Annotated in this window: 94 protein-coding genes and 1 pseudogene; 53 read left to right on the top strand and 42 right to left on the bottom strand. The window is 63.6% G+C overall.

Going from position 1 to position 105,215, the window contains the following annotated elements:
- From ASG57_RS17695 to ASG57_RS17585, 23 genes are all read left to right on the top strand, one after another.
- The coding region (locus ASG57_RS17695; protein ID WP_502690799.1) for a HoxN/HupN/NixA family nickel/cobalt transporter at positions 1–272 on the top strand (272 nt) is incomplete at its 5' end.
- Between the two features lie 267 nt (positions 273–539).
- Entirely contained in the window at positions 540–1,859 is a 1,320-nt protein-coding gene (locus tag ASG57_RS17690) for a DUF3422 domain-containing protein (RefSeq protein ID WP_024338467.1), read from the top strand.
- A gap of 68 nt (positions 1,860–1,927) precedes the next feature.
- Positions 1,928–2,944 carry an NADH-quinone oxidoreductase subunit B family protein gene (locus ASG57_RS17685; RefSeq protein ID WP_024338466.1) on the top strand — a complete coding sequence of 339 codons (1,017 nt, stop codon included), beginning with the start codon at positions 1,928–1,930 and terminating at the stop codon, positions 2,942–2,944.
- Positions 2,941–4,380, top strand: coding sequence for a nickel-dependent hydrogenase large subunit (locus tag ASG57_RS17680; protein ID WP_024338465.1), 1,440 nt, complete (start codon positions 2,941–2,943; stop codon positions 4,378–4,380). Before ASG57_RS17685 ends, ASG57_RS17680 begins: the two co-directional genes overlap by 4 nt.
- A 197-nt stretch (positions 4,381–4,577) precedes the next feature.
- Entirely contained in the window at positions 4,578–5,669 is a 1,092-nt protein-coding gene (locus tag ASG57_RS17675; RefSeq protein WP_024338464.1) for a hydrogenase small subunit, read from the top strand.
- A gap of 29 nt (positions 5,670–5,698) precedes the next feature.
- A complete protein-coding gene (locus ASG57_RS17670; RefSeq protein ID WP_024338463.1) occupies positions 5,699–7,489 on the top strand; it encodes a nickel-dependent hydrogenase large subunit in 1,791 nt (596 codons plus the stop codon).
- 9 nt (positions 7,490–7,498) lie between these two features.
- Positions 7,499–8,242 (top strand): Ni/Fe-hydrogenase, b-type cytochrome subunit, encoded by a 744-nt coding sequence (cybH, locus tag ASG57_RS17665; RefSeq protein WP_057196873.1) that lies wholly within the window; start codon positions 7,499–7,501, stop codon positions 8,240–8,242.
- A 16-nt stretch (positions 8,243–8,258) separates the two neighbouring features.
- Complete coding sequence (locus ASG57_RS17660) at positions 8,259–8,837, top strand: HyaD/HybD family hydrogenase maturation endopeptidase (protein ID WP_024338461.1); 579 nt, start codon at positions 8,259–8,261, stop codon at positions 8,835–8,837.
- 27 nt (positions 8,838–8,864) lie between these two features.
- Entirely contained in the window at positions 8,865–9,161 is a 297-nt protein-coding gene (locus tag ASG57_RS17655) for a HypC/HybG/HupF family hydrogenase formation chaperone (RefSeq protein WP_024338460.1), read from the top strand.
- Positions 9,162–9,426: 265 nt separating this feature from the next.
- Positions 9,427–9,873 carry a thioredoxin domain-containing protein gene (locus ASG57_RS17650; protein ID WP_024338459.1) on the top strand — a complete coding sequence of 149 codons (447 nt, stop codon included), beginning with the start codon at positions 9,427–9,429 and terminating at the stop codon, positions 9,871–9,873.
- The gene (locus ASG57_RS17645) at positions 9,870–10,733 is read left to right on the top strand and encodes a hydrogenase expression/formation protein (protein ID WP_024338458.1); all 864 of its coding nucleotides are present in this window, start codon (positions 9,870–9,872) and stop codon (positions 10,731–10,733) included. Before ASG57_RS17650 ends, ASG57_RS17645 begins: the two co-directional genes overlap by 4 nt.
- Positions 10,730–10,939, top strand: a complete 210-nt coding sequence (locus ASG57_RS17640; RefSeq protein ID WP_024338457.1) for a rubredoxin — start codon at positions 10,730–10,732, stop codon at positions 10,937–10,939. The genes ASG57_RS17645 and ASG57_RS17640 overlap by 4 nt, the downstream gene beginning before the upstream one ends.
- Positions 10,936–11,442: a [NiFe]-hydrogenase assembly chaperone HybE gene (hybE, locus tag ASG57_RS17635; RefSeq protein WP_024338456.1), complete on the top strand. Its 507-nt coding sequence runs from the start codon at positions 10,936–10,938 to the stop codon at positions 11,440–11,442. The genes ASG57_RS17640 and hybE overlap by 4 nt, the downstream gene beginning before the upstream one ends.
- Entirely contained in the window at positions 11,439–12,527 is a 1,089-nt protein-coding gene (locus ASG57_RS17630) for a nickel-dependent hydrogenase large subunit (RefSeq protein WP_024338455.1), read from the top strand. Before hybE ends, ASG57_RS17630 begins: the two co-directional genes overlap by 4 nt.
- Positions 12,520–12,861: a hydrogenase maturation nickel metallochaperone HypA gene (gene hypA, locus ASG57_RS17625; RefSeq protein ID WP_024338454.1), complete on the top strand. Its 342-nt coding sequence runs from the start codon at positions 12,520–12,522 to the stop codon at positions 12,859–12,861. The genes ASG57_RS17630 and hypA overlap by 8 nt, the downstream gene beginning before the upstream one ends.
- A complete protein-coding gene (gene hypB, locus ASG57_RS17620) occupies positions 12,861–13,793 on the top strand; it encodes a hydrogenase nickel incorporation protein HypB (RefSeq protein ID WP_024338453.1) in 933 nt (310 codons plus the stop codon). Before hypA ends, hypB begins: the two co-directional genes overlap by 1 nt.
- Positions 13,794–13,796: 3 nt before the next feature.
- Entirely contained in the window at positions 13,797–16,052 is a 2,256-nt protein-coding gene (gene hypF / locus ASG57_RS17615; protein ID WP_024338452.1) for a carbamoyltransferase HypF, read from the top strand.
- Positions 16,052–16,288, top strand: coding sequence for a HypC/HybG/HupF family hydrogenase formation chaperone (locus tag ASG57_RS17610; RefSeq protein ID WP_024338451.1), 237 nt, complete (start codon positions 16,052–16,054; stop codon positions 16,286–16,288). The genes hypF and ASG57_RS17610 overlap by 1 nt, the downstream gene beginning before the upstream one ends.
- Positions 16,285–17,427, top strand: coding sequence for a hydrogenase formation protein HypD (gene hypD, locus ASG57_RS17605; RefSeq protein WP_024338450.1), 1,143 nt, complete (start codon positions 16,285–16,287; stop codon positions 17,425–17,427). Before ASG57_RS17610 ends, hypD begins: the two co-directional genes overlap by 4 nt.
- A complete protein-coding gene (gene hypE, locus ASG57_RS17600) occupies positions 17,424–18,464 on the top strand; it encodes a hydrogenase expression/formation protein HypE (RefSeq protein WP_024338449.1) in 1,041 nt (346 codons plus the stop codon). The genes hypD and hypE overlap by 4 nt, the downstream gene beginning before the upstream one ends.
- A gap of 8 nt (positions 18,465–18,472) precedes the next feature.
- A complete protein-coding gene (locus ASG57_RS17595) occupies positions 18,473–20,173 on the top strand; it encodes a hydrogenase maturation protein (RefSeq protein ID WP_057196872.1) in 1,701 nt (566 codons plus the stop codon).
- Complete coding sequence (locus tag ASG57_RS17590; RefSeq protein ID WP_024338447.1) at positions 20,170–21,624, top strand: sigma-54-dependent transcriptional regulator; 1,455 nt, start codon at positions 20,170–20,172, stop codon at positions 21,622–21,624. The genes ASG57_RS17595 and ASG57_RS17590 overlap by 4 nt, the downstream gene beginning before the upstream one ends.
- Complete coding sequence (locus ASG57_RS17585) at positions 21,599–22,966, top strand: sensor histidine kinase (protein WP_024338446.1); 1,368 nt, start codon at positions 21,599–21,601, stop codon at positions 22,964–22,966. The genes ASG57_RS17590 and ASG57_RS17585 overlap by 26 nt, the downstream gene beginning before the upstream one ends.
- A 12-nt stretch (positions 22,967–22,978) precedes the next feature.
- On the opposite strand, the gene ASG57_RS17580 is transcribed toward ASG57_RS17585, so the two are convergent.
- The 15 genes from ASG57_RS17580 to ASG57_RS17510 form a co-directional block, all read right to left on the bottom strand.
- Complete coding sequence (locus tag ASG57_RS17580; RefSeq protein WP_024338445.1) at positions 22,979–24,043, bottom strand: UDP-glucuronic acid decarboxylase family protein; 1,065 nt, start codon at positions 24,041–24,043, stop codon at positions 22,979–22,981.
- 11 nt (positions 24,044–24,054) lie between these two features.
- On the bottom strand, positions 24,055–25,179 hold the full coding sequence (locus tag ASG57_RS17575; RefSeq protein WP_024338444.1) for a CgeB family protein: 1,125 nt from the start codon (positions 25,177–25,179) through the stop codon (positions 24,055–24,057).
- Positions 25,176–26,264 (bottom strand): CgeB family protein, encoded by a 1,089-nt coding sequence (locus tag ASG57_RS17570; RefSeq protein WP_024338443.1) that lies wholly within the window; start codon positions 26,262–26,264, stop codon positions 25,176–25,178. The genes ASG57_RS17575 and ASG57_RS17570 overlap by 4 nt, the downstream gene beginning before the upstream one ends.
- The gene (locus tag ASG57_RS17565; protein WP_057196871.1) at positions 26,261–27,391 is read right to left on the bottom strand and encodes a CgeB family protein; all 1,131 of its coding nucleotides are present in this window, start codon (positions 27,389–27,391) and stop codon (positions 26,261–26,263) included. Before ASG57_RS17565 ends, ASG57_RS17570 begins: the two co-directional genes overlap by 4 nt.
- Positions 27,388–28,497, bottom strand: a complete 1,110-nt coding sequence (locus ASG57_RS17560; protein ID WP_057196870.1) for a glycosyltransferase family 4 protein — start codon at positions 28,495–28,497, stop codon at positions 27,388–27,390. The genes ASG57_RS17565 and ASG57_RS17560 overlap by 4 nt, the downstream gene beginning before the upstream one ends.
- Entirely contained in the window at positions 28,494–29,780 is a 1,287-nt protein-coding gene (locus ASG57_RS17555; protein ID WP_024338440.1) for a TIGR04295 family B12-binding domain-containing radical SAM protein, read from the bottom strand. Before ASG57_RS17555 ends, ASG57_RS17560 begins: the two co-directional genes overlap by 4 nt.
- Positions 29,777–30,838, bottom strand: a complete 1,062-nt coding sequence (locus tag ASG57_RS17550; protein ID WP_024338439.1) for an SDR family NAD(P)-dependent oxidoreductase — start codon at positions 30,836–30,838, stop codon at positions 29,777–29,779. Before ASG57_RS17550 ends, ASG57_RS17555 begins: the two co-directional genes overlap by 4 nt.
- Positions 30,838–31,950: an NAD-dependent epimerase/dehydratase family protein gene (locus tag ASG57_RS17545; protein ID WP_024338438.1), complete on the bottom strand. Its 1,113-nt coding sequence runs from the start codon at positions 31,948–31,950 to the stop codon at positions 30,838–30,840. Before ASG57_RS17545 ends, ASG57_RS17550 begins: the two co-directional genes overlap by 1 nt.
- A 208-nt stretch (positions 31,951–32,158) precedes the next feature.
- A complete protein-coding gene (locus ASG57_RS17540; RefSeq protein ID WP_024338437.1) occupies positions 32,159–33,364 on the bottom strand; it encodes a phosphopentomutase in 1,206 nt (401 codons plus the stop codon).
- Positions 33,352–34,299, bottom strand: coding sequence for a glycoside hydrolase 5 family protein (locus ASG57_RS17535; protein ID WP_024338436.1), 948 nt, complete (start codon positions 34,297–34,299; stop codon positions 33,352–33,354). The genes ASG57_RS17540 and ASG57_RS17535 overlap by 13 nt, the downstream gene beginning before the upstream one ends.
- The gene (locus tag ASG57_RS17530) at positions 34,296–35,063 is read right to left on the bottom strand and encodes a TIGR04290 family methyltransferase (protein WP_024338435.1); all 768 of its coding nucleotides are present in this window, start codon (positions 35,061–35,063) and stop codon (positions 34,296–34,298) included. Before ASG57_RS17530 ends, ASG57_RS17535 begins: the two co-directional genes overlap by 4 nt.
- Positions 35,060–35,860 carry a nucleotidyltransferase family protein gene (locus tag ASG57_RS17525; protein WP_024338434.1) on the bottom strand — a complete coding sequence of 267 codons (801 nt, stop codon included), beginning with the start codon at positions 35,858–35,860 and terminating at the stop codon, positions 35,060–35,062. The genes ASG57_RS17530 and ASG57_RS17525 overlap by 4 nt, the downstream gene beginning before the upstream one ends.
- A 2-nt stretch (positions 35,861–35,862) precedes the next feature.
- A complete protein-coding gene (locus ASG57_RS17520) occupies positions 35,863–36,966 on the bottom strand; it encodes a CgeB family protein (protein ID WP_024338433.1) in 1,104 nt (367 codons plus the stop codon).
- A complete protein-coding gene (locus tag ASG57_RS17515) occupies positions 36,963–37,559 on the bottom strand; it encodes a histidine phosphatase family protein (RefSeq protein WP_024338432.1) in 597 nt (198 codons plus the stop codon). Before ASG57_RS17515 ends, ASG57_RS17520 begins: the two co-directional genes overlap by 4 nt.
- A complete protein-coding gene (locus tag ASG57_RS17510) occupies positions 37,559–38,659 on the bottom strand; it encodes an inositol-3-phosphate synthase (RefSeq protein ID WP_024338431.1) in 1,101 nt (366 codons plus the stop codon). Before ASG57_RS17510 ends, ASG57_RS17515 begins: the two co-directional genes overlap by 1 nt.
- Before the next feature lie 332 nt (positions 38,660–38,991).
- On the opposite strand from ASG57_RS17510, the gene ASG57_RS17505 reads away from it, so the two are divergent.
- From ASG57_RS17505 to ASG57_RS17485, 5 genes are all read left to right on the top strand, one after another.
- Entirely contained in the window at positions 38,992–39,276 is a 285-nt protein-coding gene (locus ASG57_RS17505; RefSeq protein ID WP_028145852.1) for a hypothetical protein, read from the top strand.
- Between the two features lie 11 nt (positions 39,277–39,287).
- On the top strand, positions 39,288–40,208 hold the full coding sequence (locus ASG57_RS17500) for a glycosyltransferase family 9 protein (RefSeq protein ID WP_024338430.1): 921 nt from the start codon (positions 39,288–39,290) through the stop codon (positions 40,206–40,208).
- A 73-nt stretch (positions 40,209–40,281) separates the two neighbouring features.
- Positions 40,282–42,051: an SDR family oxidoreductase gene (locus ASG57_RS17495; RefSeq protein WP_024338429.1), complete on the top strand. Its 1,770-nt coding sequence runs from the start codon at positions 40,282–40,284 to the stop codon at positions 42,049–42,051.
- A 191-nt stretch (positions 42,052–42,242) separates the two neighbouring features.
- On the top strand, positions 42,243–42,461 hold the full coding sequence (locus ASG57_RS36815; protein WP_080654852.1) for a DUF6894 family protein: 219 nt from the start codon (positions 42,243–42,245) through the stop codon (positions 42,459–42,461).
- Positions 42,462–42,474: 13 nt separating this feature from the next.
- Entirely contained in the window at positions 42,475–42,945 is a 471-nt protein-coding gene (locus tag ASG57_RS17485) for a metallophosphoesterase family protein (RefSeq protein WP_024338427.1), read from the top strand.
- 34 nt (positions 42,946–42,979) lie between these two features.
- Here the strand turns inward: ASG57_RS17485 and ASG57_RS36810 are convergent, their stop codons facing one another.
- The gene (locus tag ASG57_RS36810; protein ID WP_080654851.1) at positions 42,980–43,162 is read right to left on the bottom strand and encodes a hypothetical protein; all 183 of its coding nucleotides are present in this window, start codon (positions 43,160–43,162) and stop codon (positions 42,980–42,982) included.
- Between the two features lie 164 nt (positions 43,163–43,326).
- Between ASG57_RS36810 and ASG57_RS38740 the strand changes: the two genes are divergently transcribed.
- Positions 43,327–43,500: a hypothetical protein gene (locus tag ASG57_RS38740; RefSeq protein WP_192859581.1), complete on the top strand. Its 174-nt coding sequence runs from the start codon at positions 43,327–43,329 to the stop codon at positions 43,498–43,500.
- Between the two features lie 402 nt (positions 43,501–43,902).
- Here ASG57_RS38740 and ASG57_RS17475 read toward each other — a convergent pair whose 3' ends face one another.
- Positions 43,903–44,118: a hypothetical protein gene (locus ASG57_RS17475; RefSeq protein ID WP_024338426.1), complete on the bottom strand. Its 216-nt coding sequence runs from the start codon at positions 44,116–44,118 to the stop codon at positions 43,903–43,905.
- A 258-nt stretch (positions 44,119–44,376) separates the two neighbouring features.
- Here ASG57_RS17475 and ASG57_RS17470 point away from each other — a divergent pair, with 258 nt between their 5' ends.
- From ASG57_RS17470 to ASG57_RS17455, 5 genes are all read left to right on the top strand, one after another.
- A complete protein-coding gene (locus tag ASG57_RS17470) occupies positions 44,377–44,886 on the top strand; it encodes a DUF2243 domain-containing protein (RefSeq protein WP_024338425.1) in 510 nt (169 codons plus the stop codon).
- Positions 44,858–45,022, top strand: a complete 165-nt coding sequence (locus tag ASG57_RS37870; protein WP_155248341.1) for a hypothetical protein — start codon at positions 44,858–44,860, stop codon at positions 45,020–45,022. Before ASG57_RS17470 ends, ASG57_RS37870 begins: the two co-directional genes overlap by 29 nt.
- A gap of 14 nt (positions 45,023–45,036) precedes the next feature.
- Complete coding sequence (locus tag ASG57_RS17465; protein WP_024338424.1) at positions 45,037–45,822, top strand: succinate dehydrogenase iron-sulfur subunit; 786 nt, start codon at positions 45,037–45,039, stop codon at positions 45,820–45,822.
- 79 nt (positions 45,823–45,901) lie between these two features.
- Positions 45,902–46,339 carry an NUDIX hydrolase gene (locus ASG57_RS17460; protein ID WP_024338423.1) on the top strand — a complete coding sequence of 146 codons (438 nt, stop codon included), beginning with the start codon at positions 45,902–45,904 and terminating at the stop codon, positions 46,337–46,339.
- A gap of 50 nt (positions 46,340–46,389) precedes the next feature.
- Positions 46,390–47,250, top strand: a complete 861-nt coding sequence (locus ASG57_RS17455; RefSeq protein WP_024338422.1) for an SIR2 family NAD-dependent protein deacylase — start codon at positions 46,390–46,392, stop codon at positions 47,248–47,250.
- 33 nt (positions 47,251–47,283) lie between these two features.
- Here ASG57_RS17455 and ASG57_RS17450 read toward each other — a convergent pair whose 3' ends face one another.
- Both ASG57_RS17450 and ASG57_RS17445 read right to left on the bottom strand, forming a co-directional pair.
- On the bottom strand, positions 47,284–48,294 hold the full coding sequence (locus ASG57_RS17450; RefSeq protein WP_230646681.1) for a patatin-like phospholipase family protein: 1,011 nt from the start codon (positions 48,292–48,294) through the stop codon (positions 47,284–47,286).
- A 37-nt stretch (positions 48,295–48,331) separates the two neighbouring features.
- Positions 48,332–48,562: a DUF3551 domain-containing protein gene (locus ASG57_RS17445; RefSeq protein WP_024338420.1), complete on the bottom strand. Its 231-nt coding sequence runs from the start codon at positions 48,560–48,562 to the stop codon at positions 48,332–48,334.
- Positions 48,563–48,727: 165 nt separating this feature from the next.
- On the opposite strand from ASG57_RS17445, the gene ASG57_RS17440 reads away from it, so the two are divergent.
- Positions 48,728–49,924, top strand: coding sequence for an NADH-quinone oxidoreductase subunit D (locus tag ASG57_RS17440; protein ID WP_024338419.1), 1,197 nt, complete (start codon positions 48,728–48,730; stop codon positions 49,922–49,924).
- 259 nt (positions 49,925–50,183) lie between these two features.
- On the opposite strand, the gene glgX is transcribed toward ASG57_RS17440, so the two are convergent.
- The 3 genes from glgX to ASG57_RS39185 form a co-directional block, all read right to left on the bottom strand.
- A complete protein-coding gene (glgX, locus tag ASG57_RS17435) occupies positions 50,184–52,421 on the bottom strand; it encodes a glycogen debranching protein GlgX (RefSeq protein WP_024338418.1) in 2,238 nt (745 codons plus the stop codon).
- 19 nt (positions 52,422–52,440) lie between these two features.
- On the bottom strand, positions 52,441–52,707 hold the full coding sequence (locus tag ASG57_RS17430; RefSeq protein ID WP_024338417.1) for a DUF3606 domain-containing protein: 267 nt from the start codon (positions 52,705–52,707) through the stop codon (positions 52,441–52,443).
- A gap of 319 nt (positions 52,708–53,026) precedes the next feature.
- Positions 53,027–53,110 carry a hypothetical protein gene (locus ASG57_RS39185; RefSeq protein WP_230646682.1) on the bottom strand — a complete coding sequence of 28 codons (84 nt, stop codon included), beginning with the start codon at positions 53,108–53,110 and terminating at the stop codon, positions 53,027–53,029.
- Positions 53,111–53,776: 666 nt separating this feature from the next.
- On the opposite strand from ASG57_RS39185, the gene treZ reads away from it, so the two are divergent.
- A complete protein-coding gene (gene treZ, locus ASG57_RS17420) occupies positions 53,777–55,606 on the top strand; it encodes a malto-oligosyltrehalose trehalohydrolase (RefSeq protein ID WP_024338415.1) in 1,830 nt (609 codons plus the stop codon).
- Positions 55,607–56,025: 419 nt separating this feature from the next.
- Here the strand turns inward: treZ and ASG57_RS17410 are convergent, their stop codons facing one another.
- Positions 56,026–57,021 (bottom strand): alpha/beta hydrolase, encoded by a 996-nt coding sequence (locus ASG57_RS17410; RefSeq protein ID WP_024338413.1) that lies wholly within the window; start codon positions 57,019–57,021, stop codon positions 56,026–56,028.
- Positions 57,022–57,035: 14 nt separating this feature from the next.
- Positions 57,036–57,971: an MBL fold metallo-hydrolase gene (locus tag ASG57_RS17405; protein WP_024338412.1), complete on the bottom strand. Its 936-nt coding sequence runs from the start codon at positions 57,969–57,971 to the stop codon at positions 57,036–57,038.
- 231 nt (positions 57,972–58,202) lie between these two features.
- Here ASG57_RS17405 and ASG57_RS17400 point away from each other — a divergent pair, with 231 nt between their 5' ends.
- Positions 58,203–59,147: a LysR family transcriptional regulator gene (locus tag ASG57_RS17400; protein WP_057196868.1), complete on the top strand. Its 945-nt coding sequence runs from the start codon at positions 58,203–58,205 to the stop codon at positions 59,145–59,147.
- Between the two features lie 860 nt (positions 59,148–60,007).
- On the opposite strand, the gene ASG57_RS37865 is transcribed toward ASG57_RS17400, so the two are convergent.
- Together ASG57_RS37865 and ASG57_RS17390 are read right to left on the bottom strand one after the other, a co-directional pair.
- Positions 60,008–60,403, bottom strand: a complete 396-nt coding sequence (locus ASG57_RS37865; protein ID WP_024338410.1) for a hypothetical protein — start codon at positions 60,401–60,403, stop codon at positions 60,008–60,010.
- 300 nt (positions 60,404–60,703) lie between these two features.
- Complete coding sequence (locus ASG57_RS17390; protein ID WP_024338409.1) at positions 60,704–60,949, bottom strand: hypothetical protein; 246 nt, start codon at positions 60,947–60,949, stop codon at positions 60,704–60,706.
- Positions 60,950–61,435: 486 nt separating this feature from the next.
- On the opposite strand from ASG57_RS17390, the gene ASG57_RS17385 reads away from it, so the two are divergent.
- Entirely contained in the window at positions 61,436–62,116 is a 681-nt protein-coding gene (locus ASG57_RS17385) for a response regulator transcription factor (protein ID WP_024338408.1), read from the top strand.
- Here ASG57_RS17385 and ASG57_RS39180 read toward each other — a convergent pair.
- The gene (locus tag ASG57_RS39180; RefSeq protein WP_244490935.1) at positions 62,094–62,600 is read right to left on the bottom strand and encodes a hypothetical protein; all 507 of its coding nucleotides are present in this window, start codon (positions 62,598–62,600) and stop codon (positions 62,094–62,096) included. The genes ASG57_RS17385 and ASG57_RS39180 overlap by 23 nt on opposite strands.
- On the opposite strand from ASG57_RS39180, the gene ASG57_RS17380 reads away from it, so the two are divergent.
- The 4 genes from ASG57_RS17380 to ASG57_RS17365 all read left to right on the top strand — a co-directional run bounded on the left by ASG57_RS17380 (position 62,589) and on the right by ASG57_RS17365 (position 69,197).
- Positions 62,589–63,686, top strand: a complete 1,098-nt coding sequence (locus ASG57_RS17380) for a sensor histidine kinase (RefSeq protein WP_244490934.1) — start codon at positions 62,589–62,591, stop codon at positions 63,684–63,686. The genes ASG57_RS39180 and ASG57_RS17380 overlap by 12 nt on opposite strands.
- Complete coding sequence (gene rpoH, locus ASG57_RS17375) at positions 63,687–64,673, top strand: RNA polymerase sigma factor RpoH (RefSeq protein WP_024338406.1); 987 nt, start codon at positions 63,687–63,689, stop codon at positions 64,671–64,673.
- Between the two features lie 76 nt (positions 64,674–64,749).
- Positions 64,750–67,932, top strand: coding sequence for an efflux RND transporter permease subunit (locus ASG57_RS17370; protein WP_057196867.1), 3,183 nt, complete (start codon positions 64,750–64,752; stop codon positions 67,930–67,932).
- Positions 67,929–69,197, top strand: a complete 1,269-nt coding sequence (locus tag ASG57_RS17365; RefSeq protein WP_024338404.1) for an efflux RND transporter periplasmic adaptor subunit — start codon at positions 67,929–67,931, stop codon at positions 69,195–69,197. The genes ASG57_RS17370 and ASG57_RS17365 overlap by 4 nt, the downstream gene beginning before the upstream one ends.
- Here ASG57_RS17365 and ASG57_RS17360 read toward each other — a convergent pair.
- From ASG57_RS17360 to ASG57_RS17350, 3 genes are all read right to left on the bottom strand, one after another.
- Positions 69,194–69,952 (bottom strand): hypothetical protein, encoded by a 759-nt coding sequence (locus tag ASG57_RS17360; RefSeq protein ID WP_196232362.1) that lies wholly within the window; start codon positions 69,950–69,952, stop codon positions 69,194–69,196. The two genes, ASG57_RS17365 and ASG57_RS17360, sit on opposite strands and share 4 nt — an antisense overlap.
- A gap of 78 nt (positions 69,953–70,030) precedes the next feature.
- Positions 70,031–72,829 carry an ATP-binding protein gene (locus ASG57_RS17355; protein WP_230646680.1) on the bottom strand — a complete coding sequence of 933 codons (2,799 nt, stop codon included), beginning with the start codon at positions 72,827–72,829 and terminating at the stop codon, positions 70,031–70,033.
- 1,139 nt (positions 72,830–73,968) lie between these two features.
- Positions 73,969–74,262: a hypothetical protein gene (locus ASG57_RS17350; protein ID WP_024338401.1), complete on the bottom strand. Its 294-nt coding sequence runs from the start codon at positions 74,260–74,262 to the stop codon at positions 73,969–73,971.
- Positions 74,263–74,660: 398 nt separating this feature from the next.
- Here ASG57_RS17350 and ASG57_RS17345 point away from each other — a divergent pair, with 398 nt between their 5' ends.
- Together ASG57_RS17345 and ASG57_RS17340 are read left to right on the top strand one after the other, a co-directional pair.
- Positions 74,661–74,858 (top strand): hypothetical protein, encoded by a 198-nt coding sequence (locus ASG57_RS17345; protein ID WP_230646679.1) that lies wholly within the window; start codon positions 74,661–74,663, stop codon positions 74,856–74,858.
- 188 nt (positions 74,859–75,046) lie between these two features.
- Entirely contained in the window at positions 75,047–77,827 is a 2,781-nt protein-coding gene (locus ASG57_RS17340) for an ATP-binding protein (RefSeq protein ID WP_244490933.1), read from the top strand.
- A 51-nt stretch (positions 77,828–77,878) separates the two neighbouring features.
- Here ASG57_RS17340 and ASG57_RS17335 read toward each other — a convergent pair whose 3' ends face one another.
- Together ASG57_RS17335 and ASG57_RS17330 are read right to left on the bottom strand one after the other, a co-directional pair.
- Complete coding sequence (locus tag ASG57_RS17335) at positions 77,879–80,746, bottom strand: ATP-binding protein (protein WP_024338398.1); 2,868 nt, start codon at positions 80,744–80,746, stop codon at positions 77,879–77,881.
- A 236-nt stretch (positions 80,747–80,982) separates the two neighbouring features.
- Positions 80,983–81,864: an SDR family NAD(P)-dependent oxidoreductase gene (locus tag ASG57_RS17330; RefSeq protein ID WP_024338397.1), complete on the bottom strand. Its 882-nt coding sequence runs from the start codon at positions 81,862–81,864 to the stop codon at positions 80,983–80,985.
- 361 nt (positions 81,865–82,225) lie between these two features.
- Between ASG57_RS17330 and ASG57_RS17325 the strand changes: the two genes are divergently transcribed.
- The 4 genes from ASG57_RS17325 to fdhD all read left to right on the top strand — a co-directional run bounded on the left by ASG57_RS17325 (position 82,226) and on the right by fdhD (position 85,380).
- Positions 82,226–83,278, top strand: coding sequence for a catalase family peroxidase (locus ASG57_RS17325; RefSeq protein ID WP_024338396.1), 1,053 nt, complete (start codon positions 82,226–82,228; stop codon positions 83,276–83,278).
- Positions 83,275–83,838 carry a cytochrome b gene (locus tag ASG57_RS17320; RefSeq protein ID WP_024338395.1) on the top strand — a complete coding sequence of 188 codons (564 nt, stop codon included), beginning with the start codon at positions 83,275–83,277 and terminating at the stop codon, positions 83,836–83,838. Before ASG57_RS17325 ends, ASG57_RS17320 begins: the two co-directional genes overlap by 4 nt.
- A 55-nt stretch (positions 83,839–83,893) precedes the next feature.
- On the top strand, positions 83,894–84,394 hold the full coding sequence (locus ASG57_RS17315) for a Dps family protein (protein WP_024338394.1): 501 nt from the start codon (positions 83,894–83,896) through the stop codon (positions 84,392–84,394).
- 158 nt (positions 84,395–84,552) lie between these two features.
- On the top strand, positions 84,553–85,380 hold the full coding sequence (gene fdhD / locus ASG57_RS17310) for a formate dehydrogenase accessory sulfurtransferase FdhD (protein WP_024338393.1): 828 nt from the start codon (positions 84,553–84,555) through the stop codon (positions 85,378–85,380).
- Between the two features lie 348 nt (positions 85,381–85,728).
- Here the strand turns inward: fdhD and ASG57_RS17305 are convergent, their stop codons facing one another.
- Entirely contained in the window at positions 85,729–86,976 is a 1,248-nt protein-coding gene (locus ASG57_RS17305; protein ID WP_024338392.1) for an oxalate decarboxylase family bicupin, read from the bottom strand.
- Between the two features lie 253 nt (positions 86,977–87,229).
- Between ASG57_RS17305 and ASG57_RS17300 the strand changes: the two genes are divergently transcribed.
- On the top strand, positions 87,230–89,536 hold the full coding sequence (locus tag ASG57_RS17300) for an FdhF/YdeP family oxidoreductase (protein WP_024338391.1): 2,307 nt from the start codon (positions 87,230–87,232) through the stop codon (positions 89,534–89,536).
- Between the two features lie 18 nt (positions 89,537–89,554).
- On the opposite strand, the gene ASG57_RS17295 is transcribed toward ASG57_RS17300, so the two are convergent.
- The 5 genes from ASG57_RS17295 to ASG57_RS17275 form a co-directional block, all read right to left on the bottom strand.
- Positions 89,555–91,024, bottom strand: coding sequence for a sensor histidine kinase (locus ASG57_RS17295; RefSeq protein ID WP_024338390.1), 1,470 nt, complete (start codon positions 91,022–91,024; stop codon positions 89,555–89,557).
- Positions 91,025–91,533: 509 nt separating this feature from the next.
- Positions 91,534–94,677: an efflux RND transporter permease subunit gene (locus ASG57_RS17290; RefSeq protein ID WP_024338389.1), complete on the bottom strand. Its 3,144-nt coding sequence runs from the start codon at positions 94,675–94,677 to the stop codon at positions 91,534–91,536.
- Positions 94,674–95,849, bottom strand: a complete 1,176-nt coding sequence (locus ASG57_RS17285) for an efflux RND transporter periplasmic adaptor subunit (protein WP_024338388.1) — start codon at positions 95,847–95,849, stop codon at positions 94,674–94,676. Before ASG57_RS17285 ends, ASG57_RS17290 begins: the two co-directional genes overlap by 4 nt.
- A gap of 20 nt (positions 95,850–95,869) precedes the next feature.
- A complete protein-coding gene (locus tag ASG57_RS37860) occupies positions 95,870–96,349 on the bottom strand; it encodes a hypothetical protein (protein ID WP_155248340.1) in 480 nt (159 codons plus the stop codon).
- A gap of 269 nt (positions 96,350–96,618) precedes the next feature.
- Positions 96,619–96,960, bottom strand: a complete 342-nt coding sequence (locus ASG57_RS17275) for a hypothetical protein (RefSeq protein ID WP_024338386.1) — start codon at positions 96,958–96,960, stop codon at positions 96,619–96,621.
- Between the two features lie 183 nt (positions 96,961–97,143).
- Between ASG57_RS17275 and ASG57_RS17270 the strand changes: the two genes are divergently transcribed.
- Positions 97,144–97,929, top strand: a complete 786-nt coding sequence (locus tag ASG57_RS17270; RefSeq protein ID WP_057196866.1) for an alpha/beta hydrolase — start codon at positions 97,144–97,146, stop codon at positions 97,927–97,929.
- A gap of 1,017 nt (positions 97,930–98,946) precedes the next feature.
- On the opposite strand, the gene ASG57_RS17265 is transcribed toward ASG57_RS17270, so the two are convergent.
- The 4 genes from ASG57_RS17265 to ASG57_RS17250 all read right to left on the bottom strand — a co-directional run bounded on the left by ASG57_RS17265 (position 98,947) and on the right by ASG57_RS17250 (position 103,280).
- Positions 98,947–99,960, bottom strand: coding sequence for a helix-turn-helix domain-containing protein (locus ASG57_RS17265; RefSeq protein ID WP_057196865.1), 1,014 nt, complete (start codon positions 99,958–99,960; stop codon positions 98,947–98,949).
- A gap of 259 nt (positions 99,961–100,219) precedes the next feature.
- A complete protein-coding gene (locus tag ASG57_RS17260; protein ID WP_024338383.1) occupies positions 100,220–100,600 on the bottom strand; it encodes a response regulator transcription factor in 381 nt (126 codons plus the stop codon).
- A gap of 101 nt (positions 100,601–100,701) precedes the next feature.
- On the bottom strand, positions 100,702–101,373 hold the full coding sequence (locus tag ASG57_RS17255) for a response regulator transcription factor (protein ID WP_024338382.1): 672 nt from the start codon (positions 101,371–101,373) through the stop codon (positions 100,702–100,704).
- Positions 101,370–103,280 (bottom strand): ATP-binding protein, encoded by a 1,911-nt coding sequence (locus ASG57_RS17250; RefSeq protein WP_024338381.1) that lies wholly within the window; start codon positions 103,278–103,280, stop codon positions 101,370–101,372. The genes ASG57_RS17255 and ASG57_RS17250 overlap by 4 nt, the downstream gene beginning before the upstream one ends.
- 438 nt (positions 103,281–103,718) lie before the next feature.
- Here ASG57_RS17250 and ASG57_RS17245 point away from each other — a divergent pair, with 438 nt between their 5' ends.
- From ASG57_RS17245 to ASG57_RS17230, 3 genes and pseudogenes are all read left to right on the top strand, one after another.
- The gene (locus tag ASG57_RS17245; protein ID WP_024338380.1) at positions 103,719–104,495 is read left to right on the top strand and encodes a helix-turn-helix domain-containing protein; all 777 of its coding nucleotides are present in this window, start codon (positions 103,719–103,721) and stop codon (positions 104,493–104,495) included.
- Positions 104,492–104,710, top strand: coding sequence for a hypothetical protein (locus ASG57_RS17240; RefSeq protein WP_024338379.1), 219 nt, complete (start codon positions 104,492–104,494; stop codon positions 104,708–104,710). Before ASG57_RS17245 ends, ASG57_RS17240 begins: the two co-directional genes overlap by 4 nt.
- 305 nt (positions 104,711–105,015) lie before the next feature.
- Positions 105,016–105,215 (top strand): annotated as a pseudogene (locus tag ASG57_RS17230) (IS3 family transposase); the annotation flags it as partial.

Below are 105,215 nucleotides of genomic sequence, written 5' to 3'. Positions count from 1 at the left end.
CGATCACCGGGGCCTCCGTCGCAGTGGCGCTGTTCATCGGCGGGGTCGAGGCGTTTGGGCTGATCAGCGACCGCCTCGGCCTCTCCGGCGGCATGTGGATGCTGGTCGAGAGCCTCAACGAGTCGCTTGCCAATGTCGGCTTCGTGGTCATCGCGCTGTTCGCGATCGCCTGGCTCGTCTCGGTCGTGCTCCATCGCCGCATTGTCGGGGACGGGCGCCACCGTGCCGGAACGAAAGTCTTGGAATGCGCGGATGCGGCCGAGGCGGCCTGAGTCCGGCCACCGAGGCTGCGCGCTGACGCACTCTCGACCTTGGCGCTGCGCGCCGACGAAGGCCCCGCCCTCGCGCAGAGCAACAGTCCTTCACGCGCACGGCCGCCCACCCACAGCAGCCGTGGCGAGCGCCGAGGGCAAAAGAAAACGGTTCCGTCGCGCCGCACCGGAAGGCCCCGGCTTGGCCGGTCACCGCATCCTTGTATAACCAGCAATGATGCGGTCGTTGGATACATCGCGACCTGAAGGCGTAGCAGAGGACCGCTGATGAACCGAGAGCTCGATCTCGCTGGCTTTGAATTGCATCCGCAGCGTGGTGCGGTGCTGGCCGAGGTGCATGCTCGTCCATTCACCCGGCTGGTGGCCCCGGTTACGGTGCTGCGCTTCGCCTTTCTCAACGAGGGCGAGGGCGCCGCAGCCGATCGGCAGAAGTTCGTCCTATTCTGTACATCGCACGGGCAGGCGACGCCTGATGCCGGGGCCAAACACCATCAGGTGACAATCGACGGGATCCAGCTCCGCTGGGAGCAGCACTCGGAATTCAGCACCTTCACCTGGATCCTGAGCAACCCTGGTGCGTCCCCTCGCGGGTTCGGCGAGATTGGCGACGAGGCCGCCGCATTGATCCGATCGCTCCCTCAGTCCGGTCAGTTGCTGGTTGCAGTCAAGCTCGAGGTCGAACCGACCTCGGTGGCGCTGGAGCGTGCCCAGCAGCTTTTCGAGAGAGGCAGCCTCGCCATAGCCGCGGTCCGCAGCGGGCCGGCCGTCGTTGCATCCGACTTCCGTACGGACGAGCAGGGCTTCGTCCGCATTCTCGTGTGCAATGACGGTCTGTCGCCGGGCCGTCTCGGCGCCCTGGTGCAGCGCGTGCTGGAGATCGAGACCTATCGCACGCTTGCGCTGCTGGGCTTGCCCGCTGCGCTCGAGCTTGCACCCTCCGTCGATCATATCGGCAGGCGGCTCGTCGAAGTGCTCGAGGAGATGCAGCGCGCTGAAGGTCTCAAGCTCAACAACCACCTCCTGGGCGAACTCACCGCTCTGGCCGCGTCGCTGGAGAGGGGAGCGGCCGGCAGCTCGTTTCGTTTTGGGGCCAGCCGGGCCTACTACGATATCGTGCAGGCCCGTCTCGCCGTCATCGAAGGCGGCGAGGTTGCGGGCTATCCGACCTGGTCCTCCTTCCTCGCCCGCCGCATGGCACCGGCGATGCGCACCTGCGCGACGATGGAGGATCGGCAGGCCGACTTGTCGATCAAGCTCGCGCGGGCGGCCGATTTGTTGCGCACGCGCGTCGACGTCGAGCTCGAGGAGCAGAATCGCGATCTGCTGCGCTCGATGAATGAACGCACCCGGCTGCAATTGCGGCTTCAGAGCACGGTTGAAGGCTTGTCGGTGGCGGCCATCGGATATTACGTCGTCAGCCTGTTCGGTTATGTCGCCAAGGGCGCGCATGATGGCGGCCTCCATGTCGAACCCTCGCTCGCGACCGCCATCTTCGTTCCGGTGGCTGTCGCCGTGATCTGGATCGTCACCCGCAATATCCGCAGGCGGCACTTGAAACACGACGAGATGCCGGGCGTCCACGACTGAGCCTTTGAACGAGCCTCTTGCGCTTCGTTGGTGAGCGGTTGAAGCTGGGGGCGAGCGGGAGAAACGAGATGCGCCCATCCGACGGAATGACCAATGTGCTCTGGCTGCAGGGCGCCAGTTGCGGCGGATGCACCATGTCGATTCTCGAGAGCGGCGCCTCGGGCTGGTTCGACGAACTCCGGCAGTTCGGCGTCAATCTGCTATGGCATCCGTCCGTTAGCGAAGAGACTGGCGAGGAAGCGCTCGAAGTCCTGCAGTCCGTGCTCGACGGCAGGGTTCGGCTCGACCTGCTTCTTCTGGAAGGCTCGGTCGCCCGCGGGCCGCATGATACCGGCCGCTTCAACATGCTCGCGGGCACCAATCGCTCCGTCTACAGCTGGATGCTCGACCTTGCGCCGCGTGCTGACTATGTGATCGCAGTCGGAAGCTGCGCGGCCTATGGCGGGGTTCCGGCCGCAGGCTCGAACCCGACCGATGCCGTCGGCCTGCAGTTCGAGGGATCCGAGAGTGGTGGCGCGTTGGGCGCGGCATTCCGCTCGCGGCTTGGTCTGCCCGTCATCAACGTCGCGGGTTGCGCGCCGCACCCGGGCTGGATGATGGAAACCATCTTGGCGCTGACCACCAAGGATCTTGCCGCAACTGACCTCGACGGATATGGACGGCCGAAGTTCATCGCCAACCATCTGGCCCATCATGGCTGTTCGCGGAACGAGTTCTACGAGTTCAAGGCCAGCGCGGAGACGATGTCGGAGCGCGGCTGCCTGATGGAGCATCTCGGCTGCAAGGCGACGCAGGCGGTGGGCGATTGCAACCAGCGCTCCTGGAACGGGGGCGGCTCCTGCACCAAAGGCGGCTATGCCTGCATTGCCTGCACATCGCCGGGTTTCGAAGGTGCACAGAACTTCCTTGAGACCGCCAAGCTCGCGGGCATTCCGGTCGGACTGCCTACCGACATGCCAAAGGCTTGGTTTGTCGCGCTCGCGGCATTGTCGAAATCGGCGACGCCGCGGCGGGTACGGTTGAATGCGACCGCCGATCACGTGGTGGTGCCACCCGGCGGCTCCGCGGCCAAACGATCATCATGACGCGCATCACGATCGGCCCATTCAACCGTGTCGAAGGCGACCTCGAAGTCCGTCTCGACGTCGAGAGCGGGCGCGTTGTGCGTGCCGAGGTGACTGCACCGCTTTACCGTGGTTTCGAGCAGATCCTCGAAGGGCGGCCGCCGCTCGATGCACTGGCGCTGGCGCCGCGGATCTGCGGCATTTGCTCGGTTTCGCAATCGGTGGCCGCGGCGGCGGCCCTGCGCGATGCGATGGCTATCGAGGCCGCGCCCAATGGACTGCTTGCGACCAATATTGCGCATGCTGCGGAGAACGCGGCCGACCACCTGACCCATTTCTATATCTTCTTCATGCCGGACTTTGCCCGTGAGGCCTACGCCGCGCATGATTGGCACGAGGCGACGCGCGAGCGCTTCGCCGCCACCCGCGGCAGCGCGGCGCGCGACGCTTTGCCGGCTCGGGCGCGACTGCTTGAGATCATGGGCATCATCGCCGGAAAATGGCCGCATAGCCTCGCGTTCCAGCCTGGCGGAACCACGCGCGCCATCGATCTCGGCGAGCGCGTCCGGCTGCTGTCCATCGCGACGGCCTTCCGTAGCTTTCTCGAGCGTGTCGTGTTCGCAGATGCGCTGGAGAATGTGCTGGCGATTGCGACCGCGGACGAGCTCGATCGCTGGCGCGACGGCCGTGGCGGCGATTTTGCCCATTTCCTGCGGCTTGCCGATCGTCTCGCACTCACCGGGCTCGGCAAGGGCAGCGGCTTGATGATGAGCTATGGCGCCTATCATGGTCCCGACGGCGAGCTGTTTCCGCGCGGCCTGTTCGGCCCGCGTGCTGCGATCGAGCCGTTGCCATTGGCGCAGATCACCGAAGATGTCTCTCACGCGTGGATGCGGGAATCTTCCGCCGATCCGGCCCATAGCCGCACGGTCCCGGACCCGGACAAGCCGGCGGGCTACAGCTGGTGCAAGGCGCCGCGGCTGTCGGGACAGCCTATCGAGGTCGGCGCCATCGCGCGCCAGACCGTGGCGGGGCAGGCGCTGATTACCGACCTGGTTTCGATCAGCGGCACCAATGTGCGCAACCGCGTGATCGCGCGGCTGATCGAGACTGCGCGGATTGCGCTCGCGATCGAGCAGTGGACGCGCGCGCTGCGGCTGTCTGAGCCGTTCTGTCACGGTGGGCGGGAAGTCCCGAACGGCAGCTATGTCGGCCTCGTCGAGGCTGCGCGCGGCAGTCTTGGGCATTGGATGGCGGTACGCGACGGCAAGATCGAGCGTTACCAGATCATCGCACCGACGACCTGGAATTTTTCCCCGCGCGATTCCTTCGACATTGGTGGTCCGCTGGAGCAGGCGCTGGTCGGCACTGATGTTGGCGATGCCGGCGCGCGCGCGGTCGCGATCCAGCATATCGTGCGTTCGTTCGATCCCTGCATGGTGTGCACTGCGCACTGACCGGAAACTTCCTTTTCGACTGCAAATCGAGTTGTTTCCGTTTCTGGTGTTCTTAGCCTCGCGCTGGACCGCCCGCCCACGCGGCTCCATGCGCAAGGTTTTGGAATCTCTTCACTTTTGAATCGTTCCAAGTCGTTGGCCTGCTTCTTGCTGTCTTTGGCGTCATCGAAAAGTCAAAGCCGAAGGCGGGAGGATTCATGGGCGCGGCGACGGAAACGTTTTACAGCGTGATCAGGCGGCAAGGCATCACGCGTCGGAGCTTTCACAAATTCTGCAGCCTGACGGCAACCAGCCTCGGCCTCGGACCGCTGGCGGCGAGCCGTATCGCCAACGCGCTTGAGACCAAGCCGCGCGTGCCCGTGATCTGGATGCACGGCCTCGAATGCACCTGCTGTTCGGAGAGCTTCATCCGCTCCGCGCATCCGCTGGTCAAGGATGCGGTGCTGTCGATGATCTCGCTCGACTACGACGACACCATCATGGCGGCTGCTGGCCACCAGGCCGAAGCCATCCTCGAGGAGACCCGCGCCAAGCACAAAGGCCAGTACATTCTCGCGGTGGAAGGCAATCCGCCGCTGAACGAAGGCGGGATGTTCTGCATCGACGGCGGCAAGCCGTTCGTCGAGAAGCTGAAGATGATGGCCGAGGACGCGATGGCGATCATCGCCTGGGGCGCCTGCGCCTCCTGGGGCTGCGTGCAGGCGGCAAAGCCCAATCCGACGCAGGCGACGCCGATCGACAAGGTGATCACCAACAAGCCGATCATCAAGGTGCCGGGATGCCCCCCGATCGCCGAGGTGATGACCGGCGTCGTCACCTTCATTACCACCTTCGGCAAGCTGCCCGAGCTCGACCGCCAGGGCCGGCCGAAGATGTTCTACTCGCAGCGTATTCATGACAAGTGCTACCGGCGCCCGCATTTTGACGCGGGGCAGTTCGTCGAGGAGTGGGACGACGAGGCCGCGCGCAAGGGGTACTGCCTCTACAAGATGGGCTGCAAGGGGCCGACCACCTACAACGCGTGCTCGACCGTGCGCTGGAACGGCGGTGTCTCGTTCCCGATCCAGTCGGGCCATGGATGCATTGGCTGCTCCGAGGACGGCTTCTGGGACAAGGGCTCGTTCTACGACCGTCTCACCAGCATCAAGCAGTTCGGCATCGAGAAGAACGCCGACCAGATCGGCATGGTGGCGGCCGGCGCCGTCGGCGCCGCGGTGGCGGCGCATGCGGCTGTGACCGCTGTCAAGCGGCTCGCGACCAAGCGCGAAGACGCCGACCACAACAGCTGATCGAAAAGACACAGCAGGGCAGGACAATCATGGGTATCCAGACTCCCAACGGCTTCAATCTCGACAATTCCGGAAAGCGCATCGTCGTGGACCCGGTGACGCGTATCGAGGGTCACATGCGGGTCGAGGTCAATGTCGACGCCGATAACGTCATCCGCAATGCGGTTTCGACCGGCACGATGTGGCGCGGCATCGAAGTGATCCTGAAGAACCGCGACCCGCGCGACGCCTGGGCGTTCACCGAGCGGATTTGCGGAGTCTGCACCGGCACCCACGCGCTGACATCGGTGCGCGCGGTCGAGAACGCGCTCGGGATCACCATTCCGGAGAACGCCAATTCGATCCGCAATTTGATGCAGCTGGCGCTGCAGGTGCACGACCACGTCGTTCATTTCTATCACCTTCATGCGCTGGATTGGGTCGACGTGGTCTCCGCGCTCTCGGCCGATCCGCGCGCGACCTCGACGCTGGCGCAGTCGATTTCGAGCTGGCCCCTGTCGTCGCCGGGCTACTTCAAGGATCTGCAGACCCGGCTGAAGAAGTTCGTCGAGTCCGGGCAGCTCGGACCGTTCAAGAACGGCTATTGGGGCAGCAAGGCCTACAAGCTGCCGCCCGAGGCCAATCTGATGGCGGTGGCGCACTATCTGGAGGCGCTCGATTTCCAGAAGGAGATCGTCAAGATTCACACTGTCTTCGGCGGCAAAAACCCGCATCCGAACTGGTTAGTCGGCGGCGTGCCCTGTCCGATCAATGTCGACGGCACCGGCGCGGTGGGTGCCATCAACATGGAGCGGTTGAACCTGATCTCGTCGATCATCGATCAACTGATCCAGTTCAACGAGCAGGTCTATCTGCCCGACGTGGCGGCGATCGGCTCGTTCTACAAGGATTGGCTCTATGGCGGCGGCCTTTCGGGTCAGAGCGTGCTCTCCTACGGAGACGTGCCCGAGCATGCCAATGACTACTCCGACAAGAGCCTGAAACTGCCGCGCGGGGCCATCATCAACGGCAATCTGTCCGAGGTGTTTCCGGTCGATCACGCCAACCCGAACGAGATCCAGGAGTTCGTGGTCCACTCCTGGTATAAATATCCCGATGAAACGAAGGGACTGCATCCCTGGGACGGCATCACCGAGCCGAACTACGTGCTGGGAGCCAATGCGAAGGGCACCAAGACCGCGATCGAGCAGCTCGACGAGGGCGGAAAGTATTCCTGGATCAAGGCGCCGCGCTGGAAGGGACACGCCATGGAGGTGGGACCCCTCGCGCGCTGGGTCGTCGGTTACGCGCAGAACAAGGCGGAGTTCAAGGACCCAGTGGACAAGTTCCTGAAGGATCTTAATCTGCCGACGTCGGCGCTGTTCTCGACGCTCGGCCGCACTGCGGCGCGTGCGCTCGAATCGGTCTGGGCCGGGCGCCAGATGCGGTACTTCCAGGACAAGCTGATCGCCAACATCAAAGCCGGCGACAGTTCGACCGCAAACGTCGACAAGTGGAAGCCGGAGAGCTGGCCCAAGGAGGCCAAGGGCGTCGGCTTCACCGAGGCCCCGCGTGGCGCGCTCGCGCACTGGATCAAGATCAAGGACACCAAGATCGACAACTACCAGTGCGTGGTGCCGACCACCTGGAACGGCTCGCCGCGCGATCCCAAGGGAAACATCGGTGCTTTCGAAGCATCACTCCTGAACACGCCGATGGTCAATCCCGAGCAGCCCTTGGAAATCCTGCGCACGATCCATTCATTCGATCCGTGTCTCGCCTGTTCGACGCACGTCATGAGCCCGGACGGCCAGGAACTCGCCAAGATCAAGGTCAGGTAGGAGGTCGCCATGATGGATGCAATTGCTCCTGCTTCGGACGGCAGGCCCGACCTCGCGGCGATCGCGGCCGACGCTTCCGGAGAACGTGCGGTGGGGCGGCCCACCGTCTATGTTTACGAAGCACCGGTGCGGATCTGCCACTGGGTGAACGCGTTCTCGATTCTGGTGCTGATGGTGACCGGTTATTTCATCGGCTCGCCGCTGCCGACGGTCGCAGGCGAGGCGTCGGATCATTTCGTCATGGGCTACATCCGCTTCGCCCATTTCGCCGCGGGACAGGTGCTCGCGGTGTTCTTTCTCACGCGTATCCTATGGGCCTTCGTCGGCAATCACCACTCGCGGCAAATCTTCTACATTCCGGTTCATCGCAAGCAGTTTTGGAAGGAAGTGCTTCACGAGATCCGCTGGTACGCGTTTCTGGAGCGCGAGCCGAAGATGTATGTTGGTCACAACCCGCTGGCGCAGACCGCGATGTTCACGGGTTTCACGCTGTTCGTGGCCTTCATGATCGTCACCGGCTTTGCACTCTATTCGGAAGGGATGGGCATCGACAGCTGGCAGTACAAGCTGTTCGGCTGGGTGTTTGCGATCTGGCCGAACAGCCAGGACGTCCACACCTGGCATCACCTCGGCATGTGGGCGTTGGTCGTGTTCGTGACGGTGCACATCTACGCGGCGATCCGCGAGGACATCATGTCGCGCCAGAGCATCATCTCCTCGATGATATCGGGCGAACGGCAATTCCGCGATTGAGACGGGAACGCTATCGATGCCGACATCCTCGCAAGACAACCGCATTCTGGTGCTCGGCATCGGCAATATCCTGTGGGCCGACGAGGGCTTTGGCGTGCGTACGGTGGAGGAGTTTCACCGTCGCTACGACGTGCCTGACAACGTCACCATTCTCGACGGCGGCACGCAGGGTCTCTACCTCGTGAACTATCTGGAAGAGGCCGACCGCCTGATCGTGTTCGATGCCATCGACTACGGCCTCGCGCCGGGCCAATTGAAGCTGGTACGCGACGACGAGGTGCCGCGCTTCACCGGCGCCAAGAAGATGAGCCTGCACCAAACCGGCTTCCAGGAGGTGATCAGCGCAGCTGATCTGCTCGGCAGATGCCCGAAACACCTCGTGTTGATCGGCTGCCAGCCGCTCGACCTCGAAGATTGGGGTGGGCCGCTGACGGCGCCCGTGCGGGGCCAGATCGCGCCCGCGATCGATCTTGCCTGTCAGATCTTGGCCGAGTGGGGGGGGGAGGTGCGGCCGCGCCGCGAACCATTGCCGGCATCCGAGCGGCTGCTCGGCAACGACATCGATCATCTCAATTATGAGATGCGGCCGGCCTGACGGCGCGGCCCTTTTGGAGAAAGCGCGATGTGCCTCGGCCTGCCGATGACGATTGTCGAGACCGATGGGATGTCGGCGCTGTGCGAATTTCGTGGCGAGCAGCGCCGCGTCTCGCTGCTGCTGCTTTCCAGTCCGCCGGTCGGGGCCCACGTGCTGGTCTACATCGATACCGCAATCCGGCTGCTCGATGAGGAAGAGGCCCGCCTGATCGGGGCTGCAATTGACGGCCTTGGCGCCGCACTCGATGGCGAGGATTGCGACCGCTTTTTCGCCGACCTGATTGGTCGCGAGCCGCAACTGCCTGCACACCTTCGGTCGGAGTAAGCCCGCCTCTGCGTCGGGGTTCATTGTGCCGCGCGCCAGATCGGCTCGCGACATTGCGCGCCAGTGGAAGGTGGCTTTCTAGATGCAAAGGTTGATTTCACCCAAGGTGGAAAGTATCTTGCCATCAATGGATGTATGCTTCCGCGCGAATAAAAATATATTATGTGAATCAATTAGCTAGATCGTCGGATTTGCTGGTTCGTCCTGGCATGTGCCTTGCTAATCCTATGACGAGCAAAATCAAAAGCTTGTCAGGGGGGGTGTGATGGAATTCCAGGTGGGGAAGCAAGATCTGGCGCGGCACGGCCTGCCTGAGGTCGATGCCGCCACGATCGATCCATTCTTGGGTGGAGCCGACGGAGCCGGTGCGATCGCAGTGCTGCTGTCGGCGGGCGATCCCAACCGTTTCCCGGAGGCGATCGACGTCGCCGTGGTGCTGCCGGAGTTGATCGGCGCGTTCGGCGATCGGCTTCGTGGCGCGGTCATCGCGCGCGATGCCGAGCGAGCGCTCGGCGAGCGTTTCGGCATACGCGTGCAGCCTACGCTGGTCTTCGTCGCCAAGGGCGAGACGCTGGGGCTGATCGCCAAGATCCAGGACTGGTCGGTCTACATCGACCGCATCACGAAACTGATAGACCGCCCGCGCGGGCAAAACGCCGCCGTCGCTGTCACCATCGTTCCTCAGCACCGCGCACGAGGTGTCACGCTATGAAGGTCGGCTTCTGGGATGCGCCTGACGGCGCCGAGCAACCGGTCAGCGTGTTTCCGATCGGCGAAGAAAGTCTCAACGCGTCGCACGGCAGCCTGACGGCAGCCGGCGCTCTTGCAAAACTTGCAACGCTCGACAGCGCGGAACTTGCCAAGAGCTGTCCGAACGCGGTCGCGCTGCTCTCGAAAATCGCGGCGGCCGTCGCGGCCCAGAAGGCGGATGCGCCAACCCAGCTGTTTCGTCTCGCCAACCTCAACGAACTCGAGAGCAAGCTCGTGGCGGACGTGCTCGGCGAGGGGGAGGTCGGCGGGGTCGTCGCGCTGCCGGACGGATCGCTGGCGCAGATCCAGGAATCGGTCCTGGCCGGCATCTGGCGCGTGCGGCTCGAGACCGACGCGACCTCCGAATACCTGGAGATCGGTGCCATTCCGGAGATCGTCAGACGCGCGGCCGCCGATTTGACCTCCGCCGATTTCGAGATCGGGCAGGCGCCGGAGGGGGCAATGAACGTGCTGCCGGTGCTTGCGGAGATCCGCGAACGCGCGCTGGCCTGGCGGCCCGGCATTCGCTCGCAGATCATCAATTTCACGCTGTTGCCGATGAGCCCGGTCGATATGAGCTTCCTGCAGGATACGATCCGGAACGGACCGATCCAGCTCGTCTCGCGCGGCTACGGCACCTGTCGGGTGCTATCGACCGGCATCCGTAATGTCTGGTCGGTGCAGTTCTTCAACGCCATGGACACCATCATTCTCGATACGCTGGAAGTCGGCGGTGTGCCGACTGTCGCACTTGCAGCGGACGAGGATTTCGAGGATTCCGCCGAGCGGCTGCAGGAGATCATCGAGGCCTACTTCAAATGACCGCTTTCGAGAATTTTGGCGTGCGTCAGGACGTTGCCGAAGCCACGCGGCTGGAATGCGGCATCTGCTGGACTGTCTACGATCCGGCCGACGGCGACGAGGTCGCGCAGATCGCGCCCGGCACGCCGTTTGCTGCGCTGCCGGATGAGTGGCACTGTCCGAACTGCGACGCGCCGAAGTCAAAGTTCATGGCGATCGAGTCATGACGGCGAGCGCGCCAAGACCTGACGTCGACGCCGTGGCGTGGGGCGAGCTTCTGGCCGAAAGCTATCGTGAGATCGGCGAGCGCGCGATGCGAGATCTGCCGATCTACAACGAAGCGCTCGGCGTCGAGGCGGTCGGGTTTCGTCGCTTCAACGGCACGATCGTCGGCGTCATGGTCACGCCGTGGTTCATGAATGTGGTGATGCCGCCGAGCGCAGTGCGGGACGGCCCGGCTGCGACGATGCGCATCCGCTTCCCCGCAGGCGATATCGAATTCACCCTGAGCGAGGTCGGACAGGTTGGCCGGATCGCAAGCTGTTCGCTGTTCTCGCCGATGTTCCAGTTCGCGGACATGGCGGCGGCGCGGGCGACGGCAAAAGCCGCGCTCGCCGAACTGATGTTGCCGGCGGACAGCGAGGAGGCGGTTCGTCGCCGCGAGCCCGCGACAACCCCGATCGATCGGCGCAACTTCCTGCGCGGTGCTTTGACGGAGCGGCGCGGATGAGCCTTGCTTTCCGCAACGAGATCGACATCACGGTGTGGCTTGCCGGCGCCGAGATCGCCGACGTGGCGATCCAGCCGCGCAGCAGGCCGCCGCTGACGCGGCTGTTTGCGGGAAAGCCGGCCCAGTCCCTGCTTCCGGTGCTGCCGCGGCTGTTCTCGCTGTGCTCGGTCGCCCACCAGATGGCGTTCCTGTCGGCGGTCGAAGCGGCGCAGGGGCAGGAGGTGACCGAAGCGACCGCGCGCCGTCGCGTCACTCCGGTCGTTGTCGAACGGCTGACCGAATTGCTGCGGGGGCTGTTTGTTGGACCGTTTGCGCTCAATGGCACCAGCGCAGCCGCCGTTCGTGCCGTGCTGCAGGCAAGCACGGTCCTCGGCAGCGCGAGCGAAGCCGTGTCGGATCCTTTGCGGGGTGAGGTGCTGGCACAGATCAAGGCTGCGCTCGCTGCTCTGGGGATGACCGGCGAAGGCCAGGCACTCGCGCCGGGCAGCGCGCTCGCCGCCTATGTCGAACGAGGCGGGGGTGAGGGATTGTCGCCGCCGGCGGTCGAGCAATCGTTTCTCACAGCGGCGGATGATCTCGAGGTCGTGACGCGTCTGCTCGCGGACGGGGCAACCTATTCCGACGCGCCGGAACTCTGCGGCAGAATTCCGGAGACCGGTGTCTGGGCGCGCCGGGCGCGGCGCGAACCCGTCCCGCCGGCCGCGGGCACGGCCGCGCGGCTCAAGGCGCGCATCGCCGAGATATCGCGGCTGTGCGCCTGGCTCGAGGGCGTTGATCGGGATGCAGGCGACGGTGCCATCGCGAGCTATCGGCTCGGCGCAGGCAAGGGCGCAGCGGCGGTCGAATGCGCGCGTGGCCGGCTCTATCACGCCGTCTCGCTTGACGACGGGGATCGCATCGTCAGGTTCGAGTTCCTGGCGCCGACCGAGTGGAATTTTCACGCCCGCGGACCGTTGGTTCGGAGCCTCAAGGGGGCGATGCTGTCGGCTGGCCGGAGGGGGCAGGATACGGTGCGCGCACTGATCGGGTCGTTCGACCCCTGCGTCGGTTTCAACCTCAGCTTCCGTGAGACGGGCCATGCATGAGATGGCGCTGTGCGAGGGCATCATCGGCATCGTCGAGGAGGAGGCGCGCAAGCGTTGCTTTGCCAAGGTGAATGTCGTTTGCCTGGAGATCGGCGCGCTCAGCCATGTCGCCCCGGAGGCGATGAAATTCTGCTTCGAGGCCGTCGCGGCGCAAACCATCGCACGAGGCGCAAGGCTGGAGATCGTCGAAACACCGGGAAGGGCCTGGTGCATGGCCTGTTCGAAGAGCGTCGAGATCAAGCAGCGCTACGAGCCGTGCCCCTCTTGCGGCGGCTATCAATTGCAGGTGACGGGCGGCGAAGAGATGCGGGTAAGGGAACTGGAGGTCGACTGATGTGTACGGTCTGCGGCTGCAGCGACGGCAAGGCGTCCATCGAACACGCGCATGATCATCATCATGGCCATGAGCATGACCATGGCCACAACCATGATCATGGCCACGGCGGACACCACCATGATCATAATGGTTATGGGCGCGGCCACGATCATGTCCACCATCATCACCATGATCAGCCCCGCGATGGGGTGGGATTGCTCGATTGCGGCGCGAATCCGGCCGGCCAGGAGATCGCGGGCATGAGCAGCGAGCGCATCATCCAGGTCGAACGCGATATTCTCGGCAAGAACGACCGGCTCGCCGCCGAGAACCGCGCGCGCTTCCGTGCGGACGAAGTGCTTGTGTTCAACCTGGTTTCCAGCCCCGGCGCCGGGAAGACATCGCTTCTGGTCCGCGCGGTCTCGGAGTTGAAGGAAAGCTTCCCGATCGGTGTGATCGAGGGCGACCAGCAGACCTCCAACGATGCCGAACGTATCCGTGCCACCGGCGTGCCGGCGATCCAGGTCAACACCGGAAAGGGCTGTCATCTCGATGCCGCCATGGTCGGCCAGGCCTATGACCGTTTGCCGTGGCTGAACGGCGGCATCCTGTTCATCGAGAATGTCGGCAATCTGGTTTGCCCCGCGGCGTTCGATCTCGGCGAGGCCTGCAAGATCGTCGTGTTTTCGACCACCGAGGGCGAGGACAAGCCGCTGAAATACCCCGATATGTTCGCCGCGGCCTCATTGATGCTGATCAACAAGATCGATCTCGCGCCGGTGCTTGATTTCGACCTTGCCAAGACCGTCGAATATGCGCGCCGGGTCAACCCTGGGATCGAGGTGATGACGGTATCGGCGCGCACAGGCGAGGGCTTTGCGACGTTCCATGCCTGGATTCGCAAGCGGGCTCGCGCGACGAAGCCGGCCGCAATGTCGGCGGCGGAGTGACGGATGGGTGGCGAGGTCACAGCACTGGGCGGCCGGCGGCTACGTCTGCATGTGCGTGGCGCCGTGCAAGGCGTCGGATTTCGCCCCTATGTCTACGGTCTCGCCGCGCGCTATCGCCTGGGCGGCTTCGTCGCCAATGATCCCCACGGGGTCGTCATAGAGGTTGAAGGCGAGCGTGCCGCCGACTTCGTCACGGCGCTACCGCTCGAAAAGCCCCCGCTCGCCCGAATCGACGAAATCTCGGTGCACCCTGTTGGGGCGGTGGCGAGTACGGAGTTCTGTATTCGCGCGAGCGAGCAGGGCAGGGTGTCGACGCGCATCGTCGCCGATGCCGCTACCTGCAAGGAATGCCTGCGCGAGCTGTTCGACCCGACCAGCCGCTTCTATCGTTATCCGTTCATCAACTGCACCCATTGCGGCCCGCGCTATACCATCGCCGAGCGGCTGCCCTATGACCGTCCGACCACGGCCATGAAGGGCTTTGCGATGTGCAGGGCCTGTGCGGATGACTACGTCGATCCCAACAGCCGCCGCTTCCATGCCGAGGCGATTGCCTGCGCGCAGTGCGGCCCAAGGCTCAGCCATGAGATCGCGGACATTGCCGACGCAATCGCTGGCGGCAGTATCGTCGCGATCAAGGGGCTCGGCGGCTATCAGCTTCTCTGCGATGCCCGCGACGAGGACGTCGTACGGCGGCTACGGCAGCGCAAGCAGCGCGACCGGAAGCCCTTTGCGGTCATGGTCGGATCGGTGGATGCGGTTGCGGAGATCGCCGAGGCCGACATTACCGAGCTTGCGTTACTGCAGACGTCGCCACGGCCCATCGTGCTGATGACCTCGCGCCATCGGCTGGCGCCGGCGATCGCGCCGGGCCTGTCGCGTCTCGGCGTTGTGCTGCCGGTCGCTCCGCTCCATCACCTGATCCTCGATGCGCTGAACTCGACGCATCCGCGGACCGGCGAGGCGTGGGCGATCGTCGCCACCAGCGCCAATCCCGGCGGCGAGCCGCTCCTGATCGACAATCGCCAGGCCGAACGGCGCCTTGCCGACATTGCCGACCTCATCGTCACCCATGACCGCGACATCGTGAGCCGGGCCGACGATTCCGTGGCGGCGGTGGTCGCGGGCCGGACGCAATTCATTCGCCGTGCGCGCGGCTACGTCCCCGAGCCGGTTCGCCTCGCCTGTTCGGTGCCGGCGATCCTCGCGGTCGGTGGCGCATTGAAATCGACCGTGACGATCACCCGTGGCAACGAGGCGTTTGTTTCCCAGCACATTGGAGACCTCGACACCGCGGAAGGCATCGGCTTCTTCGAGGAGACGGTGCATCACCTGCTGTCGACGCTGGACGTCGAGCCGGTGGTCGTCGCCCACGACCTGCATCCGAACATGGCCTCGACTCGTTTCGCCGAGGCCATGGGGAAGCCGCTGATCGCGGTCCAGCACCACCACGCTCATGCGGGCTCCGTAATGGCGGAACATGGCGTCGCAGGGCCGGCACTGGCGCTGGTGCTCGATGGCTTCGGTCGCGGCAGCGACGGGGGCAGTTGGGGCGGCGAGCTCCTTGCCAGCGACGGTGCTCGCGTCCGGCGGCTCGGACATCTGGCGCCGATGAAGATGCCGGGCGGCGACCGCGCCGCGCGCGAACCGTGGCGCATGGGCGCCAGCGCGCTGCATGGTCTGGGGCGAGGCGATGCGATCGCGACGAGGTTCTGTGCACAACCTCAGGCCGCGCGCCTCAGCGCCATGCTGGACCAGCCTGGGGTGCCGACGACGACCAGCGCCGGCCGCATGTTCGACGCGGCGGCGGGGCTGCTGGGCCTCTGCGAGATTCAGAGCTATGAGGGCGAGGCTGCGATGAAGCTCGAGGCGCATGTCCGCACACCGCGCATCGCCAAAGACGGCTGGATCATCGAAAGCGGCGTAGTGTCGCTGTCTCCCTTGTTCGCGCGCTTGGCTGCCGGGACGATCGATCCTGTCGAAGGGGCCGAGCTGTTCCACGGCACGCTTGCCGCTGCCTGCGTCGATTGGATCAGCCGTGCGGCAGGCGCGACCGGCATCACGACGGTCGCCTTGAGCGGCGGCTGCTTCCTCAACAGGGTTCTGTCGGTGGAGATCGAACGCGGCTGCAAGGCGATCGGCCTCTCGCCGCTCCTGCCACGCCAGATGCCGCCCAATGACGGGGGGCTCAGCCTCGGACAGGCCTGGATTGCCGCGCTAACATTCCTCGAACGGCAAGGCCTGGAAGGAACAGTCTGATGTGTCTTGCGATACCCGCAGAGGTCACAAAGATCCTGCCCGATGAGATGGCGATCGTCTCGATCGACGGCGTGAGCAAGGAAATATCGGTCGCGTTGATCGAAGACCTTGCCGTCGGCGACTACGTGATCATCCACGTCGGCTACGCCTTGACCAAGATCGATCCGGACGAAGCGCGGCGCACCCTCGAATTGTTGTGTGAGCTGAGCGCTGAGGCACACGGAGCCGCGTCATGAAGTATGCGGATGAGTTTCGCGACAAAGCGATCGCATTGGGACTTGCGAAGACGATTGAAGCGGAGACCGATCCGGGAAGGCCGTACCGTTTCATGGAGTTCTGTGGCGGCCATACGCATGCGATCTCGCGCTACGGTCTGGAAGACCTGCTGCCGAAGAACGTGCGGATGATCCATGGCCCCGGATGCCCGGTCTGCGTGCTGCCGGCAGGGCGCATCGACATGGCGATTCGTCTCGCGGAGCGTCCGGAGGTCATCCTGTGCGTCTACGGCGATCTGATGCGCGTCCCGGGCTCGCAGGGCGCCTCGCTCCTGAAAGCGAAAGCGCGCGGCGCCGACATCCGCATGGTCTATTCCACCATTGATGCTGTCAGGATCGCGGAGGAGAATGCTGGACGCGAGATCGTGTTCTTCGCGATCGGATTCGAGACCACGACGCCGCCCACCGCGGTCATGATCCGGCTGGCCGAGAAGAAGCAGCTCGAGAACTTCAGCGTGTTCTGCAACCACGTGCTGACGCCGCCGGCGATGCAGAACATTCTGGAGAGTCCCGACATCCGCAAGATCGGCCGCATCGAGATCGACGGCTTCGTCGGGCCCGCTCATGTCTCGACCATCATCGGCACCGCGCCTTACGAGTTTTTCGCGGAAGAGTTCGGAAAGCCGGTGGTGATCGCGGGCTTCGAACCGCTCGACATGATGCAGGCCATCCTGATGCTGGTGCGCCAGGTCAATGAGAACAGGCATGAGGTCGAGAACCAGTATAGCCGAGCGGTCACGCGCGACGGCAATCTGCGCGCCAAGGAGGAGGTCTCCGACATTTTCGAGCTGCGCGACCAGTTCGAGTGGCGCGGGCTCGGGCAGGTTCCCTATAGCGGGCTGAAGCTGAAGCGCACTTACGCGAAATACGACGCCGAGGTCCGCTTCGGCATGAGCGAGCTTCGCGTCGATGACAATCCGGCGTGCGAGTGCGGGGCCATTTTGCGCGGGGTGAAGAAACCGGTCGACTGCAAGCTGTTCGGCACCGTGTGCACGCCGGAGACGCCGATGGGATCCTGCATGGTCTCCTCGGAAGGCGCTTGCGCCGCGCATTGGACCTATGGCCGCTTCCGCGACCATCAGCAGAGGCGGGCATCATGAGGGCCTATCAGCGCAAGCTCGATATCAAGAACGGGTGCGTCGACCTGTCCCATGGATCGGGCGGCCGCGCCATGGCGCAGCTGATTTCGGGGCTGTTCCACGAGGCGTTTGGCAATGAATGGCTGGCGCGAGGTAATGACCAGTCGGCATTCGATGTCGGCGACGGGCGCATGGTCATGACGACCGATGGCTATGTTGTCTCGCCCCTGTTTTTCCCTGGCGGAGATATCGGTTCGCTTGCGGTGCACGGCACGGTCAACGACATCGCCATGGCCGGCGCAAGACCGCTTTATCTCTCGGCGAGCTTCATCATCGAAGAGGGCTTCCGCTTCTGCGACCTCAAGACGATCGCGGAATCGATGGGCGAGGCGGCGCGCGTCGCCGGCGTCCACATCATCACTGGCGACACCAAGGTGGTCGAGCGCGGCAAGGCGGACGGTCTGTTCATCTCGACCGCCGGCGTCGGCGTCGTGCCTGATGGGCTCGATCTCTCGGCGGAGAACGCGCGCGTCGGCGATCGTGTCCTGATCTCGGGCACCTTGGGCGACCACGGTGTTGCCATCATGTCGAAGCGGCAGAATCTGACCTTCGAGACCGAGATCGTGTCGGATTCGGCGCCACTGAACGATCTCGTCGCCGAAATGGTCGAAGCCGGCGGGCGCGGTATCCGGCTGATGCGCGACCCCACGCGCGGCGGGCTCGCCGCCACCTTGAATGAGATCGCCCACCAGTCCGGCCTCGGCTTTCACCTCATCGAGGAACAGATCCCGGTCAAGCCGGGCGTGGCGGCAGCCTGTGAACTGCTGGGGCTCGATCCGCTCCATGTCGCCAACGAGGGCAAGCTGGTCGCGATCGTTGCGCCCGACGTCGCCGGCGCGGTGCTCGCGGCCATGCGCGGACATCGGCTCGGCCGCGATGCCGCCGACATCGGCGAAGCTGTCGCGGACGATCATCATTTCGTGCAGATGGCGACGAGCTTTGGCGGCGGCCGTATCGTGGACTGGCTGTCCGGCGAGCAATTGCCGCGGATCTGCTGAGGCTCACGATGCGCATCCTGCTCCTGTCGCATTCGTTCAACAGCCTGACGCAGCGACTTCATGTCGAGTTGCGCGAGCGCGGCCACGAGATCTCGGTCGAGCTCGACATCCATCCCGACGTCACGCGCGAGAGCGTGGCGCTCTACCAGCCGGACCTGGTGATCGCGCCGTTCCTCAAGCGGGCGATTCCCGAAGACGTCTGGCGCAACGTGCGCTGCCTGGTGGTGCACCCTGGGCCGCCCGGTGATCGCGGGCCGGCGGCGCTCGACTGGGCCATTCTCGAAGGCGCGACCGAATGGGGCGTCACGGTGCTCCAGGCGGATCGTGAGTTTGACGCCGGCCCGGTCTGGACCTTCCGCGGGTTTCCCATGCGCCGCGCGACCAAGTCCAGCATCTATCGCAGGGAGGTGACGACAGGCGCCGTCGAGGCGGTGCTGGAGGCCATCGATGCGATCGAAGCGGGAAGGCCGACGCCGCAGCCGATGCACGTGGGCGATCCGCGCATTCGCGTGCGCGGGCCCTGCCGCCGGTCGGACCGAGCGATAGACTGGCAGCACGACACGACTGAGACCGTGCTGCGGAAGATCAACAGCGCCGACGGCACGCCGGGCCTCGTCGATAGCCTGTTCCTCCAGGACGTGCGGCTCTTCGATGCCCATGAAGCGCGAGAGATCTCCGGCGTTCCCGGCACGGTCGTTGCACAATGCGACGGTGCTTTAGCCCGCGCGACGGTCGACGGAGCAATCTGGATCGGCCATGTACGGCAGCTTGCACCGAAGAGCCTCAAGCGATCTGCGGCAAAGGTGTTCGCCGAGCAAGCCGCGCAACTTCCGCGGCGACCCGGTTGCGGCTATGCTCCCATTCAGTATCGCGAGCGTGGCGAGGTCGGCGAACTGCAGTTCTCTTTCTACAATGGCGCCATGGCGACCGGCGACTGCGAGGCACTGCTGGACGCCTACCGGGCCGCGTTGGCGCGGCCGACAAGAGCCCTCCTTCTGACCGGCGGCTGTGACTATTGGTCGAACGGCATTCATCTGGCCGAGATCGAGGCCGCAGACAGTGCCGCCGATGAATCCTGGCGCAACATCAATGCCATTGACGATCTTGCACGCGCGATCATCGAGACGACGGATCGGCTGGTCATATCGGTCATTCGTGGCAATGCGGGTGCGGGGGGCGTGTTCTTGAGCCTGGCTGCCGACGAGGTCTGGGCCAGTGATCAGGTCGTCCTAAATCCGCACTACAAGGACATGGGCAATCTCTTCGGCTCCGAATACTGGACCTATCTGTTGCCGCGTCGCGCGGGCGCAGAGAATTCGGAGCGAATCACGCAGTGCCGGCTGCCGGTGGGTGTCGCCGAGGCGCAGCGCCTCGGCATCGTCGATCGTGTGCTCGTGAGCGGCGGGTGCGGACGCGAAAGCCTCGAGGAGCTTGCTGCTGCAGCAGCTTCGGATCGAGGCTTTGCGGCGCGTCTGGCCGACAAGAAGCGGCGCCGTGCGGCAGATGAGGCCGAGAAGTCGCTGCAGGCCTATCGTGACGATGAGTTGCGGCGGATGAGGCTGAATTTCTACGGCTTTGATCCGAGCTACCACGTCGCCCGCTACAATTTCATCCACAAGGTGCCGAAGTCGCGCACGCCGCTGACCATCGCCGGTCACCGGTCGCGGCGCGCAGCCGGACGGCCCAGAGGCATGGCTGTGCCCTCATGAGCATTCAGGGAACCATTCTCGTCGTTGACGATGAGGTCCGTTCGCAGGAGGCGCTGCGGCGCGTCCTCCGGGATGATTTCGAGGTGCTTTGCGCCGGCAATGCGGCCGACGCCGAGAAGCTGCTGGAGGGTGAGATCGTCCACGCCATTCTCTGCGACCAGCGCATGCCTCATGAATCGGGCGTGAGCTTCCTGAAGCGCGTGCGTGAGCTCTGGCCCGATCCGGTGCGGATGATCATCTCCGGCTATTCGGACTCCGAGGACATCATTGCGGGCCTCAACGAGGCCGGCATCTATCAATACATTACGAAGCCGTGGCAGCCGGATCGGCTGGTCGACATCGTGAAGGAAGCCGTTCAGCTCTATCGTCTGCAGAAGGAGACGGAAACGGCTGGCGTCGACGTCAAGGCGACACCCGGGCACATCAAGAAGGTTGTCTCGGTCAAACGCGGGGTAGCCAAGCAGCTCTATGATTTCGATCGCATCGTGCATTCGCCCGACAGTCCCATGCACAAGGTCATCGAGCTGGGAAAACGCGCCGCGGACTACGACATATCAGTGCTGATCACGGGCGAGTCCGGCACTGGAAAGGAGCTGCTCGCGCGCGCCATTCACTACGGCTCCGCCCGCGCTGGCAAGGCCTTCGTGGTCGAGAACTGCGGCGCATTGCCTGACGAACTCCTCGAAAGCGAATTGTTCGGCTGCAAGAAGGGCGCCTTCACCGGCGCCTATCAGGACCGGATCGGGCTGTTTGAGGTCGCCGACGGCGGGACCATCTTCCTCGACGAGATCGGCGAAACCTCGCCGGCGTTCCAGGTGAAACTGCTGCGCGTCCTGCAGGAGAGCGAAATCCGCCCGCTCGGCGCACAGCGGGTACGGAAGGTCGACGTCCGCGTGGTGGCGGCGACCAACCGGGATCTCGAGGCCGAGGTGGACGCGGGCCGCTTCCGGCGCGATCTTTATTATCGCCTGGCGGCGTTTCCGGTGCACATGCCGGCCTTGCGCGAGCGACCGATGGATATTCCATTGATCGCGCAGGGGGTGCTGTCGTCGGTGAAGACGTCCTTCAACCGGCCGGGCCTGCGATTTGCGGCCGCGGCGCTCGATGCATTCGCTAGTTACCACTGGCCTGGCAACGTCCGCGAGCTGCAGAACGAGATCCAGCGTATGGCGGTGCTGGCGGATGCGGATGAATTGCAGGCTCCTTCGCTGCTGGGTCGGCGTAACGGCCGGCAGCCGGGCGCCGCAATCCACGGCCGATTGAATGGGTCGGCGACCCTGAAGGACAAGGTGGAGGATCTGGAGAAGTCGGTTATCATCGGCTGCCTGGAACGTTACGAAGGCAATATCAGCCGGGTCGCGAGCGAGCTTGGGCTCTCGCGCGTCGGTCTCAGAAACAAGCTGTCCAGGTACGATTTGAGAAAAAATGGCAAAGGCGACGCATCCTCCTGACGCCGGCGAAACCGAACCACTGCTCAAGCTGATCGCCGGTCGCGGTGCGATCGAGCTCGACCATGAGCGCGAGGGCGCCTGGATCGAGGTCATTCGCAAGATGGACGAGGTCTATTCCGACCTCTTGCGCTATGAAGTCGATCTCGAGCACAAGAATGCGGAACTCGAGGAGGCGCAGGCGTTCGTCACGAACGTCATCGAATCCGTCTCGGACATCCTCATCGTCTGCGATGCAAGAGGGTTGGTGCAGCAGGTCAATTCGGCGTTTCAGCACACGCTCGGCTGCAGCGCCGCGGACATCGTCGGAAAGAACATCGCTGATGTCATCGATGCCCCGGACAAGGCCAAGCTGGTCCCGCTCCTGAAGCCGCGTAGCGCCTCCGACGTCGTCGACGGCGAGCTGCGATTTTCTGGCGCAGGCGGCCGCTCCGATCTGTTTGCGATCAACGGATCACCCCGTCATGATCATCGCGGCCGATTCATCGGCGTGGTGTTGACGGGGCGTCCGATCGGCGAGCTTCGCCGCGCCTATGAGGAGCTGCACAAGGCGCATCATGAACTGCAGCGGGCCCAGCGGCAGCTGGTCGAGCAGGAGAAGATGGCGAGCCTTGGTCGCCTCGTTGCGGGGGTCGCGCACGAGCTGAACAACCCGATCAGCTTCGTCTATGGCAACGTCCATACTTTGATGCGCTACCGCACGGCGATCGTCACCTATCTCGATGCGGTCCACGGCAAATCCGGAGAGGGCGATCTTTCGGCTCAAAGGCGAAGCCTGCGCATTGACGAGATCTTGGAAGATTTCGGCCCGCTGATCGAAGGCACCATGGAAGGGGCGATCCGCATCAGCGAGATCGTCAAGAACCTACGCCGACTCTCCTTCAGCAAGCTTGGCGAAGTCGAGCGCGTCGACATCGAGCGGCTGATCAACACCGCGGTGCTGTGGGCCGTGCGCACCAAGCAGGTGCGCATCGATCTGCAGATCGAGATCGAACCGGGGCTCTGGATTTCCGGCAATGAGGGGCAGCTGCACCAGGTGATCGTCAATCTCGTGGAGAATGCGATCGACGCGATGCGCGGCACCGAGTCGCCGCGGCTGGTCGTCTCGGCGGCGCGCCAGGGCGACGAAATCCTGTTCCGGATATCGGACAACGGTCCGGGAATCGACCAGGATCACATCGGCCACATCTTCGAGCCGTTCTTCACCACCAAGCGGGTGGGCGAGGGGACAGGGCTTGGCCTCTGGATCAGCTATGGCATCGTGCGTGAGCACGGCGGCGAGCTGCTCGCTGGGCATGAGCCGGGGGGCGGCGCAACATTCTCCTTCGCCTTGCCGGCTGCGTAGGCGCGCCGACCGTCACGATTGTTGGGACATGGTCAGGCGGTCGCGTGCAGCATGACGGATCTTGCGTTGGGCTATGGCTGGCACAAGTGCGGGCGACTCCGCCGCGATACGCAGCGCAAAGTAGGCAATGGTCGCTTGAAGGCCGTCCTTCAGAGCCACCCGCGGGCGCCATCCGAGGATCTTCTCTGCGGTATCGATCACGGGCTTGCGGCGCTTGGGATCGTCCTTGGGCAAGGCTTCGAACCGTAGCGGGGAGGTCGATTCGGTGCATTCCAGCACTTTGCGAGCGATCGCCTCGATGGTGACCTCGTGGGGATTTCCGAGATTGCATGGACCCGTAACCGAGGCGGGGCTCTCCATCAGGAGTTGAAGGCCTCGCACGAGATCATCGACGAAGCAGAAGCTGCGGGTCTGCGTACCCTGGCCGTAGATTGTGATCGGCTCTCCGCGCAAGGCCTGCACGATGAAGTTGGAGACGACGCGCCCGTCGTTCTCGAGCATGCGCGGGCCGTAGGTGTTGAAGATGCGCGCGACCTTGATCTCGGTCCCGTGCTGGCGATGATAGTCGAACATCAGCGTCTCGGCTGCGCGCTTGCCCTCATCGTAGCAGGCCCGAGGCCCGATCGGGTTGACGTTGCCGAGGTAGGATTCCGGTTGCGGATGCACTTCGGGGTCGCCGTAGACCTCGCTGGTGGAGGCCTGAAGGATCCTGGCGCCCTTCTGCCGCGCGAGTTCGAGCAGGTTGATCGAGCCGAGCACGCATGTCTTCATCGTCCCGACTGGATCGGTCTGATAGTGCCGGGGTGAGGCCGGGCAGGCCAGGCTGTAGATGCGGTCGATATCGCCCTCGATCTCGATGGGGTCGCGCACATCATGCTCGATGAAGCGGAAGTTCGGGTGATTGAGCAGCGGCCGGATGTTGTCGGTGGTCCCCGTGAACAGGTTGTCGACGCAGATGACCGTGTTGCCGCGTTGCAGAAGTGCATCGCAGAGATGCGATCCGATGAAGCCGGCACCGCCGGCAACCAGCGCCGTCGGCGACCGGCGAGAGGCATGGATGCGGGTCTGGAGCGTCATGATACTGCCTTTCAGAGTTGGGCGACCTGCATGGGGCGAACGACCGGGAGCGGTGCTGCCTTGCGGCGCCGCCGCGCGGATGCCTCGGCGTAATAGGTCTCCAGTTGCCGGGCGCGATGATCGGGAGTGTGGTCGGCGAGGACCCGCCGCCGTGCGTTGCGAGCGATCGTGCGCCGTTGCTCCTCGGGCATGTCGCGCAAGATCTGGACGACGTCGCGAGGGTTGGCTGCCAGCAGGATCTCCTTCGACGGCGCGAATATCGTCTCGATCCCGGCCCATCGATCCGAGATCACGGGCGTGCCGCAGGCGGCGGCTTCGAACAGCCGGACGCTCGGCGAGAAGCCCAGCGCTTTCATGTCCGCGCGGGTGGCGTTCAGCGTGAAGCGTTGCGCGGCGTAGAACGCCGGATGCTGCTTTGGCGAGAGGTGCTCGATCCGGGAGACGTTGGCGGGCCAGGCGATATTCGCGGGATACTGCGCGCCGGCGACGACGAATTGCTCCGAGGCGAGCGTGCGCGCCGGCGCAAGCAGCAATTCGTCGAGAACCGGCTGCCGGTCCTCGCTGTAGGTGCCGAGATAGCCGAGTGCCCATTCCGGCTGCGCCTGCTTCGGCGTGTAGACCTCCGGATCCGCGCTGCAGTAAAGGACACGCGCGAGCGGACTGCCGTAGCTCTGCTCGATCATGCCGGGCACCGGACCACCGGTGAAGGACAGATAAAGATCGAAGCGCGGAATCATCGCGGGGGAGAGATAGTCGAGGCCCTGCTCGAGCCTTGCCAGCGTGACTGGCGTGTCGATATCGTAGAATGCGGTGACGCCCCTCGCGTGTGTCGTCACCCATTCGGCAATCGCGATGCCGTCAGGAACGTAGGAGCCGATGATCACCAGATCGGCATCGCGGATCAGCTTGCCGAACCGGCGCGGGATGTCCTTCAAGGGTTGGTACAGCTCGACCGTCCATGCAGAGGGCTTGGTCAGGTCGCGGTGATCCCTGTACCAAGGCACGTCCCGCTCCAGAAACGTGACGCGGTGACCTCGTCGCGCCAGGGCTTCGATCAGGGCGCGGTAGGTCGTGGCGTGACCATTGCCCCAGGACGAAGTGACCGAAAGTCCGATGACGACGATGGAGAGGTTCATTCTGCTGCCTCGATTCGCGAGCTGCGGGCGACGAAGAGATCGTTGAATTGGTGGGCGCGTTGCCGGTAGGTGTGCTGACTCAGGATGCGCGCGCGGGCGCGGCGGGCGATCGAGCGGGCCCGCTCCGGATCGAGCGCGGCGAGGTGCTCTGCGACCGCGGCTCCGTCAGCGGCAACCAGCACCTCGCGATCGGGTTCAAGGAAGTGATCGATGCCGGCCCATTGATCGGTGATCAGGCAAGCGCCGGCGCCAATCGCTTCGAACACGCGCGTCGGCGGAGAAAAGCCATAGCGCGCCATGCTGTCGCGGTTGACGTTGAGGGTCGCGAGCCCGGAGCCGAAGAACGCGTTGTGATCGGCGGTGCCGACATGACCGACTTTGCGCAGATTGCCGGGCGCGTCCTTGTCGTCCCAGCCGGAACCGCCGAGCACGAAGGACCTCTCGGGCAGGCGGCGCGCAACGTCGAGGAAGAAATGCTCCACGCGCTTCTCGCGATCAGGCAGGCGATTGGCCAGCAGGCTGAGATCGCAGGCGAAGCGCGGATTGGACGGTGCCGGAAAATGCGTGGCTGGATCAAGCGCGTTGTAGATCGGTACGCAATCCCGCGCGCCCATCGATCGGTAGGCGGACACGACCCCATCGCCCCCGCCATAAGTCAGGACCATGTCGTAGGACGGAATTGCGCGACGCAGATGATGCTGCGCATCGATTTCCATCGCTTCGAGCGTGGCAGGAGCATCGACGTCCCAGTAGATCCGCGTCAGCCGCGTCGGCAGCTCCGCGACGGCGTTCTCCAGCTCCAGATCGAAGACGCCGACGCCGCTCGCCTTGACCAGCATGTCCGCCGATTTCGCCGCTGCATCGAGCGAGTGGCGCCAGCCGTCCGGGGTCGCGGGATAGACGACGACCCTGGCCCATTCCGGGTCACCGATATCCCGATGCGCCTGGCGCTCGAAGGCGTCGGGTTCGTAGAAGGTGACGTCGTGGCCGAGCGCCGCGATCTCCTTCAGCATACCGCGGTAATAGGTGGCGGCGCCGTTCCAGTAGGATGAGACGAGGCTGGATCCAAAGAAGCAGATATTCACGCGACGGCTCCGATATCATGCTGGGACTGTGACTGGAGGCCCGAGCCCCGGATGTCGGCCACGATGCCGACAAGCTGCTCCGCCCGGTGACGGCAGGTGTGACGCTCCCTGATCGTCTCAAGTCCCGTATTCACCATCGCGGCGGACATCTCCCGATCCCCGCGCAGGGAACGAAGCGCACGCGTCATCTGCGCGCCATCGGCAACACTGAGATAGGCGCCATCGGGGAAGAGACCCTCTGCGTCCGACCAGGGTGCCGAAACCAGGGGAATGCCGCAGGCCAGCGCTTCGAACACGCGAATGGTCGGAATGCCCGGAAGCAGGCGCACGTAAGGCCCGCGCGGCACATGGATCGTGGTGTGTGCGCCGGCGAAGGCGAGCGGGACCCAGTGTGCTGGCAGCCAGCCGCCATAACGGATACCCGCGCTCCTGATGGTGAGGAGTGCGTCATCTGAATAGCGCACGCCATGGAGGCTTGCGCGGAGCTTCAGTTCCGCCACGGGCCCCACCAGGAATTCGTTGAGTTCGGCGCTGCGCTCCCCATCGCCCCAATTGCCGATCCAGACCAGATCGTCGGCGCGCTCGACTTGCGGCAGCGGATGATACAGCGCGACATCGGCTGCCTCGTGCCAGGTGAAGGCCCGGTCGGCCCAGCCAAGCTTCAGATAGATCTGCCGAAGCACCTCGCCGAAGGCGAGCACGCCGTCGAATCCGTCGAGATCGAACTGCGCAAGCTCCTCGGGCGCACTGACGGCGCGATGATGGGTGTCGTGGAACAGCAACGTGAAGGGAGCGCCTTGCGCGCGTCGGCGTCCGATCTGCGCGATGAGATCGGGCGGATTCCATTCATGCACGATGACGAGATCGGCCCCGTCCAGCGCCCGCTCGAGATCCAGGCTGGCGTCGTAGCGGCGGATGTCTATTCCGGCAAAGAGGGTGGGAATCTCCTCCATCGCATGACTGCCGCCTTCGCGCATGGCGTTCAGCCGGCTCCAGCCGTCAATGGGCTCGAACACGACGACCTCGTGCCCGAGCGCGTGCAGCTCCCTCGCGTAGCCACGCAGGAAATGCGCATTGCCGTTGTTCCAGCACGAGGTGAACGCATGATAGAACAGGACGCATTTCATGCGCGCACCTCGATCTGGCTCGGCGCGGTCTTCCCGCTGGATGCGATCAGGTCCTGGTAGAGACCAAGATAAGCGCTGGTCATGCGCATCAGCGAATAGGTCAGGGATTGTTCATAGGCGGCGCGCTGCAGCCGTGCCCGAGCCGCATCGTCAGCGCAAAGGTCTGCGAGGGTTTGATGCAACGCATCGCGGTCGGTCGGATCGAAGAACAGGGCGGCTTCGCGCCACAATTCGCGGAACGTCGGGATGTCGGAGAGGACCAGCGCGCAACCCGCGGCCGCCGCTTCCAGCACGGCGAGGCCAAACGGCTCATACAAGGCGGGACTGACGAAGATGGCAGCGTGCTGCAAGCGCGCAGCCATGGCTTCGTGCGGCAGCTCGCCGAGCCGGGTGACAGCCGTCGACAGCCGTGCGTCAACGGGGCCGGCGATCTCGACCGGCCAGTCCAGCCCGGGCGCAGCGGCGGCGAGAGCTTCAACATTCTTGGCGCGGTCCCACAACCGGCCGGCCGAGAAGATCAAATCCTGCTTACGCCCGGTGGGATCACGAGGCGTAATTCCATTCCAGATCACCGCGCCGCGTGATCGGGGGCTATAGATCGCCGTCATGTCCTCGTGGAAGGCCTGGCTTGGACACACCCAGGCCTGCGCCGCGTCGAGCGCTGCAGCGACGCGTTCGCTGTAGCGGCGCCATCTCGGCTCGCCGAGCCAGGACGTATCGTGGCAGGCGAGCGCCCAGGAATTTACGCAGGAATGCGCCACCAGCACGGTCGGAGCATGCCAGGCGAAGGTCGCTTCGCGAAAGCTGTTCAGATGCACGATGCCAGGCTTCAGCCTGGCTTCGAGTTTAGTGAGAACCCGTCGTGCTTCGGAAACGTTTTGCCCCTCCGGGTCTTGCCATTCGAGCGCGAGGTCCGTCTCGACCAGGTTTACTCGCGTGCCACGCAGCATCTGGCGTTGATCGATTCGAGCGCGCGGGCCTAGCGTGACGAGCGTGACGTCGGCGCCGGCCGCGGCGAGGCTGCCGGCGAGGGCGCAGGAATAAGTCCATACGCCACCAACCGTGTCGGTCGTCATCATGATCCTGATGTCCGCGCCCGGGCTCATGAGGCCACCTGGAGTTCGAGGCTGTCGAGCGGGGCGGGGCGATCGTTCTGCACGTCGCTGAACTGATCGAACATCGCGAGATAGTGCCGGTGAGCGCGCTCCCACGCGAAATCGTCGGGCTCGCCCCAGAGCTTGCGGTAGTCAGGCGAGCCGGGATAGGGATAGAGCGGCACCGGATCGTTGGCCCAGACGCCGGCATCCTGCATCGTGCGCCGCCAGCGCTGCACGATGGGATCGTCATCCTCCGGAACCTCGATCAGATTGGCCTGCACGAAGGGCACGTGGCGGCGGGCCTCGACCAGCCGATCGGCGAGCTGATCCGTGGTCATCTTGCAGTTCTTGGCGAGTGCTGCGCGCCCTTCCACGGTCAGGCTCTCGATGCCGGCTTCGATCGAGACGCAGCCGGCGCGGCCGAGCAGCGCGAGCATGTCGGGCTTCCACAGGTCGATGCGCGTCTGCACGCCGAACTTCAGGCCCCGGGCTGTCAACCCTTCCAGCAGCTCCCGGTTGGGAAGAAAGATCTCGTCGATGAAGTAGACGTACTCGATTCCGTGGGTGCGCAGACGATCGATCTCGTCGAGAACGACGGCTGGCGGCCGCTTGCGGTAGGCGTTGCGGAAATTTTCCTTGGCGCAGAACGTGCAATTGTAAGGGCAGCCGCGCGAGGCCTCCACCTCAGCGCCCGGCGCAATCGGCTCGGCCTCGAAGCGGTGGTGGTGATGATGGTGCCGCCGGATCATCTCGTCCGGCCAATGGAGTGCGGGCTGATCGCTGAAGGCCACCGCCTGTGGGCCGCCGTTGACCCGGAGCGAGCGACCGTCCAGGAAGCAGAGGCCCGGAAAGTCCCGCTCGCCGTTGGCGAGACGCAGCAGCGATCCCTCGCACTCGCCCATCACGACGATGTCGACGCCGAGTTTCTTGAAGGCCGCCTTCGGCGTCGTGGAGCCATGCGGGCCCACCGCGATCAGCGTCGGCGCAAGGTCCCGCACAGCCAATGCGAGCTGCTGCGGCACTCGGAGCTCCGGCGGCGCGCAGCGCCAGAACAGATATGTCGGCGCGGTGGTGATGACGATCTGGTCGGGGCGGAAGGCGCGCAGCTCGGCCTCGATCTCGTGGAGCGAGAGATCGAACATATGCGCATCGAGCAGCAGCGTCTTGTGCCCGGCCGCCTTCAGGTGACGCTCGGAGATGCCGAGTTCGAGCGGCAGGTGAGGGGACCGGCAGCCAAAGTAGATGCTTCCGGTAAAATCCCAGTTCGGATTGATGAGGGCCACCCGCGTCATGCCAGGGCCTCGCTTCTATCCTGTGATCCGAAGCGGCTGTCGAGCCAGGTGTGGAGCGAGCGCAGGCCTTCGGCGAGCGACACTTGCGGCGTCCAGCCGAGCGCGGCGGTCAGCGCCTGCGTATCGGTCACGTACCAGGGCTGATCGCCCGGTCGCCAGTCGGCGAAGCGATATGTGACGGTGCGACCCGTCAGTTCGGTGATGCGATCGATCAGCTCGAGCAGGCTGACCGCATTCGCCGGACCGCCACCGAGATTGAAGACCCTCCCGCGGGCCAGCGCGATGTGGTCGAGCGCCGCGAGCCAGGCGTTCACCGCGTCCGAGACGTGCAGCGCGTCGCGAACCTGCTTGCCGTCGCCGTAGATCGTCAGCGGGTTGCCGCGGATAGCGCTGAGCAGGAAATGCGCGATCCAGCCCTGGTCCTCGGTGCCGAACTGCCGCGGTCCGTAGATGCAGCTCATGCGCATTACCGCGGTCTGGAGCCCGAACACTCTTGAATAGTCGTGGACGTATTGATCGGCCGTGCCCTTGGAGCATCCGTAAGGACTGTAGAAATCCAGCGGTGCGCTCTCGGAGATGCCGCCGCTGAGCAAATCGCTGACCGGCGTGTAGCGGCGGCCCCGGAGCGCAATCTCGCTGTCTTCGATCAACCTCCCATAGACCTTGTTGGTCGAGGCGAAGATCACCGGCGCCGCGCTGTTATGCAGGCGAACGGCTTCAAGCACGTTCAGCGTGCCGCGCGCGTTGATCTCGAAATCGGCGGCGGGATCGCTGACGCTGTCGGTGACGGCGACCTGAGCCGCCAGGTGCAGCACGGCGCGCGCCTCGCGCACGGCGTCGATGACCGGGATCGGGTCGCGGATGTCGGCAACGGCGATTGTGATACGGTCGCCATGACGGGATTTCAGCCATTGCGCGTTCTCGCGCACACCGGCACGGGCAAGATTATCCAGCACCAGCACGCGATCACCGCGATCGGCGAGGCGGTCAGCGAGATTGCAGCCGATGAAGCCGCAGCCGCCCGTGACCAGCACGTGTCTGTTGTCTCGTTCACTCATCACGCGACCAGCCCTCGTTGCACCAGCTCACGGGTCGCCCGCTCGGCCTGATCGTCCGCGATCTGGTCGGCGAGGTACTCGGCGAGCTCTTCAAGGCCGTCCTTGAACGCGACATGCGGCTCGAAGCCGAGCAGGTCGCGTGCCTTGCCGATGTCGGCGAAGCAGTGCCGGATGTCGCCGGCGCGATATTTCCGCGTGATCTCGGGCGCGATATCACGCCGTCCCATCACCTGGGCCAGATCCTCGGCGACCGAGAGAATGGTGCGGCTCTGCCCCGAGCCGACGTTGAAGACGTCCTGGCTGTGGTCGGCTTCGAGCGCCATTCGGCAGGCGCGGGCGACGTCGTGGACGTGGACGAAGTCGCGCCGTTGCATGCCGTCCTCGAAGACCAGCGGCGGCCGGCCGTTCAGCAGCCGAGCGGCGAAGATCGCCAGCACGCCGGTATAGGGATTGGACAGGGCTTGCCGCGGACCGAATACGTTGAAGAAGCGCAAGCCCACGGTCGGAAACCCGTAGGCCTTGCCGGTGATCAGGCACATGCGCTCCTGCGCATACTTGTTCAGCGCGTAGATCGAGCTCAGGGACGGCTGCTTCGTTTCCGGCGTGGGTATGGGATCGAGCGGATCGCCTGCGGAATCCCGTAGTTCCCACTCTCCTTGGCGCAGCTGCTCGATCGGCCGTTCGTCGCAGGCGACGACTGTCCCGCTGCCGTCACGATAGAGGCCCTCGCCGTAGATGCTCATCGAGGATGCCACCACCAGCCGTGCGGCCGGACGCTTGGCAAGCGCCTGCAGCAACACGGCGGTGCCAAGCTCGTTGGTCCTGACATAGGGCTCGATGTCGTACATGCTCTGGCCGACACCGACGGCAGAAGCGAGATGCAGCACCATGTCAGCGCCGCGCAATGCCTGTTCGACGGCGAGAGCATCGGTGACGTCGCCGACGACGAGCTCAGCGTCATCGGCGAGATAGGCGGGTCGCTGACGGTTGCCGCCGTGAACCTGTGGGGAGAGATTGTCGAGAAGGCGCACGTCATAGCCGGCTGCGAGCAGCACGTCGGCCGTGTGCGAGCCGATGAATCCCGCGCCTCCCGTAATCAATACTCGCGTCATTCATCGCTCCGCGCCGTATGGGTCCGATCCTTTCGGGATCGGCCGAGGATGAGAGTTGAAGCGCGCCTTGGCTTGGTCGGGCGACCCGCGCGCCAGTCACGTCTGGGAGGTAGAAGCGGTGCAAGGAATGTTCGTTCCTGCGAAACCTACAAACGATAATTTCTCTAACCTGGATCAATAACCCAGGTGAATCCGCTCGCGACGGAATCTAGAAGTGTGCTCCGTGAGCGGGCGCCGGCAGATCGAGGTGTCTCGCAACGCTCGCGCCAATGTCGGCGAAGCCAGCTCGCTGGCCGATCGGTGCGATGGATTGCGCCGTCCACGCCAGGATCGGGACCTGCTCGCGCGTGTGATCGGTTCCGCTCCAGGTCGGATCGCAGCCGTGATCAGCGGTGATGATCAGAAGATCGTCGTCTCGCAGTCGGCCGAGCAACTCGGGAAGGCGGGCGTCGAAGGCTTCGAGCGCCGCTGCATAGCCGGCAACGTCGCGACGGTGGCCGTAGAGCGTGTCGAAGTCGACGAAGTTTGCGAACAGCAGCCCGCCCTCTGCAAGGCTTGCCAGCCCGTCGAGCATGGCATCGAACAGTTCGGCATTGCCGTCCCCGCGCAGGTTCCGTCCTGTGCCGCGATGGGCGAAGATGTCGTCGATCTTGCCGATCGTCACGATGTCGCGGCCGCAGCTTTCGGCAAGATCGAGGATGGTTCGTTCGGGCGGCGGGACGGCGAAATCTCGCCGGTGCGAGGTGCGCTTGAAGTTGTGTGCGTTGGATCCGATGAACGGACGCGCGATGACGCGGCCGATGTTCAGGGGATCGACCAGTCGCCTCGCAACCGTGCAGAGCTCGTAAAGCCGATCGAGCCCAAAGGTCTCCTCGTGCGCCGCGATCTGGAACACGCTGTCGGCCGAAGTGTAGCAGATCGGCTCACCGCTTCGCATGTGACGCTCGCCGAATTCGGCGATGATGTCGGTGCCGGAGGCGTGGCAATCGCCGAGGATGCCGGGCAATCCGGCCCGCTCGCAAAGGTTCTCGACGAGATCGCGAGGGAAGCAGGGTCGAACTTTTGGAAAATAGCCCCACTCGAACGTGACAGGCACGCCGGCGATCTCCCAATGCCCGGAGGGCGTGTCCTTGCCTCTGGATATTTCGCTCGCGCATCCATAGCGCGCATGTTCGAGCCGACCGTCGAGCCCAGGCGGGACGCGCCCGGTGGCAAGGCGGCAGGCCTGACCGAGGCCGAGCGCGACCAGATTGGGCAGGCGAAGCGGCCCCTCCCGTTGCGTGCTGTCGCCATCGCCGGCCATGCACGCATCCGCAATGTGACCCACGGTATCGGCGCCTTCATCGCCGTAATTGTCGGCATCGGGCGCCGCACCGATGCCGACGGAATCCATCACCAGGATCAGGGCACGCATGTGGGCTCCCGGAGCAGCGAAGCAGCCAGCGATGAGGAGAGACCGGTTTTCGCACAATAGCGGTCGACCATCTGCGCGCAGAACTCGGCGAATTCGTTCACGTCGTGCGGCGGGCTGGTGTGATGAGGCTCGAGGCCGCGGTGCTCCGGCGTGAAGCAGAAGGTCACGGTGACCTCGAACTCGGCGAGCGCGTCCATCTGGCGGTCGAACCAGTCGAGCGCATTGGGACGGAAGCTGTCGGCCCATGACAGACCAGTCCGCAAGTGCCTCACGCCGAGGCGGCGCATCCAGCGGACGGCGTCCTCAAGTCGATGGTCCTCGTAGTGAAACCACTGGCACAGGCCCATATCGGCAGCGTATTGGCCGAACAGCTCCGCTGCGGCTTTCGGTGTTCCATCCTCGCGCAGCAGCCCCATGTGGAAATGCCGGTAGTAGGACGATCCTTCCGCCTCCTTGTGCCGGGTGGTCGCCTCCCAGGCTGACGGGAGATCGTACAGGCTGTACCAGTGAATGCGCGGCGCCCGGCCGATCAAGAGCTCGGCGGTGCGCGACAATCCCCAGGCCTGCACCTCCTCGGCACCGAAGGAGGAGACGCCGACCTCGGTCACCCAGACCGGCAGCGAGGTAACGGCCTTGATCTCGTCGATCTTGGCCGGCCATTCCCCGATCTGCCACAGATTCCAGTCGAGCGGAAAGCCGTGCACGGCGACGGCGTCGACGTGATCCAGCACGCCGCGCGCCTGCATGTTGCGCATGAAGGAGGGATCGATCGGCGAAATGCCGCCGAGCACGCGCGGCAAGGTCGGATGCGCGCTGCGGATGGCCTTTCCGGCCGCGAGCGCGAGATCTGCGAACATCGCCCAGTCCGGATCGATCAGGATGTCCCAATGCGACTTGTTGTTGGGCTCGTTCCAGATCTTGGCGGCCTCGATCATCGGTTCGCCTCCCGCGACGGATAGACCGGACCATCGGCCTGCGGCCGCGCCGTCCGCTTGCAAAGATAGACCTCCTCTTCCGGATGCGCCGCGATGGCAAAGCCCGCGCTGCGCAACATGGCCTCGACACAGGCGCGATTGGGCACCCACCAATTGGTGGGGTCGTCGGCATATTTGTGCTCGATGAAGTGCAGCTTGGGGTAGCCGGAGGAGTCGAACTGGTCGGTGGTCCAGAAGTCGTAGTTCTCCTTGATGGTATCGATGCGGCCATCACCGCGCTGCATCGACTGGAACAGCAGGAGATCGCCGGCGACGTGCTCGTGGATCAGGTCCAGTGCGAGCAGCGGGTGCCGCAGATGGTAGAGCACGCCCATGAAGATCACGAGATCGAACTTCTCGCGGAGCTGCCCGACATCATAGGCCGACATCCGGCGAAACTCGATCCTGAGCCCGTTCACCTCGGCGGCGAAACGAGCCTGGGCCAGATATTCTTCGTCGGTATCGAGGCCAAGCACGCGTTCGGCGCCGCGCCGCTTCATCTCCATGGCATAGAAGCCGGCATTGCAGCCGATGTCGAGCACGGTCTTGCCTTCGAGTCGATCGGGAATGATGCCGGAGAAGCGCTGCCATTTCACGTTGGGATAGTCGCCGAGGAAGTGCGAGGGCGCGGTGGGCACGCCCTTCAGGTCGAGGTTGTGAAACCACGGCCCCAGCGCATCGACGCGCTGGCGGATTTCCTCGCGGGAGAGGGCGCCTCGGGTCATGCAATCGCTCCGTTGTTCGCTGGGACCGGGCGGACGCCTTCGGACGACGCGCGGGCCCGCAACTTCGAACGGCCCTCGGCGGTCTCGGCGAGCAGGGCCATGGCCGTGCGATAGCCGTCGATGGTGCCGACATCGACATAGGATTCGCCGGCTTTGACGCCGATGCCGCGGCCACCGGCCGAAAGATAAGCGTTGACCAGCGTCCCGAAATATTCGTCGCGACGTTCGCGCGCGTTCCACAGCGCCTGCAGCTCGCGGAAGCCGCGTGCCGACATTCTGAATGCGCCCCAGATCCAGCGGGACGTTGCATTGGGCTGCTTGACCTGGATCTCCGACACGCGGTCGCCATCCAGCACCACCGCGTCGAAGAATTCGGGGTGTTCGACCGGGAACAGCAGGAACGAGAGGTCGGCCTCGGGGAGGGATTGCAGGGCCGCCTTGGGAAACCACACGGTGTCAGGCAGGCCGACCATGACATCCTCGTGTTGCCCGACGACCGTGCGTGCCCTGAAGACGGCGTCGCACAGGCCCGATGCGTCGGGCTGCACGACGTAGGCGAGCTCAGCGGTGCCGTAATGGTCGCCGAAGTACTCGAGAATGTCGGACTTGCCCGGCGAGATCACGAAGCAGATCTTGTCGGCGCCGCCGAGGATGAGGCGCTCCAGCAGATATTCCGAGACGGCACAGGGGCGGTCCGTCCCGTCGTCACGGCGGCTGCCGACCGGTAGCAATTCCTTCGAGAACGCGAGAGGCTGGATACGGCTGCCGCGGCCCGCGGCCGGAACGATGCCCCACATGATCAGGCCTCCTCGGGTTGTTGCCGGCACACGCGCTTCGATGCCATCTGCTCCAGCAGCACGATCAGTTCGCGCGCGCGCTTGTCGGACGTATGCTGGTCCATGGTGCGCTCGTAGGCGCGCAGAGACATCCGCCGGAGCTCGGCATCCGTCATCGCGAGCGCGGCGAGCACGTCCTGTTCGTCGCTTGCGATCAGGATATCCTCTCCGGGCGCGAAGAAATCCGCAATTCCTGGCCAGTCGTCGCTCACCAGCGGCGCGCCGCAGGCCGCAGCCTCGAACAGCCGGCCGGAAGGACACCAGCCCATCTCGGCCATGGCGCGGCGCGTGACATTGAGCGTCAGCCGCGATGAGGCAAAGAACGGCGCGTGCTCCGACGGCGGCAGGTGCCGCACGAAATAGATGTTGGGCGACCAGGGAAAATCGTTTGGATACTGCGCCCCGCCGATCAGGAAGCGGAGATCTCGTCGCGCCCGCGCAGGCGCGACGAAAAGCGTCTCGAGCGTTCGCTGGCGGTCTTCAGAATAGGTGCCGAGATAGGACAAATCGGCGCGATAGTGCGGCTGGGGTGCGACCGGCCGGTGGACGTCGGTGTCGACGTGCCCGTAAAGCGGCCGGGTGTCGCGCGCGCCGAGCCGGTCACGGAATTCCTCCGTGATCCTAGGTCCGCCCGTGAAACTGAGCACCAGGTTGAAATCCGAAAGGCCGCGCGGTCCGATATAGGGAACGGCTTCGCCGGCCCTGAGCTTTGCGAGCGTAACCGGAGTATCGAGATCGTAGAAGACGGGAACGGCGCGACCTTCGGTGAGGATCAGATCGGTTGCCGCAATCGCATCGGGGCAATAGGAGGTCACAATCGCGACGTCGGCCTCACGGATATCGGCGCTGGCGTTCTGCCACGCATCGTCCCAACTGGAGTATAGGCGGAGCTCGCCCCCGGGCAGCTCGTAGAGATCTCGGGCACCGGCATAGTAGGGAACGTCACGCTCGAAGAAGACGACGCTGTGTCCGGACCGCGCGAGATGCTTGCAGAGGCCGCGCCACAAAGTGGCGTGCCCATTGCCCCAGGACGAGGAGATTGTCAGGCCGAAGATGACGATCCTCACGCCGGCACCCGCTGGTTGATCCCGATGATCTTCATGCCGCCGCCGTCGGCGCGGAGCGTGCTGATGCTGGCAGAATCGATTTCGATCGAGAGAAAATCGTCTAGTGGCATCCGCGAATAGTATAACAGCGCGGCGCGGATCGGCTCGGCGTGACTGACGGCGACGACAATGTCGGGACTGCCATCGCTACGTAGTTGCTCGAGGTGAGCGACCGTGCGATTCTGAAGCGAGCGCATGCTCTCGCCGCCGGGTGGTCGGCTCGTGCTGCGTCGCCGGTTCCAGCGCGACCATCGTGGATCCGGCGCCAGATCGTCGAATGATCGTCCGGTCCATTCCCCATAGTCGAGCTCGTCGAGAGCGGGGACGATCTCGACCGGCAGCCCAAAGTGCGCAGCCAGGATGCAGGCGGACTGCATGCAGCGCCGCTGCGGGCTGGATTGAATGAGCGTCGGCCGGGGTGCAACAGCTTCGGCACAGCGCGCCATTTCGCCACAGCCGATATCATCGAGCTCGATGCCCTTCATCCGGCCGCACAGAAATCGGCCGAGCAGGGCATGATGACCGTGCCGGACCAGGTGAATGAGTCTGGCCATCACGCATACGCCTTGTCATCGATGAAGGCGCGCGTCCGCCGTCCGGCCTCCTCGTCGGTAAATTGCTGCGGCGGCGACTTCATGAAATAGCTCGAAGGGCCGGTCAGCGCTCCGGCCTGGCCGCGGTCCATCGCGAGCTTGGCGCAGCGCACCGCGTCGATCACGACGCCTGCCGAATTCGGAGAGTCCCAGACCTCGAGCTTCACTTCGGCGCTCAGGGGAACGCCGCCGAACGTCGTGCCTTCCAGGCGGATGAAGGCGAGCTTGCGGTCGGTGAGCCAGGGCACGTGGTCGCTCGGTCCCACATGGATGTTGTCGGGCTCCATGGGAACGTCGAACTGGCTGGTCACGGCCTGGGTCTTGGAGATCTTCTTCGAGGCCAATCGCTCCCGTTCCAGCATGTTCTTGAAGTCGGTATTGCCGCCGACATTAAGCTGGTAGGTACGGTCGAGCCGCACGCCGCGCTCGCGGAAGAGATTGGCGAGCACGCGATGCAGGATGGTGGCGCCGACCTGGCTTTTGATGTCGTCGCCCACGATGGGCAGGCCGGCCTCCTCGAACCGCCGCCGCCACTCCGGATTTGAGGCGATGAAGACGGGAATGCAATTGACATAGCCGCAGCCGGCTTCGATGGCGCGCGCCGCATACCATTCGCTGGCGCGTTGCGAGCCCACCGGAAGATAGGATACCAGAACGTCGGTGCGGGACATCGCCAGCACTTCGGATACGTCGGCCTCCGGCACATCCGCAATCGGGATGTCGTCCGCGAGATAATGTCCGATGCCGTCCAGGACCGGGCCGCGCTGCACGATTACGCCGGTTGGCGCGACGTCGGAGAAGCGGTGCGTATTGTTGGGGGGTGCAAAGATCGCGTCGGCGACATCGCGGCCGACCTTGCTGGCGTTGACGTCGAAAGCGGACGCGATCTGGATGTCGCTGATGTGGTAGCCGCCGAGATCCGCGTTCATCAGTCCCGGGACGGGCTCGTTCGATTTGGCGTTCCGGTAGTAGGTGAGGCCCTGGACGAAGGAACTCGCGCAATTGCCGACGCCGACGAGTCCGACGCGCACGCGGCGCCTGTCTTGAAGACGAGAATGCATGGAATTGAGCCCTCCGGGAAAGCACGAGGCGTCGGTGTAAGTACGTCGGCGAACGTGTGGAAGGTATGTTCGTTCCCGGCAGGGAGATGTGAGCGCCGCGTTGCCCGCGATTCAGGCCGACAAAATGCACGGGACTTAACATGGGATAAATTCTCCAGCCGTCTGCAGGGAACGAAGAGCTTTCACGATGAAGATGAAGAAGATGATGATGCCGGCGTCACCGGGCTGCTCCGCATCCGACCGAAGAACAAATCGCTCCGACCGGCGTTTGTCGGCCAATGGTTCGATGCGGTGCCGGGCTCATCGGCCCGGCCGGTTAAGCGAGGTGTGAAATGACTAAGGCGGAAAATAGCGAAGCTCACCAGACCACCGATCATGGTGTAATTCGTAAATGGGCCGAAGAGCGCGGCGGGAAACCCGCAACCGTGAAGGCGACCGAGGAGGATGGCCACGCCGGAATCCTGCGCATCGATTTCGATCCGCCGGACGAAGGGCTGGATCGCATCAGCTGGGACGAGTTCTTCGACAAGTTCGACGAAGCCGGAATTGCGTTCCTGCACCAGGACAAGACCAAGGACGGTAAGCTCAGCCGATTCCATAAATTCGTGCGACACTAGCGACGCGCTTGATGGCCAGCGACTGGGTTCAGGCGATCAGGGCGGGCGACTTCGCGCGTGCCTGGGCGATCAACGATCGTGATTTGCTGGAAGTTACGCCCCCGCCCAAGCATACCGGCCCGCGTCATCTCCAGCGGATTTGGCGCGGCGAAGACCTGAAGAACAAGCACGTACTGGTGCGTTGCTATCACGGCCTCGGCGACACGATCCAGTTTCTGCGATTCATCAGGCCGCTCCGCCAGATTGCTCGCAGCGTCACGCTGTGGTGTCAGCCCGAACTTCTTCCGCTGGTCGAGAGTGCGCCGGGCATCGACCGCGCGTTTCCCCTCCATGATGGGGTGCCTGAAGTCGATTTCGAGGTCGACATCGAGATCATGGAGGTGCCGCATGCCATCAGAGCGCGACGGGATCAGGTCGAGGTGGGCGCTTCCTATTTGGCGCTGCCTCCAACTGTCGTTCCACCTCTCCGGGAAGAGCAGAATCTTGCCGTTGGTCTCGTCTGGAAAGTCGGAGAGTGGGACAAGCGGCGTGAAGTCCCGGCCGCACTGTTGAGTGGTCTCGCCGTACCCGGGGTGACGCTGTATTCCGTCCAGCGTGGCGCGAGCCCCGAAGAGCTCGCCGCGATCGGAGCGCTCGAGATCAGAACGCCGGACATCGCGACCCTCGGCCATCGCTTGCGGCAGCTCGACCTTCTTGTTTGTGTCGACACCATGGTTGCCCATCTAGCCGGCGCACTCGGCTGCGAGACCTGGGTCTTGCTGCACGCCGAATGCGACTGGCGCTGGCCTCAATCCGGCGCGCACTCGTTCTGGTACCCGAGCCTGCGGTTGTTTCATCAGAAGAAGCCGGGCGATTGGGGCACTGTCACTTCCGAAGTGCGTTGCGCGTTGCGCTCGCGGCTTGAAGTGGGTCAAGCGCGTGTAGCGAGGTGAAGTTGAGGATGTTGGTGAGGGAACGAGCGTTGCGCCCGCGGTTTGAGCAAGGTCCTCGCAATGGAAGACGCTCATGCAAGATTCCGATACCACCTCGTCGATGCCCAGCCTGTCGCGGGTGACAGACGATATCTGGATCGTCGACGACAAGCCGATCAGCGCCGCCGGTCTGCAACTGCCCGTGCGCATGACCGTCATCCGTCTGTCGAACGGCGATCTCGTGCTGCATTCGCCCGTGAGGCATTCGCCAGCTCTGCGCCAGGAGCTGGAGCGGCTGGGCACGATCAAGTACCTGCTGGCGCCGAACATCGCGCACTGGATGTTTGTCCCCGGATGGCAAAGGGAGCTGCCGCAGGCCGCGACTTTCGCAGCGCGCGGCCTTGGGGCGCGCAAGCAGGTTCGGGCTGCCGGCCTCCGCATCGATCGGGAGCTGGGAGACACGACGCCGGAGGAATGGACCGCCGAGCTCGAAACCGTGTCGGTGAATGCCCCGATGTTTTCGGAGGTCGAGCTGTTCGACCGACGAAGCCGGACGCTGGTCCTGACGGATCTCGTGCAGAACCTCGATGCCCATCGGCTCAGCGCGTCAAATGAAGCCGCGGCGAACCTGCTCGGCATTGCCAAGCCGGACGGCAGGGCCCCGGTCTATCTGCGGCTTCTGCTGCGCCTTGGTGGTGGCGCGGCGCGGGCTGCAGCCGAGCGGCTCGTGAGGCTGGCTCCGGAACGGGTGATTTTTGCACATGGCGACTGGTTCGAGACACAAGGAACGGCGCGCCTGCGACGATCCTTGCGCTGGTTGCTTCCCGAGGGCGTCTTGGGATCCGAGCAGGGGCAGATGATTGGCACACGCGTCGTCATCACCGGCGCCTCCAGCGGAATCGGCCGTGCCGCTGCGCTGGCGTTTGCCCGCAACGGTGCAAGCGTGGTGCTCGCGGCTCGGCGCGGCGAAGTCCTGATGCGCCTTGCCGGCGAATGTGAAGCGCTCGGAGCCCGGGCATTGGCCGTGCCGACCGACGTTACCGATGCGCAGGCGGTGGAGCGTCTGGCCAGAACGGCCCAAGACGCGTTCGGCGGCATCGACGTCTGGATCAACAATGCCGGAACGGGCGTGTTCGGCGCCTATCAGGATGCGGATATTGCGCTTCATCGCCGCACGATCGAGGTCAATCTGCTCGGCACCATGCATGGCGCCTACGCGGTGCTTCCCATCTTCCTCCGCCAGAATCGCGGCGTGCTGATCAACAACATCTCGCTGGGCGGCTGGGCGCCGACGCCCTTTGCGGCAGCCTATACCGCCAGCAAGTTCGGCTTGCGCGGCTTCACCGCGAGCTTGCGTCAGGAACTCCGCACCCATCCCGATATTCATGTCTGCGGCGTCTTCCCAGCCATCGTCGATACGCCAGGCTTTGTGCACGGCGCCAATACGTCCGGACGAAGGCTCGATCCCGGTCCGTTGCTCTATCAATCCGAGGACGTGGCCGAGACCTTCGTGCGCCTTGTCCGCGCGCCTCGTGACGAGGTGGCGGTGGGGTGGCCGGCGCGCGCCGGCCAGCTGGCCTATGCGGTCGCACCCGGGATCACCGAGAACGTCCTGGGGGCTGTCTTCCGCTGGCTGCTGTCGCGTGCGCGTCCCGCGCCGGTGAGCGAGGGCACCTTGATCGAAGCCGGCCCGCAGGGCACGTCGCTGGACGGCGGTTGGCTGGCGGGAAAGAAAATGCTGCCCGCCGGCGTGGTCAGCGCGGGGCTCGTCGTGCTCGGCGTCGCGGCTTGTCTGGCCCTCGCGGCATCGACGGCCGGGCGCGCGTCCGCATCTCGCGCGAGGCTGCGGCGCCGCCGCGCGTGAGGCGACCAGTTCGGCTACTTCAGTCGATTGGCAATGCGTGTCCCGGACGCAATCGCCCAGCATTCCTCCGAGTCAGGGGCCGCCGTCGACCGCCACGTCTTGGGGACCTGAAGGACAAGATCGCCGACGGCGCTCGCCCCGGAACGAAGCTTCGCGACCGCGCGTTCCCTGCGGAAGCCCGAGGACCGGACGTGCCGCGCTATCATTTTGATCTGGTGGATTCAAAAACCGTTGTAGACGAAGGAGGTGCCGAGTTGCCGGATGACATCGACGCCCTGGATGTCGCCGAGGAGATTGCAAAGCGCCTGCTCGGGGAGAGGCCCGAGCTCAAGGGGCGTCACTTCTATATCCTCGTCACGAACGAGGATGGTGAGGAAATCGGTCGGATGCCATTGGACGTCTTGCATTGAAGTGTGATCTGACATGACGCTCAGGATCGGCGTGATTGCCGACACGCATGGACTGCTGAGGCCGGAGGCGGTGCACTGCCTCGCCGGTGTCTCGCACATCATTCATGCAGGCGATATCGGCAGCCAGGCTGTCATGGACGGGCTTTGCCGGATAGCGCCGGTCACCGCGATCAGAGGAAATGTCGATCGGGACGCGTGGGCTGAAGCTTTTCCCGAGACGCTGACGCTGGGCCTGGGCGGCCGCCGCTTCTACGTCCTGCACGATCTCAAGCAACTCTCGATCGATCCTGCTGAACTCGGGATCGACGTCGTAGTATCGGGCCACTCCCACCGCGTGCGGATCGAGACTGCCGAAGACGTGCTCTACCTGAATCCGGGAAGTGCAGGGAAACGACGCTTCGCGCTGCCGATCACGCTGGCGACGCTCGACATCGAGCGGAGCGGCCCGCTACGGCCGGTCATCCACGATCTCGACAGGACCTGACGCCGAGGCAGGCGCCGCCAGTTGCGGCTGCTCCCTAGTGCGTGTTCGATTTCTGCCAACGCTCCAGGTCCACCGGCGGCCGTTCCGGATCGATCTGGTCTTTTTCGGGATTACCTTGCCAGGGTTCCCGCGTCTGCCGGTGAGTGGGCATGTCCGTCTGCCGACGTGGATCGTCGAGTGGTGTCTCTCGCGGATCGTTTTCAGTCGCTTTTGGCATGTATTTTTCTCTGGCTATGGCGGTGCGGCTTGCTGACCAACCCGAGCCAGAACAGGTTGTTCCATGGCCTCGGCCGTCCGTGCGTGCTGCGGCGATCGGCGCAGGAACACCCCCGGGCGTCAGTTCATTATTCTACGTCAAGGTGCGAAGCCATGGAGCAAGACATGTCAAAGATGCCTCCAGTTCCCGAAGAACAGCGAAGCAACAAGGGACCCGGTGCAGACCCGGCCACCGAGGTGGAAGAACGCGTTCCGGGCCGCGAGAATTTCGATACGCAGGGACGCCACGGCAACATCAAGCAGAACACGACCAATCAGGGCTATCAGCAGGATCGATGATGCTCGACCGAAACAGATGCCATGAGAGAATGACGGGTCTCGTGTTGGTCTCTGTGCTTGCGGCAGCTGCCATCGGACCGGCATCGGGACAGGGGGGCGGAGGCGGCAGTGCGGGCGGAGGCGCCGCCGGTGCTGCGGCTGGAAGCAGTGGCGGCACCGCGTCAGCTCCCGGAACCAACGCGGCCGGTACCGCCCAGTCCGGCGGTAGCGCTGCTCCGCGGGGATCGATCACGGTGGGGCGACCCGGCAACCCGGCCGGCGGCGTCAATATCGGGCGTATCGACGGAACGGTAACACCGGGTCCCTCGCTGGACGGGGACGACCAGATCCGCTCGGAGACGTCGCGGGACTCCGATGTCGGTCGGAAGATCAGGAGCATCTGCAAGGGATGCTGACGCACGATCAGGACGCCGGCTCGTCCGGCGTCCAGTCGAGATCCGCGTCGTCGCGCGGCCCAGGGTCGGGAGAGCAGGGCTTGATCTTCAGATCGTCCTCGAGCACGGGCTGGCCGTCGCTGTGTTCGACCAGCCCGGCGCGGTCGGCCTTCTCCAACGTTTCCTCTTTCGTCGGAAATGTCCGGCTTAGCCTTTCTGCGTCCTTGAATAGCGCATAGGCCATGGTGTGATCTTCTCCTGCACCTCCACGGTGTCGACAACAGACGCTCGCAGCGGTCGAACGTTCCTGTCGACCGAGAAGATCGCGATGCCACGTTCCGAGCGCTGCTGAGCCCTCGCTCCAGTTAACGTATGTTACGGCCGACGAAGCGCGTGGGTGCTCTCCGCATGCGGTGCCTGGCGGACTCTGATCCATAGGAACGTCTGCGTGTGGCACGTCTTGTACTCGCTTCACGGTGCCTCCGCCCGCGCGAGCCATTCAATGCATGACAAGAGATCAGACAGCTTCCCGACTTCCGCGGGCGTCCTCCTCGGGCTTGGCCTCGGTGGGTTCTTCGACGGCATCGTCTTTCATCAGTTGCTGCAATGGCATCATATGGTGAGCGGCTGGTATCCGCTCAATTCGATCGAGAACATCACACTCAACACGACATGGGACGGCATCTTTCACAGCGCCACCTACGTGTTGCTGCTCGCAGGTCTCTACCTGATGTGGCAGCGGGCGCGCGGGAGCGAGCTGCGCTGGTCCAGTTGGCAGTGTCTCGGCGCGATCCTGCTCGGGTGGGGCATCTTCAATCTGGTCGAGGGCGTCATCGATCACCAGATCCTCAAGCTGCATCGGGTGAATGAGACGGTGCCGGACGAGCAACGCATCTTCTGGGATATCGGCTTCCTGCTGTGGGGGGCTGCGATGGTCATCATGGGCGCTGCGATGGCGCGAGCGGGCAAGCGGGAGGGAGCGGATGCGGGAGGCAGCCTACAGGCTCGTTAGAAGCACGCCGCCGGTCCTCGTTTACACGATCTTTCTGTTGCTGCTGGTCCTCGCCACAGCGCCGGCGCTTCGCGTCTTCTTGTTCGGGCTGTCCGTCGATGACCTCCTGCAATTGCGCTGCTTTGCGCCGGCCTGACGGAGGAGGAGAGAATGGTGGAGTTCAGGCTTCCGAAGAGCTCGCGCATCGAGCAGGGAAGGCTCTGGCCAAAGCCGGGCGGCACGAGCTTGCGCGAATTTCACGTCTACCGCTGGAATCCCGATGATGGCCGCAATCCGCGGCTCGACACCTACTTCGTGGATCAGACAGATTGCGGGCCGATGGTGCTGGACGGCCTGATCTGGATCAAGAACAACATCGACTCGACCCTGACATTCAGGCGATCCTGCCGCGAGGGCGTCTGCGGCTCCTGCTCGATGAACATCGCCGGTCAGAACACGCTCGCCTGCACCAAGTCCATGAATGAGGACATTCAGGAGGGCGAGCCGCTCCGCGTGCTGCCCCTGCCGCATCAGCCTGTGGTGAAGGACCTGGTGCCGGACCTGACCAACTTCTATGCGCAGCTCGCGCTCATCGAGCCATGGCTCCAGACGGCATCCCCCACGCCGCAGAAGGAATGGCGGCAGAGCCATGAGGATCGGGCGAAGCTCGACGGATTGTATGAATGTATCCTCTGCGCGTGCTGCTCGACGTCATGCCCGAGCTATTGGTGGAATTCCGAGCGCTTCCTGGGGCCGGCCGCGCTGATTCAAGCGGCACGCTGGATCAACGACAGCCGGGACGAAGCGACGGGCGATCGCCTCGACATGCTCGAGGATCCCTTCAGAATTTACCGTTGCCACACCATTCTCAATTGCGCGAAAGCCTGTCCAAAGGGCCTCAATCCCGGCGAAGCCATTTCGGCGCTGCGGCTCAAGATGGTGGAGCGGAAGTTCTGATCGGGGGGCCGAGGCGTAAGCTTCCAGACAGGAACCATGGCTGCAGCGCTCGCTTGGTAACGCGAGTCGGAGGCGTTTGATGGGAAAGAAACAGTTTGCCGCGTTGCCGTTTCGTTTGGACAAGTCCGAACTGCGGGTGCTGCTGATCACGACCAGACGCAAGCGCAGGTGGAGCGTCCCGAAGGGATCGCCGATGCGCAACAAGGAGCCGCACCTCACCGCTGCACTGGAGGCCTACGAGGAGGCCGGCCTGATCGGCGTCATCGCAACCCGGGCAGTCGGCAGCTTCAAGCATCGCAAGGGAAAGGGCGATCGCAAGCGGACCTTGAACGTCGCGGTCTTTCCGATGCAGGTGCACGGCCGCGAGCGCTGGTGGCCCGAGAAAGGAGAGCGGGAGGCGATCTGGGTCTCGCCAAAGAGGGCGGCACGCATGGTGCACAAGGCCGAGCTTCGGCGCCTGATCGCACGGTTCGCAGCACAGACGGAGGAGGGTGCATCCTCGCCGCTGGACGGCTGAACGACGATGCTGCTTTAGGAACGTGCCTCCCGGCCAACCATTCAAACAGGATGGAGCAACGAACCACAGGGCTCGCATCCGAGCAGGAAGCGCCTCATGAAGTCCTGGCGGCGGCCATCAAGCGACGCCGCGCAATCCTGTTCGTCGGCGCCGGTGTCTCGATGGCAGTCGGCTTGCCGTCCTGGCAATCCCTGATCGACCATCTGCTCGACGATCTTGGCCTCGAACGCAATGTCATCGACGGGATGCACGGCGGCTATCAGATGCTCGCGGAGTATTACCGGCTGAAGCGTGGCGCGATCGGGCCGCTCCGCAGCTGGCTGGACCGAAACTGGCGCGTCGATCCCGAGAGAATTGCGGCCTCGGAGCTTCACCGGATGATCGTCCAGCTCGACTTTCCGGTGATCTACACGACCAACTACGATCGCAATCTCGAAACCGCCTTCGACGTCCTCAGGAAGCCGTACGCGAAAATCAGCAACGCCAAGGAGATCGCGAGCGCCGACCCTGGCGTCACCCACATCATCAAATTCCACGGCGACTTCGACGATGACGCCTCGCTCGTTCTGACCGAGACCGATTTTCTCAATCGGCTCTCCTTCAATTCTCCGCTCGACATCCGGTTTCGCGCCGATGCCCTCGGCAGCACGCTGCTCTTCATCGGATACAGCATGTCCGATCCCAACATCCGCCTGCTGCTGCACCGGATCTGGCAGATCTGGGACGGGTCCCGGCACAACCAGGACCGGCCGAAATCCTTCGTATTCGTCACGCAGCGCAATCCGGTCCAGGAGGCCGTGCTCGCGAACTGGGGCATCACCACCATTGCTCCGCCGGAAGGCATCGCTGCAGACGAGGGCGTCAAGCAGCTGCTTGGCGAGATCTGCCGGCATCTCGACCATGACATCTAGGCCGCAGCTCGCGTGCTTTCGTCGGAGACGCCGCTATGGCCGCCGCACGCTGCAGATCCCGTTCTTGACCGGAGCAAGGCGTCCGGCATGCTGCATATCGAGCAAGCCTGCCCGCCAGCGTTGCGCCATGGCTGTCTCCGACAGATCGAAGGATTTTTCAGGACCTGCTTCCTCGCGGCCGGGGCGGTAGCTCAGGAGATAGACCTTGTCGTCATAGTCGAGGTCCTGAAGCTCGGCGCGCAGCTGACGGGCTTCCAGGGCATATCCAAGGCGCTGGAAGGTCTGGTTGCTGAAGGTCAGGTCGCTCTTGCGTTCGGCTGCGGCCTCGAGCCCGTCAGGGACCTTGCCGTCGCGTGGAAACAAATCGATGACATAGAGGTGGAGCGGGCCCGCATTCTCGAGGACCGGGTCGAATGGCGCGTTCAGCGAGAACCCGCCATCGCCGAGCCAGCGGTCGGCGATCCGCACTGGAGCGAACTCCGGGACGAATCCGCAACTGGCCAGGATGTGATCCATTTCGATCCGCTCCAATGCGGAGTCGAACAAGACCGCATCGCCACTTTCGACGTCCGTGGCGCAGATCGTGATGCGCGGATCGCCGCCGTTCAAACGTTCGAAATCGATCAACCGCCGGAGGCGTTCGCGGGTGGGGCCGAGATCGTAGAGACCGCCGAAGTGAGATGCCGGGAGAGGGAGGCGGGGATGGAAGAAGCCCGAATGACCTAGCACGCGCGTATTGATCGAGCTCAGCCAGGCCAACGTATGGCGGCCTGCGTTCGGCGCTGCGGCTGGATTGCTTGGCGCGTGCCAATAGCTGCGCAGATTGCGCAGCCGGTCGGCGCTCGGGCTGCCCGCGATCAGTGCAGCGGTGATGGCGCCTGCCGATGAACCGGTGACCCAATCGAGCGGCAACGTAAGAGAGGTGAACGCCTCGAACACACCGCCGTGATAGGCGCCAAGACCGAGGCCGCCGGAAAAGGTAATGGCGGTGAGAGGGCGCTCTGCCGCCGCCACCCCGCTCCGCTCAGCTGCAGGATCGGTCAAGACGGACGCCGGTGGCCAGTCCGGAGTTCGGGGCTGATCACCGGTATCCCCTGTAACGGCGTGCGTGGGCATAGCGGGGATTGATGCCGCAATAGGCGTTCGTTCCCGATGCTGTCGCCATGCATTGGGCGTAGCTGGCGAACTGGCAATTGCCTGGATAGCCCCAGATGCGACCCTGCAGGCAGTAGCGATCTTGCGCGAAAGCCGCGTTCGAGGAGGCGAAGCCACCCGCGATCACCAGAGCGACGGCAAGCAGGCGATGTTTCATCTTTGATCTCCAATTTCGACATTGAACGCGGCCCGAGATGTGGTGTTCCAAAACGCTCGCAGGGCACTGATGCTCGCCATTTGAGGCGAGCCGTTAACCTGTGTGAAGCCGGTCGTTCCGGATCGCGGCTAAGGTGTCGCCGCGACGTCTTCGATCGGAAGCAGAATGCCGGAACAATCTCCCAGCCTCAGAAACTTCACCATCAATTTCGGTCCTCAGCATCCCGCCGCTCACGGGGTGCTGCGGCTCGTGCTCGAACTGGACGGAGAGGTCGTGGAGCGGGTCGATCCGCACATCGGCCTTTTGCACCGCGGCACCGAAAAGCTGATCGAGGCAAAGACCTATCTCCAGGCCATTCCCTATTTCGATCGGCTCGACTATGTCGCTCCCCTGACGCAGGAGCATGCCTTCTGCCTTGCCATCGAACGGCTGATCGGAATCGAGGTGCCGCGGCGCGGCCAGCTCATCCGCGTGCTCTATCACGAGATCAGCCGCATCCTGTCGCACCTCTTGAACGTCACCACGCAGGCCATGGATGTCGGCGCCTTGACGCCGCCGCTGTGGGGCTTCGAAGAGCGTGAGAAGCTCATGGTGTTCTATGAGCGAGCCTCGGGCAGCCGGATGCATGCCAACTATTACCGGCCGGGCGGCGTCCATCAGGATCTTCCGCCCAAGCTCATCGACGACATCGAGGCCTGGTGCGATCCATTTCTGAAGGTCGTCGACGATCTCGACCGGCTGCTCTCGCTCAACCGGATTTTCAAGGGCCGCAACGTCGATATCGGCAGGGTGACGCTCGAACAGGCCTGGGCCTGGGGATTCTCGGGCGTGATGGTGCGTGGTTCGGGGGCCGCCTGGGATTTGCGCAAGGCGCAGCCCTATGACTGCTATGCCGAGATGGACTTCGATGTTCCCATCGGCAGGAACGGCGATTGCTATGACCGCTATCTCATTCGCATGGAGGAGATGAGGCAGTCAGTCCGCATCATGAAGCAGTGCATCGAGAAGCTGAAGTCCCCTGACGGCGGGGGCCCGGTGCTCGTGCAGGACAACAAGATCGCTCCGCCCAGGCGCGGCGAAATGAAGCGTTCGATGGAAGCGCTGATCCACCATTTCAAGCTCTACACCGAAGGCTTCCACGTTCCTGCCGGCGAGATCTACGTTGCCGTCGAGGCGCCCAAAGGCGAATTCGGCGTGTTTCTCGTCTCGGACGGGACCAACAGGGCCTACAAGTGCAAGATCAGGTCCCCCGGCTTCGCTCATCTGCAAGCGATGGATTTTCTCTGTAGGGGGCACTTGCTCGCCGACGTCTCGGCGATCCTGGGCTCGCTGGACATCGTGTTCGGCGAGGTCGACCGCTGATCGCCGGCCCGGCTTTAGAGTGAATCGATGACCGCGCCGGGTGAGGGCTTTCTTCTCTTGGCGATTGTCCGATTGCGGAAACACCCTCTCCCCAACCCTCTCCCGCAAGCGGGAGAAGGAGCGCACCGCCGGTGGCGCAATCAAACCTAATCACATCAGCTCCGGAAACGTGAATCGGTTTCCCGGAAGGTCTGCGCAAGACCTGAAGTCCGATGACGAGTCATTCGATCTCATTGCGCTTCGGCGAGCGGCGAACGGTTCAATCCGCCAGAGGGGTATCGGCGACGTCCAGCAGCGCGCCGAGGCCTTGGCGGAGGCGTCGGGTTGCGATGCTATCGTTCGCCAGGCCAAACACCACGAGCGAACGCGCCGTCACCGCATAGTCGTGCCCGAACTCGAACTCGGCCATCGGTGCGTCGGGGCGATTGGTGTCGATCAGGCCGAGCCAGCTGCGTCCGTCCGCGACCTCCGGCAACGTGAAGTTCACGACGTCATGGTGCGCGTTATAGACCAGCAGCATGGTCGCATCGGAGCCGCGGCGCTTGACTCCCGTCTCCTGCGCGCGGCCGTCGAGCAGCATCCCAAAGCACTTGGCGTTGCCATCATGCCACTGCTCCGTCGTCATCTCCTCGCCGGATGGCGACAGCCAGGTCACGTCCTTGACGTCGAGTTCCTCGTTGTGTGACCCGACCAGGAAGCGGCTGCGGTAGAGGATCGGAAACGCCTTGCGGGTGGCGATCAGCTTGCGCGTGAACTCGCGGAGGCTGCGCCCGTTGGCGGTGATGCCCATCCAGTTGAGCCACGTTGTCTCATTGTCCTGGGCGTACGCGTTGTTGTTTCCGTTCTGGGTGTGTCCGAACTCGTCACCGGCGAGCAGCATCGGCGTGCCATGGGAGAGCAGCATCGTCGCGAGCAGGTTTCGCTTCTGGCGCTCGCGGAGCGCGATGATCTCCGGATCGTCGGTCGGGCCTTCGACGCCGCAGTTCCACGAATGGTTGTTGCTGTGACCGTCGCGATTGTCCTCGCCGTTCGCCTCGTTGTGCTTGTCGTTGTACGAGACGAGGTCGTTCAGATTGAAGCCGTCGTGGGCTGTGACGAAATTGACGCTGGCCCACGGCCGGCGCCCGCGCTTGTTGAAGAGGTCGCCGGATCCCGACACGCGCTTGGCAAAGTCGGCCAGCGTGCCCGGGTCGCCCTTCCAGAAGGCGCGCACGGTGTCTCTGAACTTGTCGTTCCACTCGGCCCAGCCGGGGGGAAACTGGCCGACCTGGTAGCCTCCGGGACCGATGTCCCAGGGCTCGGCGATCAGCTTGACGCTGGAGAGCACGGGATCCTGGCGGCAGGCGTCGAGGAACCCGCCGCCTTCATCGAAGCCATAGGGTTCGCGCGCCAGGATGGTGGCGAGGTCGAAGCGGAAGCCGTCGACCCGCATCTCGGTCGCCCAATAACGCAAGGAATCGGCGACGAGCTGAAGTACGCGTTGATGCGACAGGTTGACGGTGTTTCCGGTGCCGGTGTCGTTGATGTAATAGCGCTTCTGGTCCGGCAGCAGGCGGTAATAGCTGGCATTGTCGATGCCCTTGAACGACAAGGTCGGGCCGAGCTCGTTGCCTTCCGCCGTGTGATTGTAGACGACGTCGAGAATGACCTCGATGCCATGGGCATGAAACTGGTTGACCATGGCCTTGAATTCGCTGGCTGAAGTCGCCTTGAGGTAACGCGGATCCGGCGCGAAGAAGGCGATGGAGTTGTATCCCCAGTAATTGCGCAGGCCTTTCTCGACCAGATAGCTGTCGTCGACGAAGGCATGGATCGGCAGCAGCTCGGCGCTGGTGATGCCGAGCGAACGCAAGTAGGCCGGGACTTCCGAATGTGCCAGCCCCGAGAACGTGCCGCGCTCGGCTTCCGGCACCAGCGGATGCAGCTGGGTGAATCCCTTGACGTGCATTTCGTAGACGATCGTGCGCTCCCACGGCACCTCCAGCTTGCGCGCTGTACCCCAGGTGAAGGCGGGGTCGATGACGCGGCATTTCTGCATCAAGGGCGCGCTGTCGCGTTCGTCGTAGGAGAGGTCCTTGTCGGCATGGTCGAGTTGGTAGCCGAACAGCTCCGGTCCCCATCGGAGCTGGCCGACCAGTTGCTTGGCGTAGGGATCGAGCACGAGCTTGTTGGGATTGAAGCGGTGGCCCGCGTCGGGCTCATAGGGGCCATGGACGCGATAGCCGTAGACTGTGCCGGGGCGGGCGGAAGGCAGATAGCCGTGCCAGACCTCGTCGGTATATTCGGGCAGCTCGATGCGCTCGAGCTCGGTTTCGCCGGCGTCATCGAACAGGCAAAGCTCGACCGTGGTGGCGTGGGCGGAAAATAGAGCGAAATTGACGCCGAGGCCGTCCCAGGTGGCGCCGAGCGGGAATGGCCTGCCCTCGGTGATCCGGGTGCGGCGCAACCTCGAGGCGGCCCGGGTGAGGGCGTCGTCCGAATGTAGTTTTTGGTCCATGATCGCCCCCGATAGTCCGTCAAGATGTCGGCGCGGCCGCCGCGAGTTCGGTGGTCGCTTGTTCGCCGGCCACCGTCGCGGCGATCACGGCTTCGGAAGGCTTGTTCAGCACTTTTGGCCTCTGAGCGGCCTCCTTGCTGATGGCCGAAATCGAATTGCCGATGCGCCCGACGATTGCGGCAAGCTCCATATCCGAGAGCCCAAGCCGTTTCTTGACCAGCCGTACCTGGGCGCGGTCGGCCAGGTCGAGCTTGTTACGGACTGCTTGTGGTTTCGAGCGGCGCATGTCGACAGCTCCTGTGTGTGATCGTAACAGTCGCCCGGACATTCGGTTCCCGCGCCTTGAAGACGGTGCCAGCCGGCGCCGGCCGCAATCATGGTCAAGCCGACAGTGGGTATCGGCATCCGGATCTCGTTCTCACTCTTGGCGATCGCGAGCAGGTCGAGTTGCGGCGTTTGCCGCAGCGCTGGCAGCCGGAGATAAGCCGCCAGATACTCCCGCGCCATCCGCTCGGCCGTGAAGCGCTGCTTGAACCGCTTGCGGATCGCTTGCCGCTCCAACGTGCCGAGCGGACTCGCCGCCGCGACGGCCTCCTCCATGGAGTTCACCACGAACCGCTGACGCCGTAGCCGATCACTTCAGGCACCGAACCATGGGCCAGGGCGATCACTGGCGTGCCGCAAGCCATGGCTTCGAGGTGTCATGTGCTTGACGGTGGGATCAAGGCGCAGGGCCATCTTCGAGCATGGCGCAAGCTCGGCTGACATGATCGGGTCTCCGCTCGCGAACAGCGGACTCTCAGTCCCTTCGTAAGGTCGCGGGCCAGCTCGCCGCCAGTGGAGAGATTTGCGCCATCTTCATGGCCGTCCCCCAAATGCCTGGCTAGATCGACGACTTGTAGAGTTCAGCGTAGGATTTGATTGGGTCCAGCTGAAGGCCTGCGCCATGGCAGCCCTGCGCGTGTGGTCGAGCCGGTCTTTCATGCCGAAGGTCGAGAACGCTCGGCAGAGGCTTCCAGGAAACCCGGCGCCCGATGCGCGGTCAAACAGGAAGCCGGTCTCCCCCAGCGAAGCTAAATTCTGCGGCGCAGCAAAGGTTCCTGAGAGTTGCCAATGAGCGCGCTGTTTTTACGCTGAATGCAAAAGTGTACATGCGGGCGGCACCGGCATTTCGAGTCCGGTCAGCAGCCCGGCGGAGAGGTCGCCTGCTGACATGCCTCGGAAGGAACGAATGCACCGACGGCAGCTTCTCGTCCCGAGACATGATTGAGCGAACGTAAGCTGGCTCCGTTTGGCAACGCGCTTGGCTGAAGCATGTCCAATTCCGAACATGCCGGCGCGAAAGGGGATTGGCCTTGGATCAAAGACTGGGAACGGCCGAGCAGGGGCGGCGCCATGGTCCTCAGATCATCGATCATGGTGTCTCGTTCAACTTGTGGGCGCCCACGGCTCGATCGGTCGAGCTGCTCGAAATTGGCCAGCCGCCCCGCAGGATGCCGCGCGATGAGCACGGCTGGTATCAGCTGCTCAGCGAGACCGCGCGCGCCGGCACGCGCTATCAGTTCAGGATCAATGAGGATCTCGTCGTTCCCGATCCCGCCTCGTTGTTCCAGCCGGACGACGTCGGCGCGCCGAGCGAGGTGATCGATGCCGCGGCGTTGCGCGATCCGGTTCTCTACCCGGGTCGTCCCTGGGCGGAAGCCGTCATCTACGAGCTGCATGTCGGCACGTTCAGCGAAGAGGGGACCTATGCCGGCGTCGAGCAGAAGCTGCCCTATCTTCGCGATCTCGGCATCACCGCCATCGAGCTGATGCCGCTCAACGACGTCCCGGGCCGGCACAATTGGGGCTACGACGGCGTGCTCCTGAACGCGCCGAATGCGCGCTATGGCCGGCCGGAGGATCTCAAGCGGCTGCTGCGGGCCGCGCACGCACTCGATATCATGGTCTATCTCGACGTCGTCTATAACCATTTCGGACCGCAGCTGAACTATCTGCACCTCTATGCGGAGAACTTCTTTAACGCGCGCCACAGCACCGGCTGGGGGCCGGCCGTCAATCTCGAAGGAGACGACGGCGCGTTCGTACGCGGATTCCTGGTCGAGAATGCCCTGATGTGGCTGCGCGACTACGGCTTCGACGGATTGCGGTTCGACGCGGTCCACGCATTGAAGGATGATTCCGAGCGTCATTTCCTGATCGAGCTCGCCGAAACTCTTCGCAGTCAGCTGGCGGGCCGGCGCGTCCATCTCATGCTGGAGAACGAGGCCAATCAGGCGCACCTGCTCGAGCGTTCACACGGACGAGCCAGGTACTACGACGCGCAATGGGGCGATGATTTCCACAATGCGCTGCATGTGCTGCTCACCGGCGAGGACGAAGGCTATTACCGGGCCTTCGCAGACAAGCCGCTCGAGCATCTGGCGCGATCCCTGACCGAAGGGTTTGCCTATCAGGGCGAAGTCTTTCCGCTGCACGAGGAGCCGCGCGGTGAACCGAGTGCGCATTTGCCGCCCGAAGCGACCATCTTCTTCGCCCAGAATCACGACCAGGTCGGCAACCGCGCCTTCGGGGAGCGGCTGTCCCGGCTGGTCGGCGCGGAGAAGCTGGAGCAGGCCCTCGCGCTGGTTCTGCTGAGCCCGCATATCCCAATGCTGTTCATGGGTGAGGAAGCCGCGGCCGAAACGCCCTTCCTGTTCTTCGCAGACTGGACGGGCGAAGCTGCCGAACTGACACGGGAAGGCCGGCGCAAGGAGTTCTCACATTTCAAGGCGTTCGCCACGCCCGAGACGCGCGCGAAAATCCCGGATCCTTGCGACGAAAGAACCTTCCGCGCCTCCAAGCTGGACTGGACGAGCATCGATCAATCCCCGGCTGGCGCAAGGTTTCGGGCGCTGACAGCGCAGTTGTTGATGATACGGCGTGAGAAGATCGTGCCCCTCATCAAGCGGGGGGTCGTTTCGGCGCAGCGAGAACTCTTGGGATCGGATTCCCGCATGGGAGGTCTGGATGTACGCTGGCAGACAGGTCGGGGCGACGTTCTGCAGATTGTCGCCAATTTCGCCGACCGAGAACTCCCTGTGCCGCCGCTGGTCGAGGGCGAGAGCCTGTGGCGATTGCATCCCCTCGAAGCCAAAGCACTTATGCCCGGCGACCTCATTGTGAGGATTGGCCGGAAGGGCTGACCCGCCCCGACGGTAGCGGAACACGCAGAAATGACCGAGGGTGCCGGTCCCGCGCCGGCTCAGCCCGCCACTGCGGCCGTGTCCGATGCGGATCACGGGCGAGCAGATCTGATCGGGGTGCCGCAGCTCCGGCTCGGATGATGGCATCATGCCGCTGTTTTGCCCGACAAGTCAAAGTCGTGGCCGCGGAGGTCTGCTCTCAGAAATTTGCCTTTGAAAACAGGGAGGCTCTACTGTGCATGGGGTTGTTTTCGGAATCTTTCGTTTTTGATCCCCGAAGTGTGCATCGGTTGTCCGAAAAGATCATGCGCGAACAACGGCCCAAACGCGCGATGGCGATTTATGACGATATCGCCGCGCTTTAGCGGCGGGTTGTAAGGGGATGTCTTTTGTCGTGCTTTCCAGAGCGAGAGCAGCGGCTAGCTATAGTCTTCGCCGAGAAATTGACTGATCGCGTCGAACGCCTGCATACGGTTTCTCTCCAGCAGAACCATGTGCGTGCCTTCGCCGATCTCGACCCATCGCCGATATGGCGTGTGTTTCAGCGACAGGAAGAAATCCTGCGCCGAGGCGATGGGAACGTCCTGATCCCATTCCGCGTGGACCAGGAGCACGGGCACGCGAATGTCGCTAGCGGAGTAGAGGGCCTTGCCGGCGGCCCAGTATTCGCGAATGTCGAGGATCGGGCCGTTGACTGCGCGCATGACCGGGGGCGCTTGCGAACTGCCCTGCGGGTCGGTGGCGAGCGAGGTGTTGGCCCAGCGTTCGAAGCCGTCAGCCGGAATCAAGCGAGATCGGGCTGCTTCCGGCGCGGCCGAAAGCCAGCGCTCCCTGAAGTCCAGAACCGGGACGTTGCGATAGCCCCCGAGGCGCCCGCCGGCATCGATTGGAGCCGGACCCTTCAGCAACCAAAGTGGTGCGACCAGCGCGAGCTTGACGACCTTATCGTTGTTGGCCGCGGTGTAGGCACCGGCCACCGACCCGCCCCAGGACATGGCAACCAGATTGAGGCGCGTGATGCCGCGGTGTTTCAGGATGTATTCGACTGCGCTGGCCAGGTCGCGTACGCCGACTTCGGTGCGCACAAGCGGCTCGGACGCCTCCGGCGGCGCGTCCATCTCCGGCGGTCGAGTCGATCCGCCATAGCCGCGCACGTCCACCGCAAACACGTCGTAGCCGTGCCCGGCGAGATGATCCAGGAAGGAGAGGCCGCAGAGTGGCGTATCGAAAAGGCTCTCCGACGAATAGGTTGCGCCGTGCATTATCAGGATGGTTCTCTCGGCAGAGAAGGTCTTCAGCGCTGCCGGCCGCTTGTTGCGCAGGTGGAGTGAAATCCCGACCGTGTCACTCGGAATCATGAGGTCCTCGACCATGATCTCTGGCCTGACTGCGTGCGCGCGAGCGTGCTTGTTCATGATCGGTCTCCCTCTTAGACGAACTTCCAGATAAAGCGTTCGCCGGTCCGGCTGATGCGGCCGGCAGATGACTGCGCAAAATGGGTGGTGAAGATGGTTGCGCCACGCTCGGCGGCGTCCTCCAGCACGAAGGCGCGCGAGCGCAAGGCTGCTTCCGGAAACTCGCAGAAGCAGGAATTGAGCGAGGGCTCATACACCTGTAGGGGGTGATGCATCACATCGCCGGCGAAAAGCGCCTGCTCGCCGCCAGACACGAGACGGATGGATGCGTGATCGATGCTATGGCCTGGCGTCGGAATGAACGAGATGCCTTCGAGGACCTCGTCGCCGTCCACCGGGATGAGTCTGGCCAGTCCGGCATCGATCACCGGACGGACGCTGTCGTCATAGACACGGTCGGCCGGCTTGCGCAGCGCCGGACCAAGGACCGGATCAGGGCGGGCTGCTCCGGTCGGCTCCGTACCTGTCGCGAGGCTTTCGCCGTAGGCCTGCTCGATCCCGGAGAAAATGTAAGTCGCCTTTGGGAAGCTCGGAGTCCAGCGCCCATCGACGAGACGAGTGTTCCAGCCGACGTGATCGGCATGCACATGGGTGAGCAGAACGTAGTTGACCTGCTCCGGGGTGACGCCCGCTGCAGCCAGCCGCGCCAGAAACGGCTGATTGAGCCGGTGGAGCGGTGGGATCTCTGGCCGGTTCTTGTCATTGCCGGTGGCCGTGTCGATCAGGATCGTGTGGTCGGGTGTCCTGACCAGCCAGCTGTGAATGCTCTGAATGAAGGTGCCGGTCGCAGCATCGAACGAGCCCGCCTCCAGGCGCTCGCGATGGCGCTCCAGCGCCTGCAACTCGCCGTCCGGATAAAGCGCGTCGAACTTGAATGCGGCAAGCCGCAACTCGTCGATCCGTGTGATGGTTGCATCGCCAAGGCGATAGGTGCTCGTCGCTTGCGTCACCAGGATGTCCTCCGTTCCAGGCAGCGGCGTGATAGAGCCTGATGCCCTGCGCCGCCGTGACCGTGAGGTACGCAGCTCGCCGCCCGACGGGAGGGCCGCGGGCTCGATAGGTCCCATCGACATCGTCGATATCGAAACTGTCGCCAGGGTTTTCACGGCACCGTTTCGGGCTTACCTGTGTCATCGCGGCTCGTCCTGCCCGCGATCATGTACTTTGAAAGGGAGTGCCCCATGCTGGATGCGGAACGCGGTCGGCCCCGGCCGGCTGACGACAGTGATCTGGCCGAGATCGACCTTGGTCTGTTGCTGGCACTGGAGGCTCTCCTGCATGAGCGGAACGTGACGCGCGCGGCCTCCCGGCTCAATATCGGGCAGCCCGCGCTATCGGCGCGGCTGAATCGGCTGCGGCAGGTCTTTGCCGATCCGCTGTTCGTACCCGCGACGTCCGGGCGCGGCGTGGTGCCGACGGCGAGGGCGGTCGAGCTGCAGACGGAGCTTGCAGCTGTGCTCGGCAAGCTGCGTCGCATGCTGGAGGGGCCGGCTGTGTTCGACCCCGCCCGCAGCCAGCGTACCTTCGTCGTTGCCATCCACGAAAATCCAGCCGTTACACTGGCGCCGGGCCTGGTGGCGCGTTTTGCCGCGAAGGCCGAGAGAGCGCGGCTCGCTCTCGTTCACCCGACGCGCGATGTCGTGGATCAGCTCGAAAGGGGGGAGATCGACCTTCTGGTGACGGGAGCTGACAGAGCTCACGGCGAGCTGATGCAGCGCCCTCTGTTCGAGGACAGCTTCCTGTCCGCACAGCGTAAAGGCCATCCCCACGGCAATGGCCTGCTTGATCTCGACAGCTTTTGCGCGCTCGACCATCTTCTGATCTCCGCCGACGGGGGCGGCTTCTCGGGTCTCGTCGACGATGCGCTGGCCGCGCTCGGCCGCTCCCGCCGCGTCGCCGTCTCAATCCAGACCTATGCACTGGCGCCGATCATCCTTGCGCACAGTGACTGCATCTGCACGCTTCCTCGGCGCTTTCTGATGCGCTTCGCCCATGAGCTCGACCTGAGGCCGCCGCCGCTGGATCTGCCGCCCGCTCGCATCGTCGCGCTGTGGCATCCGCGCAATCAAGACGACAAGGGTCACGCCTGGCTTCGCGAGTGCTTGTATCAGGCGGCTGCGGCTTGAGCTCGATTGGTCTTCATCGATCTGCTCTATCGAATGTCGGAGAGAGTGTATGTGCGGCCCATCCGGCTCATCCTGACGAGCGATCAGCTGTCGTCGTGTTCGCGAGCTGAGCTTGCAGTGGACGCGGCAGCGTCGTGCGCGAGAATGTCGAGTCGATGTTGAAGGATCTCGATGCACAGTCGTTGCGAGGAGCCCCTACAAAGTCAGAAAGTCCTGGCGGCAATCTGATTGTTCATGCCTCCGGTCGTCGGCCCCCCGTCTTCGCGGAATCCCCTATTCCCGCCGGGCACTTGAATGTCTATATGGTCCCGATGCTGCCTTATCGCTTTTCTGTCGCCCCCATGATGGATTGGATCGAGAGTTCAATTTTTCAATCGGTTATAGAGCGCCGTGTGCGTGACGTGTGCACCGGGAGATCAAGAAATATCCATCGCAAGCATGCGTCGGGGTCCTTCGTTGGAGCTGCGCGACGTCCGCAGAACGTTGGCGGATAGAGAGCGGGTGCGCAGCGCTGGCTGGCGTCCACGCAGGGGGCTACCATGATGCCCAGCTTCGCGAGCAGCGCTCACCGTCGGTCAAGCCCGAAGTGTCACGTAAGCCGTACTGGGGGCGCCACAACGTCATAGCGGCATTTATCGCGGCGCTCGCGCTGTTTGCCTTGGCGGCAAGGGCAGCGCTCCGGCCTGGTGGTCCCTCAACACAGAAGAAGCCGCCGGGTTCTTCACCCTGGCGGCTTCTGAAAAGTCCGCGACTGTTGATTGCCTGCCCGCCCCGTGCGTACCGCCGGTACACGCGAGAACGAGACGCTGCGTGGGCCCGGATCGTGACATGCCGTCCGGGCCCAAGATCGAGCATGCAGATCAGCTGCAGCTCAGCGGCAACGGAACGCCGGGGTGCAACTCGTACCAATCGTAGCAATCCGGATAGTAGCCGTAGAATCCATAGCCGGGGCGATAGTGGCCATAGCGGTGGAACGCATGCTGGCGGAAGCCTAAGCCGCCGGAGGCGACGTGGCCGATCCCAAAATGCGTGCCGCCGAGCCGTCCCCCGCCAAAGCCGCCGGCATGTCCGATGCCGCCGAAATGAGCGCCGCCGCCGAAGCCCATATGGCCGCCACCAAAGCCACCGCCACCGAAGCTGTGGCTGCCACCGCCAAAACCGCCGTGACCACCTCCACCGCCATGCGCTGCGGCCGCACCGACGGTCAAGGTCGAGGCAAGCGCCGCCGTTGCCAAAATCATGATTGCTCGTTTCATGGGACACTCCTTTCGTGGCGAGCCGTCAACCATCATTGCAGTGCGTGTTCGTGTCGTGCCTCGCCATGCTCTCGACGAGATGGACACATGATGACTGCGCTCGTGATGCACCACAGGTAGGTAGGGTGCACGGGAATCCCACTAAATTCGGCTTCAGGAATGAGGGGATATCTGCCGGGAAGGTGCTTCGCGCGGATTGCCGCGGCCATGCAAAGGAGCGGGCTGAACATTCAGTCCGCTCCTATTTTAGATGTGAAGCGATGGTGTCGGTGCCGGGGCCAGCCGCCTTATGTCGGGCAGTCAGAACGCGCCAGTGCCAGGCTCGCACGGCACGTCGTTGCCAGTCCACGGCGCCGTCGCGAACGCGCCGATGCGCGGCGCTGGCATGCACGCGTGGCCGCCCTGATAGGTCGGTGCGCTCGATGCCACGGTGTCCGATTCCATCGCGGATTTCCGCATGCCGGCATGGTGTTCGCGCGCCATGACGGGGCCTCCGATCAAGGCCGCCGCAATCAGACCCATCGGCAAGAGTTTGGACGTGATCATTCGGCTTCTCCTTTGATGATAGCAGACCGGTCAGGTCGGCTCTTCGGGAAGATGCGTGCGACCGAGCCCGATCCAAATGCACGAATTGCTCACCGGCATTCAACGGCATGTGAACCGCTGCGCCAGCGTGGCTACGATCGTGCGAACAGACAACCTTCGTTGCCTTCGAGAGTAACGGCGAGCGGATTGCGGGCATATCTCCGTTGCAGCGCAGCTCGAATGGAGGCCGAAGATGGTCATGACAATGGCAAGGCGCATTCTCGTCCTGTTGACGCCTTTGTCGGCAGGTGCGGCCGCATTCCTGAATATTAATTCAGTTCTGCTCGCATCGCCGCAGCACCATCTGGTCATGCAACGCGTGGCCAATCGCAGGCGGTCGCGGCACCGTGCGCTCGGAGCGTGACGGTGATTATGACGTCGCAGATTGCCGGGCCCACGCCGACCCGCCGCAGGCCGAATCGCCGCGCAGAAGGTGGGACGAGGCTCATGACACGGATTCTCCTCATCGAGGACGACACTGAAACCGCGGAGGCGATCGTCGCCGAGCTTGCCGAGCGGAGCTTTGAGGTGCATTGGGCGCCGAACGGCGTCGAAGGGCTCGACCGGGCGCGTACCTCGCATCCCGATGCCATGATCGTTGATCGCATGCTGCCCGGCATGGACGGGCTGACCGTCATCGAGGCGCTGCGCAACGACCAGATCAAGACGCCAGTGTTGGTTCTAAGCGCGCTCGGCGCCGTTGACGATCGCGTCCGTGGCTTGCGCATGGGCGGCGACGATTATCTTACGAAGCCGTTCGCGATCGTCGAGCTGATCGCGCGGATCGAGGCCTTGCTGCGCCGTCCGATGGACAGCCGCGAAACCATCCTGCTGGCCGGCCCGTTGGAGCTCGATCTGATCGAACGAACCGCCCGACGCGGTGAACGCGAAATCGACCTGCTCCCGCGCGAATTCCGCCTGCTCGAATACATGATGCGCCGGAGCGATCAACTGCTGACGCGCGCGATGCTGCTCGAAGAGGTCTGGAACTACAAGTTCGTTCCCGCCACCACTAATCTGATCGACGTGCACATGGGCCGGCTTAGGCACAAGGTCGATGCTCCCGGAGAGGTACAGCTCATCCACAATGTCCGTGGTTCCGGCTTCATCCTGCGCGCGCGTGAATAGCGAGATGGCCATGCGGCATATTCAGTTTATCCGCTCGAACACGTTTCTCTGGGCCCTGGCGGTCGCGGCCACCCTCGCGCTGTTCGTCGCCGGATTGTTCGCGTTCGTCTACCAGAAGCTCGACAACTACCTGATCGCGCGCTCCGACCGCATGATCACCACGCAGATCAACTTCATGAGCGATCTGCCGCACGGTCGCCGCGTCCGCGCGGTCGCCGATCATCTCCAGCAAGACTCCCGGCATGTGCACTATGTCGGGCTGTTCAGTGCCGCCGGCACGCGCCTTGCCGGCAACATCGATCGCGTGCCAAGCGGGCTCGCCCTTGACGGGACGGTGCAAGGCGCGCGGCTCAATCCGCTGGAGGCGGCGGCGGGCCGAGGCCCCATCGTGAGGATCGTCGGCAGGCGCCTCGATGACGGCGACGTTCTGGTGGTAGCAAGGAACGTTGACGAGACACGCGAGATATCGAGCGTGGTCGGGCAAGCGCTCGCGCTCGGCGTGCTGCCTGCCTTCTGTCTCTGCGTGCTCGCCGGCGCGTGGCTGAGCGCCCGGGCCCAGAAGCGCGTCGAAGTGGTGAACCAGCGGGTGCAACGAATCGTTGCCGGCGAGCTGCGCGAGCGGCTTCCGGAGGGCAATGCGGACGATCCGTTCGCGCGACTTGCCAGGATCGTCAATAGCATGCTCGACGAGATGGAGACGATGATCAACGCGCTCTCCGGCGTTGGAAACGATATCGCCCACGATCTCAGGACCCCGCTCACCCGGGCAAGGCTGGCGCTGGAGCGCGGGCGAACGCACGCAGTCACGCTTGAGCAGCTGCAGGAGGTCACGGACAAGGCGATCGCTGGCATTGACCAGTCGCTTGCGATCGTCACCGCCCTGTTGCGCCTGGCCGAGATCGAGAATAGCAGCCGTACCGCCGGTTTCGGCAACGTTGTGCTGGACGAGATCCTGCACGAGGTGTGCGACGTCTACGAGCCGATTGCCGAGGACAAAGGTGTTGCGCTTGGCGTCGTCATCGATCGCAGCGTGCAGGTGTGGGGCGATCGGGACCTGTTGTTCGAGGCAATCGCCAACCTCGCAGACAATGCCGTCAAGTTCGCACCACCTGGCGGACAGGTGGAGCTCGAACTCAAATTGGACGACGGGCGGGCGCTCGTGCGCGTGAGCGATACCGGGCCCGGCATCAACGAGCAGGAGCGCGAAGCGGTGCTGCGGCGCTTCTACCGCTCCGACAAGATCCGCAACACGCCGGGCGTCGGGCTCGGGTTGAGCCTGGTGGCCGCGATCATCAAGCTGCATGGTTTTCGACTGATCATCGGTCCGGCTCCCGGCGGGCGAATTGAAATCGTGGCCGACGCCGCAAGGGAAGGCAAGACACGCTGCATTCCGATCTCGGATCTCAGGTCACGCAAGCGCGAAGTGGATAGGACGATCCGCGGTCGCCTCGATGTTGGGACATGCCGGATGTCTGAAACAGAATTCAGGTGTGTGACATCCAGTTTAGTGGCCGGCGCGACCGCAAGCCTCTTAGGATCAGTCAACCGTTTGGGAATGTGGGAGCAATAGATGCAGACCAGTCACGAAATCCAGAGGCATGATTCCGTCGCCGCGCCAAGCCTATCCGCACCGGTCCCGTTCCTCAGGGCCTACGCAATGTCCATCAAGCGCTACGAGCTTCTCGAGCGTGATCAGGAGCAACAGCTCGCACGGCGCTGGCAGGAGACGCGGGACGAGCGCGCCGCGAATGCGCTCGTTACAAGTCATCTGCGGATCGCGGCCAGGGTAGCGCGTGGCTACAAGGGATACGGCCTGCCGCTGGTTGATCTGATCGCCGAAGCCAATCTCGGTCTCGTCATCGCTGCCTCTCGCTTCGAGCCCGACCGCGGCGCGCGGTTCTCCACCTATGCGGTGCCGTGGATCAAGGCGACCATCCACGCCTACATCCTACGCTCCTGGTCCCTGGTCAAGATCGGTACGACGGCGGCGCAGAAGAAGCTGTTCTTTCGGCTGCGCGGCGAGATGCGGAAAGCCATGGGCGGCGCGATGGCGCGGCTGACGCCAGAGGTCGCCACTGTCATCGCCGACAGACTCGAGGTGACCGCGCGCGAGGTGATGGAGATGGAGTCGCGCCTTAACGGCGACATGTCGCTCAATGCGCGCGTCGGCGGCGAGGAGAATGGTGCCGAGTGGGAAACGCTGCTCGTCGATGACGCGGTCGATGCGGAGACAATCTTGGCCGATCGCGAGCAAACGGACAACCGAAGCAGCGCCCTGCGTGCTGCGCTGGGCGCGCTAACCGCGCGCGAGCGCCACGTCCTGGAATCGAGGCGGCTGGCGGACCGCCCCGTTACGCTCGATCAGCTCGGCCTCGAACTGTCGATCTCCAGCGAGCGCGTCAGGCAGATCGAGATCCGCGCCTTTGCCAAGGTCAGGCGCGCCGTCATTCTCGCCGCGCGGGATGCGACGCGCCGAGAAGCGCTGCCGCCCGCGGCGCGCGATGCCCGGCTTGACGGCATCAGGCGCTCCCGGCTGCGCGAACTCGCCGCCCCATGAATTCGTTTTCATTTGAGCGGATATCCGCCCGTCATCTGTCCCTCGATCCCGCTTCACTCGTTCCAGGCACACCGTCATGGGTATTGTTCGTTTCGCGCTGCGATTTCCGCACACATTCTATGTGCTTGCGGCGCTAATCCTGTTCCTCGGCGGCATCGCCATCCGGTCGATGCCGACCGACGTTTTCCCGGAGATCCGGATCCCCGTGGTCACGGTGATCTGGAGCTATACCGGTCTCTCGACGCCCGAGATGGAGCAGCGTGTCAGCACCTATAGCCAATACTCGATCAGCGCAAATGTCAGCGGTATCAAAAACGTCGAGGCGCAGACGCTCAACGGCCTGTCGATCCAGAAGATCTACTTCCAGCCCGACGTCAATCTCGATCTGGCGATCTCGCAGATCGTGTCGGCGACCAACGCCATCCGCGCCCTGATGCCGCCCGGCATTCAGCCGCCGATCATCGTTCAGTTCAACGCATCTAGCGTGCCGGTGCTCCAGCTCAGCCTGGAATCCAACAGCCTGAACGAGCAGCAGCTCTATGACTTCGGCATCTATCGGGTCCGCCAGCAACTGGCGCCCGTTCCCGGCGTGACACTGCCGACGCCCGCCGGCGGCAAGTACCGTCAGATCATGGTCGACATCGACCCGAACAAGCTCCTATCGCGCGGGCTGACCCCGCTCGACATCGTCAATGCCGTGAATACCCAGAATCTCACGTTGCCGACCGGCACGGCCAAGATCGGCGACACCCAATACACCGTTCGGACCAATGCGACGCCGGCTTCGATCGAGGATCTCAACATGATCCCGGTCAAGTTCGTCAACGGGGCGACGATTTTTCTGAAAGACGTGGCCCAGGTCCGTGATGGCTCTCAGGTGCAGCAGAACATCGTGCGCGAGGACGGCCACCGCGCCGTCCTGCTCAGTGTGATCAAGAACGGCAATGCTTCCACGCTCGCCGTGGTCAATGGCGTGAAGAAGGCTCTGGAATCGCTTCGTGAGTCGGCGCCTGCGGGGCTCAAGATCAAGGAGCTGTTCGATCAGTCGGTATTCGTCACCCATTCGGTTAGTGGCGTGCTGCGCGAGGGAGCGATCGCGGCCGGACTTACGGCGCTGATGATTCTGATGTTCCTGGGATCGTGGCGATCGACGCTCGTCGTTCTGATCTCCATCCCGCTCGCGATGCTCTCCTCGTTGGTCGTCCTGTACTTCCTCGGCGAGACCCTGAACACGATGACACTCGGCGGGCTTGCGCTCGCGGTCGGTATCCTGGTCGACGATTCCACCGTGACGATCGAGAACACTTACCGGCTCTGGACCGAGGATGGCATGCCTTTGCCGGACGCGACGCTGCACGGGGCGGCCGAGATCGCGATGCCTACTCTGGTTTCCACGCTGGCGATCAGCTGTGTCTTCACTTCGGTCGTGTTCCTAGAGGGACCTGCCAAATACCTGTTCACTCCGCTTGGTCTTGCCGTTGTGTTCGCGATGCTGGCGTCCTATGGGCTGTCGCGGACGCTGACGCCGATCACCATCGGCCTGCTCTTGAAGAGCGAGCGGCGCCACGGCAAGGGTGAAGCCCCGTCAGGTATTTTCGCGCGCGCCTCGGCTGCGTTCGAGCGCGGCTTCGATCGGTTGCGCAATGGCTATTCCGAACTTTTGCTGACCTTGCTGCAGCGGCGCGCCATCGCGCCTGTCGTCGCCGTCCTGGTGCTGGCGCTCGGGGCCACCATGTTCGTCTATGTCGGACGCGACTTCTATCCCCTGATCGACGGCGGCCAGATACAGCTTCACGTTCGCGCGCCCGCGGGCACTCGCATCGAGAAGACCGAAGCGATCTTCCAGGCGGTCGAGGACAAGATTCGCGAGGTGATTCCGGAGCGGGACCGTGCGCTGATCGTCGACAATATCGGGCTTCCGGCGCGCGCCTACAACCTCGCATTCACGGACGGCTCGACGATAGGGGGCAATGACGGCACCATCCTCGTGTCGTTGAAGGATGGACATCAGCCGACCGCGGATTACGTCAGCAAGCTGCGCCAGGTGCTGCCATCGGCATTCCCCGAGGACACCTTCTATTTCCAGGCGGCCGATATCGTTACGCAGATCCTGAACTTCGGGCTTCCCGCGCAAATTGACGTTCGCACGGTCGGCTATGGCGCCAACAATCTGGCCGTGGCAAAGGAGCTTCAGAAGAGCCTGTCCACGATCCCGGGCGTCGTCGATGCTCACCTCCAGCAGGAGGTCGATGCTCCAGCGTTCTACGCCGACATCGACCGGACCAGGGCCGCGCAGCTCGGCCTCAATGCCAGCACGGTTGCGACCAACATCAATGTCAGCCTCAGCTCGTCCGCGCAGGTCTCGCCGAATTTCTGGACCGACCCGGCGTCGGGTATCCCATATTACCTTGCCGTGCAAACACCCGAGTACAGGGCCAATTCGCTGAATGCGCTGGGGAATACGCCGGTGTCGGCTTCGCCTGCGGCAAGCGGGCAGACGGTACCGGGCCTGCTCAGCAATGTCGCGACCTTCAAGCGTGGCACGGTTCCCACCAATTCGAATCAGGCCAACGTCCAGCCGGTGTTCGACATTTATGCGAGCGTGCAGGGACGCGATCTCGGTAGCGTCGCGGCCGACATCAACAAGGTCACGTCCGCGCTGCAGAAGCAGCTCCAGCCCGGCAATTCGATCCAGGTTCTGGGCCAGATCCAGAGCATGCATCAGTCGTTCCGCGATCTGGGAATTGGACTGCTGTTCGCGGCCATCCTGGTGTATCTGCTGATGGTCGTGAACTACCAGAACTTCGGCGATCCTTTCGTCGTCATCCTTGCGTTGCCGGCAACCTTCTGCGGCATCGTGACGATGCTCTTCATCACCGGAACGACGCTGAACGTGCCCTCTCTGATGGGGGCGATCATGGCGGTCGGCGTGGCCTCGGCGAATTCCATCCTGCTGGTGACGTTCGCGCGCGATGAGCAACTGAAAGGACACTCTGCATTCCAGGCGGCGCTTAGCGCCGGCCGTACCAGGATACGTCCGGTCCTGATGACCGCTGCCGCGATGATCGTGGGCATGATCCCAATGGCGATCGGCGGTCCGGGCGAGGAGCAGAATGCGGCACTTGCACGAGCCGTCATCGGCGGGCTGCTGTTCGCGACCCCGACGACATTGCTGATCGTGCCTTATCTGTTCGCCATGCTGCGCAAGCGCAATGATGGCCAGCCTCATCACGGCGTATTCGAGGAGCAACCGCAATGAGTGACGTTCGCGTACGGACCAATGATGAGAAGACGGGCCGGCCAGGTGCGGAGAGCTGGCGGATGGTGGAGCCGCCCGAAAAGGAGCCACGATTGGGCCGCCGTTACGGTGCTGCGTTGCTCGGAGGAGGCATCGTTCTAATGCTCGCGGGCGGTCTCGGCGTTGGCGGCTGGCGGCACTATCAGGCCGCGCGTGAAGCCGCGGCGTTGGCAGAACAGGTCAGAACCGCCGTTCCGGATGTTCGGGTCGCGGTTGTTCGGCCCAGCGGCGACATCATGAAGATCACGTTGCCAGCGACGACGACGGCGTTCGAGGCGGCAAACATCTTTGCGCGGACCAGCGGCTATATCGAGAAGCGCTACGTGGATATTGGCGCGCATGTGAAGAAGGGCGATCTCCTCGCCGACATCACCGCTCCGGAGCTGGACCAGCAGATTGCACAGGCACAGGCGACGCTCGCTCAGAACCAGGCGACGCTGCAGCAGACGCAAGCAAGCCGGGAACTTGCCGACGTCACTAATGCGCGGGACAGCAATCTCGTCAAGCAGGGCTGGCTGACGGCGCAGCAGGGCGACAATGACCGGCTCACGCTGCGTGCGCAGCAGGCTGCTGTGGGCGTCGCCCAATCGAACATCGCGGCGCAGGAGGCTCAGATTCGGGTCCTCCAGCAGGAGAAGGCCTACCAGCGCGTGGTGGCGCCGTTCGACGGCGTAATCACGCAACGCAACGTGGACAATGGCAGCCTGGTGCAGGCCGGGTCGACCTTCATGTTCACGCTGATGCATTCCAAGGTGATCCGGACCCAGGTCTTTGTGCCGCAGGACGAGGCCTTTGGAGTCACCCCCGGCATCGATGCCGATATCCGCGTCCCCGAGATTCCGGGCCGGACGTTTCCGGGGAAGGTCACGCGGATCGCGACCGCGTTGCAGCCGGGCAGCCGAACGCTGCTGACCGAGATCGACGTGCCAAATCCGGATGGCCTGCTCAACCCCGGCATCTATTGCACGGTCGAGCTATCGATTCCGCGCAAGACGCCGTCGATGATCATCCCGTCCGACGCACTGGTGTTCGATGAAAACGGTCTTCACGTCGTGCTCGTGCGCAATGGCACCGTTCATTTGCAGCAGGTCTCGATCGCGCGGGATTTCGGCACCACCGTCGAAGTCCGTGAAGGCGTGCAGCCCGGCGATCAGGTCGTTCTCAATCCGGCGGTGAGCCTGGCAGAGGGCAGCAAGGTAACCGTTCGCAAGGTCGTAGTGAGTTAGGGCGAGGGGATGGTAAGAACCATTTTCGCAACGTTGCTCACTTCGTTGCTGCTCGCTGGCTCTCCGAGCAACGCGCAGGTGGCCATAACCGGCAGCACGGCGATGGGCCTGCCGACGGTGCCGGGCGCGATCGTGATCTCGCCGTTGAACAGTCCCGGTCCTTTTTCCGCCACGACCGAGCCAAACGCACCCGACACGACGCTCGCGCCCGTTCCGCTTGCCTCGGACCCGACGTCGCCGGGGACCGTAGTTGTCTGCGCTCCGCCATCGCCGTCTCCGATGCCGGAGCCGCCGATCGCGACGAACCCGGGCTTGTCGACGCCGGGCAGCGCCGCTCCGACATTGCCGGTCATGGGACTGAGCGGCAGCTCCACTGGAACCATTCCCGCAGCTGCGTCGATAGGAACGGGTCCGACGGTTGCATGCAGCTCCGTGCCGGGCGGCCAGGTGACGTCTGCCGCATCACTGCCGCTGTCGATCCCGCAGGTGCCGACCAGCCGGGCACCGGGCACCATTTCGGTGGATCTAATGGATGTTGGCGGCACCGGCCTTGATCCAAACTCCATCGTGCCCAGCCCGAACAGCTCTGCCTGCATGGAAGGGGTCTCGATGAACCTGGCTTCGCCTGCGACTGTGTTGCCAGCCAATGCTACAGGTGCAGCGCCGACGCCGGGCGTGTCGCCGATCCTGCCGCCGGGATGCTGAGGGCTCTTTGCTTCATAGGCCGGGCGCAGCTCGGCCCTTGGTGGGAACATGGATTCGCCGTCCAGCAGTCGTCATCGAGAGATCGTGATCCAGCGTCGTCCGCAGGATTGGGGGAAGAAGCGCTTTGGCTAATGGCAGGTGCAGGAAGCGGATCGGCCGCCGCCACGTGCCGTCGCCGGGCTTGCAACCAGACCGCGCGCGAATGCGAGCGCGGGAAGATCGACTTCCCGGTCGAACATCGCCGTGATCGGGCCGACGAGATCGAGCGCGGTCTGCTTGCGGTCCGATCCTGCCATGATCCTTGCCCAAGCCGCAGCGATCTTCAGCTCGTAGAAGCGGCATTGTTGCTCTCTTGCAACGGACAACCCTTCGGCGCACAGCAGTTCCGGCCGGGAGAGATCGAGCGGAGCATCGACCAGCAGAATTTCAGCCTTGATGCGCAAGAGATCCGCAAGGCACCACAATTGCCGGCCTTGCCTGGCGATGTTCAAGGCCTCTTCGACGGCGGCCAAGGCTGGCGCGGTCTCACCGGTCGCAAGCAGGCCTTCGGCGAGTGAACCCAGAAACTCGGGATTGCGCATCAGCCATCCATTCTCGGCCCGCGCCTTCAGTCCGCTCCGCAGCAACGCTATTCCATTGTCGTACTGACCTTCCAGGACGAGCAGCTGTCCCTTCAGGCACGACGTCCAGCTCGTCCAGAAAGCTATTCCCTCGCGGGTCACGAGCTCGAGAAGTGCCGAGATCGCCTGATCGGCCGCGGCGAGATCATGCGTCATGAGAGCGATCGGGCAGACGGCGTTCCGCAACGCGTAGGCAATCGCAAGCTTGTCCTTCTCCCGCTCCGCCTCCTGGAGGCATTCGGCGGCAAGAGCCCTGCTCTGCACCACCTGTCCCTGTAGCAGCAGGACGCGGGCCAACATGGCCTTGGCCAAAACGCTCTGGTTGAGCAGGAACCACATCTGGTGCGGGCCGTCCTCCAATCCGTGAGCCTCGTGATCCAGGGACAGGGTGAGCTCCCGCCTCGCATCCTCTTGCGCTCCGTAGAAATGCGCGGCGGCGCCGATCAGGCGTCGACCTACGGTCTCGTTGGCGGGATTCTCCGTTCGCAGGGCGATCTCGAGGTATCGCTCGCCGACGGACTTGGCGGCGTCATATTGGCCCGAGTTGAGATTGTAGCTCCACAGCGTCCATACAGCCTTGAGCTGCAGCTCGAGATCGGACATTTCTTCGGCGAGCACGAGGCCGATGTTGAGGGCCGCTTTCATGCGGTCGGCAGAGCCGGTAGTGTTGAGAAGGGCGAATCCCAATGCGACATGGAGCTGCGCCTTGAGCCTTGGATCGGAGGTGAGCTCAGGGCCGAGATGGGCGAGGGCGTGCTCGATCCGGCTGGAGCACTCCACGAAGGACAGTAACTGCATCCATACCGGAACGAAGCCCGCCGTCAGCTCGACTCCGAGCGCGGCATCGCCATCAGGCGCAAAGGCCCAGTCGAGCGCGACATGCACGTTCTCGATCTCCTGGGCGAGGCGGGAAACATCGTCAGAGGTTGGGGAAGTGTCGCCAAGCGGCGTCACGAGCTGCCTCAGGAAGCTCGCTTGCCGTCGTGTCACTTGCGCGACGAGGCCCGCTCGCGCCAGCTTCTCCAAGGCGTAAGCACGCGTCGTCTCGAGCAGGCGCCACCGCCCCTCGAAGGAGGGATCCAGAGCGACCAGCGATTTGCCGACCAAATTGAACAGCGTCTCTATGACGTCCGATCGTGTAAGGTCGTCGTCTGCCACTGCAATGGCCGCGTCCAGCGTGAAGCCGGCCGGAAACACCGCGAGCCGGCAAAGCAGCCTCTGCTCCTCGGACGACAACAGATCGTAGCTCCAGTCCAGCGTCGCTCGCAGGGTCTGGTGCCGGGGCAGCTGGTCGCGACGACCGCTGCTCAGGAGCTCGAAGCGCCGGTCCAGGCGTGTCAACACGGCGTCCACCCCGAGATTCGCGACCCGGGCTGCGGCGAACTCCAGCGCGAGCGGAATTCCGTCGAGCCGCCGGCAGACGGCGGCTATCTTGGGCAAATCGCTTGGGTCGGGAACGAAGCTTGCACGCAGCGCCCGCGTGCGTGCGACGAAGAGCTGCACCGCGCTTTCCCGAAGAAGCAGATCGGGATCCAGGATATCTGGTCCGGGGACTGACAGCGGCGGGATGGCTGCAACGTATTCGCCGTCGATGCGCAGCCCTTCGCGGCTGGTCGCAAGGACGGTGACATTCGGACAATTGCGAAGTACCGCGCTGGCGATTTGTGCGGCCACGTCGATGACATGCTCGCAATTGTCGAGCACGAGGAGCAGGCGCCGAGTGCCGATGGCCTCGGCAATGCTTGCAGAGGAGACGTTCTTGTCGTTCAAGGCAAGCTTCAGGGCGCGGGCCGTTGCAGCGATCGCGAGTGCCGGATCCTGCAAGGACGCGAGCTCGATCAGTGCGACGGACTCGCCGAACGATGACGCGACGTGCCGAGCAAGTTCGATGGCCAGCTTCGTCTTTCCGATGCCGCCGGGGCCGACGAGCGTCACCGCCCGATATGCGGACAGGATGTCGACCAGTTCGGTCAGGCAATCCTCGCGACCGATCAGAGGCGCACGCATATTCGGAAGGTTGCTCGAGAAGGAGCTGGACGGAGCGGATATCGTAGTGGCCGCCCCGTGATCCGGATGTCCGCTTCGCCAGCTTCCGGCGAGGGTGTATCCTCGGCCTGAGACCGTTCTGAGGAGATCGCGATCCTTGCCGAGCGCCTTGCGAATGGCGGAAATATGGACCTGGAGCGTGTTGTCCTCGACGACCTGGCCCGACCAGACGGTCCCGATCAATTCATCCTTGGTCACCAGCAGGCCGGCAGAGTCCGCCAGCTTCTCGAGAAGCTCGAACGCACGGCTGCCAATCGGCACCGCGACGTTGTCGTGTCTCAGCTCCCTGCGCTGGCAATCAATGAGCCAGTTTCCGAAAGTAAAGGTTCGATTGGCCGGCGAAGACGACATTGGGATCCGTAGATCAGATTCACAGTCGCGATGCCGGCAAAGTCATGGCCCCCGAGGACCACCGTCACTTGGCAATAATATGGAAGCATGACTATGCCTTGGTCTCGTATAGGGGAGGCCGTTGGCATGTCAAGAAGACCTTCGCCGCCCTCGGGCCTCCGCCGTCGGGCCAGTGTTCGATATGCTGGTTGTTCCATACAGGAATTCGTGACGATAATCGGTGTGGGGGCGTCTGAAATTTCCCGATCTTGCACCCTTAACCTGCGACTAAATCGCGTCTTGCTACGGTCGTTTCGATGGAGGCCTTCAACGATCGCGGATTCCGCCGGCCGCGCATCTTCTGGCCTGGCGCGATACCAGCAATAAATGCCTCAGCAGCCAGCGCCGAGTCGACGGCGCAATGCCGCCCGGTCGGCTTGATCTGGCCATCGGGAAATAGCGGCCGAGTGCAGCGTGCTGATCGGAAGAACGGCGCTGCATGAGACTGCCGTTCTTCCGTCAGCGAGACAAAGGCCCTCAACGCTGCGAGGAGCTTCCTCGGCTCAGCGCCTGTCGCTTGCCTTGCAGCCAAGGGTCTGTCCGGTCCACGGGCTCAGTAGCCAGAGGTAGGCTCGCATGGAGGCCGGTGCCACGGAGCAGTCGCGTACGCACCGACGTCGGGAGCGCGAACGCAGCTGCGCTTGGCAGTGACCGGCACGCGCTGAACCGACGCATAGGAGTCGACGTTCGTGTGACGCGTGTTGTTGCTGCCTTCGCGAGCCATCGCGGGGGAGGCAATCAGGGCCGCAACGGCCAGTCCGGCCGACAAGAGCTTCAGAGTAGTCATTGCATGTCTCCTTGAAAAAGCGACGCCGGGAACGCCTCGGCTCGCACGTCAAACATGGGCACGCGCATGCCGGATCAGCAGCATCAATCGAACGATCGCTTTCGCCTTTGCACGGAGTCGTGGCCGGCTCGGTGCGCAGCTGCTGGTCCGCGAAATTACGTGGCTGCCGCAGTGTGGGCCCGGCGGGGTGCGCCGCTTGGCGCGGGCGCACTCCCGTGCGGATTCACGGATGGGCGTGGTCAGCTGCGTACGCAGGCTGCCCGTCTGTCGCTCCATCAACGATGCCATTGATAGACGTGGGATGGCGTGCTCCGAACACCGGCGCGGCGCCACCGGGCCGCTCCAGACCAATCCGTCCTGCCGGCGTCAGCGCGCCTCGGTTGAGCACGTCGCGATCCGGATACATTGATGCAAATGCCGCGGGTTCCTGGTCGGCGAAGGACCAGGTCGCGGAGGCCGAGGATATCGTTGCCGTAGAGATCAGCGCCGCGGCGATCATGGTCTTGAATACACTCATATCGACTCTCCATTACTCGTGAGGCGCGGAGTGTCGCTTGGCGATTGTCGCTGCTCGGCTGGTGACGTTTCCGAATCGTCTTCTGTGCCGAGTCATATAGGCAATGCAGTCGTAAAGACTTGTCCGGTACGCATCACTCTTGCGCGAAGACGAGTTGGGTAGCAGGCATGTACGCGGGCGATTGAGGAGGAATGGTCCATCTCCGACGTCGAATTCTGTAACGTTTGTCATAATCGTTCGCGCGATCGTGCGTGGTCGTATCAGTCGCGGCGTCCAGTTTAAAGGGCAGTCATCGAACATGCGGAATGCAAACCATGAAACTGCTCTCTTTCCTCTGCGTGATAGCTTGTCTTGAACTTTCGGGCACGGCATCTGCCCACACAGGCATGGGATCGCATATGTCGACGGCGAGAGGCGGTGCTCTCGGTACGAGTGCCGCGGCGCCTGGAACGAACTCGCTCGGCATTGCACTTCCCTCGTCGGAGGGCGACGGTCATGCGATGAAACGGCCTCTGCTCGGCACGGACGCGGCCATCGACAAGGAAGATGCCCGGCTCGAGAAAATGCTGGAAGGAGCGATCTGCCGCGGCTGTTGACAGGTGAGGGGTACCAGAAGCCGGGTCCGGCGGTCTTCCGCGGGACTAGCTGTGTCTCCTGACAGGATGGTGATAGACTTGCACGCAAGACAATGAAACCATTCGGGGCCGTGCCAATCATGGCTGAGACAGGCCAGCGTCCCGTCTACACCTGCTCGGAGTGGGAGATCGATCTTGCCAGGCGCGAATTGCGCTCGCTGGGAGACGTCGTTCCTCTGGGCGGACGCGCCTTTGAGATACTCGCGGAGTTGGTCCAGGCAGAAGGCGATCTGGTTACCAAGAACGATTTGGTCGAGCGCGTCTGGCGGGGCGTCTTCGTCGAGGAGAGCGCACTCAGGGTGCACATTGCGGCGATCCGAAGAGCCCTTGGTTCGGGCCGCGACATGCTCGCAACCGAGGTCGGACGCGGTTATCGCCTGCAGGGGACATGGCAGATCCGCCAGATGAATGCGCCCTTGCAATCTGTCGCATCCGAACAATTGCGCTCGACCAACATTCCGAGCGCATCCTTCGATCTGATCGGGCGGGCCACCGCCATCGCGCATCTGTGGGAGCTTCTCTCGGCGTATCGAGTGGTTAGCCTTGTCGGCCCTGGGGGCATTGGCAAGACGGCGCTTGTATTGGAAGCCGCCAGAAAGCCGCCGCCCGGCTTTGCGGCAGATCGGTTGATGGTCGAGCTTGCCTCGTTGTCCAACCCCAAAATGGTTTGCTCGGCCGTTGCCGGCGTGCTCGGCGTCAAGCTCGAAGGAGAGGACATCTCGCCGGGGGCGGTCGCACGTGCGATCGGCGCGCGGCAGCTCTTGCTCATCATCGACAATTGCGAGCATGTCGTCGAAGCGGTGGCCCAACTGGCCGACGCGATCGTCAGCCGCTGTCCCGGGACCACCATCGTTGCGACCAGCCGTGAAGCGCTGCGCATCGACGGCGAGCACGTCTATCGCGTTCCTCCTCTAGGCGTGCCGCCGGAATCCCGGCTCGGATGCGGCGGCGCATTTGCCTATACCGCCGTGGAATTATTCGTGACCAGGGCGAGGGCGCTCGGTTCGAACTTTGCGCTGGATGAGGAAAATCTCGAAGCGGTTGCCTCCATTTGCCGGCGGCTCGACGGGATTCCGCTTGCGATCGAGTTCGCGGCGGCGCGCACGGTGATGCTAAGTCCAGCGAAGATTGCTGTGCTCCTGGACGACAGGTTCAAATTCCTGACGACCGGCCGTCGGACGGCATTACCCAGGCAGCAAACCCTTCGTGCGACGCTCGACTGGAGTTACGATCTGTTGCCGGAGGTGGAGGCGCGGATCTTGCGGCCGCTCGGCGTTTTCGCCGGAGAGTTCTCGCTCGAAGCCGCGATCGCGGTGGCTGGCGAGGACATGAGCGAGGTGACGCGTCGGCTGGCGAATCTGGTGGCCAAGTCGCTCGTTCTTGTCGACATTGGCGGTGATCATGCTCACTATAGACTGCTGGATACCACGCGCGCATACGCATTGGAAAAGCTGCGCTCCCGCGGGGAGCTTGCCGGCGCGGCGCAGCGTCTCGCCGAATATTACCGCGGCTTCTTTGCGCGAACCGAAGCCGATAGCGAGCAGCCGCAGTCCGAGTGGCTTACGTTCTATGGTCGCCATATCGATAACGTGCGATCCAGCCTCGATTGGGCCCTCTCGCCGGCGGGGGACGCGCAGATCGGAGCAGCGCTGACCGTTGCGGCGGTCCCGCTATGGATGCAATTGTCACTGTTTGCCGAGTGCCGCGAGCGGACCGACCTGGCGTTGGCTCGTCTCGAGGGGAGTGCTGCGAATGCGCCGCAGCTGCGCATGCAATTGTTGGCTGCGCGCGGCTGGTCGCTGATGCATGGTATTGGAAGAGCCGGGGAGGCGGGTCTTGCCTGGGCCGAAACGCTGGGGCTCGCCGAGCAACTCGGCGACGACGATTATCTGCTGCGATCGCTCTGGGGGCTGTGCATCGATCGATTCAACAATGGCGAATTTCGCAAGGCACTCGGTCTCGCGCGCCGTTTTGCGGATATCGTGGCGGGATCACGCAACTCCGTGGATCGGATGATGGCAGAACGGCTCCTCGCTACTTCGATGCACTATCTCGGCGACCAGCGGCTGGCGCGCCGTCATATCGACCGGGCATTGGCCCGTCTTTACGATCTCACGACAAAGCCGCAGGTGTTTCGCTCCCGTTTCGACCTGCGCGCTTCAGCGTATTGCGTCCAGGCCCGCATCCTCTGGCTGCTCGGCTGCGTCGACCAGGCGCTGAGCGTGGTCGATCGCAATCTCGAGGAAGGTCGCACGAGTGGTCATGCCCTGACGTTTTGCAGCTTGCTCGGAGAGGACGCCTGCCCAGTTGCCTTTTTCGCCGGTGATCTCACCCTGGCGGAGCGCTACTACGCGATGCTGATCGAGCAGACCGAACGGCACCCGGTCCGGCTGTGGAACGTCTGGGCGCGCGCCTTCAGGGGGATGGTGATGGCGCGCGGTGGCGACCTTGAAGGCGGCCTGTCCTTGCTACGCAAGGCGCTAGGCATGGCGGGCGAGGCGCGATTCCTGCCGCGTTTTTTGCTTCCTCTTGGAGAACTGGCGGCATGTCTTGGAGAAGCCGGCGAGGTTTCGCAAGGGCTTGCAACCGCCGAAGAGGCGCTTGCGCTATGCGAAGCGCGTGAAGAGGGTTGGTATGTAGCTGAACTCTGGCGCATCAAGGGCGAATTGCTGCTGCGCTCTGGCGCGCATCATTCCGTGGCCGCCGCCGAGCAGGCCTTCGACCAGGCTTTGGTGGTGGCGCGGGGCCAAGGAGCTCTGTTCTGGGAACTGCGAACGACGATCAGCCTGGCACGATTGCGGATCGGCCAGGGCCGGTCGGCCGAGGCGTGGCATATTCTCGATTCCGTGTACGGCAAGTTTACCGAGGGCTTCGAGATCTCCGATCTGCGCCGCGCGAGGACAATGATGGCGCAGCTGTCGGCTTGGTAGCTCACGTCGCGGCGTGGCGTCCGATGTCTCGGAGCGGGCGCACGAGCTCGCTTAGTGAACCGCAAGCTTGTCCGACCGGGAGAAACGCAGCTCGATGAGCAGATCCGATGCTGTCTTGAGACTGCGTGCACCGAATCCCTCGGTGAATCGGGCATACACAGGCGCAAGAAGTTCCTCTGCGTCCCGGTGGCGGCCTTGCCGCTGCCGCAACTTCGCAAAAGCGATTGCCGTACGCAGCTCGTAACCGAGCGCACCCTGTTGGCGGGCCAATTCGAGGGAATGCTCGAGGGTCTGCTCCGCCAGCAACACGTCCGGCGTGGCCTTCCGTATCAGCGCCTCGGCCTTCACCCGCAGCATGTCGGGCATCTCCAGCAGGAAGCTGCAACGTCGCGCCTGGGCAATTGCCCGGTTGATCGTTTCCAGCGCCGCGTCGCCGCGATCTGCCGCCGCCAGCGCCGCAGCAAGCGGTACGCTCAACCCTGCGACCGCACCGAAACGATGGTCCTGCAGCTTCTCGACCGAGCCCTCCAGCAACGGGAGACCCGAATCGGCTCCGCGCGCGAGCAGTGCAATTCCTTTCATGGCTTCTGCGGCGATGTGGAGCGTGGCGAGCTTGTGCGTGCGACTCTCGGCCAGAAGCGTGTCGATAGAATCCTCGTAACTGTCCAGTTCCTCGTTCCAATAGAAGACGTCGAATGCCCAGAGCAGCGCCCGGCAGAGCATGGTGGGGTGGTTCATGGTGCGCGCATCGGAAACGGCCTTTCGCACTGTCTCCATGGCCCGGTCAGGATATCCCTGGAGCCAAAGGTTGCGGGCCAAGGTGATTGGCGCGCGGCCGGGGTAGTCGAGCGTCGGCTCGCCATCGACATCCGCATTCGCATCGGGACGCGACATCGCCGCCTCTATGTACGCGCGGGAGGCGGCAAGGTTGCCGAGATAATGGCAGGAGATGCCGAGCGCCACGCGCATGCGGGAAAGGGCGCCGGGATCGCCGCTCTCGAGTGCAACGCGCTCGCCTCTTCTGGCCGTCGTCAAGCCGTCGTCGAATTTTCCGGTGAGCAGTTGGAGCAGATGCAGCCGATTGATCAGCCGGACCTGGCCGGAGAGGTCGCCGTTCTTCTCTGCCAGCGCGAGCGCGCGGTTGAGGCAGATCATGGCCAGATCGTCAAGTTGCCCGGTGAGTGTTCGGGCGGATCCGAGTGCGGCGTAGAGCACAAGACTGTGTTTCGCGCTTTCGGCGGTTTCATCGAGAGCCTCGAGGGCACGGGCAGCCCAATGCTCGCATTCGGCCAGGAGCGACAATTTGAAGAACAGAGGAATCGCTGCGGCCGTGAGCGCAACGCCGATGCCACGGTTTCCCCGGTCCGAAAAGCACCATACCAGAGCACTTCGTATGTTGCCGAACTGATCGGCGGCGGTCGAGAAACCGTCGCTCGCCGTGCCATCCGTGTCCTCGAGCAGGGCGAGAAAGTAGTTGGCATGACGCCACGCCACCTCATCGGCATCGGTGTCGGCGGCGAGCCGCTCCTCCGCGTAGGCCCGGGTGGCGTCAGGAAGCCGATAGCGGGTCGATTGCCGATCGGCGCTCGACGCAAGTATCGATTTGGTGACGAGACTGTCGATGATCGCCGGAATGGCGCCATCGTCCTTTGCAGTCGCGGCAATCGCCTGCGCGGCGTCTAAGGTGAAGCTGCCGACGAATACGGACAGCCGATTGAGAACCTCGCGCTCTGCTCCGGGCAGGAGATTGTAGCTCCATTCGATGGTCGCGCGTAGCGTGCGGTGGCGTGGCAAAGCAGTGCGCCGTCCCTCCCAGAGCATATTGAATTGCTTATCGAGGAGTCGGAGCATTGCGCCGACGCCGTATGCGCCGACATGGCCCGCGGTGAGTTCGATTGCCAGCGGAATGCCGTCGAGACGTCGGCAGACGTTTCCGACGTCCGAGGCGTTCGCATCCGTCAACGCGAACTCGCTCCCTGTGGACGTCGCACGCTCGACGAAGAGCTCGACGGCGGGATAGGCCAGCGCGCTTGCCGCAGTCAGAATGGCCTTCTCCGGCGGGCTTGCCAGTGGCAGAAGGCGATAGACATGTTCGCTCTCGACACGCAACAGCTCCCGGCTGGTGGCAAGGATGTGCAACTCCGGTGCCTCCTGAAAGAGCCGATCTGCCAGTGCGGCCGCCGCATCGATGACATGCTCGCAACAATCCAGAATGAGCAGCATGCGCTTGCCGCGAAGGAGAGTCGCAAGATCCGTCGAGGGATCGTTCGATCTGGCCGGCAAGCCAAGCGAAGCTGCGGCGACGGCCGGCATGAGGGCGGCATCGCAAGTCTCGCCCAGACTGACGAAGCGGACCTGGCCTGCGAATTCGGCGAGCAGGGTGTAACCGACCGAAACGACCGCCGTCGTCTTACCGATGCCGCCCGGCCCGACGACGGTTACGAAACGCTGAACTCGCAACCGTTCGGATATTTCCCGGATGGTTCTTTCACGTCCCACCATCTGCCGGGGACGCGCCGGCAGGTTGTGGACATCAGGAAGACTGGACGGCTCCGGTTGTACCTCGTCGGGCTCGGAGATCGACCCGACAAAACAATAGCCCCTTCCGGAGACGGTGCTCAGATAGCGGACGCCGGCATTGCCGACTCCGAGCGCCTTGCGAAGCGCCGCGATGTGAACGCGCAAGCTGTTCTCGTTGACACTGGAGCCGGGCCACGCTCTGGTGATCAGATCGCTCTTGCTGACGACGGTTCCCGCTTGTCGGATCAATGTGAGCAGGATGTCGAAGGCCCGCGCCGACAGCTGGATTTGCTCGCCATTCCTTTCAATCCGCCGCTGCCCGGCGTCGAGATGAAACGGGCCGAAGACGAAAGTCTCCCGAGAGGCGCTCTCTTGGTCAGATGGGAGAGCAGCGGCCATGTCAATATCGCTCTGCCAACTGGCGGCCCCTCTAGGAGTTCAACCGACGAACGACTTGTCGGGTTCTAGAACTCGGGACCTCGCTAGGACGTGTGGAGGTTGTGCATGCTCAAAACTAACATCGGGCCATATCGACGTAAAGGATGGTCGCTATGCGCCGCATGTCACGGCCGCATATGGAGCTTTTGCGCTTTCAGCCTTTGATGCGGCGATATGTCACTCAACGGCGCTCGGCTCTAGCCGATGATCACCGGCGAGAAGAAGTCCTCCAGTCCGATACGGCGCAGCAATTCGGCGCGTGCGCGGCCGGCGATGGCGTCGATGGCGGCTGCGCCATCGTCATCGGGATCGAAATGAACCCTGAGCGGCCGCCGCCCCAATGGCATATTCACGACATCGACGATGGCTCTCGCGACGTCTTGCGGAGCCCGATCCCTGGGCGAAAACTGCGCCAGTCCCGCGAGCGCGGTCTCCGTCACATCGCCGGTCGGGCCGTCGGCGTATTCCTCGGCGCGAGCGGTGTCCGTTGGCCGACCGGAGCGAACGTAGTGGCCGGGTCCGAGAGCGCTCGGAACGACGATGCTGGTCTCGATCCCCCATCGTGCGAGTTCGCCGGCATAAGCAAGCGCTAGCGTGTCGATGGCGGCTTTCGACGACGCATAGGCGCCAAGAAATGGCACCGCGACGCCAGAGGCACAGCTCGATGTGATCCATATCATCAGGCCTTGGCCCTGTTTGCGTAATTGCGGCAACGCCGCCCGATTGAGGCGCTGCGCGCTCAGCACGTTGATCTCGTAGAGTTCGGCGAGTTGCTCCGGCGTAAAGGCTTCCGTTGGCCCATAGAGGACCTGTCGCGCATTGTGCACGATCACGTCGAGGCGTTCGTGTTCGGCGATGACGCCTGCAATGGCCGCGGTCACGGAGGCTGCCGAGGAGATATCAAAGTCGATGGTACGAAGCTCAGCGGCCTGTGGCCCCGTCCTGCCGGAGCCAGGTTCGCTCAGGTCGCCCGCTTCCCGCATTGAGACGTAGACCGTGTGCCCCGCCTGCGCCAGTTCCTCACAGATGCTTCGCCCGATGTTGTTTCCAGCTCCCGTTACGACGATCACTTTGCTCATTGGATCCCCACTCGCATTCCGTCTCCGCGAGGATGGCCTCGCCGCTGACGCGACCCGTCGTCTGGCGGTCGTTACCCATGCGCGAAGAGGATGTGACTTAGGGCGAGGTGCGAGGGCGGTCTTTCGCGCATTACGTACAATTTTCATATAGCACGGAGAATTTTCAGAGCGCCCGAACCGCGGCGCAAGTAAGTCGTGTCCAGCCGCACGGAAGGCATGAACGAGGCGTGCCTTTGCGAAATTGGCGTTGAGTCTAAGAAGATCGGAGCCGCGCCGGCCGGCTAGGAAACCTTCTCGTTATCCGACAATGCGACCGTTTCGCTCCGCTCGCCGGGCGGCTTGTGGCTCGGAAGGAGACTGAATGAATCTACCAGGCAAACTACCGTGGTCGAGCCTCGGATCGCTCATCTTGATTGCGGCGGTCGTGGGCGGTGGCGCAGCTGCGTTCGCCTACACCGCAGGATGGCTCTCGCCGGGGCGTTTGACGCCCGAACGGATGATCGAGGCGCTGACGCCATCCGGCATTACACCACTCGGACACCGGCGAAACCACGCCAAGGGAATTTGCTTCACCGGCACGTTCGAGGCCAACGGAAACGGCGTAGAACTCTCCCGAGCCAAAGTCTTCCTGCAGGGGAGATATCCGGCTCTCGGCCGCTTCAATCTCGGTACCCCCAATCCGAACGCGGTAGACGCGACCGTGCGCGTGCGCGGTCTCGGACTTCAGATCGCGGCAGATGGCGAGGTCTGGCGGATGGCGATGATCAACCCACCGTTCTTCGCGGTCTCGACCCCCCAAGCCTTTCACGACCTGCTGATCGCGTCCGGCAAGAAGGATCCGGACGCGATGAAGGCGTTCATTCAGGCAAATCCAGAGTTCGGTCGTTTCTCGGCCTGGGCCAAGGCGGCGCCGTGGACCGCCAGCTATGCGGAGGAGTCTTATCATGGTCTCAACAGCTTCATTTTCACGAATGCCAAGGGCGGCAATCACGCGGTGCGATGGTCGCTGCTGCCCGCGGCACAACCTGTCCCGATCTCGCAAGCCGATCTCGAGAAGCGTGCTCCCGATTATCTCGAGCAGGAGATCGCGGAGCGGGTCCGGACAGCCGGTCCGCTGCGATGGACCATGGTCACGACCGTCGCGGATCCCGGTGATCCGACCGCAGACCCCAGCAAAGCCTGGCCGGAGACCCGTCGCAAGATTGAAGTCGGAACGCTGATCGTGCAGCGGATCGAACCGGAGCGCGATGGACCGTGCCGCGACATCAACTTCGATCCCACCGTCCTGCCCGAGGGAATCCGAGTGTCCGACGATCCGTTCCCGGCCGCGCGCTCATCGGTCTATCGCAGGTCCTATGACTTGCGCGCCGCGGAAGCCAAGGACTATCCGCGTACCGGAGCCGCAAAGCCGTGATCAAAGCTTCTCATCGCTTCACGCTGGTCCAGCGGCTCCTGCACTGGCTGATGGCGGCCTGCATCCTTGCCATGCTCTTCATTGGTGCCGGCATGGTCTCGACAGTCGCACCAGAGTATCTTCCGCTGATTCTCATCCACAAGACGCTCGGCGTCACCTTGCTGGGCCTCGTTCTGATCAGGCTGGCACTTCGGCTGTATTACGGCGTCCCTTCATTGCCGGACGATCTTCCGAGAGCCGTGAAGCTCGGAGCAAGATCGTCGCACCTACTGCTGTATGGCTTCATGATCGTCATGCCGCTGCTCGGCCTCGGCATGCTCTGGACAGCGTCCTATCCGGTCGTTCTCTACGGCGGCATTCAAATTCCAGCATTGTTGCCGCAGAGCGACCATGCGCACACGCTGTTTTGGAACGCCCATGTTTATCTGGGCTTTGCGTTCTTTGCTCTCGTGCTGCTGCATCTGGCAGCGGGGTTATTCCACGCATGGGTTCGGCGCGACGGCGTTTTCGGCACGATGTCGCTGGCGCGCGTACGAGACAGAACTACGGACGGCGAATGACCCTCGGACCTCACCGCGGCGAGAATTCTCCAATCTCCAAGCAAGGATAACGATGATGACCAAAGTCGAACTCCAGACACCGACCGATCTCGGTGCCAATGTGAACCGGGACGTGCCAGCCGCGTTGAGAGCGCTGCTCGCCGACGTATTCGCCCTTTATTTGAAGACCAGGAACTTCCATTGGCACGTATCCGGCCGCCACTTTCGCGACTACCATCTGCTGTTCGACGAGCAGGCCGAGCAGATCTTCTCGATGACCGACGATATCGCCGAACGCGCCCGCAAGATCGGCGGCACCACCCTGCGCTCGATCGGCCACATTGCCCGCGAGCAGCGAATTCTGGACAACGACGCCGACTATGTCGACCCGCAGGACATGCTCGCTGAGCTGCGCAGCGACAACCAGCAGCTGACGCGGGAGATGCGCCGAATTCACGATCTCTGCGATGAATACGGCGACGTCGCCACAGCAAGCCTCCTGGAGAACTGGATCGACGAGACCGAGCGACGAATCTGGTTCCTGTACGAGACCGGCCGTACCGGTCCGACTTCGTAAGCTCAAGATGTGCCGACCGGCATGGTCGTCGTCGAGCTGATCACGGGGTCAGCGCGCTGTTCGCTCCGCAGCGGCGCGGGTTCGCTGCGGGCATCGCATTCAGCTTCGCGCTCGATAGCCGTGAATCCCGTTACGTCCAGCCGGCGACGGTATAGGCCATGATGACGGCTTCGACGTTCACCCGGCATCAGGAGATCGCCTGGCGCGGCGGTCAGATACGGTCGACTTCGCGCCTGGTCGCTGAAGAGACCGCGCTTGCGCTTACCTATAACGGATCGACCCATGCGGTAATGATGGGCACCCCGGGCGATCTCGAGGATTTCGGTATCGGCTTCAGCCTCACCGAAGGCATCGTCGAACGCGCGAGCGAGATCAAAAGCATCGAGATTCTCCCGAACGAGCTGGGTGTCGAGGTTCGGATGTGGCTCGATGGCGACCGCGCCGCGTCCTTGGCGACGCGTCGCCGCGCCATCAGCGGGCCCGTCGGATGCGGGCTGTGCGGCATCGAGAGCCTCGAACAGGCATGCCGCCCGCCATCGCAGGTCGCGAGCCGAAACATCGTCTTTCATGCGCGGGACTTGCTTGGCGCCATGCAGGCGCTGTCCCCGCTCCAAGTCCTGAACCAGCAGACGCGGTCTGTCCACGCGGCGGCGTTCTGGCATCCGCGCACCGGCATCGGTCTGGTGCGCGAGGATGTCGGCCGGCACAATGCGCTCGACAAGCTGATCGGTGCGATGGCACGCGAGGGACGCCCCGCTGTCGACGGCGCCGTGCTGCTGACCAGCCGCGTATCGGTCGAGATGGTGCAGAAGGCCGCGAGGATCGGCGCACCGGTCGTCGTGGCCGTATCCGCTCCAACCGCACTCGCCATCCGGACCGCGGAGGAGGCGGGCATCACTCTGCTTGCGATCGCCCGCGACGACGGATACGGCGTTTTCACGCATGCACGCCGCGTTCTGCTGCCCGACGAGGCCGCAGCGCGCTGAGGCCTGATCTCGCGGGAAATTGGCGCCGTGATGCAAGCCAGATCCCTGGTCGTTGCCGGCTAGGAGCGGGCCGGCGTCGATGATCCCGAGCGATCACTGCTTGTCGGGTCTCTCCTGACCGTGTCGGGTGATGTCCTGGAGAAAGGCCCTCATCGTCTTTCCGCTGGGGCTGCTCTACTTCGCTATCGGCTTCCGCGTCTTCAAGAGCAAGTTCCTTTGGGAACGACCTCGTACTGGCCGCAAGTAGCGACCAGGCGGAATGCCGCCCGTTGTGGTGGCTTTCCGCTGGATAGCAGCCATGCTCAATCAAGCAATAAAGAAAGGGCGCCGGCTTCGGCGCCGTTCCCGTCAGGTCTTCGGCATGACGCCTGGACTGTTGTCCGGCCACTGCGCGATCAACTTCTCGTCGATGTTGAGGTGTTGGGCGACCAGCCTCGGCGGGGTGTGCGCCAGCCAGTTGGAGAGCGATACCTCCTCGTAGCGCGGAGCCCGGAAGACACCGATGAACTGCACATCGGTATCGCCGACGTTCTCGACGTAGTGTCCGAGATTGCGCGGGATATAGCCGATGTCCCCCGCGGAAAAATCCGTCGTGCGTATGTTGGGCCCCGTATCGAACACCGTCATTCGCGCCTTGCCCTTGATGTAGTATTGCCACTCGTCTGCGTTCGGGTGCCAATGCATCTCGCGGACGGCGCCCGGCGGCATCGTCACCAGCGCTGCCGCAACCGTGGTTGCCACCTTGAAGTTGCTGCTGTCGGCGACTCGGATGCTTCCCGCAGCACTCTCCTTGAGCGGTGCGGAACTAGCCAGCGGATAGACGAAGGGATAAGGCGGCGCCTCGGCATGTTCGGCGATGAAGGCACGATCTGTGGCGAGATCGCCGGGAAGCGTGCCTTGGAAGATCCAGAGATTGTGCAACGGAATCTTGGCAAAGGTTTCGGCCGGCACGCCGAAGTTCTTGCTCAGCACCTCCGGCGGAGTATGGGCGAACCAATCTGTCACCAGCAGTGTGTTGAACTCGTTGGCGTGGCCGTCGTCGAAGCAGATCACGAACTCGCAGCCGTCGGGACCAAGTCCTTGCAGGGAATGGGGCGCGCCCGACGGGAAGTACCAGAGGTCGCCGGCCTTGAGATCGGCCACATAAGGGCGGCCCTGGACGTCGAGCACGGTGATGCGACAGCCACCGTAGGTCATGATCGCCCATTCGGCCGCCTGATGCCAATGCAGTTCGCGGATGCCGCCGGCGGACAGTCGCATGTTGACACCGGAGATCTCCTTCGAGAGCGCGAAGTCGGCAACAGTGACCTGGCGGGCCCAGCCGCCGTTCTGGATGCGCCTGGGCGCGTTGTTGAAGGAAGCCCAATTCATCGGCAGGCCGCCGACATCCGTCGCCGGCGGCGTCTGCGCGGAGGGAAATTGCTTCCCCAGAGCCGGATTCTGTGGCCCGTGATCGCTCAGGCTGCTGGCATTCTTGGCATTTATCGCCCCCTGCGGCGGCTCATCCGGGTTACCGAAGGTCGCGCCTTGCGCACCGGAGCCGACCATTGCGGCGCCCGCCGCTGACATAGCCAGCAATTCTCGTCGTGAAAACATGTTGGTCGCTCCTCAACGCATTGTCGAGCCTCCAGCGAGACTCCAGCGTTGAAGCCTAGTTTCGTCCTGTCCGTCCAGCTTCCGCGAACGACGCTCTTTTTTCCGGAATGCACTATCGACGTCCGCAAGGCCTGCGCGCTCGCAGCGGGACTGAAGGTGTGCAATTGCGAAATTCGAGGGCCGATTTGAAAAGACGCTACAGCTGCTGCGATCCTTAACTTCGATGGGATCACCATATTCAGAGATATCTTCGATGAAAAGAAAATCGGTTCGTCCCTATCGTGAGCCTGCCGGAGGCTGGGGAGCGCTGAAGGCACTCAGTGAGGCCCTGCTGGTGCAGCGCGTGCCGATTAAGGGCGCAGTGACGCTGAGCCGCATGAACCAGCCGCAGGGGTTCGATTGTCCCGGCTGCGCGTGGCCTGATCCGAAGCATACCTCGTCATTCGAATTTTGCGAGAACGGCGGCAAGGCAATCGCTTGGGAAGCAACGTCCAAACGATGCACGCGCGAATTCTTCGCTGCACATACCGTCTCGGAGTTGGCAACCTGGAGCGACTATGATCTCGAAATGGTCGGGCGGCTCACGCATCCGATGGCCTATGATGCCGCATCCGACCGCTATCTTCCGGTGGAGTGGAGCGATGCCTTCGACATGATCGGCCGTGAGCTGAGGGCGTTGCCGGATCCGAACATGGCGGAGTTCTACACGTCCGGACGGACCTCGAACGAGGCAGCATTCCTCTATCAGCTCTTCGTCCGTGAATATGGTACCAACAATTTTCCCGACTGTTCGAACATGTGCCATGAGGCGACCAGCGTCGGCCTGCCGCAATCGCTCGGCGTCGGCAAGGGTACGGTGCTGCTGGAGGATTTCGACAAGGCCGACTGCATCTTCATCTTCGGCCAGAACCCGGGCACCAACAGCCCGCGGATGATGACGAGCCTGCGCAATGCGTCGCGCCGCGGGGCGTCGATCATCTCCTTCAACCCGTTTCGCGAACGGGCGCTCGAGCGCTTCCAGGCGCCGCAGAGTGCCGTCGAGATGATCACGCTGACGTCGACGAAGATCAGCTCGAAGCTTTTCCAAGTGCGTGTTGGCGGCGACGTCGCGGTCCTCAAGGGTATCATGAAGATCTTGGTCGAGCTGGATGACGCGGCCCGCGCCGCCGAGCAGCCGGAGATCCTGGACTGGAATTTCATCAAGGGGCACACCACGGGGATCGAAGCGCTGATTGACGACCTCAAGCGAACGCAATGGCCAGACATCGAACGTCAGTCCGGCCTGACGCGCGAGGACATGGCGTGCGCGGCCGAAGCCTATAGGAAGTCGGAGCGCGCCATTCTCGTTTATGGCATGGGGATCACCCAGCATCAGCGAGGCGTGGACAACGTGCAGCAGATCGCCAACCTTGCGCTCCTGCGCGGCAATGTGGGACGCGAGGGTGCCGGCGTTTGCCCGGTTCGCGGCCATTCCAACGTGCAGGGCGATCGCACCGTGGGCATCACGGAGGTCCCCAAGCCGGATTTTCTCGAGCGGCTCGAACACCACTTCGGCTTCAAGCCGCCGTCAGAGCCGGGACACAATGTCGTGACGGCTTTGGAAGCCATGATCCGCGGCGAGGTGAAGGTCTTCTTCGCCATGGGCGGCAATTTCGCCGCTGCCATTCCCGACCGGCGTGCAACGCAGGCGGCTCTGCGCAAGCTCGATCTGACAGTCCACGTCTCCACCAAGCTGAACCGAAGCCATCTGATCCATGGTCGCGCCGCCCTGATCCTGCCCTGTCTCGGCCGCACCGAAATCGATGTCCAGGCGACGGGACCTCAATCCATCACGGTGGAAGATTCCATGTCGATGGTCCACGCTTCGGGTGGCCGCAACACGCCGGCGTCAGAGCATCTGCTCAGCGAAGTGGCGATCGTTGCCGGCGTCGCCAAGGCCACCCTCGGCGACCGCACGGTAGTTGAATGGGATGGGTTTGTTGACGATTACGATCGCATCCGCGATGCCATCGAGGCGGTCTTCCCCATCTTCCAGGACTACAATGCGCGGATCCGCGTACCCGGCGGCTTCCATCTGACCTCGACGGCGCGGGAACGAATCTGGGCCACCTCGTCGGGCAAGGCCAATTTCCTGGTATTCGAGGGATGTGGCGAGGATCCAAAGCAATGCGATCCCGATTTCCTATGGCTCAGCACGATCCGCAGTCATGACCAGTACAATACCACGCTCTACTCGATGTCGGATCGCTATCGCGGCGTCTTCGGACAGCGCGATGTGGTGTTCCTCAGCGAATACGAGATGAAAAAGCGCGGCTTTGCCGAGGGCGACCGCGTGGACCTCATCACGGAATCCACCGATGGAGTCGAGCGGGTCGTGCGTAACTTCCGCGTGGTCGGTCATTCGTTTCCGGCCGGCTGCTGTGCAGCCTATTATCCGGAGGCCAATCCGCTGGTGCCGCTCTATGCCCGCGATCCCATGAGCTTCACGCCGTCGTTCAAGGGTGTTCCGATCCGCTTGGTGCGCTCGAGCGACGTCGCGACTGCAACAGAGAGGCTTTGAATCCGCGTCCTCCCCGGATCAGGTCGAGCCCACCGGCTCGGAGATCGGCAGCGTAAACCAGAAACGTGCGCCTCCCTGAGCGCCCTTACCTTCGGCATGGATCCGGCCGCCATGCGCTTCGACAATGGAGCGGCAGATCGGCAGGCCCATGCCCATGCCGCTATCCTTGGTCGTGAAGAAGCTTTCGAACAGCCGACCGACATGTTCGGGGTCGATGCCCGGACCGTTGTCTTCCATCGAGCAGCATAGGGTTTTCGTATCCAGGGAAATGGTGGTGATGACGATCCTGCGGTTTTCGGTGCCGGCCTGGGTCATGGCCTGCACGGCGTTGATTGCCAGATTAACGATCACCTGCTGGAGCTGGGTGCGGTCGCCAAGCACCAGCGGCGCTGCCGGATCGGGGCGGTGCTGGACCGCGACGTCGCGAGACTCCATTTCATGTCGCAGGAACAACAGGGCTTCCCGGACGACATCGTCGAACGAGAGGAAGATCCGCTCCGGAGTCTTGCGTGCCGCCATGCCGTGAACGCGCGCCACGACGCTCGCGGCGCGTCTGGCATCCGTGGCCGTGTTCTCGATCACCTTGCGTAGCTCGGCCAAGTCGGGATTGGGTCTGTCGAGCCATCGCAGGCCGGCTGCGGCATTGGTCGTGATGGCCGACAACGGCTGGTTGACCTCATGGGCTATCGAGGCGGTGAGCTCGCCGAGCACCGAGATTCGCGCGGCATGCGCGAACTCCGCCTGCACCTGTCGGAGCCTCTCCTCAGCGCGGACACGCTGCGAGATATCGATCGTGCCGACGAGGCTCAGCTCGAGATCATCTATAGGACCGACCCGCGCCGTCGTAAATAGGACGTCGAGGATGCGGTTGTCCCACGTGACCATCCGGGTCTCTTCCTCGAAGTGGGTCTCTCCGCGAAAGCGGGATTCCATGGCGCGTCGGAATGTGTCCGGGCGCTCCTTCCAGGTGTCGACCATGGACCGTCCGATATACTGATCGGAGCTTCTTCCGAACATCTGAATGGCCCGTTCGTTGGCTTCCTGGAACGAGAGCGCCTCCATGCATGTTTTGAGAAAGTCGGGGTGGCTGTCGAAATAGGCACCGAGATCCTCGACGCCCTCGGCCCTCAGCTTTCGGAACAGTGCAACCAACCGGCTGGCGTCGAGTTGCCGGAATGCGATCGGCATACGGCTGAACAGCTGGCGATAGCGCTGCTCGCTCCGCTCCAGTTCGGCGATCGCCCTATTCCGGGCGGCGATGTCCATGGCTGCTGCGACGAGCGTCAGCGATGCAGCCAGGAAAGCTGCGACTGCGATCACCGTGAAATCATACTCAAGCAAGAAGCAGGCGAGCGACAACAGGGCCAAGGCGACACTGCCCCAGGCCCACAGGAGAACGCGATTCTGCTTGGTCTCGGTCGGCAGCACGTCGCGCCACCATCGCCGGAGCTGTACGCGATGGGAGCCATTCGGGCGTTCAGACGTCATAACGAACGTCTACTGAGGTGCGGAAGAGCCGTCTTTTGCGTTTCCGCAGGCGGTTTGTCAAAACGCATGACGCTACGCGCCGACATGGGTCGCAGCCACTCTCCGGTCGTGGGCCGAAGCTGTTGCTGCCACGGGGCGCATCACGCCAAATCGCCGCTTGAATGCGGCACATCGATGACGCGCGCCGGTGGGTGCCACCGCCGATCTTGCGGTCGCCCGGCCCCCCGGGCCTCGACCTCCAACGGGACGCTCTTGGTCGCCACCTCAGCGAACCACTCCACTGTGTACACACTTCGGCGCCAGGCATTGTCACCAGATGACAGACGTTGACCGTGATCCAGACGTTGCCATGGCCGGCAGAAGCGGCTGGATTGTCGCTCCTGCTCCCATCTCCATGTGCATGAACATGGTTGGCGTGTAGAGCGCCGGATGCCGGGCACCAAGTGAGCGATGGTCGTCTCCGGCGTGACGGTCACCAGTGCTTTGGTCGACATGCCGTCTCGGACGCCTCAAACGGATTCGCGGGTCAATCCCTTAGCTCCGCCGGCGGGGGAAGTGCCGGGTGCTTCACTTGCAACAGACTTGGGTCCGGTGAGCCAGCTGCCGAGCTTGTCCAGATAGAGATAGACCACGGGCGTCGTGTAGAGTGTCAGGATCTGCGAGAGCATCAGGCCGCCGACGATGGTGTAGCCGAGCGGCTGGCGTAATTCCGCGCCGGTACCGGTGCCGAGCATCAGCGGCACGCCGCCAAGCAGCGCCGCCATCGTCGTCATTAGGATCGGGCGAAAGCGAAGAGTGCAGGCCTGGTAGATCGCCTCCTCGGGGCTCAGCCGCTGCCGGCGTTCCACCTCGAGAGCGAAGTCGACCAGCATGATGCCGTTCTTCTTGACAATGCCGATCAGGAGAATGATCCCGATGATGGCGATGACGCTGAGATCCATGTGGACCGCGAGCAGCAGCAGCAATGCGCCGATGCCGGCGGACGGCAGTGTCGAGAGAATTGTGATCGGATGGATGAGGCTCTCATAGAGCACGCCAAGAATGATGTAGATCACAATCAGTGCCGCCCCGATCAACAGCGGCGTGCCCGACAGGGACGACTGGAAGGCCTGCGCATTGCCCTGGAACGAGGTCGAGAGCGAAGCCGGCTTGCCGGTCTCCTTCTCGATCTTCTGGACCGCCGCCACGGCATCGCCAAGTGCAGCGCCGGGCCGCAGGTTGAACGAGATCGTGACTGAGGGAAACAGGCTCTGATGGTTGATCAGGATCGGGGCGGGCTCGATGACGCTGTGAACCAGCGTGCTCAGGGGGACCTGCTGGCCGCTGGCCGAGTTGAGGTAAATGTCCTTGAGCGCCTCAGGCCCATACTGGAACTTCGGATCGACCTCCATCACGACGTGATACTGGTTCAACGAGGTGAACATGGTGGAGACGATGCGCTGGCCAAAGGCGTCGTCGAGGACATTGTCGATCGTCGTCGGCAGGATGCCGAAGCTGGAAGCAATCTCGCGATTGACGGTGACCTGCAGTCTCGGGCCGGCATTGGCCTGGTCGCTCGCGACGTCGGTAATGATGTCGAGCGCGCGGAGCTTCTTCAGGAAGATCGCCGACCAGTGGCTGAGCTCGTTGGAATCGGCGTCCCTCAGCGTGTACTGGTATTGCGTCTTCGACAGGCGCGCGCCGATGGTGATGTCCTGAGCCGCCTGCATGTAGAGCGTGATGCCCTGGATGTGGGCGAGCCGTGGTCTCAGCCGGTTGATGATCTGGTCGGCGTTCGCCTTGCGTTCGGGCTTCGGCTTCAGGACGATGAAGATGCGTCCTTGATTGAGCGTCGCCGTCGGGCCGCCGGGGCCGATGTAGCTGGCTACCGATTGGATGGCCGGGTCCTTTGTGAGGACGCCGACGATCGCCTGCTGACGCTCGGACATGGCCGGGAATGAGATATCCTGGGCGGCCTCGGTGATGCCGACGATCTGTCCGGTGTCCTGCTGCGGAAAGAACCCTTTCGGGATGATGACGTAGAGAAAGCCGGTCAGCGCAATCGTCGAGAGCATCACGAGCAGCGTCAGGAAGCGATGGCGTAGCACGATGCGCAGGCCGCGCGTATAGAGTGCAAGCAGGGCGTCGAAGCCGCGTTCGAAAAGGAGGTAAAGTCGGCCGTGCTTCTTGCGCGAACTGTCCTTTAGGAGGCGCGCGCACATCATCGGCGTGAGCGTGAGCGAGATGATCAGCGATAGCAACAGCGAGGCGGTGATCGTGATGGCGAATTCTTGGAACAGCTTGCCGACATAGCCGCCCATCAGGAATAGCGGGATAAACACCGCGATGAGTGAGAAGGTGATCGAGGCGATCGTGAAGCCGATCTCGCTGGAGCCCTTGAGGGCCGCGTCCATCGGCGTCATGCCCTGCTCGAGATGACGAACGATGTTCTCGATCACTACCACGGCGTCATCGACAACGAATCCGACCGCAATCGACAGCGCCATCAGCGACAGATTGTCGAGGCTATAACCGAGGACGTAGAGGACTGCGAACGTTCCGATCAGCGCCAGGGGAACCGTGATAGCCGGGATGACGGTGGCCCAGAAATTCCGAAGGAAGAGGAATATGACCATCACCACCAAGGCGACGGTGAGCATCAGCGTGAACTGCACGTCCGAGACTGCGGCGCGGATCGTGGCGGTGCGGTCGGCTGCGATCGTCACTTTGATCGCAGGCGGAACGGAGGCTTGCAGTTGCGGCAGCAGCGCCTTGACGCGGTCGACGGTTTCGATGACGTTGGCGCCGGGAACGCGCTGGACGGCCAGAATGATGGCGGGGTCCTTGCCATACCAGCCTGCCAGGAGATCGTTTTCGGGCGCTTCGATAGCCGTGCCAACGTCGCGCAGCCGCACCGGAGATCCGTTGCGATAGGCGATGATGAGATCCTCATAGGTCGAAGGCTTCAGCAGCTGATCGTTGGTGTTGAGCGTGTAAGTCACGCGCGGGCTGTTGAGCGTACCCTTAGGCAGATCGACATTGGCGCCGGCGATGACGTTGCGGACATCTTCGAGGCCGATGCCGCGGGCGGCAAGGGCCTGTGGATTGACCCGGATGCGGATCGCGGGCTTCTGCTGGCCACCAATTCCCACGAGACCCACGCCCGGGACCTGCGAGATCTTGGGCAGCAGGATGTTCTCGGCATAGGCGTCCACCGTGGTCAGCGGCAGCGAGTCCGAGGTCAGCGCGATCAGCATGATCGGCGTTTCCGCGGGATTTACTTTCCGAATCGTAGGGGGGTAGGGGATGTTCGGCGGGAGGAAGGGACTGGCGGCGTTGATCGCGGCGAGCACGTCGACGGCGGCGCTGTCCACCGTGCGCGACAGTTCGAACTGCACCGTCAACTGCGCTACGCCGAGCGCGCTGGACGAGGTGAGCTGGGTGATGCCTGGGATCTGGCTGAGCTGCTGTTCGAGCGGCGTGGCCAGCGATGACGCGATGGTTCCCGGGTCTGCGCCGGGCAATTGCGCGGAGATCTGGATGGTGGGGTAATTGACGTTGGGGAGCGCGCCGACCGGCAGCAAGGGATAGGCCGCAAGCCCGAGCAACAGCAGGCCCGCCATCAGCAGGGCTGTTGCAATCGGCCGCAGGATGAACGGCGCAGAGATATTCATGGGATGGCATCCTGCACGGCGCTTTGCAGGTCGGCCTCTCGCGCGGCCTTGCCGTGCAGCTCGTGGACGTGACTTCCTTCCGTGAGCCGGTATTGACCGTCGACCACAACGACGTCACCTGATTCTAGTCCCTGATCGATCAGTGCTTGGCCATCGCTGATCTGCGCAACGTGGACCGGACGCAAGGTCACGGTCTGGTCGGCAGACACGACATAGACATAGCTGCCGTGAGGACCCTGCTGGACCGCCGAGCCGGCCACTGTCAACGCATCTTTCCGCATCTCCAGCAGCAGACGCGCGTTGACGAGCTGCCCCGGCCACAACCGGTGCTCGTGGTTGGGAAATTCCGCCTTGAGCTGGACGGTGCCCGTCGTTCCCGCGATCTCGTTGTTGACCAGCAGCAGCCTGCCTTCGTCCAGCTTCATCTTGTTGTCCTGGCTGTAGGCGATGACCTTCAGCGTTCCCTTGGCGGCGTGCTCCTGAATCGAAGGCAGGTCCGTCTGCGGCAAGGTGAAGAGCAGCGAGATCGGCTCGATCTGAGCGACGACGACGAGGCCATTGGGATCGGTCGGATGAATCACGTTGCCGACGTCAATCTGGCGGACGCCGGTGATGCCGGGGATGGCCGAGGTCAGGCGCGTGTAGCTGAGCTGGACGTTGGCCTGATCGATCTGCGCCTGGTCGGCTTTCACCGCCGCCTTGAGCTGGGCAACCTGCGCCGTCTGGGTATCAATCAATTGCGGCGTCGCATAGCCCTTGTCGCCAAGCTGATTGTAGCGGGAGAGATTGGCCTCGGCATTCGCGAGCTGCGCCTGGTCCCTATCGCGATTTGCGGTCAGCTGCTCGATCTGGGCCTTATAGGGGCGAGGGTCAATCTGGGCGAGCAAGTCGCCGGCCTTCACGGCTTGCCCCTCAGTGAAAGCGATCTTGACGATTTGGCCCTGGATCTGGCTGCGCACGACGTCGGTGTTGTACGCGATAACCGTGCCGATGCCGCGCAAGTAGATCGGCACGTCCTTTCCTCTGACCGTGGTGGCGACCACGGGCACGGCAGCGGGCACCGGCACAGGCGCGGCTGCGACGACCGGCTTGCGGTCCGCGAAGAACCATAAGCCTGCTCCGGCTCCGATTGCGGCGAGAACGATGAGCGCGACGGTGAAAGAGCGTTTCACGACAATGATCCTCGATGAGGTCAGGGATTGCCCGCGCCGCCGATCAACGGCGTGCCGTTGATCGACATCGCGCCATCGGCAGGGACGGGGTTCGGCACCGGAACGGAGGGACTGATTCCGGCACCGCCGAGCTCGGTGGCCCCCAACGGTATCCCGACGCGTCCGACGGTCATTGGCGAGGACGAAAGCGGCGGAGCCGCCGCGCTGCCAGCGCATGCGCTCGATGAGTTGCCGGACAGTCCGCCGCCATCGAACAATGCGCCAGGCGAGGCGGAGTTTGCCGATGTCGGACAGTTCGACATGCCTTGCGCAGGATTGAGCGGCGAGGTGCCGGGCGTTGCAATCTCGGTCGATCCCAGCGGGATGCCTACGGGCCGGGTGGATTGCGGATTGAGCGGCGATGTCGCGAGCATGCCGGGAGAAGGTTGTATTCCGGGCACCATCGTTTGAGCGACGGCCGCAGTAGAGATCAGCCAAAGCATGCCGGCTGCAAGCGTCATGCCCGGATGCATCGAGGTGCGCCGGTGTGAATTCGAACTTATCGTGACGATATGGGTTGGTGAATGCTGATTCCGCATGGACGATCGCTCCGGCCTGAATGCCGTCGAACATTAGAAAGCCGTGGTAGGTCCGGTATTTCTAGAACGCACGTCCCGCTCCCGGCCTGCACGAAGACGACGAGAGTTTGCTTGCGTCCTCTGTCATACGACTAGGCGCCCACTGCATTGGCATCAGCACGCGCTGGCGTCGGTCGTGACTTCTACTTCTGTTATCTCAGAATGGACCGCGCGCGTGCCAGTTCCCGGCGGCACGCGCGCATGTCACCGACGTGATCGGCGGCGCGAGCGCGATCAAGCGAATCCAACGCAGCCGTGAAATCGAAGCCGTCGCCGCTCTCTGCTTCGGCAAGGGAGCGGGGCGTTGGCTGATGGCCGCGCAATGCGCTGAGGCTCTCCGGCTGCCAGCCGTAGGAGCCGGCGTCCTTTTCGATGACCCGATCCAGCTGCACCTGGGTGCGAGCGATCTCGTTCGCGCAGGTACCCGCGACGGCTGGCGACGCCGCGCACAGCAGAATGAGGAGTGCAGGCTGGCGTTTTGCGGTGGATGTCATTGATGCGGTCCTGTGCATGCTGGATGCGCAATTAGCTAGGTCGTCTTCTCCGGAATCGCGAGAAAGCATTGGACCAAACGGCATGTCCGGGCGTGCGAAGTGGCAAGGAAAGTTAATTGCGGAAATACCGCGGGGGCGGTCTCGGCGTACTTTCGCGCCATTCCAACACGGAGGGATCCCGGAATGAAACCTCGTCGCGCCAGCCTCGCCTTCGCCGTCACCCTTTCGCTGTTCGCGACCGTCGACACGGCGCGTGCGGAGCCGCTAAAGAACATCGTCCTGGTGCACGGCGCCTGGGTGGACGCGTCCGGCTGGAAGCCGGTTTACGAGATCCTCACCAAGGAAGGTTTCCATGTCACCATGGTCCAGGAGCCGGAAACGTCGTTTGCCGATGACGTCAAGGCGACGAAGCGGATTCTCGACCTTCAAAACGGCCCGACGCTTCTCGTCGGCCACAGCTATGGCGGCTCGATCATCACCGAAGCGGGTGTTCATCCGAGCGTCGTCGGCCTCGTCTACGTCGCCGCGCACGCCCCCGACGTCGGCGAGGACGAATCTGCGCTGGGCAAGAAGACGCCGAGCGTGCTCGGAAAGACCGAGGGTGTCATCAAGATCACGCCCGACGAGTTCACCTATCTCGATCCCGTGCAATTCCCGAAGCTGTTCGCGCCCGATCTGCCGCGTGATCGCGCCGAGTTCGTCGCACGTTCGCAGGTCCCGGCCGCCGCACAGGTGTTCAGCACGCCGCTGACGGCGGCGGCATGGAAGACCACGCCGAGCTGGGGCATCGTTGCCGGCAGCGACCAGATCATCAATCCCGATCTCGAGCGCTGGTACTATGACCGCGCCAAGAGCCACACCACGGTGATCCCGGGCGCCAGCCACTCGGTCTACGAATCGCATCCGAAGGAAGTGGCGGCCGTGATCACCCGCGCTGCGCGCAGCATCGATCAGCAGGCCGCGCGCTGACCACGACGCGTTTTGCCGGTCCTGACGCACGGCCGGCGAAGGGAGGGACGGCGGGAGAGACAGCACTCCCGCCGGCCTGACTGCCTCATTTGAAATTTCCATGAATCCGACCGGAACGACCGGCCCCAGGCCGCGAAGAAGCTGGACCTTGGTTATTCGGGGGTTCGCAACTGCGCGGCCAAATCATACGCACCTTGCAGGCGCTGGATGCTGCAGTCGCGCTCGACGAGGCGATTCCGAATAGCGTCATGTCGCCGGCTAGAGTGTCGGCGAGGTCGCGGCCCGGCTGGATATCGTGGCGCGCCGGGCGGAAGCCATGGATGCGTCCACCCGCGTCGGCGACGGCTGGTCTTCGTGCCCTGACTTTTCGCGCAGTCGCTGCGGGCACCGCGGCCGCAATGGAGATGCATCGGCCAAGGATCTGCCTGTCGAGGTTGCCTCCGCACGCGACGGCTCGCCGAAGCGTTGGCCGAGTTTCGCGATATCCTGCGATCGGCATCCGCGGCATTCCCGCCGGGCGGCGGCGCGCGTGTGCTGAGTGGCATCGACGGCGCTCCCATCGTCTCCGCCGAGACAGGTCTCGACAAGCTCGCTGCGCAGATCTCACAAACCGCGCAATGGGAGAGCTGGCTGCAGGCCTGTCTGGCGGCCCGCGCCACGGCGTTTCTGGGGCGTGGGCCAGGACACGCGTTGAGCGCGATGGTCAGGGGCATCCGGCCCGATCCGCCGGCGCATGCGCTGGATGATTTCAGGAGTGTTGTGGGTGTACGCATCTGGCTGCGCGTTGGCTCACCGATGAGAAATGCCCTTCAATTGCCTCCAGCCTCGAATAGGCGCGTGGGCTGCCAAAAAAGAGGGGCCGTCCTCCTTGTGCGAGAGGACGGCCCTAATGCTCGTAGGCCTGGGAGGAGAGGCGCGAGCCGTGACTTGGGCTCTCAGTCACTAACATCTCCAGCGTCGCCGATCGGGCGGGAGAAGTATTTCACGAAACAAGGTTTGTTTCTCATTTCGCATCATTCACGAAAGCGCATACGGCAGAAGGTGAGGTACGGCCTTGCGCCCCGAAGCTGGATCGTCGCCAGCCGGCGCGGATGAGGCCTGGGCGTTCCGGCTCGAGCACCGCCAGCGTGCCGGAGTGTTGCCCGTAATGCGCTTGAAGACGGTGGAGAAGTGCGCCTGCGTGCAGAAGCCGACCGCCAGCGCCACCTGGGCCAGGGAGGTCTCGGAGTTCAGCAGCAGGGATTTCGCCTGCTCGACGCGCTGATGCAGCAGATATTCACGCGGTCGGTACCCGGTCGCGGCCCGAAACTGCGCGGCGAAGTGCATCCGCGATAGTCCGGCGACTCCAGCCAGGTCCGACAGGCTGATGCATTGGTCGAAATGCGTCCTGACATAGTCCTCGATGCGGCGCAGACGCCATTTCGGCAGAGCGTTGACCTTCGTGCGCGGCGCTTCGCGCCGGGCCACATGCATTGCCAAAGTCTGGGCGATGCAACGCGCGAAGTCGCGGTCGACCGGATGGCCGTGTTCGGTCAGCGCCTTTGCGAGTTGCGCGGCGAACGGGTCGCGCAGTAGAACCATGTCGTTCAACTCCTCGGGAGTGACCGGGTGCTCTCCCGTCGGCGATAACGGCAGACATTTTGCCGGAACGTGGAAGTGCAGAAAATCGCATGACGCATGGAAATGTGCGCAAAGCGACTTTGACGGTGCGCCGACATAGAGCGTGCCCGCGGGCATGATGCCGTCGAATATGGTTTGAGCGCCTCTGGTCAGCTTGAGACGGGTCGTCTTCAGAGCGATGGCGAAGAAGTACCGGTCTGTTGGCGTCGTTGCTTCCTCCCGCCCCACCGCCGCCTGCGTGGAGGTCCACCGCGAGATCATGATGTCGTCACGCCCATTGCCGGTGGGCTGCTCAGGCTGGCGCCATCTTCGCTCGTTGGGAACTGCGCGTTGCCCCTGGGGCAAAACCTGTTCGCGAGGGCTGGGTTGATACGTCAGCCGGGCGCCCGCCGCTTGCACATCGGTGAACATCGTTCGTCCCGTCCTTGATCCAACTTGCGGCGTCACCGCAGCTGAACCTTGTTGGTCCATGCTCGAACGATACGTCTGGACGGGTCACAAGGCTCGTTAGAGTTGCTTAAACCGTGTTAAATTTTGCGAATGCAGCGGTGGGGCCGGAGATCGCATGGCCGTTGATTGGAGCAGAAAGATCAATGGCCTAAGTGTCATGGGGTTTGCATGGCCTCGATTCAGGATCAGTAATGCGGCGGCGAGTTCATGAACGGGGAAACTATTGTGGTCCGGCGCCTGCCAGCGCCTCTTCGAGGCAGCGGATGATTTCGTCGCCGCTCGAGGGCTTGCCGATGTAGCAGTGCGCGCCCGCCGCCATCACGCGCTGGCGCACCGTCTCGCTCGGAAATGCCGTCATGAAGATGATCGGGAAACGGCGGCCGGAGGCAACCAGCTTAGCCTGCATCTCGTCGCCCGTCATGACCGGCATCTGGACGTCGGCGATCATGCATTCCGGATCGTTTCCCGGTGGTTGTCGCAGGAAATCGACCCCGGACTCATAGGCGTGCGCCTCATAGCCGAGCGAACGCACCAGGCTTGCGAGGGACGTGCGAACGCCTTCGTCGTCGTCCACGATCGCAATCACTGGGGTCTTGGCCATTTGGCACACATCCTGGCCGCGGTGTTCCGCAAGGAGGACATCTCCCGTTGCGCGGCTGATGGCCCCTTATGCACCGTTGGTCGCCCTTGTTGAAACTATACTCAGGTTTGGTCCGTAGTCCTGCGGGTCTGGGAAAGTCCGAGCGCCTCGGCCTTGCGAACGAGGTCGGCCAGCGACTTAGCGCCCATCTTGCGCATGACGTTGCCGCGATGGATCTTGACCGTGATCTCGCTGAGCCCGATCAGGCCAGCGACCTGCTTGTTCATCAACCCGGCGGTAACATGGCCCATCACTTCGCGTTCGCGTGCCGTCAAGGTCTCGTATTGAGCTCGGATATCCTCCTTCGCCGCGGCTTCGGCGCGGTGCTGCGCGTCGCGCTCGAGCGCTGTCGTCACGGCGTCGAGCATATCCTGATCGCGAAAAGGCTTGGAGAGGAAGTCGACCGCGCCGGCCTTCATCGCACGCACCGACATTGGAATGTCGCCATGGCCCGTCATGAAGACGATGGGATAATTGATGCCCTGGCGGGTCAACTGGCCCTGGAGGTCTAGCCCGCTCACGCCAGGAAGCCTGACGTCCAGCACGATGCAGCCCGGGCCGTCAGGCAGCGTGCCGCCGAGCAGTTCGGCCGGCGAGCCGAACAGGCGTGTTTCGAGGCCAACCGACCGGAATAGGCTGTCGAGCGAGGCGCGAATGCCTGCGTCGTCATCAACGATGATGACGACTGAACTGGAGGAGGTGGCCGGCGGATGCGCTTGGCTTGGTCGTGTCATGGTGAGGCGTGGTGTTTGCTGAACGGCAACGTCAGGCGGAAAGTCGCTCCCGAGCCAGGGATGCTCTCTGCCGACAACTGGCCGCCATGAGCTTCCGCCGTCGTTCGGCAGATCGCAAGCCCCATGCCCATTCCGCCGTGCTTCGTCGTAAAGAACGGATCGAACAGGCGCGGCAGGTCGTTTGGGCTGATGCCGGGGCCGCTGTCCTGCACCGTGATTGCGAGGCTCTCGCCATCGACGGTGCCGGTGCGCAACGTGACGAGGCGGGAACCGGATTGGCTGGACATGGCCTGGGCGGCATTGATCAGCAGATTGACGAGAACCTGCTGAAGCTGGATCCGATCGCCGCGGATCGGCGGCAAGCCGGGTTCCATCTCCATGGCGAGGGCGACGTCGTCTTTCGCGAACTCGCGGGCTACCAGAGCGGTTGCCTCCTCGATAATCTCGTCAATCTGCAACTCGTCCTGCTGGGGCGGTGCCTTCTTCAGGAAACTGCGGATCCGAGCCACGATCTCGCTGGCTCGCCGGCCCTGGGCGACAACGTGGCCCATTGTGGTGGCGACTTCCCTCAGGTCCGGCACGTCCCGTCGGAGCCACCGCAGGCCGGCTTCGCCGCTGGTGACGATTGCTGCCAGCGGCTGGTTCACCTCGTGGGCGATGGAGGCGCTGATCTCGCCCAAGGTGGCGACGCGCGCCGCATGCGCGAGATCGGCCTGTGCGGCGAGCAGCGCATCCTGCGCCTGTCTGCGCTCGGTGATATCGATGACGAAAGCGAGCACGTTGCGATCTCCATCCGGATCGGCCGGAAAGCTGATCGTGAACAGCACGGGAACCTTGCGGCCGTCCAGCCTGACGATCTCGGTCTCGCCTTCGTAGAAGGGCTCTCCTTCCGTGAAGGCCAGCAATGCGCCGACGAAGCTGCGGTCGTTCTCGCTGAGGAGCTTGTCCACATTCGCGATGAAGGCCGAAGCGCCGTCGGCGCCCGCCATCCTCTGCATGGCCGGATTGACGTCGATGATCCTGGCAAGCCTGCGGGCGGAGCGGACGACATCGGGATGTCGTGCCAGATGGTCGCGCAATTCGGCGCCGCCGGTGTCCAGCGCTCCCAGCGTGGCCCGTACGTCTGTCCAGTCCTCCTCCACGACGCCGATCCGGCTTGCGTTGAACATCCGGCGGTATCGCTGCTCGCTCTGCACCAGCGCGCTGTGCGCCGCCACGCGATCCGTGACATCGGTGTGCGTTTCGAGCACGCCGACCGGTTTGCCGAGATGGTCGTGCTGCAAGGCCCAGCGCGCATCGACCGTGAGTGTGGCGCCGGCCCTCGTGCGCTGCTTCACTCTGCCTTCCCAGCGTCCGGTCTCGAGCAGAACACGCTCGATGGTCTCTCGCCTATCGGGATAGGTGGTCTGCAGCAACTCGTCGGCGGACCGCCCGAGCGCATCTTCCGCCGGCCAGCCATAGGTCTGCTCCGCGGCCTTATTCCAGAAGCTGATCACGCCGGCGTGATCGCGGACGAAGATCATGTCATGCGAGAGATTGAGCAGGCGCGCCTGTGCCGCCAGGCGATTGGTCGCGGCATGATTCTGCAGCGCGAGCAGTGTGGTGATGGCGATGGCTGCGAGGCTCACCACGGCGCGAAGGGCCGGCGAGGCGATGTGGTGCAGATCGTGCGAGAGGAGATACGCCGCTATCGTCAGCATCGCGCAGCCACACGCCGCGACGAGGATGTCGTTCCGCCTGTTCGTTCTCGCTGCGAGCAGGATCGCAACAACGTAGAGAACGGCGATCGCGCCCTCGAGCGGCGTCAGCACATCGACGAGGAAGACCGCGAGGGCAAGGAAGGCTGACCAGAACCGCAGGCCCACACGGCTCGTGGACGAATGCGTGGCCCGGTCAGGAGTCGTCATCGTCGCCAGTTTCGTTCGCATCATTCCAGCGGCGTTGATGCCGCGATTTGATCGCGCCGACAACATCCCACTGCGCGATTTTCGTGCTCTCTTGGAAGACCGGCCTTATCGGCCGAGCGCCGCGCGGCCGATGAGGGGCAGCAATTCCGCAGGAAAAAGTGATTCTACGCGAATCTGCCAAGCGAAGCGCGTCAACTTACCGCACTTGTATCAAGCAGTGCGGCCAGTCGAGTCGTCATGCGGGCACTATCCCGCCGCCATCCGACCCAACGACGAGGGCGTGATCATACCTAGGTATGATGCGATCAACCCGAGAACCTACCGGTTCACCCGCCCGTAGAATGGAGCGCGGGGCCCGTCGAATTACTCTGCTGCCATGACGTTCGGACAAGCCGGTCAGGCTTCGCCGAGTCGAAATGGGGAAAAGGAGATTCGACGATGTCGCTACAGCTGTCACGGCCGCTTACCACCAAGGATCATGCGATCGGCTCGATCGATATCTCAAGCCTCGGCGGCAGAAGTCGGCCTTCGGGATATTGCGATCAGGCCGGCTGCGAGGGAACGACGCTGCCTCGGGGTCATCTCGATGTCGCCCTCGCTATCGAGGCGCCGGATGCACAGAGGTCCGAGAGCCGTCCAAGGGACTTAATCGATCCCGTGCTGCGGCAGCTTTCGGATGCGCTTGCAGCGACGGAGGCACTGCACCATCCGCATTCCGCCATCCTGGCCGACGCATTGCGCCTTGCCATTCTGACCCACCGCGCCAGCGCGCAGGCAGTGACCCAACGCAGGGAGGCCGAGCCCGATGTCGAAGAGCGAGAGGGCCGTGCGCGTCGTACCGTGCGATCGTTGCAGAAATGGCGCCTCAAGCGCGTAATGCAATATGTCGACGAAAACCTGGGCGCGAAGATCACGCTTGAGCACCTCGCAGCCGTTGCCGGGCTGAGCCGGATGCACTTTGCCGCGCAGTTCCGGGCAGCGGTCGGCATGCGGCCTCACGAATATCTGTTGAAGTGCCGGATCGAGCGCGCCCAGGAGCTGCTGAAGCAGGGGGACGTCTCCCTAGTCGACACCGCATTGACCGTAGGATTCCAGACCCAGGCACACTTCACGACTGTGTTCAAGCGGTTCGTCGGCGATACGCCCTATCAATGGCGCAGCGCCTATCTTGCGCAATTCATGCCGCTCCCGCGCGCCGGAGCCATGCTGTCATGAGCGAGATCGGCATTCAACTCCTGATGCTGCCATTGGCCGGAATCCATATGACGCCCGTGCACAACGAGGTCACGTGCTGGCTCGAAATTGCCCGTGCTCTCGGCAATTCGTACCGCTTGGCCACTTCAGGGCTGAGCTTGGGCGCGCTCTATGGCCGCCTCATCTTCACCTTCTGCAGAGCTACCCTCACGGTGTCTCGCGACTGCACGTACTGACAAGTGCTGAGCCATCGACTGGTCACGTGCGCCGGCCACGTCGGACGGGACGCCCATTTTTATAGGGCCGTCGCCGGTGTGATGCACCAACGTGAGGGGTACGGCGGGACTGATGGTCGCGATGGAGCGCTTTTCGATCTCACTTTCCTCAATGACGCAGTCGCCGTTACGGCCGTCGGCGCGGTCTCGAAGGATCGTCTCGACGAAAGCAAGCTTGGCGCTGGAGCCGAGGTAGAGCAGCCCGAAGGCCTTGCCGGTGGGCGTCTCCCAGCGTGCAGACCTAAGGCCGCAGCCTTCTTCGCTAAGGAAGCGACATGAAGTTCGTCTTCATCGCGAAGCACCGGGCGGTCTGGCCGGTGGCATGGCTATGCGAAGCACTGGGAGTGTCGCGGTCGGGCTTCCATGCTTGGCTGAACCGCTCTCCCAGCGCCAGATCCCGCAGTGACAAAGAGCTTGGCGGTAAGGTCAAGGCCAGTTTCCTGGCGAGTGACCGCACCTATGGCGC

Origin of the sequence: Bradyrhizobium sp. Leaf396, from assembly GCF_001424605.1 — a bacterium.
GTDB classification, from domain to species: domain Bacteria; phylum Pseudomonadota; class Alphaproteobacteria; order Rhizobiales; family Xanthobacteraceae; genus Bradyrhizobium; species Bradyrhizobium japonicum_C.
This window is presented reverse-complemented; position numbering and strand designations above follow the sequence as displayed.

What these genes read in the sequence shown, in the direction of transcription:
- ASG57_RS17690 (WP_024338467.1), top strand. Translation starts at nt 540, where the DNA reads ATGAACCGAGAGCTCGATCTCGCTGGCTTTGAATTGCATCCGCAGCGT.
- ASG57_RS17685 (WP_024338466.1), top strand. Translation starts at nt 1,928, where the DNA reads ATGCGCCCATCCGACGGAATGACCAATGTGCTCTGGCTGCAGGGCGCC.
- ASG57_RS17680 (WP_024338465.1), top strand. Translation starts at nt 2,941, where the DNA reads ATGACGCGCATCACGATCGGCCCATTCAACCGTGTCGAAGGCGACCTC.
- ASG57_RS17675 (WP_024338464.1), top strand. Translation starts at nt 4,578, where the DNA reads ATGGGCGCGGCGACGGAAACGTTTTACAGCGTGATCAGGCGGCAAGGC.
- ASG57_RS17670 (WP_024338463.1), top strand. Translation starts at nt 5,699, where the DNA reads ATGGGTATCCAGACTCCCAACGGCTTCAATCTCGACAATTCCGGAAAG.
- cybH (WP_057196873.1), top strand. Translation starts at nt 7,499, where the DNA reads ATGATGGATGCAATTGCTCCTGCTTCGGACGGCAGGCCCGACCTCGCG.
- ASG57_RS17660 (WP_024338461.1), top strand. Translation starts at nt 8,259, where the DNA reads ATGCCGACATCCTCGCAAGACAACCGCATTCTGGTGCTCGGCATCGGC.
- ASG57_RS17655 (WP_024338460.1), top strand. Translation starts at nt 8,865, where the DNA reads ATGTGCCTCGGCCTGCCGATGACGATTGTCGAGACCGATGGGATGTCG.
- ASG57_RS17650 (WP_024338459.1), top strand. Translation starts at nt 9,427, where the DNA reads ATGGAATTCCAGGTGGGGAAGCAAGATCTGGCGCGGCACGGCCTGCCT.
- ASG57_RS17645 (WP_024338458.1), top strand. Translation starts at nt 9,870, where the DNA reads ATGAAGGTCGGCTTCTGGGATGCGCCTGACGGCGCCGAGCAACCGGTC.
- ASG57_RS17640 (WP_024338457.1), top strand. Translation starts at nt 10,730, where the DNA reads ATGACCGCTTTCGAGAATTTTGGCGTGCGTCAGGACGTTGCCGAAGCC.
- hybE (WP_024338456.1), top strand. Translation starts at nt 10,936, where the DNA reads ATGACGGCGAGCGCGCCAAGACCTGACGTCGACGCCGTGGCGTGGGGC.
- ASG57_RS17630 (WP_024338455.1), top strand. Translation starts at nt 11,439, where the DNA reads ATGAGCCTTGCTTTCCGCAACGAGATCGACATCACGGTGTGGCTTGCC.
- hypA (WP_024338454.1), top strand. Translation starts at nt 12,520, where the DNA reads ATGCATGAGATGGCGCTGTGCGAGGGCATCATCGGCATCGTCGAGGAG.
- hypB (WP_024338453.1), top strand. Translation starts at nt 12,861, where the DNA reads ATGTGTACGGTCTGCGGCTGCAGCGACGGCAAGGCGTCCATCGAACAC.
- hypF (WP_024338452.1), top strand. Translation starts at nt 13,797, where the DNA reads ATGGGTGGCGAGGTCACAGCACTGGGCGGCCGGCGGCTACGTCTGCAT.
- ASG57_RS17610 (WP_024338451.1), top strand. Translation starts at nt 16,052, where the DNA reads ATGTGTCTTGCGATACCCGCAGAGGTCACAAAGATCCTGCCCGATGAG.
- hypD (WP_024338450.1), top strand. Translation starts at nt 16,285, where the DNA reads ATGAAGTATGCGGATGAGTTTCGCGACAAAGCGATCGCATTGGGACTT.
- hypE (WP_024338449.1), top strand. Translation starts at nt 17,424, where the DNA reads ATGAGGGCCTATCAGCGCAAGCTCGATATCAAGAACGGGTGCGTCGAC.
- ASG57_RS17595 (WP_057196872.1), top strand. Translation starts at nt 18,473, where the DNA reads ATGCGCATCCTGCTCCTGTCGCATTCGTTCAACAGCCTGACGCAGCGA.
- ASG57_RS17590 (WP_024338447.1), top strand. Translation starts at nt 20,170, where the DNA reads ATGAGCATTCAGGGAACCATTCTCGTCGTTGACGATGAGGTCCGTTCG.
- ASG57_RS17585 (WP_024338446.1), top strand. Translation starts at nt 21,599, where the DNA reads ATGGCAAAGGCGACGCATCCTCCTGACGCCGGCGAAACCGAACCACTG.
- ASG57_RS17580 (WP_024338445.1), bottom strand. Translation starts at nt 24,043, where the DNA reads ATGACGCTCCAGACCCGCATCCATGCCTCTCGCCGGTCGCCGACGGCG.
- ASG57_RS17575 (WP_024338444.1), bottom strand. Translation starts at nt 25,179, where the DNA reads ATGAACCTCTCCATCGTCGTCATCGGACTTTCGGTCACTTCGTCCTGG.
- ASG57_RS17565 (WP_057196871.1), bottom strand. Translation starts at nt 27,391, where the DNA reads ATGAAATGCGTCCTGTTCTATCATGCGTTCACCTCGTGCTGGAACAAC.
- ASG57_RS17560 (WP_057196870.1), bottom strand. Translation starts at nt 28,497, where the DNA reads ATGAGCCCGGGCGCGGACATCAGGATCATGATGACGACCGACACGGTT.
- ASG57_RS17555 (WP_024338440.1), bottom strand. Translation starts at nt 29,780, where the DNA reads ATGACGCGGGTGGCCCTCATCAATCCGAACTGGGATTTTACCGGAAGC.
- ASG57_RS17550 (WP_024338439.1), bottom strand. Translation starts at nt 30,838, where the DNA reads ATGAGTGAACGAGACAACAGACACGTGCTGGTCACGGGCGGCTGCGGC.
- ASG57_RS17545 (WP_024338438.1), bottom strand. Translation starts at nt 31,950, where the DNA reads ATGACGCGAGTATTGATTACGGGAGGCGCGGGATTCATCGGCTCGCAC.
- ASG57_RS17540 (WP_024338437.1), bottom strand. Translation starts at nt 33,364, where the DNA reads ATGCGTGCCCTGATCCTGGTGATGGATTCCGTCGGCATCGGTGCGGCG.
- ASG57_RS17535 (WP_024338436.1), bottom strand. Translation starts at nt 34,299, where the DNA reads ATGATCGAGGCCGCCAAGATCTGGAACGAGCCCAACAACAAGTCGCAT.
- ASG57_RS17530 (WP_024338435.1), bottom strand. Translation starts at nt 35,063, where the DNA reads ATGACCCGAGGCGCCCTCTCCCGCGAGGAAATCCGCCAGCGCGTCGAT.
- ASG57_RS17525 (WP_024338434.1), bottom strand. Translation starts at nt 35,860, where the DNA reads ATGTGGGGCATCGTTCCGGCCGCGGGCCGCGGCAGCCGTATCCAGCCT.
- ASG57_RS17515 (WP_024338432.1), bottom strand. Translation starts at nt 37,559, where the DNA reads ATGGCCAGACTCATTCACCTGGTCCGGCACGGTCATCATGCCCTGCTC.
- ASG57_RS17510 (WP_024338431.1), bottom strand. Translation starts at nt 38,659, where the DNA reads ATGCATTCTCGTCTTCAAGACAGGCGCCGCGTGCGCGTCGGACTCGTC.
- ASG57_RS17505 (WP_028145852.1), top strand. Translation starts at nt 38,992, where the DNA reads ATGACTAAGGCGGAAAATAGCGAAGCTCACCAGACCACCGATCATGGT.
- ASG57_RS17500 (WP_024338430.1), top strand. Translation starts at nt 39,288, where the DNA reads ATGGCCAGCGACTGGGTTCAGGCGATCAGGGCGGGCGACTTCGCGCGT.
- ASG57_RS17495 (WP_024338429.1), top strand. Translation starts at nt 40,282, where the DNA reads ATGCAAGATTCCGATACCACCTCGTCGATGCCCAGCCTGTCGCGGGTG.
- ASG57_RS17485 (WP_024338427.1), top strand. Translation starts at nt 42,475, where the DNA reads ATGACGCTCAGGATCGGCGTGATTGCCGACACGCATGGACTGCTGAGG.
- ASG57_RS36810 (WP_080654851.1), bottom strand. Translation starts at nt 43,162, where the DNA reads ATGCCAAAAGCGACTGAAAACGATCCGCGAGAGACACCACTCGACGAT.
- ASG57_RS38740 (WP_192859581.1), top strand. Translation starts at nt 43,327, where the DNA reads ATGTCAAAGATGCCTCCAGTTCCCGAAGAACAGCGAAGCAACAAGGGA.
- ASG57_RS17475 (WP_024338426.1), bottom strand. Translation starts at nt 44,118, where the DNA reads ATGGCCTATGCGCTATTCAAGGACGCAGAAAGGCTAAGCCGGACATTT.
- ASG57_RS17470 (WP_024338425.1), top strand. Translation starts at nt 44,377, where the DNA reads ATGCATGACAAGAGATCAGACAGCTTCCCGACTTCCGCGGGCGTCCTC.
- ASG57_RS37870 (WP_155248341.1), top strand. Translation starts at nt 44,858, where the DNA reads ATGCGGGAGGCAGCCTACAGGCTCGTTAGAAGCACGCCGCCGGTCCTC.
- ASG57_RS17465 (WP_024338424.1), top strand. Translation starts at nt 45,037, where the DNA reads ATGGTGGAGTTCAGGCTTCCGAAGAGCTCGCGCATCGAGCAGGGAAGG.
- ASG57_RS17460 (WP_024338423.1), top strand. Translation starts at nt 45,902, where the DNA reads ATGGGAAAGAAACAGTTTGCCGCGTTGCCGTTTCGTTTGGACAAGTCC.
- ASG57_RS17455 (WP_024338422.1), top strand. Translation starts at nt 46,390, where the DNA reads ATGGAGCAACGAACCACAGGGCTCGCATCCGAGCAGGAAGCGCCTCAT.
- ASG57_RS17445 (WP_024338420.1), bottom strand. Translation starts at nt 48,562, where the DNA reads ATGAAACATCGCCTGCTTGCCGTCGCTCTGGTGATCGCGGGTGGCTTC.
- ASG57_RS17440 (WP_024338419.1), top strand. Translation starts at nt 48,728, where the DNA reads ATGCCGGAACAATCTCCCAGCCTCAGAAACTTCACCATCAATTTCGGT.
- glgX (WP_024338418.1), bottom strand. Translation starts at nt 52,421, where the DNA reads ATGGACCAAAAACTACATTCGGACGACGCCCTCACCCGGGCCGCCTCG.
- ASG57_RS17430 (WP_024338417.1), bottom strand. Translation starts at nt 52,707, where the DNA reads ATGCGCCGCTCGAAACCACAAGCAGTCCGTAACAAGCTCGACCTGGCC.
- ASG57_RS39185 (WP_230646682.1), bottom strand. Translation starts at nt 53,110, where the DNA reads ATGGCTTGCGGCACGCCAGTGATCGCCCTGGCCCATGGTTCGGTGCCT.
- ASG57_RS17410 (WP_024338413.1), bottom strand. Translation starts at nt 57,021, where the DNA reads ATGAACAAGCACGCTCGCGCGCACGCAGTCAGGCCAGAGATCATGGTC.
- ASG57_RS17400 (WP_057196868.1), top strand. Translation starts at nt 58,203, where the DNA reads ATGCTGGATGCGGAACGCGGTCGGCCCCGGCCGGCTGACGACAGTGAT.
- ASG57_RS37865 (WP_024338410.1), bottom strand. Translation starts at nt 60,403, where the DNA reads ATGAAACGAGCAATCATGATTTTGGCAACGGCGGCGCTTGCCTCGACC.
- ASG57_RS17390 (WP_024338409.1), bottom strand. Translation starts at nt 60,949, where the DNA reads ATGATCACGTCCAAACTCTTGCCGATGGGTCTGATTGCGGCGGCCTTG.
- ASG57_RS17385 (WP_024338408.1), top strand. Translation starts at nt 61,436, where the DNA reads ATGACACGGATTCTCCTCATCGAGGACGACACTGAAACCGCGGAGGCG.
- rpoH (WP_024338406.1), top strand. Translation starts at nt 63,687, where the DNA reads ATGCAGACCAGTCACGAAATCCAGAGGCATGATTCCGTCGCCGCGCCA.
- ASG57_RS17370 (WP_057196867.1), top strand. Translation starts at nt 64,750, where the DNA reads ATGGGTATTGTTCGTTTCGCGCTGCGATTTCCGCACACATTCTATGTG.
- ASG57_RS17365 (WP_024338404.1), top strand. Translation starts at nt 67,929, where the DNA reads ATGAGTGACGTTCGCGTACGGACCAATGATGAGAAGACGGGCCGGCCA.
- ASG57_RS17360 (WP_196232362.1), bottom strand. Translation starts at nt 69,952, where the DNA reads ATGTTCCCACCAAGGGCCGAGCTGCGCCCGGCCTATGAAGCAAAGAGC.
- ASG57_RS17350 (WP_024338401.1), bottom strand. Translation starts at nt 74,262, where the DNA reads ATGAGTGTATTCAAGACCATGATCGCCGCGGCGCTGATCTCTACGGCA.
- ASG57_RS17345 (WP_230646679.1), top strand. Translation starts at nt 74,661, where the DNA reads ATGTCGACGGCGAGAGGCGGTGCTCTCGGTACGAGTGCCGCGGCGCCT.
- ASG57_RS17335 (WP_024338398.1), bottom strand. Translation starts at nt 80,746, where the DNA reads ATGGCCGCTGCTCTCCCATCTGACCAAGAGAGCGCCTCTCGGGAGACT.
- ASG57_RS17330 (WP_024338397.1), bottom strand. Translation starts at nt 81,864, where the DNA reads ATGAGCAAAGTGATCGTCGTAACGGGAGCTGGAAACAACATCGGGCGA.
- ASG57_RS17325 (WP_024338396.1), top strand. Translation starts at nt 82,226, where the DNA reads ATGAATCTACCAGGCAAACTACCGTGGTCGAGCCTCGGATCGCTCATC.
- ASG57_RS17315 (WP_024338394.1), top strand. Translation starts at nt 83,894, where the DNA reads ATGACCAAAGTCGAACTCCAGACACCGACCGATCTCGGTGCCAATGTG.
- fdhD (WP_024338393.1), top strand. Translation starts at nt 84,553, where the DNA reads ATGATGACGGCTTCGACGTTCACCCGGCATCAGGAGATCGCCTGGCGC.
- ASG57_RS17305 (WP_024338392.1), bottom strand. Translation starts at nt 86,976, where the DNA reads ATGTTTTCACGACGAGAATTGCTGGCTATGTCAGCGGCGGGCGCCGCA.
- ASG57_RS17300 (WP_024338391.1), top strand. Translation starts at nt 87,230, where the DNA reads ATGAAAAGAAAATCGGTTCGTCCCTATCGTGAGCCTGCCGGAGGCTGG.
- ASG57_RS17295 (WP_024338390.1), bottom strand. Translation starts at nt 91,024, where the DNA reads ATGACGTCTGAACGCCCGAATGGCTCCCATCGCGTACAGCTCCGGCGA.
- ASG57_RS17290 (WP_024338389.1), bottom strand. Translation starts at nt 94,677, where the DNA reads ATGAATATCTCTGCGCCGTTCATCCTGCGGCCGATTGCAACAGCCCTG.
- ASG57_RS37860 (WP_155248340.1), bottom strand. Translation starts at nt 96,349, where the DNA reads ATGACGCTTGCAGCCGGCATGCTTTGGCTGATCTCTACTGCGGCCGTC.
- ASG57_RS17275 (WP_024338386.1), bottom strand. Translation starts at nt 96,960, where the DNA reads ATGACATCCACCGCAAAACGCCAGCCTGCACTCCTCATTCTGCTGTGC.
- ASG57_RS17270 (WP_057196866.1), top strand. Translation starts at nt 97,144, where the DNA reads ATGAAACCTCGTCGCGCCAGCCTCGCCTTCGCCGTCACCCTTTCGCTG.
- ASG57_RS17265 (WP_057196865.1), bottom strand. Translation starts at nt 99,960, where the DNA reads ATGTTCACCGATGTGCAAGCGGCGGGCGCCCGGCTGACGTATCAACCC.
- ASG57_RS17260 (WP_024338383.1), bottom strand. Translation starts at nt 100,600, where the DNA reads ATGGCCAAGACCCCAGTGATTGCGATCGTGGACGACGACGAAGGCGTT.
- ASG57_RS17255 (WP_024338382.1), bottom strand. Translation starts at nt 101,373, where the DNA reads ATGACACGACCAAGCCAAGCGCATCCGCCGGCCACCTCCTCCAGTTCA.
- ASG57_RS17250 (WP_024338381.1), bottom strand. Translation starts at nt 103,280, where the DNA reads ATGACGACTCCTGACCGGGCCACGCATTCGTCCACGAGCCGTGTGGGC.
- ASG57_RS17245 (WP_024338380.1), top strand. Translation starts at nt 103,719, where the DNA reads ATGTCGCTACAGCTGTCACGGCCGCTTACCACCAAGGATCATGCGATC.
- ASG57_RS17240 (WP_024338379.1), top strand. Translation starts at nt 104,492, where the DNA reads ATGAGCGAGATCGGCATTCAACTCCTGATGCTGCCATTGGCCGGAATC.